Here is a 114,427-nt window from a genome sequence, read left to right on the forward strand (position 1 = left end):
TCCGGGCGAAGTCCCGGGTCAGGTCGGGCGCGGAGCCGCCGAGACGGGTCAGCTCCGCGTTGGTGCCGAGGGGTACGACGTGGACGTACCGGCCGGCGTCCTCGTAGAGGAGCCCGGCCTCGCCCCACTCCGCGAGCAGTTCGGCGACCCGGGACGCGCAGACGCTGCCGGTGAACCGGGCGCTGAGCCGGTGGGTCAGCGACTGGAGGCTGCGGGGGTCCTCCAGGAGGCGGAACGCGGCCACCTCGACGGGGTCGGTGATGCTGCGGGTCGTCCAGTCGAAGTCCTCCCGCCGGTTGGTCAGCACGATTCTCGATCCGATGTCGTAGCGGGTGAGGCTGCTGTGGAGGTGCAGGTCGCGCCACCGCTCGACGGCGGCGCCGAGCTGCTTGGCGAGGGTCTCGTCGATGCCGGCGTGCGGGGCGTCGAAGAGGTAGGCCAGGTCGTGGAGCTCCGCCTCGGGCAGGTCGTGGACGATCGCGTAGTGGGAGGCCGGGCGCAGCGGGGCGAAGCCCAGCTCCGGCCGGTCGAAGTACGGGCTGAACCGCTCGATCTCGATGCGGGTGACGCCGTCCGGCGGGGTGAGGTGGGCGAGGGCGGGCAGTTGCCGGATCACCTCGGTGTAGTCGCGCTCGCGCTCGCCCGGGAAGCCGTACAGGTAGTTCCACGTGGCCCACAGGCCGGCCGACTGGGCGTCCCGCAGGTGGCGTACGTTCTGGCAGCCGGTGACGCCCTTGTCCATCAGCCGCAGGACCCGGCTGCTCAGGCTCTCGATGCCCGGCTGCACCTGGACGAGGCCGGCGTCGGCGAGGGTCTTGAGCTGGCGGTAGCGGAGGTTGGACTTGATCTCGTAGTGGAAGCGCAGGTCGTGGCCCTGCTCGATCAGGGCGGGCAGCACGCTGCGCAGGTATCCCATGTCGAGGATGTTGTCGACGACGAGGATGTCGAGCACCTGGTGGCGCCGGGTCTGTTCCGCGATCTCCTGCAGGAACGTCTCGGGCGCCTTGCTGCGGAAGGCCATCGAGGATCCGTTGAGCCCGCAGAACGTGCAGTGGTGCTTCTCGCCCCACCAGCAGCCGCGCGATCCCTCCAGCACCAGCTTCGGCTCGATCCGGGAGCATGCCGCGGACGTCTGCACGCGGTGGAAGTAGGGCCGGTAGTCCGGCTGCCTCAACTCGCCGGGCGGCAGCGGGAGGCGGGTCATCGCGTTCGCCCGGTGGGCCCCGTCCCCGGTGCGCCAGCACAGTCCCGCGACCGTGGCCGGGGCCGTCCCGCCGCGGACCACGTCGAGCAGGGCGGGGAACGCCCGCTCCCCCTCCCCGCGCACGACGAAGTCGACGGCGGGGAAGTTGCGGTGCAGGGCGGCGCCCTGTGGTCCGTCGCAGTTGGCGCCGCCGAGCACCGTGACGGTGCCCGGCGACAGCCTCTTGACCGCCGCGGCTGTCGCCAGCGCGGCCGTGTTCTGCTGGAACGTGGTGGTGAAGCCCACCACGTCCGGCCGGGTGTCGGCGATCCTCGCGGCCAGTTCTTCGACGAACCGCCCGGACGCCTCGTGCAGGGCCAGGCACACGGCCCGCAGGTGCGGGCTGAGCCCCTGCGCCATCTGCTCCTCGAATGCACGCACCCGCCACGACGGGACACCGTGGAGGGCGCTGGAGAACACCCAGTCCCCATAGCCTTCGAAGTACGCGTGGCTGGCGAAGAACTCGTAGTCCTCGACGCTCAGTCCGATCGCTTCCGCCGCCCAGTCGTAGAAGTCCAGGTTGGCGTTGACCGTCTCCACGTCCGCCCGGTGGGAGCGGCCGACGGAATGCAGGATCCCCAGAGCGAGGGACGGCGTGTCCAAGGAGGCCCACGGCATGTTCACCAGAATCACACGCATGTGCGGAGCAGCCCTCCGGCCTTTCTCAGAGTCCTTCCGCCGCAAGGGTCCTGCGCACGCCGATGACGTCCGTGCCGGATCTCTTGCCCGCAGCCATCGCGCGTGGGTCGCTGACGATGGTGGTCTTCTTCACTTTGATCCCCGTCCGTTTCCGTGGTCAGTGGAGCGGTTGCAGAACCGGAACTCTAGGCAGGGTCACTACCGGATTCCTTCCGGTCACTCTGCGTGCAACCTGGGCGAGGATCGACGTGATGCGGTGGGCGGGTGCGGGCGTGCCGATGCAGGCGGACAGTTCGGTGAGCTCCCTGCGCAGCACCTGGCCGGCCGCCCGGTCCTCGGCGTCGAGCGCCCGGCACAGCAGCTCGACGGCGGAGAGCAGGACGTGGTGGACGGGCTCCGCGCCCAGCAGCCGGATCGACTGGGCCAGCCGGTCGACGGCCCGGTCGATGTGTCCGTCGGCGAGCTCCAGCGAGGCCAGGACGTAGAAGAGCTCGCCCATCCCGAACTCCAGGTTCATGTCCCGCAGGACGGCGTGCCCCTCCTCGATGAACCGCCGGGCGGACGGATCGCGCAGCTCCAGCAGACTCAGGCCGAGGGTGAGTCCGCTGAACGCCTCGTACGGGCGGTCCCCCAGCTCGTGGAAGGCCGCGAGGGCGGTCTCCGCCTTCTCCCTCGCCTCCTGCAACTCCCCCCGGTGGCGCAGCACGACGGCCCAGTGCCGCAGCGCCAGGGCCTCCTCGCGCCGGTTGCCGGCCTGCCGGCTGAGCCGGACCGCATCCTGGAAGGCGGCCGAGGACAGCTCCCAGCGCCCCTGCTCGTAGCGGATCGTGCCCAGTTCGCGGGCGGCCAGCGCCTGCGCCAGCCGGTCGGCGCAGTCCCGTGCCACCCCGGCGGCCCGCGTCACCTCGGTGAGGGCGGGGCCGAGCCGCCCCAGCGCCCGCAGCGCCCCGGCCCGGATCACCAGGCACTCGCTGCGCAGGGCGTCGATGCCCAGCTCCTCGAAGACGGCGGCCGCCCGGTCGACGAGCTCCAGCCCGGCCTCGGGGTCCCGGCGGATGCACCGCAGGGACGCCAGCCTCAGGGACATGACGCCGACACCGAGGGTGTCGCCGTCGGCCTCGGCCGCCGCCAGGGCGAGCCGGTGGCCGGCCTCCCAGTCGTCGTAGAGGTGGCGCAGCTCCAGGAAGTCGGTCGTGCTGTCGGCCAGTTCCCACGCGACCCGGCCGAACCCGTTCGAGCAGGCCATGGCGACCGCGGACGCCAGGGCCGGGCGCTCCGCCTCGAACCACAAGTAGGGGTCCTCGACGATGTAGTCGACGTCGGACCGGTCGAATCCGTCGTAACGTTTCGCCACTCCCTGCGCGGCGGCCGGCCATCCCTGGGAGCGCTCACCGCTGATGCGCTGCGCCGCCGAGGCGGACAGGGTGAGCCACCCGTCCAGCACCCTGGCGAGCGCCTCCCGGCACTGTTCCCGCGAGTATTCGGCCTGCGCCCGCTCCCGGGCGTAGAGCCGGACGAGGTTGTGATAGCGGTACCGGGTCTGTCCGGCGACGTCGCATCCGATGACGTCCAGGAGCTGGGTGCTGACGAGTTCCTCGATCAGGTCCTCGGCCTCGTCGATGGTGATGCGCAGCAGCGGCGCAAGTAACCAGGAGGCGAAGTCGGGCGCGTCGATCAGACCCAGGAGGCAGAACGCCTCGCGTTCGCGCGGCCCCAGCTCCTGGTAGCCGGTCGCGAGGGTGGCCCGCACCTCCAGGTCCCCGGAGACCAGGACGTCCAGGCGCCGCCGCTCGTCGGCGAGGCGGCGGGCGAAGCGGCTGATGCCGCCCTGGGAGTGCTGGGCGAGCCGGGCGGCCGCGATCCGAACGGCGAGGGGCAGGTACCCGCACAGCCGGGCGATCTCCGCCGTGGTCGCCTCGTCCCCGGCGACCCGGTCCCGTCCGGCGATGCGTTCGATCAGGGCCCCGGACTCCTCCGCGTTGAACACGTCGAGGTCGACGTGGGTGGCGGATTCCAGGCCGGTGAGCCGCGGCCGGCTGGTGATCAGTACGACGCAGCCGGGCGAGCCGGGGAGCAGCGGTCTGACCTGCGCCTCGCTGACGGCGTCGTCGAGCAGGATGAGCATGCGGGAGGAGGCGGTCCGGCTGCGGAAGAGTTCGCTGCACTCCTCCAGGTCGTCCGGGATGCCCTCCTCGCCGACGCCGAGCGCGCGCAGGAAGCGTTTGAGCGCCACCAGGGGGTCGAGCGGCCGGGTGTCGGCCGTGCGCAGGCGTATGTACAGCTGCCCGTCGGGGAACTGCTCGGCCACCCGGCGCGCGGCCTGCACGGCCAGCGTGGACTTGCCGACCCCGCCCTTGCCCGAGAGGGCGACGAGCGCCAGGGACTCCTTGTCCCCCGACGTCAGGGTGTCGCGGATGCGGCCGACCTGGTCGGCGCGTCCGGTGAAGTCGGCTATCGAGGGCGGGAGCTGCGCCGGCACCACCGGGACGATGGGCGACCACAGGCGCTCGGGTGCCTCGGCGGCGCTCTTGCGGGGCAGGTCGAGGCCGGGACCGCCGACCAGGATCGCCTCGTGGAGGCGTTGCAGCTCGCTGCCCGGCTCCAGGCCGAGTTCGTCGGCGATCAGGGTGCGCCCGGCCTGGTAGACCGCGAGCGCGTCGGCCACCCGGCCGCAGCGGTAGAGCGCCAGCATCAGCTGTCCGCGCAGCCGCTCCCGCAGGGGCTGCTCCCCCACCAGCGCCTTGAGTTCGCTGACGAGTTCGCCGTGCCGGCCGAGCGCCAGCTCCGCCTCGATGCGCTCCATGAGGACGCCGATGCGGCGCTCCTCCAACGCCGGCGACTCGGTCCGTATCAACTCGTCCGTACCGTCGGCCAGTGGCTCCCCCCGCCACTGGGCCAGGCCGGTGCAGTACGCCTCCACGGCGTCGAGTTGACGCTCCTGTGCGAGCGCGGCCCGCGCGTCCGCGACCGACCGGTCGAAGGTGTGCAGGTCGAACCGGTGCCCACCGAGCTGGAGGCGGTAGCCGTTGCCGGATCTGATGATCAGGTCCGGCCCCAGCTCGCCGCGCAGTTGGGACACGCACTTCTGGATCTGGGCCACGGCGGTCGGCGGTGGCGATTCCCCCCACAGGATCGCGACCAGTCGTTCCACCGGGACGACGTGTTCGGAGCGGAGCAGCAACGCGGCGAGCACCGATCTGGTCTTGCGCCCGTTGAGTTTGACTGCGAGTCCGTCACGCCATGCCGTGATCGGCCCGAGAACACGGAACTCGAATGTCACTCAGCTCCCTTCTGATCCCGTCCGCCCTTACGCGGCAACGGGACACCGCCCCCACCTGATGACCTGCGCCTGTGGACGATACCGCACGGTCGGAAGCCCGGCGGAAGCCAATCGGTAGCGGTGAGTGAAAAGCTCATTACATCCCGGACGCCGACGGAAGCTGCAGTTCAAATGACCAGAAATGCGGACACCGAAGGCGCGGCTGCGGACACCGCCGGCCTCTCGTCGGCAAGCGACCTCACCGGCCCGGAAGCCGCAGAGTGGGCGGTCCCGCACGCAGCGGGCGCCTTCAGCGACGGCGCGTTCTTCGCCGGCCGGCATGCGGCCGGGCCGTACTCCGACGGCGCTTGCGCGGACGTGCAGGCGGTCTCCCGTCCGTGACCCAGCCGGCATGCCGACGGCATGCCGTGCCATTCAACTTTGGAGGATCAGCGTGCACGATGCCTATGACGTTCTCTGCGTCGGATACGGCCCAGCGAACGTCGCCGTCGCCGTCGCGTTCGAGGAGCTGTGGCCGCAGGCCCGGGTGAAGTTCATCGAGCGGGAGCCCGGCCCCTACTGGCAGCGCGCCATGCTCCTGGACGGCTCCGACATCCAGAACAACCCCCTGCGGGACCTGGTGACCCCGCGCAACCCGCGCAGCCGGTACACCTTCACCAACTTCCTGCACGAGCAGGGGCGCCTCTTCAAACACCTCAACCTGCCCTCCCACTACCCGCTGCGCAAGGAGTACGCGCGCTACGTCCAGTGGGTCGCGCAGAACGTGCGGGCCGACGTCGACTACGGCCGCGAGGTCACCGGCATCGGTGTGACCCCAGGCACGGACGGCCCGCTGGTGGAGGTCACCTCCGCCGACGGCACGACCTACCACGGGCGCTCCGTGGTCGTGGCCCCCGGCCGCACCCCGAACGTTCCCGCGGTCTTCTCCGGCGTGCCGGCCCCGCACCTGTTCCACACCTCCCAGTTCCTGCCCAACATCGCCGACCTGGACCGGGACTTCGACGGCACGCTCGCCGTCGTGGGCGCCAGCCAGAGCGCGGTCGAGGTGGTGCTCGACCTGATCGCGCGCTTCCCCGCCGCCCGGATCGTCAATGTGATGACCGGCTTCGGCTACCGCCTCAAGGACACCAGCCCGTTCTCCGAGGAGGTCTACTTCCCGGAGTTCGTCGAGTACTACTTCCACGCGTCGGAGGAGGGCAAGAAGCGGCTGCGCGACCAGCTGCGGCCCACCAACTACTCGGCCGCCGACTCCGACGTGGTCAGCGCCCTCTACATGCGCATGTACGAGGACGAGCTCGACGGCCGCGAGCGCATACGCCTGTGCACCAACCGCCGCGTCGAGGGCGTGGAGCGCACCCCCGAGGGCGTGGCGCTGGACCTCACCGAGCACATCACCGGTGAGCGCGAGCGCATCCACGCCGACCGCGTCGTCCTCGCCACCGGCTACCTGGACCTGGGGATCACCGGCCGGACGGAGCAGCTGCCGCCGCTGCTGAAGGACCTCACCCAGGTGCTCGGCGTGACCGACGGCCGGCCGCTGTCCGTCGGCTACGACTACGGCGTGGTCCCGCACCCGGCCTTCGAGGGCGAGGTGCCGCCGATCTTCGTCAACGGGCTGTGCGAGTCCACCCACGGGCTCGGCGACGCGGGCTCCTTCAGCCTGCTGGCGCTGCGCTCCCAGGCCATCGTCGAAAGCCTTGAGCGGCGCCTGGTCGCCGAACAGGGCGCTGCCGACCTCGTCGCCGCCCAGGCGCCCGGTTCCGACCTCTGAGAGAGACGATCATGCAGACGCTCGAAGCGAGCTCACCGAGACCGGCTGTCGACCTCACCCGGCCCGGACCCAACGGCCGTGTGCTGCTCGACAGCCAGGCCGCCACCGAGTCCAACGCCCGCACCTACCCGCGCCGGATCCCGGTCGCGATCGCCGAGGCCTCCGGGTCCCACATCACCGACGTCGACGGCCGCCGCTACATCGACTTCCTCTCCGGCGCGGGCGTCCTCGCGCTGGGCCACAACCACCCGGAGCTGGTCGCGGCCGTGACCGCTCAGCTGCCGAAACTGACGCACGGCCTCGACTTCCCGACCCCGGTGCGCGACGAGTTCAAACGCCGGCAGATCGGGATGCTCCCGGAGAACATCCGGGACGACTACAAGATGCACTTCTGCGGTCCCACCGGCTCCGACGCCGTCGAGGCCGCGATCAAGCTGTGCAAGAAGGCGACCGGCCGCGGCCAGGTCGTCGTCTTCCAGGGGGCCTACCACGGCTCCACCCAGGGCGCCATGTCCCTGACCTCGGAGCACGCGCCGAAAACCGGTCTGCACAACCTGCTGCCCGGCATCCACTTCACCCCCTACTCCTACTGCCATCGCTGCCCCGTCGGCCTGGCTCCCCAGAACTGCAGCACCAACTGCGCCGAGGTCCTGGTCAACACCCTCACCGACACCCACGGCGGGGTGCAGCTGCCGGCCGCGATCATCATGGAGCTGGTCCAAGGCGAGGGCGGCGCCATCCCGGCCCGCCGGGAGTTCGTCCACCGGGTCGCCGACACCGCTCGAGAGCTCGGCATCCCGCTGATCGTGGACGAGGTCCAGACCGGCTGCGGCCGTACCGGCACCTGGTTCGCCTTCGAGCAGTACGGCATCACACCCGACGTCGTCGTGGCCTCCAAGGGCCTGTCCGGGATGGGTCTGCCGGTCGCCGCCATCCTCTACCGCAAACACCTGGACACCTGGACGCCCGGCAGCCACATCGGCACCTTCCGCGGCAACAACCTCGCCTTCGCCAGCGCCAACGCCTTCCTGGACGTCGTCGAGCGCGAGGACCTGCTCGCCCACGTACGCAAGATCGGCGACCACCTGCTCGGCGAGCTGACCCTGCTCGGCGACAGCCCGCTGGTCTCCGACGTACGCGGCCTCGGCCTCATGCTCGGCATGGAGATGGCCGCCGCCGGGACGGCCGACGCCACCGGCGTCGCCGCCAGGTTCCAGCAGGAGGCACTGCGCCGGGGCCTGATCGTCGAACTCGGCGGACGGGGCGACAGCGTCGTGCGACTGCTGCCGCCGCTGAACATCACCGTCGAGATCGCCGACGAGGCCGTGGCGATCCTGCGCGACGCCCTCACCACGCTGGAGGCGGAACTCGCCGCGGAGGCCGGCCGATGAGCACCCTCGTGTCCGGACGGGCCGGCCGCCCGCCGCGCATCGGCATCGTCAACCTGATGCCGAACGCGGAGCAGTACGAGAACTGGCTGATGCCGCAGCTGTCCCTGTCGGGACCCTTCGAACTGCAGTGGATCAGGATCTCCTCCCGCCGCTACCGCCTCGACGACCCGGCCCGCATCGCCGCGACGTACCGCACCTACCAGGAGGCCACCGCGGACGCACCGCTGGACGGCCTGATCGTCAGCGGCGCGGCGGTGGAGCACCTCCCCTTCGAGGAGGTGCGGTTCATGGACGAGCTGAACGACATGGTGCAGGACGTCCACGCGCAGGGGTCGCCGCTGCTCGGCCTGTGCTGGGGCGCGATGGGTGTGGGCCACCTGGTCTACGGGCTGCCCAAGGACACCTACTCCGAGAAGATCTCGGGGATGTACGAGACCGAGCTGCTGGCGCAGGACGGTCCCATCGCCTCCGCCCTCGACGACCGCTTCTGGTCCACGCACAGCCGCTTCGCCGGCTTCGACGACAAGGCACTGGACGCCAGCACCACGGTCCGGGCACTGGCGCGGGCCGAGGGCGCGGGCACGGTCATCGCCGAGTCCTACGACCACTCCGTGCTGATGCACACCGGCCACCCCGAGTACTACGGCTCGCGCCTGGCCGAGGAGTACCACCGGGACGTGGGCCAGCAGGTGGCGGGCGTACGGGCACCGGTCGGCGTGGACCTGGACCGGCCGCTGCGGCTGTGGCGCAGCCACAGCCTGGCGTTCTTCGCGAGCTGGGTCCGGCTGGTCGGCGACCAGTCGGCCGCGCGGTAGAGGACGGGGAGGACCAGTGTCACCACAGTCACCCCTGTCCCCCGTGGCCCCCGTGGCCGATGTGGCCCCCGTGACCGCGACCGGCCCCACCGGGCGGCCCCTGCGCCCGGTGGTGTGGAAGTTCGGCGGCTCCTCGGTGGGCGACATGGACCGGCTGCGCCGGGTCGCGCAGCGCCTGGTCGATGCCAGGCGCGCCGGCGCGGACGTCGTCGCGGTCCTGTCCGCGATGTCGGACACCACCGACGACCTGCTGGAGATGGCGAACGTCCTGACGGCGCAGCCCGACGCTCGGGAGCTGGACGCGCTCCTGGCGGTGGGCGAGTCCATGTCGTGCGCCCTCGCGGCGATCGCCGTGCACGAGCTGGGCGAACGTGCCGTCTCCCTGAACGGCCGCCAGGCCGGTGTGCTGACCGACACCGCGCACGGCAACGCCCGTATGCAGTCGATCGACCCGCAACGGATCGTGGCGGCCCTGGAACAGGGGCTGATCGTGCTGGTCACCGGCTACCAGGGCGTCACCGACGACGGTGACGTCACCACCCTGGGCCGCGGCGGCTCGGACGCCTCGGCCATCGCCGTGGCGGCCGCGCTCGGCCTGCCCGAGTGCGACATCTGGACCGACGTGCCCGGCGTCTTCACCGCCGACCCCCGGGTGGTCCCCGACGCACGGCGCCTGGACCGGCTCAGCCACGAGGCGATGCTCCAGCTCGCCGAGGCGGGCGCCCAGGTGATGCAGCCGCGCGCGGTGGAGCTCGCGGCGGCGCACGGCGTCGCCATCCACGTCCGCTCCTCGTTCACCGGCGAGCCGGGCACCTGGATCACAGAAGGCAGGGAGGACAACGACATGTTCGAGACCGCCAGGATCACCGGCGTCGCCCACCGTCGGCACGACCCGCTCTACCAGGTCGACGGCCTGACGCCGGCGCAGGTCTCGGCGGCGCTCGCCGGCCACGGCCTGCCCGTCGGCTCCATCATCGGCAGCCCGGGCGAGCTCCGCTTCACCTCGCCCGGCGCCGAACCGCAGGCGGTCATCGCCGCCCTCGGCGACATAGGCGCCGCCGTCGCGGTCCACGACGAGGACCTCGGCAGTGTGAGCGTGGCCGGGGACGCCTGCGGCAACCGGTCCGAGGTCACCCTGCAGATCCTCGAATCGCTGGAGCGCACCGGGATCCGCCCGGTGCTGGTCACCAGCACCCCCAGCCGGGTCTCCTGCCACGTCGCCTCCGGCGCGGTCGACGAGGCCGCCCGGGTCCTGCACAGCGCCTTCGGCCTGCACACCGACGCTGCTGCCGCGCCGCAGCCCGTCGGCGCGGGACGAGCCAACTGAGAGGGCGGGAGCATGACCACCACGCAGGCGCGTGAGGACACCGCGGGCCGACGCGGCGTCCTCGCCAACCGGGACTTCGTCAAACTCTGGAGCGGGCAGACGGTCTCGCTCGTCGGCTCACAGGTGACCGACATCGCGCTGCCGCTGGCGGCGGTCATCACCCTGAACGCCAGCGCGTTCCAGATCGGCCTGCTCAATGTCGCCAGGTTCGCCCCGTACGTACTGGTGACTCTGCTGGCCGGAGTCTGGTTCGACCGGCGGCGCAGGCGGCCGACCCTGATCGCGGCCGACGCGGTCCGGGTGCTGCTCATCGGCGCCCTGCCGCTGGCGCACCTGCTCGGCGTGCTCTCGCTCCCGTGGCTCTACGCCGTCGGGTTCCTGGCCGGCGTGGCGACGGTCCTGTTCGATGTGGGGATCCTCTCCTACATCCCGGGACTCGTCGACAAGGACGACCTGGCGGACGCGAACAGCAAGATGACCGCCAGCTACTCGGTGGCCGGTATCGCCGGCCCCGGCCTGGCCGGCTTCCTCGTCGGCGCGCTGACCGCGCCCGTCGCGCTGACCGTGGGAGCCGCCACCTACCTGGCCTCGGCCCTGGCCCTGTGGTGGATCCGCAGGCCCGAGGCCGAGCCGGAGCAGCCCGCCGAACGCACGTCGGTACGCGCCGACATCGTCGAGGGCCTGCGCACCGTGGTCGGCAGCCGCATCCTGCGGCACCTGGCCACCCAGTCGGCCGTGTTCAACCTCTTCGAGAACGTCATGACGACCGTCTTCCTGGTGTACGCGGTCAGGACACTGGACCTCAGCCCGTTCCAGCTCGGCCTGGTCGTCGGCGCCGGCTCGGTCGGCGCGCTGCTCGGCGCGACGTTCTCCGGACGGATCAGCAGGCGCCTGGGCTTCGGCCCGGCGCTGCGCCTGGTCACGCTCCTGGCCTGCCTGTCGCCCGTACTGCTGCTCGTACCCGGCGACAAGGGCCTGCTCTCCCTGCTGGTGCTGGGCGCGACCCTGGCCGTGCACGGCTTCAACCTGGCCGTCTTCAACGTCAACTCGCTCACCCTGCGCCAGACCGTGACACCGGCCCGCCTGCTGGGGCGGATGAACGCCAGCTACCGCCTCATCCTCTACGGCACCATCCCGCTCGGCGCCCTGCTGGCCGGCTCGCTGGCCTCCGTGTTCGGGCTCCGCACCGCCCTGGCCGCCGGCGTCGCAGGCATCGTGCTGCCGGCCGCGTGGATCACCTTCTCGCCCGTCTACCGGTTGCGCGAGATGCCACAGGGCCCCGAAGAAGCCGAGCCGGCCACAAGCGTCGCGCCGTCACGCGCGGCCGAGTCGTGACCGCACCCCGGACGCTGCCCCCTCCCCTTGCCTGAAAGAAGGACCACCCAGTCATGTTGACCGATTCCCAGCGGGCCGCGCTGACCGCCAGGCTGCGTCGCACGGCCCCCCCGATCTCCTCGATCCCCCGCCGCTCGCCCGCGCTGCAGGACCTGCCGTTGTCGTACGGACAGGAACAGCTCTGGTTCATCGACCAGCTGGCCCCCGGGGAATCCACCTACACCATCGCCGGCGCCGTACGCATGACCGGTGCCCTCGACCGCGCCGCCCTCGGTGCGGCACTGGACGCCCTCGTCGCCCGCCACGAGGCGCTGCGCACCCGCCTGGTCACCGTGGACGGCGCGCCCGTCCAGGTGGTCGACCCGGCCGCGCCCGTCGAGCTGGCCTTCGTGGACCAGCGGCACGTCGCCGCGGACGAGGTCGAGGAGGCCTGGCGGGCGGCGGCGCAGAAGGAGACGGCCCGCCCGTTCGAGCTGGAGCGCGGCCCCCTGTTCCGCGCCCTGCTGCAGCAGCTCTCCGACGAGCACCACGTCCTGCTGATCACCGTCCACCACACCGTCTTCGACGGCTCGTCGTTCCCCGTACTGCTGGCGGAACTCTCCGAGTCGTACGCCGCCGCCGTCGCCGGTACCGCGCCCCAGCTGCCCGAACTGCCCGTCCAGTTCGCCGACTTCGCCGTCTGGGAGCGCGACCGGCTGCAGGGCGAGACGCTGCGGGAGCTGACCGAGTACTGGAGCGAGAACCTTCAGGGCGCACCCGTCCTCCAGCTGCCGACCGACCGCCCCCGCCCGCTGGTCCAGACGTACCAGGGCACCACGGAGTCCAGGGACCTCGGCGACAAGGTCCTGGCCCGGCTCACCGCGCTCGGCCGCGACGAGGGCGCGACCCTGTTCATGACCCTGATGGCCGCCTACCACGTCCTGCTGCACCGCTACAGCGGCCAGGACGACATCGTGGTCGGCACCGTCAGCGCCAACCGCAGCCGCCCCGAGCTCCAGCCGGTGATCGGCTACCTGATCAACACCCTGCCGGTCCGGGTCGACCTGTCCGGCGACCCGACCTTCCGCGAGGTCCTGGAGCGCACCAAGACCGCCACCCTGGGCGCCTTCGGCCACCAGGACCTGCCCTTCGCCAAGATCGTGGAGGCCGCCAAGGCCCCCCGCGACCCCTCGCGCTCCCCGGTGTTCCAGGTCGGCTTCATGCTGTCCGACGACCAGAAGCGGGACCTGCGTCCCGCGGGCATGACCTGGGCCTCCGAGGAACTCCCCGCCGAAGCGGCCAAGTTCGACCTGTTGGTCTCCGCCGTCGAGAGCGGCGGCCGGCTGGGGCTGAACCTCAGCTACGCCACCGCCCTGTACGACGCGGCCACCGCGCAGCGCCTGCTCGGCCACTTCGAGACGCTCCTCGACGGCCTCCTGACCGACCCCGACGCCCGGATATCGCAGCTCCCGATCATGACCGAGGCGGAGCTGCACCAGGAGCTCGTCACCTGGAACAGCGACAAGGCCGACTTCCCCGACTGGAACCTGCACCAGGCCTTCGAGGCCAAGGTCGCGGCCCACCCCGACGTCATGGCCGTCGAACTCGACGGCGAGGGCCTGACCTACGCCCAGCTCGACGCCCATGCCAACCAGGTCGCCCGCCGCCTGCGCGAGCTCGGCGTCGGCCCGGAGTCCCTCGTCGGCGTCAGCATGCAGCGCACCGTGCGCCGCATCGTCGGCCTGATGGGCATCCTCAAGGCCGGCGGCGGCTACGTGCCGCTGGACCCGGAGTACCCGGCCGACCGCCTCGCCTTCATGGTCGAGGACGCGAAGATGGCCGTGGTCCTCACCGACGGGCCCAGCGCCTCCGCGGTCCCCACGGACGACGTCACGGTGCTGGACCTGGACCGGTCCTGGACCGAGCTGACCGCGCTGGACGACAGCCCCGTCGAAGCCCTCGCGGACCCGTCGAACGTCGCCTACGTCATCTACACCTCGGGCTCCACCGGCCGCCCCAAGGGCGTCGTCGTCGAGCACCGCAACGCCGTCAACTTCTGCTACGCCGAGATCGAGTTCTGGCCGCTCGGCCCGGGCGACCGGATCCTGCAGTTCGCCTCGCTCAACTTCGACGTGTCCGTCCTGGACATCTTCGGCGCGCTGCTGTCCGGCTCCACCCTGGTCCTCGGCAGCACGCAGACCCTCCTCTCCCCGCCGCGGCTGGCCGACCTGATCCGCGGCGAGGGCATCACCTTCATGTGCCTGCCCCCGGCCGTGCTGAACCTCCTCGCGGAGGAGCAGTTCCCGAGCCTGCGCGTCGTCATCGCCGGCGGCGAGGCCTTCTCCTCGGAGCTGGTCCGCAACTGGGCGCGCCCCGGCATGCGCTTCATCAACGGCTACGGCCCCACCGAGACCACGGTCGGCTCGACCATGGCACGGTGCCAGGACGACGGCATCGACCCGCCGCCGATCGGCCTGCCCCTGACGAACTACACGGCGTACGTGCTGGACAAGCACCTCAACCCCGTACCGGTCGGCGTCGCGGGCGAACTCCACATCGGCGGCGCCAGCGTCACCCGCGGCTACCTGGGCCGGCCCGAGCTGACCGCCGAGCGCTTCGTCACGGACCCCTTCAGCGAGGACCCGGACGCGCGCATGTACAAGACCGGCGACCTCGCGCGCCGCCTGCCGGACGGCAACCTGCAGTACCTCGGCCGCCTCGACCACCAGGTCAAGATCCGCGGACTGCGCGTGGAGCTCGGCGAGATCGAGGCCGTACTCGCCGCCCACCCCTCCGTCGCCCAGGCGATCATCATCGTCGGCGAGGACCAGGCCGGCCAGAAGAACCTCATCGGCTACGCGCGGACCAACCCCGACGCACCGGCCGTCACCGTCGGCGACCTGCGGGCGCACCTGGGCGAGGCACTGCCCGCGTTCATGGTCCCCGCCCACCTGATCATCCTCGACACCTTCCCGCTCAACGCGAACGGCAAGGTCGACCGGGCCGCCCTGCCCGCCCCGGACAGCGCCGGGGACGCGGGCGACTACGTCGCTCCGCGGACCATCCTGGAGACGGTCCTCGCCGACATGGTCTCCGACGTCCTCAAGCTGCCCCGGGTGGGCGCCGAGGACAACTTCTTCGAGATGGGCGGCAACTCCCTCCAGGCGATGCAGGTGATCACCCGCCTGCGCAAGGACCTCGGCGTCGACACGGACGTGACCGCGATCTTCCTCGCGCCCACGCCCGCCCGGCTCGCCGCGGCCCTGGTCGCCAAGCACGGCCTGGAGGACGCCCCGCTGGACGAGCTGGACGACCTCGAAGCCCTGGAGGAGGCGGCCGCCCCGGCCGCCGCGGGTACCCCGGCCGCCGCGGCCGCCGGCGCCGACTCGGGCACCATCGTGCCCCTGTCGGAGCGCACCGACGGCGACCCGTTGTTCCTGATCCACGCCGTCGGCGGCACCGTGTACCCCTACTTCGGCCTGATGCAGGAACTCCAGGACCGCTACCGGGTGCTCGGCGTGCAGGCCGCGGGCCTGCGGCCCGGCACCGAGCCGCGCAAGGACCTGGGCGAGATGGCCGACGCGTACACCGAGGCCGTACGCCGGGCGCAGCCGTCCGGCCCCTACCGCCTGGCCGGCTGGTCGATGGGCGGTCTGCTCGCCCTCCAGGTCGCCCGCCGCCTGGAGGCGTCCGGCGCCGAGGTCGCCCTGGTCGGCCTGCTGGACACCCCGTTCTCCGCGGACGACGTCTCCGGGGTGAGCGAGCAGGCCTTCGCCGCCCAGTTCGTCCTGGACGGCGCCCGCGCCCTCGGCCCCGACGCGGGCGAACTGCCCGACCCGCAGACCACCCCGGTGGCCGAGCAGCTGCGCTGGTTCGGCGAGAAGCTGACGGGCGGATCGGGCGACAGCGAGGAGGTCCAGGAGGACATCAACCGCAGGTTCCAGGTGTTCAAGGCCCACATCACCCTGATCGGCGGCCACCGCCCGGAGCCCGTGGCAGCCCCGGTCGTCGTGGTCTGCGCCGAGCAGTCCCCCGACCTGTCGGCCCAGTGGACCGCCCTCCTCGGCACGGCCACCCGTACCGTCCGCGTCCCCGGCGACCACTACACCTTCCTGCGCACCCCGGGCGTCCAACTGGCCGCCAAGGCCCTCCGCACCGCAGACGAGTCCTGACCGCCCCGGGGCGCGGCCCAACCGCGCCCCGGCCCCCACAGACCCCGGGCCGGCCACTGCCGCCCGGGGTTTCCCCTGCGCGAAACGAAAAAGCAGAAGCCCCGGGTCACGGCGAGTGAATCCCGGGGCTTCGATGGAGCCGCCTTCGGGATTCGCACCGGAGACCTACGCGTCCTGCTGACCAGGTCCTGTCCGGTCGCGCATCGGACGGGCGGGGCCGTGGCGTGAAAAGGCCGGCCGAAAGCCGAAAGCGTAGCCGTGGAACGATCACCGCACTATCATCCGATTTTGCTTGGGCTTGACCAGAAGCCCAGGTGAAAGCGATGCGGGGGGATCACGTGCATCACCATTTGGGTCGGCTCGGAGTAGAGGAAAGGCAAGAGCAGGCATACAGAGGCCTGTTGCGCTGTACACGCGCCACGCCGCACACCCTGGCGGTCCACCTCGGCTGTGACGACACCGAGGCCGTGGAATCCGTGTTGAACACTCTCGTGGCCATGGGCATGGCCACCGCCGACGGGACGGAGGTCTACCGGCCGGTCGCGCCGAGCACGGTGGTCGCCCGGCTCGTCGAGCGGCGGCTCAAGGCCCTGCACGAAGAAATGCGGCACGTCTCGGAGACCCGGGACCTGCTCGAATCCCTGCTGCGCGAGCAGGAATTCGACAACGGGGGCCCGTACGGAGACTCCCAGACCGACGCGCCACTCATCGAACGGCTCGAAGGACTGGTCAAAGTCCGCGAGAAACTCGACGAGTTGTCGTTCTTCTGTCGGACCGAACTGCTCGCCACCCAGCCGGGCGGCCCCATGACGAAGGACAACATCGACGCCGCCCGGCCGCTCACCGAGCAGCTGCTGCGGCGCGGGGTCGCGATGCGCACCATCGTGGAGAGCGGCGCCGTCGCCGACCTGGCCACCGCCAGCTACCTGCAGGAACTGACCACCAAGGGGGTACGGATCCGGGTCGTGGAACGGACCGCCGAACGGCTGCTGGTCTTCGACCGGCAGACGGCACTGGCGCCCATCGACCCGAACGACTCGACGCTGGGCGCGGTGGCCGTCCGCGAGCCGGGCCTCGTCGGCGGCATGATCTCGCTCTTCGACCGGATCTGGGCCGAGAGCCGCGAACTCGACGAGGTCGTCGGCAGCCCTGCGGAGGGCGGGGGCCCCGAGGGCGGACTGTCCGAGCTGGAAAGGCAGATCCTGGCCACCATGCAGATGGTCGACAAGGACGAGATCGGCGCGCGCGAGGTCGGCGTCTCCGTCCGCACCTACCGCAAGTACGTGGCCGCGCTCATGGGCCGCCTGGACGCGGCCAACCGCTTCCAGGCGGCGCTGCTGGCCCGCGACCGCGGCTGGATCTGACCAGCGCCGGATCCCGGGTCCGGGACCCCCGGCCGCGTCAGCGGGCCGGGGTGTCCTCGGGGTCGAGCAGCCACTCCCAGCCGACCAGCCCCGGGTCCTGCCACAGCCTCCGCAGCTCCTCGGTGACGGCCTCTGCGGCCGTCGCCTCCGGCAGGACGACCGCCAGCGAAAAGCCGACCGCGAAGAACTGCACCGTTGCGCGCCATCCCGGCGGCAGGAGGGACGACACCCGCACGGCCGTGGTCTCCGGCGCCCCGGACCGCCCGTGGGCCGACACGGACGCCGCCGGGGACGGCATCACCAGGACGCGCAGGAAGGTCAGCGCACCGGTGTCCCGCGGCGCGGGCTCGTGAGGGCCGTCGGTCATGCCGCCCGCCCGCCCGGGACCCGCGCCGCCCCGTCCGTGTCCGCCATGTCAGCCGTCTCCGTCAGGTCCCCCGCGTCCGTCCGCACGGCCAGGGCTGTCAGCGGGCGCTCCGCGAACATCCGTACGGCGGCTCGGGAGACATCGGCCGGCGAGGCCTCGCGCAACGCCCGGGGCAGGCGCATGAGCCAGGTCGCGTCGTGCCCGTAGGCGGCGGTCTGGCAGAGCATGTCCGCAAGGGTCTCCTGTGCGTCGAACACGCTCAGCACCTGACCCTCGCAGAAGATCCGCGTGGCGTCCGTCTCGGCCGCTGTGAACGGCTCGCGCGCCAGCCGGCGCACCCGCTCGCGCAACTCCCCCACTGTATGCGGCCGGTACGGCCCTTCGTGCCAGGCCCGCAGGTAAGCGCGGTGGCCCGCCGCGACCGTGTCGCGGCCGACGATCACGGTCAGGCCGGGGGTGCGGTCGACGGCCAGCCGGGAGCCGAACCAGCCGCCCAGCGCGGCCGTGGCCAGGTAGTCCGCGGCCTCGGTCGCGGTGCTCATCGCTGCGGGCGCACAAAGGGTCACGTGCGCCTCGGCGGCACCCGGCCGGTGCAGGGTCAGCACAGTGTCCTCCCCGTAGGCGTCTGCGGGCCCCGGCGCCGCCCCCTCGGGGGTGACGGCATCGGCGGCGCTCCACCCGGCGAGGGTACGGGTCACGAGGGCGGCCGTGGCGTCCGGGTCGCCGGGACCCGTCACCACGACCACGGCGCCCGCGGGGCCGGGCAGTGCGGCGGCGTTGCCGGCCCCCGGGAGCAGCCGCAGGCGCAGTGCGGCGTCGGCGGCCCGCTGGAGCGCGGTCGCGGCCGGAGCGGCCGACACAGAGGCGTGCGCGGGCCCGTTCGCCGCGGCCGTACCGGCGGCCAGGACCGTCCCGACGACCGTACGCAGCCAGTCCCCGGCCCGCTCGGCCGGCGTGTGACCGCTCACTTCCAGCCACTGGTCGTCCGTGGTCACCCGGACGGTGCCGAAGTGTCCCGTGGCCCGCCAGGCCGCCCCCGCCCGCAGCTGGGCCTCGTACACCAGCCGCCGGATCCGACCCGGATCCCGCCAGCCGTCCGGACCGAGCGGCGCCTTGATCCGCAGCTCGGCGAGCGGGGTCCGCACGTCCCGGTAGCAGACCACGCGGGTGCCGGCCGGGGTGAGGGTCTCGGCCCGCGCGGGCACCACCGGCTCGCCGGTGGTGCCCGCGCGGCCGCCCGGGGCGGCCGGGGCCTCGTACGGCGCCGGGCGTGTGCGCTCGGCGCCCGGTGTCAGCACCAGCACGGCCCGCGCCGACCCGCGCAGCGCCCGCGCCGCCCCGGCCACTTCCGCGGGGCCGACGTCGGCCAGCAGGTCCGGCAGCTCGGCGAGGAGTCCGGGGCGGCCGAAGAGCAGCTCCAGCCGGCCCAACGCGCGGGCCCGGGTCTGCAGATCGTCGTGGCGGCGCACGTGGTCCAGGGCCAGGTCGCGGACGGCCGTGCGGACCGCCTCGCCGTGGCCCGCCGCGCCCGGCTCCGCCCAGTGCGCCAGCCCGGCGTCGACCCGTTCCACGAACCGTTCGGGCGCGGCGTCCGGCGGCAGCAGCCCGGTGACCACCAGGGTCTCGGGGGCCAGGGCGTCGAGCGGCCCGAAGAAGCCGCAGCTCGTCTCGACGGGACCGCCACCGCCCTGCCCGCCGGTGGCGCGCAGCAACCGGGCCAGCACGGTGTGCGCGAGGTACCCGCCAAGGTCGCGGGCGGGGTCCGGCAGCCGGTAGCCGAGCGCCACGGCGGTCGCGGGCACGCCCGGTTCGGTGCCGTACGCCCACCGGTCCGCTTCCGGCGCCCGCTCGCCCAGGTCCGGGCGGGCGGGCACCGGCCGCCCAGGGATGTCCCCGAAGTACCGCTCGACCAGCGCGCGGGCCTCGACCGCGTCGAACCCGCCGACGAGCGTCAGCACGGCGTTGCCGGGCGCGTAATGCTCGGCGAAGAAGGCCCGGCAGTCGGTGACGGTCGCGCTGCGCAGCCGCTCCGCGTCCCCGTACCCGTCGTGCGCGTTGGCGTACGAGCGGTAGAGCACGGCGGGCAGCAGCGGCCAGGGGAAGCCGCCGTACGGGCGGTCCAAGGTCGTCCCGCGGATCTCCAGGGCGACGCCCTCGAGCTGCTCCGCGAGGGCCTCCTCGGTGAACAGCGGCGCCCGCATCCGGTCGGCTTCGGCGAACAGCGCCATGTCGAGGGCGGAGGCGGGCACGGCCTGGTAGTAGTCGGTGTAGTCCTGGTGCGTGGTGCCGTTCGCGGAACCGCCGAGCCGGTGGATCCGGTCGTAGAACTCGCCTCCGGCCAGCTGGGCGCTGCCCTGGAACATGAGGTGCTCGAAGAGGTGCGCGAAGCCCTCGCGGCCGGGGGGTTCGGACCGGAACCCGACCCCGTAGTGCACGGCAACCGCCACCCGGGGGTGCCCGTGGGAGGGGGCGAGCAGCACCCGGAGCCCGTTGGGCAGGGTGAACCGGTGCATCAGTGGTCTCCTGGTGCAGTGGGACCGCCGAAGCCGGTGAGGTAGCCGAGGAAGCCCGCGAAGCGTTCGACGGTCTCCGGCTGCCAGCCGACGTAGGCGGTGTAATCGTGCAGGTGCAGGGCGATGCGCAGGGCCGCCAGCCGCGGCCGCAGCGGGCCGAGGGGGCGCCCGTACCCCTCCTCGACGGCGTCGACGAGGGACTGCCAGGCCCGGCTGTCGCCGGAGAGCTGCCAGGCGAGCTCGGTGAGCTCGCCGACGGCCCAGCCCACGTCGGAGTACCAGGGGGCGAGGCACAGGTCCTCGCCGGCCAGCAGCTCCACGGGGCCGTCGGCGGCGGGGCCGGACACCGGGGCGGCGACGAGCGAGCCGAGGCCGGGCGCGCCGTGGGACACGACGAGGGCCGGGTCGGCGGCGAGTTCGGCGGTCCAGTCGCGCAGCCGGTGCCAGCGCTCGGCGCCGAGCCGCTCGCGCAGTACGGACGCGGCCTGCGCGGCCCAGACCTCCGGCGCGCGGCCGGCGAGCCACGCGTCGAGCCGGGCCCAGCCGCGCGAGGCGGTGGACGGAGCCGGCACGCCGGCCCGGACGGGCACAGGGACCGGCGCGGTGTGCAGCGCGGCGAGGGCCCGGCCGAGGGCGTGCAGAGCCGGGCGCAGCCCAGGGTGAGGGCCGTGCCGCAGCAGGTGGCCGGCCACGGACTCGTCCCCGGACAGGCCCCGGTAGGCGCGCGCGCCGCCGGGCAGCTCCTCCCCGTGGACCAGGCGCACGCCCGGGGTCCGGGGGATCTCGGGGAGCGGGGTCGGCAGCGGGTGGAAGCCGGCGGGGGCGAGCGGTCCGGGCTCGCGGATCCACAGGCCGCCGTGGACGGTCGTGCGCAGCAGCCCGGTCCCGAAGCGGACGGGACCGCCGCCGACGTCCTCGGCGGCCTCCTTGACGGCGGTGGCGGTGGCGGTGGCGGTGGCGGTGGCGGTGGCGGTGGCGGTCACAGCGTGCTCGCCGGCGTCGGGAGGGGCACGGACCCGGCGGCGGCCAGTTCGCGGCGGCGCTGCTCGACCATCGCGAGCGCGTCCGGCAGCGGCGCGGGCGCCCAGGCGTCCTCGCGGCCCGTGGTCATGGAGAGCCCGGGACGCGGCGGCAGCACGGCCACGTTGGGACGGGCGGCCAGCGCCGCGTGATGGGCCCGGTAGGCGGCGCTGTGCAGCCCGCCCGGCGGCAGCGCGGGCAGCAGCACCACCGGGGCGGTGGTGCACTGCGCGGCCAGCAGCGCGGGGCTGTCGGCCAGCCCGAGGGCAAGGCGCGCCATGAAGTGCAGGGTGGCGGGGGCGACGACCACGGCTTCGGCCCACTCCGTCCACAGCACGTGCCGCGCGTGCACCTCGTCCTCGGCCCACCGGTCCGGCAGGACCTCGGCGCCGCTGTGCCCGGCGAGCGTGACCCGGCTGACGAACCGCTCGGCGCTCGCGGTCACCCCGATCCGCAGCTCCAGGGACGGGTACGTGCTGCGCAACCAACCAAGCCAGTACGGCAGTTCGGCGGCGGCCACGGCCCCGGTCACCACGAGCAGCAGCCGCGAGATCCCCAGCGCGGGCGCCGGTACGGCGGCCACGGAACCGGGGGCGGCCTGCGCGGCGACCGCCGCCGGAACAGTGGCCGGGGCCGGAACCACCGGGGTCGCGACGGCCTGCGTACCGGCGCTCACCGCGTCAGCTCCGGCAGCATCGCTTGCAGGTCTGCCAGCGCGGAGGGCAGCCCCTCCACCTGGCACACACCGGTCAGGTTCAGCGCGATCTCGTCGACGCCCACCTGCGCGTACTCCACGAGCCGGTCACGCACCTCGCTGATGTCGCCGTGGACGAACGCGCCGCCCTCGATCACGGCCTTCGCGACGGACAGCGGGTCGGGCTGGTCGATGTCGATGCCCGAGCGCCGCAGCATGTCCTGGTAGTGCGGCATCGACAGGTGACCGGTGTTGCCGGCCAGGACCAGCTTCGCCGGGTCCCGGTCGGGCGCGGTCAGCGCCACCGGGACCATCGCCACCAGGCGCGGCACCGGCCGGCCCACGGCCTCGGCCCCGGCCCGGAGCTCGGGAACGATGACGTCCCGCAGGTACTTCGGCGGGGTCAGCCACGTGATGGCCACGTCCGCCACCTCACCGGCCAGCCGGGCCATCTTCGGCCGCAGCACGCCGGCGCCGAGCTCGACGCGCGGTCCCGGCAGGGACGGCAGCCCGATGCGGCAGTCGAAGTACTCGCCGCGCAGCTCGACCTCGCGGCCGGCCAGCAGGCCGCCCATGATGGTGAAGTACTCGCGCACCGCACCCAGCTGGCTGCGGTAGGGCGCGCCCAGCACGTTCTTCTGGAGGATCGCCGCGCCCGGTCCGATGCCCGCGACCACCGGGTGGCCGGTGGTCACCGCGAGGGACTTGGCCTGGAGCGCGGCCTCGATCGGGTGTCGGAAGGGCATCAGCGTGACCGCCGTGCCCACCGGGATCCGGAATCCGGAGGCCGCCGCGTACGTGAAGGTCTGGTAGGGCTCGGACATCAGGGCCTGGCCCTGCCACAGCCGGTCCGCCGCGCCGGAGGCGACCAGCGCGGCCAGCGGGAGCGCCTGCTCGTGCCGGGTCGGCATGAACGGCATCATGATCGAGTACTTGGTCATGCCGTGACTTCCTTCGTGGACCGGGCCGCCGGGGAGGCGGCGCCGCTGAGCAACTGGGCACTGACCAGTTCGCTGTAGGCGGGGCTGGAGTCGAGCAGCTCGTCATGCGTGCCCTCGGCGATGACCCGGCCGCGGTCCATGACGACGACCTTCGCGGCGTGCCGGACGGTGGACAGGCGGTGCGCGACCACCAGGACCGCGCGGTCCTCGGCGAGGGTGTCGACGATCTGCCGCAGCCGCTGCTCGTTGACGCTGTCGAGCTGCGAGGACGGCTCGTCGAGGAGGACCAGGCTCCCTTCCGCCAGAACCGCGCGGGCCAGGGCGACCCTCTGGCGCTGACCGCCGGAGAGGTCGTGGGCGCCGCCGAGGACGGTGTCCAGGCCGTCGGGCAGCGCCCGGACGGAGGTGTCGAGGCCGACCGCGGCGAGCGCCGCGTACAGCTCCTCGTCGGTCGGTACGGCGGCCAGGCCCAGGCACAGGTTGGCCCGTACGGTGTCGCCGAGCAGGGTGAACGCCTGGTCGACGAAGGCGATCCGGCCGCGCAGCTCGTTCAGCGGCAGGCGCGCGGCCTCCTCGCCGAACAGGTGCACACGGCCCGACTGCGGCTCCATGAACCGTTCGATGAGGGCCAGCGCGGTGGACTTGCCGGCGCCGGAGAGACCGACGACGGCCGTCAGACCCCGGGCGGGCACCTCGAAGTCCACGCCGCGCAGGACGGGTTCGTCGCCATAGCCGAAGGTCACGTCCTCGAAGCGGACGGCGGGGGCCGGACCGGGGGTGTTCCGGCCGCCCGCCGTCCGGGCCGGCTCCGCCGCGGCGGGCGCCAGGTCCTCCACCGGTAGGGCGAAGACGTCGTTGAACCGCTGCCGGGAGGTGAGCCCGGCCTGGATCTGCGCGGCACCGGAGGCCGCCATGATCAGGGGAGCGGTCAGCTGGAGCAGGTAGAGGAGGAAGGCGACGAAGTCGGGGAGGGCGAGGTCACCTGAGACGAGCCGGGAGCCGCCGCCGAGCAGTACGGTCAACAGGGCGATCTGCTGGCCCAGGTTGATCACGGGGACGACCAGCGACTCCATGCGCGCCGCGTCCACGCCGAGCTTCTCCAGCCGCCGTGCGTGACCGTCCAGGGTGTGGCCGACCCGCTCCTCCGCCCGGTACGCCTTGATGACGACCAGGGCGTCGAGTGCGGTGATGAACTGGTGGGTCAGCGTGCCGATGTCGTCCTGCATGTTCTGGTACGTGCGCCGCAGCCCGCGGATCACGACGGCGACTATGGCCAGGGCGCACACGAATCCGGCCAGGGTGATCAGGAGCAGCACCCAGTCCAGGACGCCCATGATGACGATGGTGCCGAGCAGGGTGATCGCGGCCATCGGGAGCTGGATCGGCCCGATGTTGATGGCGCCCTTGAGCTGCATGGCGTCGGCGGTCAACCGGGTGGCGAGGTCGCCGCTGCCCACCGCTTTGGCGTCGGACAGCCGCATGGCCAGGCCGCGCCGCATGGTGGTGATGCGCAGCCGGCGGACGAGCTGCTCGCCGAGGCGGGACAGCAGGAACGCGGCGAGCGCGCCCGCCAGGGCGGAGCCCAGTCCGGTGCCGATCATCAGCAGGGCGGCCCGGGTGAGTCCCTGGCCCTGCTGGACCTGCTGGACCAGCTCGGCGACGACCAGCGGCAGTGCGAGGGTGGCGGCGGCGGAGACCGCCGCGAGCAGGGCGATCACGGCCATCTGGAGCCGGTTGCCGGGCCGGAACAGCTCGCGCAGGATGCGCAGCTCACCGTCCCAGGAGTCGGCGGCGCGTTCGGCGGCCGCCTCGGTCGCGGTGGTGGCGGTCATGACATTCCCCCCAGTCGGGCGTTGCGCAGGGCGGTCCGGGCCTTGACGATGCCGCCGTGCTGGAGCAGGCCACCGATGTAGATCCGGCCGCCGACGCGCAGCAGCGCGGCGATCGAACCGAGCAGCAGGACGGCGGCCAGGGCGACCTCCCACCACGGCACGTTCTCGCTCGCCATCCGGACCGGCATGACGGCCGAGGACAGGCCCGGCACCAGGGAGAGCACCCGGGTGAGGGTGTCGCTGATCCCGGTGAAGGGCGCCAGCGCGGCCATCAGGCTCAAGGTCTGGAGCATGCTGACCGGGCCGGCCGCGTGCTGGAGGTCCTCGGCCCGGGAGGCCAGGGCCCCCGCCACGGCCCACAGGGCGGCGAATCCCAGGAAGCCGGGGATGAACCAGAGCACCACGGACACGCTGGTGCCGATCGCGTCGACCGGCGCGTCCACCAGGTCGGCGGCGATGGCGACCGTGACGCCGCCCGCCGCCATGGCGCTGATCTGCACGAACGCCACGAGCCCGATGCCGAGCACCTTGCCCGCCAGCAGCTGCCAGGCGTGCACCTTGGCCAGCAGCACCTCCACGATGCGGCTGGACTTCTCCTCCAGGACGCCCTGGGCGATGCCCTGGCCGAACATGAAGGTCAGGAAGAACAGGGCCATCACGCCGATCGCGGCGGTCATGGTCCGCTCGGTCCTGCGGTCCGCGTCCGGGTCGAGCGCGGACACGGTCAGCGGCTGTACGGCCAGGGCGCGCGCGATGGCGGGGTCGGTCAGGCCGCCGTCCCGCAGCTGTTCGGTGGTCTGCGCCGTGCGATGGGCCTCGTACAGCGGGCCGGCCAGCGGCTCGGGGAGCTTCTCGCGGACCAGGACACGGCCCTCGCCGACCAGCGCGGCGTCGGCCTTCTCCGCCCGTACGGCGGCCTCCGCGGCCGCCTCGCTCTCGTAGGAGACGACCTCCACGCCGCGCGCGCCACCGTCGCCGGAGGCCCCGGCGGTCTGCGCGCGCAGCGATTCGGTCAGGTCCCGGTGTTCGCCGACGACGGCGAGGACCGGACGGTCCGCGGCGCCGGTGAAGACCTTCTGCAGCCCGAGGGCACCGCAGAACACCAGGATCATCATGACGAGGGAGGCCCACAGCTCCTTGCGCTGGAACTGCGTGACGATCTCGCGCCAGGCGACGAGGCCGACGAGGGTGAGCGGCCCGTGCGGGGTGTTCCGGTTCATGCTGCCACCGCCTCGCGGAAGATTTCGGTCAGGGACGACTCGCGCCAGGCGAAGTGGACGATGTCGCCGTGGGTCTGGGCGGCCGAGAGGATCTCCCGTACGGGGACCTGCTCCTCGACCTCCAGCGTGTAGCGGTTGTGGCGCGCCTCGACGACGCGGGTGCCGGCAACGGCCGACGCCCACCCGGCCGGAGCGCCCTCCAGGGCGATCTCCAGGCGGCGGGTGGTCCTGCCGCGCAGTTCCTCCACCGTCCCCTCGGCGACCAGGGCGCCGTCGCGGACGATGCCCACCCGGTCGCACAGCCGCTCCACCAGGTCGAGCTGGTGGCTGGAGAAGACGACGGGGACGCCGTCGCGGGTGAACTCGGTCAGCGCCTGCGCCATCGCGTCGGAGGCGACCGGGTCAAGGCCGGAGAACGGCTCGTCCAGGATCAGCACACCCGGGCGGTGGATCAGGGCGGCGATCAGCTGGACCTTCTGCTGATTGCCCAGCGACAGCTTGTCCAGCACGTCCTTGGGGCCCATCTTGACCCCGAGGCGCTCGATCCACTCGTCGGCCCGGGTCTTGGCCTCGCGGGCCCCCATGCCGCTGAGCCGGGCGAAGTAGACGAGCTGGTCGCGGGGGCGCATCTTGCCGTACAGGCCCCGCTCCTCGGGCATGTAGCCGATGAGGCGGCGACCGGCGCTGTCGACGGGGCGGCCCTCGAAGCGGACCTCGCCGGTGTCGGCGGCCAGCATGCCGAGCGCGATGCGCATGGCGGTGGTCTTGCCGGCGCCGTTGGCTCCGCAGAACCCGTACAGCTCGCCGGGACGGACCTGGAAGGACAGTCCGCGCAGGACCTTCTTGTCGCCGAACGCCTTGGTGAGAGCGTCGAACTCAAGCACCGGCCACCTCCGGGACGCGGTCCCCGGCGACGGGGGAAAACTCGACGACGGACCGCACCGGGGTGACCGGACCCTGCCAGGTCGGGGTGAGACCGGCCCGGTCGGCCAGGTCCTTGACGGCCTCGACGGTCCGGGCGGGGACCGGGACGGTGGCGGCGACGCGCAGCGCGGTGTCGGCGGCGGCGAGGCCCGTGCCCATCTCGGGCAGGTTGATCTCGGCGAGGAGCACCCGCCCGTCGGGGCCGGCGGCCTCGGCGACGCGGCGCAGGATGGCCACGGACTTCTCGTCGCTCCAGTCGGCGAGGATCCCCGACAGCAGGTAGACGTCGTGTCCCTTGGGCAGTTCCTCGAAGAAGCTGGCGGCGACGGCGGTGCCGCGGTCGGCCAGGCCGGCCTCCTCGATGCGGCGGGCGGCGATCCCCGCGACGTTGGGCAGGTCGATGACGGTGCCCCGCAGGTGCGGGTGGGTGCGCAGCAGCTCGATGAGCAGGGTGCCGTTGTTGCCGCCGACGTCGGCGACGCTGCGGACCGTCGACCAGTCGTACCCGCGGATGACGGCGTCGGCGTCCCAGCCGGCCTCGGTCGGCCCCTCGGCCTCCAGGGCTCTGACGTAGACCGGGTCGGTGTTGATCTCGTCCCAGTAGTCGCGGCCGAACACGGCGGCGTGGGAGGCCTCCCCGGTCCGCACGGTGTGCAGCAGGCCCACCAGTCCGAGGGAGACACGGCCGAACAGGCCCTCCATGCTGAGGTACTGGGCGAGGCTCGGCTCATGGCTGCGCAGCAGGGGGCGGGAGAGGTCGGTGAGGGCGTGGACGCCGTCGGCGTCGACCGTGAACAGCCCCAGTTCCACGAGGTAGCGCAGGAGCTTCGCGAACACCTCGGGGTGCGCTCCGGCCCGTTCGGCCAGCGTCGCGGCAGTGCCGCCTCCTTCAGCCACCAGGTCGGCGATGCCGAGGGTGGCGGCCACGCGGACGGCGTTGGGCTTGAGGAGGTCGGACATGTCGAGGAGGGTCTGGGTGTGTGCGCTGTTGTCGGTCATTTCGCCTGGGCTTCCCGTTGTGGAAGTGAGAGGTTCGACGGGCACGGGGCCCGGAAGGGGGGCGGGCACGGTGCCCGGACGTCAGGTGGGGGCGCGGGTGCCCGGGGTGGGCGCGGTGCCGTGAGGCCCCGGGGGCGGCGGGTGCCCGGAGTGGGGCACCCGCCGCGGGCGTTCTAGCCCGGCCCGTTGGTGGTGACGTAGCTGAGCGCGAAGCTCGCCACGGCGCCGCAGAACGGGGTGGTGGCCGGGGCGCCGGTCACCGCATCGACCTCGATCTCGTCGGCGTCGGCATAGGACTCGTAACCCGTCACCAGGTCTTCGAGCGTGCTCCGGTCGTTTCTCATGGCGTTCGTCTCCCTTCAATTAGTGTGCGTGAACGCTGAGTTGGGCTGAGGGCTCCGGCTCAGCCGGGTCCGTTGGTGGTGACGTAGCTGAGCATGAAGCTCGCGGCGGCACCGCAGAACGGGGTGGTGGCCGGGGCGCCGGTCACCGCATCGACCTCGATCTCGTCGGCGTCGGCATAGGACTCGTAACCCGTCACCAGCTCCTCAAGGGTGTTCTGGTCGTGGGACATGTGGTTCACCTCCCTTCGTCGGCTCGTTGCGTACGGGGGACGGCGGCTGCGGGAATCCCGCGGGGATCAGCAGCCGAGCTTGTAGGTGGCGCCACCGGCGGCGGAGGCGGCGGCCGAGGCGCACCAGCCGGAGGACACGGCGGACGCGGCGACGGTCGCGGCGCAGACCGGGGTGGTGGCCGGGGCGTCGGCGACCGCCTGGATACCCAGCTCCGAGGCCTCGGCGTAGGTGTTGTAGCCGGCGACCAGGTCCATCATCGAAGCGTTGTCCATGGTTCTTCTCCTTGTGGAAGGGTGCCCGGTGGGCACCTGAGAGGTGTGCCGTACGTGGTGCACGTGCGGTACGTACTGAGGTGGAAGCAGGGAGCGGGTGCGCGGGCACTCACGCCCTGCAGCCCCCTCAGGCCGCGGCGGCCGTCGGGGCGGTGCCGGTCGCGCCCGGGGTTGCGGGTGCGGGGAGTTCCGGCGAGGTGAGGTTGCGCGCCGGACGGTGCGGGTCGATGCCGGCCTGCGTGAAGCGGGCCGTGAGCGCCTCGGTCAGCGGGGTGCCGTGCCGGGCTCGGTCGAGCAGGGCTTCGGCGGCGGCGCCGGCGCGGTGCTGTCCGAAGCTGAGGCCGCGCATGGCCGGCCGGTGGTCCGCGGGCTCGAAGGCCACGCCGACGCCGGGGGCGACGCGGTGGACGAAGTGCGATGTCTCGGCGCCCAGTCCGGGCAGGGACGGCGCCAGTTCGGCGAGGACCGGAACGGCGTGCCAGGCGTCGGGCTGGAGGTAGACGACGAGGGCGTCGCGCCTCGGGTAGAGCGGCAGGCAGGAGAGGACCTTGGCCTGGTACGCGATCTCCAGCTCGTTGAGCCGGGCCAGGACGGCCCGCCAGGCGTGCGGGGCGGCCTGGGAATCGCTCAGGTTCAGGTAGACGCGCAGCAGTTCCGTCGGCGCGCCACGGTTGACCGGGCTGGTGACGACGAAGAAGCCGGGGGAGAGCGCGGGCCGCGCGGCCGGCACGTCCAGTTCGACGAGGGTGCCGGGTGCCGGGGCGGTGACGCTCATGGCCTGCCGGGGGGCCCATGTCCGGATGCCGTCCCGCAGGACGAGCACGTCGGCGGCGTCGGCGGGGGTACCGGCCGGCTGGGGAAGCACCACGGCCTCGGCGGTGACGGTGCGGTGCGGTACGGCGTCGCCGAGGCGCCGCTCGAAGTCGGTGTCGCGCAGGATCCGCGGCAGCTTGGAGGCCGACTCGTCCTGGCCGGAGTGCAGGGTCTCGTACAGGGCGGTGCCCAGGAGGGTCTTGAGCTCACCGGGGCTGTCCGCGGTCAGTTCGCGGCCCGCGACGGTCGCGGAGAGGCGGTCGTCGGCGATGCGGACGCGTTCCAGGGCCTGGAGCAGCGCGGCGGGCGGGGCTTCGGTGCCGGAGCCGGTGCCGTGGCTCGTTCTTGTTCTCGTTCCCGTGGTCACTGGGTTACCTCCAATCCGAGGGCGGTGACGAACTTCTGGGGGTGGAGAAGGATGTTGCGGCCGATGCCGGCGGCCGCCCGCTCGATGCCGGACAGACGCATCCGCTGCGCGCTGCCTGCGATCAGGCGGTCGAGCATGTGCCAGCCGGCGAAGGCGGCGGCCCGCTCGGGGAGTCCGGGGTCCATGTCGGGGCGTACGGCGGCGTACGCCCGCCAGAAGTGCCGGATCTTGGGCCGCAGGCGTTCGATCTTGGCCACGCCGCGGCTGAGGATCGCCTCGTGGGTGAGCTCGTACTCCTCGGGCCCGCTGCCCTCTTCGTCGCCACGGGTGGTGACCACGTCGAGGATGGAGCGGTAGAGCCACTCGCCGGCGAAGCTGCCCACGTCGCGGGCGGGGTCGGCGAGCCGGAACTCCTCCCAGTCCGCCACGTACAGGCCCTCGTCGGTGAGCAGGAGCTGGTCGACGCGGAAGTCGCAGTGGGAGGGGACCTTGGGCGCGGCAGCCTCGGCGGCGCGCAGCCGCGTCAGTGCTTCGACCAGCTGTGCGTCGCTCTGCATCAGGCGCCAGGCCTGGAGTTCGGCGAAGCCCAGGTTGTCGAACATGCCCGGAGGCAGGCCCTGGAGGAAGTCCAGGGAGGGCAGCGCCGGCGGGGTGGTGTCCAGCTCCTCGGGGCCGGGGTGCTCCGCGCCGTGCAGGAGGCCGATGGCGCGGCCGACCTGGCCGGCCAGCTCGTCGTCGAAGCTCTCGTCCACCATCAGCTCGGCACCGCTGCGGGCGCCGTCGAGGTAGGTGAAGGCGACCAGCCGTTCGGCGGTGTCGTTGCCCAGGAAGACCGGGCCGCGCAGTGCGTGGGGCGGGAGGGTGACGGCGAACCGCTCGAAGGCGAGCAGGCGCCTCATCCGGTCGCGGACGTCATCGCCGGTTCCGACGAGCCGTTTGACGAAGACCTCGCGGCCGCTTTCCGTAGTGCCGGCCCATATTTCGTTGCGGCCTATCGGCGCGGAGAGCGAATTCCTGTCGAAGTGGCCGAATCCCATGCGGTCCAGAAAGGATTCCACCGCAGGAACTCCGTCGAGATCGACGGGAGCGAATGTGGTCGACATCGGGTGGCCGGCCTCAGATGCTCTGCGTCGCGGGACCGGTGGTCACCGGCGGGCTCTGCCAGCCGGGGATCGACGGGCGCGGGCTCTGCCGGCTCGGGCTCTGCCAGCCCGGGATCTGCTGGCCGGGGCTCTGCCAGCCCGGGATGGAAGCGGCCGTGACCTGCGGCTCCGTCGGCTCGCCCGGCGTCTCGTCGGCCACCGTGACGGCGGTCGCGGTGACCTGGTGAATGCCGGTCGGCGTGGCGGAACGGTCCTCCGAGTCACCCGAATCGGTCAGGGTCGCGACGGCGATACCGGCGACCAGTCCCACTGCGGTGAACACATAGACCGAGCGCTTCTTCGAACGTTCCTTGTCGGCGGCAGACTTCGACATTTCGTTTCCCCTCCTGGTGTCGTTCACTTCTCGACGAGGACAACTCTGCCGCGCCGGAGAGCCCCTGAGAGGGAAAAGAGCGTTCAGCTTCCTGTATGCGCGGTTCAGCTTCCTGCACCCGCCTCCGGGCCGTTGAAGAGGCCGCGGAACGCCCCAGGCCCAGGTCGCTGACCTGGGCCTTCGTGGAGGAGCTGCATCGACCGCGCCGAGGCGTCGGCTCCCCCCTGCGCCGGAGGCGTGCCGCCGGAACGCGTCAGGTGCGTGGGGGGGGTGGGGCGCGGGTGGGTGTGCCGGCCCGTACGGCCCCGCGCCTGGCGGTACTCCCCGTACCCGGCGTCCGCCGACGCGGGTCCCCGCCTGGACCCACCGACTCCACGGCCGGTACGGCGTGGACCACCAGGAGCACACCCGCTTCGCCCGCTTCGCCCCCGGCCGACGACGAAAACATGATCGTCCACACCGGCGACCTGGACGTGCCAGCGATGACTTACGAAGGCTTGGAGCAACTCCATGACTGCGGTCTGCCGCGCGCTGCCGATCGCCACGTGCCGCCGCATGCCCCGAGCAACAGAAAACCCCAGGTTACGGGTAATGTGACCTGGGGTTTCTCTGAGCCGCCTTCGGGATTCGAACCCGAGACCTACGCATTACGAGTGCGTTGCTCTGGCCAACTGAGCTAAGGCGGCACCGCCGGGAGACAAGTGTTCCCTCGGAAGGGATCGCTCATCAGCAGCGGCGCCAAGTCTACAGGGTCCCGGCGGGTGCCCCGAACCAGGTTTCGTGCGCGCGCGGCGCAGGTCACGGACCTGGCCGGCGACCGCGGTGCCACCGGGCCGGGCGCGGGTCCCGCAGGTGCTCCGGAGTCTGCTCGGGCAGCCCGGTGTGCCCGGCGCTCGCGCCGCGGGTCAGCACTTCTTGCCGTCCGCCGGGGGCCTGCCCTCCAGGAGGTAGCGGTTGATCGCCGTGTCGATGCAGTCGCTGCCGCGGCCGTACGCCGTGTGGCCGTCGCCGTCGTAGGTGAGCAGGGTGCCCGAGTCGAGCTGGTCGGCCAGGGACTGCGCCCACTTGTACGGCGTCGCCGGGTCCCGGGTGGTGCCCACCACCACGATCGGTGCGGCTCCCTTCGCCGCGAGCGGGCCCGCCTCGCCGGTGGGCTTCACCGGCCAGTACGCGCAGTTCAGGGAGGCCCAGGCCAGCCCCGCGCCGAAGACCGGGGAGGCCTTCCGGAAGGAGGGCAGCGCCGCGTCGACCGCCGCCGGGCCGTTGAAGGCGGGCGGCTGGTCGAGGCAGTTCACGGCGGCATTCGCGAACATCAGGTTCGCGTACTTGCCGTCCGGTCCGCGCTCGTAGTAGCTGTCGGCCAGGCCCAGCAGGCCCGCTCCGTCGCCGTTCATCGCCGAGGTCAGCGCCTCGCGCAGCTGCGGCCAGGCGTTCTCGTCGTAGAGCGCCGCGATCACCCCGGTCGTCGCGAGGGACTCGCCGAGCGGGCGGCTCGGGTCGCCGCTGGGCACGGGCTGGGCGTCGAGCTTGCGGAAGAAGTCCTTCAGGCGGGCCGCCACCTGCTCCGGGCCGCCCGTGCCGAGCGGGCAGTCGGGCTGCTTGGCGCAGTCCTTGGCGAAGGAGGTGAAGGCCGTCTCGAAGCCCTCCGTCTGGTCGCGGTTGAGGTCGAGCGCGCCGCGGGTGGGGTCCATCGCGCCGTCCAGCACCAGGCGGCCGACCCGGTCCGGGAAGAGGTTGGCGTACGTCGCCCCCAGCAGGGTGCCGTAGGAGGCGCCGACGTAGTTGAGCTTCCCGTCCCCGAGCACGGCGCGCAGCAGGTCCATGTCCCGGGCGGCGTCGACGGTGGAGACGTGCGGGAGGACCCGCTTGGAGCGGGCCTGGCAGCCGGCCGCGAACTCCTTGAAGGCGGTCACCAGCCGCTCCCGTTCGGCCGCGTCGTCCGGTGTCTGGTCCACCTGGGTGTACTTGTCCATCTCCGGGCCGGTCAGGCACTCGACGGGGCTGCTGCGCTGCACACCGCGCGGGTCGAAGGAGACCATGTCGTACTGGGCGCGGACGGGGGCCGGGTAGCCGATGCCCGCGTACGCCTGGAGGTAGCCGATGCCCGAGCCGCCGGGGCCGCCCGGGTTGACCACGAGTGAGCCGAGCCGCTTCCCGGGGCCGGTCGCGGCGCGGCGCGCCACCGCGATGTCCACGTCCTGGCCGGCGCCGGGGTGGGCGTAGTCCAGCGGTGCCTTCATGGTGGCGCACTGGAACCCGGGGACACCGCACTCGCGCCAGGTCAGCTTCTGCTCGTAGTACGGGCGCATCGCGGCGGCGTCGGGCGACGGCTGCACCGACGGCGTGGCACCGGACTCCCCTCTCGCGGACGCGGCGGTCCGCAGGGTCTCCGGTCCGCCCGAGGTGCATCCGGTGAGCAGCAGCCCGGCCGCGGCGATCATGGTTCCGGTGGTACGCAGCACGCGACTGGTGTCCATCCTCGGAGCCTACGTCCTGGCGGCGGGCGCGGGCGGGCCCGCTGCTCCGGACGGAGCCGGGGCTTCCGGGGCGTCCACCTGGCGAGGCACGGACCGGGACCGCTCCGGCCCCGGCCGCCGGTTCGCCCGGACGGGTGAGCCCGCCGGCGGGGAGTGGACCCGCCCGGGGACGGGGATCAGCCCGCGCGCAGCGACATCGTCATCGCCTCCACCGCGAGGAGCGGGGCGACGTTGCGGTCGAGGGCGTCCCGGCAGGCGATGATCGCCTCGATCCGGCGCAGGGTCCGCTCCGGTCCGCAGGCCCTGGCGATGCGCTCCAGGTCCGGCCGTATGTCCTCGTTGGCGATGGCGAGGGAGGAGCCGAGCTGGAGCGCCAGCACGTCGCGGTAGAAACCGGTCAGGTCGGTGAGGGCGACGTCGAGGCTGTCGCGCTGGGTGCGGGTCCGGCGCCGCTTCTGCTTGTCCTCCAGCTCCTTCATGACGCCGGCCGTGCCGCGCGGCATCCGCCCGCCGGTCCCGGCGCCGGCGCCCAGGGCGGCCCGCAGCTCCTCGGTCTCCTTGGTGTCGACCTCCTCGGCAACCTGCTTGGCGTCCTCGGCGGCGGCGTCCACCAGCTCCTGGGCGGCCTTGAGGCAGGCCCCGACGTCGTCCACCCGGAGCGGGAGCTTCAGGACCGTGGCCCTGCGCTGCCGGGCCGCCTCGTCCGTGGCGAGCCGGCGGGCGCGGTCGACGTGCCCCTGCGTGGCCCGGGCGGCGGCCAGCGCCGCCTCCGGCTCGACGCCGTCACGCCGCACCAGTGTGTCGGCGACGGCGGCGACCGACGGGGTGCTGAGGCCGAGGTGCCGGCAGCGGGAGCGGATGGTGGGCAGCACGTCCTCCAGGGACGGCGAGCACAGCAGCCAGACCGTGCGGGGCGCGGGCTCCTCCACCGCCTTGAGGACCGCGTTGGCGGACTTCTCGTTCAGCCGCTCGGCGTCCTCGACCAAAATGACCTGCCAGCGGCCCGTGGCCGGGGACGTGTAGGACTTGCGGACGGTGTCCCGCATGTCGTCCACGAGGATCTGGCTGCCGACCGCGGCGATGCTGGAGACGTCCGCGTGCGTGCCGACCATCGTGGTGTGGCAGCCGTCGCAGAATCCGCAGCCCGGCTCACCGCCCAGGGCGCGGTCCGGGCTGGTGCACTGCAGGGCCGCGGCGAAGGCCCGGGCGGCGGTGACCCGCCCCGATCCCGGCGGTCCCGTGAAGAGCCAGGCGTGGGTCATCTTCGACGCGGCGGGCGGCGCGGTCCCGTCCGTGGCAGCCGTGACCAGCGCATCGGCGTCGCGGGCGGCGGCGGCCAGCTGCGTCCTGATCCGCTCCTGACCCACCAGGTCGTCCCACACGGGCATCCCGCCCACCACCTCTCACTCTCCGTGCACCCATTGTCGCGGGCGCCACTGACAATCCCCGCTGGCCGCCGCCGCAGCGGGGCCGGGGCAGCCGCGGCGGCCGGGGCCGGCGCCGGCTTGGCGGCCCCGCCGCCGCCGTCAGCGGCGGCGGCGTGCTCCGCGGCCGTCCTCGTCGTCGTCCTCGTCGTCGCGGTGACGGCCGAGCAGTTCGTCCGCCAGCGTCGGCAGGTCGTCGAGCGGGGTCTCCTCCGCCCAGTCCGGACGGGGGCGACGGGGCCGGCCGGCATCGTCGACGACGGGCAGCTCCCGCGTCCGGTCGTTGCTGGAATCGCGGAAGATGCCCGACGGGACCCGGTCGGCCGGGTCCTCCTCGGGTCGCTGCGCCGTCGGTCGCGTCGCGGAGTGGGCCCGGCTGCCACTGCCGGAGCCCTCACCGGACCCGGCACCGGCGCCGGAGCGCCGGCCCGACGGCCCCGAGCCCCGCGGGTCGTCCGGGCGCACCGGCGGCAGCACCGCCGTCTCCGCCGTGTCGGGCGCCGCGGCAGCCGGGTCGACCTTCGGCACCGGGACGGTCTGGGTGACGTCGTCCGGCCGGACGACGCGCTTGACCACAGGGGTCTCGATCGTCACCGCGTCGTCCGGGTGCGGTTCCTTCGTCATGTCGATCTTGGCCCCGGAAGCCGCGGGCCCGCTCTCGGTCGCCGACGCCGGCGCCGCAGCGGCCCGGGCCTGCGCCTCGGCGGCAGCAGCTGCGGCCGCCGCCTTCGCCGCGGCCTCGGCCGCCGCGGCCTCCACCAGGCGTCGCGCCTCCTCCGCCTTCAGCAGGGCCTCCTCGGCCCGCCGCTGCTTCTCCAGCCGCCGCTCCTCGGCCTCGGCGCGCAGCCGGGCCTCCTCCTCGGCCTGCTTGCGCAGCCGTTCGGCCTCCGCAGCCCGTGCCTTTGCCTCGGCCTCCGCGCGCAGCCGTTCGGCCTCGGCCCGCGCCCGGGCCTCCTCCTCGGCGCGCAGCCGCTCCTCCTCCGCCCTGCGGGCGGCCTCGGCCTCGGCCCTGATCCGCGCCTCCTCGGCCTCGCGGGCCTTGCGGGCTTCCTCCTCGGCGCGCAGCCGCGCCTCCTCGGCCTTGCGTGCCGCCTCTTCCTCGGCCTTGCGCCGCGCCTCCTCCTCGGCGAGACGCCGGGCCTCCGCCTGCGCGGCCAGCTCCGCCTCGGAGAGCGGGAGCATCCGGTCCAGGCGGTGCCGTACGACGGTGGTCACCGAGTCCGGGTCCTGCCCGGCGTCGACCACCAGGTAGCGGCCGGGGTCGGCCGCGGCGAGGGTCAGGAAGCCCGCCCGCACCCGCTGGTGGAACTCCGCCGGCTCCGACTCCAGCCGGTCCGGCGCCTCCGTGAACCGCTCCCGCGCCGCCTCCGGCGACACGTCGAGCAGCACGGTCAGGTGCGGTACGAGCCCGTCGGTGGCCCAGCGCGAGATCCGGGCGATCTCCGTCGGGGAGAGGTCGCGGCCGGCGCCCTGGTAGGCCACCGAGGAGTCGATGTAGCGGTCGGAGATGACGACGGCGCCGCGCTCCAGCGCCGGACGCACCACGGTGTCCACGTGTTCGGCGCGGTCGGCCGCGTACAGCAGGGCCTCCGCGCGGTTCGACAGCCCCGCCGAGGAGATGTCGAGCAGGATGGAGCGCAGCCGCTTGCCGACGGGGGTGGCGCCCGGCTCCCGGGTCACGACGACCTCGTGCCCCTTGCCCCGTATCCACTCGGCCAGCGCCTGGACCTGCGTGGACTTGCCGGCTCCGTCGCCGCCTTCCAGGGCGATGAAGAACCCGGTGGCGGCCGGGGCCTGGACCGGCTCCCCGCCGCGCAGCGCGTCGCGCAGGTCGCGCCGCAGCGGTACGCCGCTGCGGTCGTCGGCCTTGGTGAGCACGACCACGGCGACCGGCAGCAGCAGCGCGCCGACGAGCATCAGGGTGAAGGCGGCTCCGCCGTGCGAGAAGACGACCTCGGCGCCGGTCAGCCGGTGCGGGCCGATCACGGCGGCCAGGACCGGCGCGGCGACGGCGCCGAGGGCCACGGCCACCCGTACGACGGCCTGGAGGTGCTCGGTGACCCGGGCCCGGCGGAACTCCTCGGTCTCCTGGTCCAGCAGGGTGTGACCGGTGTTGGCCGCGACGCCCGCGGCGGTGCCGGCGAGCAGCGACAGGAACAGCACCGTCGCCGTGTCCGGGACGAGGCCGCTCAGCAGCAGCGCGAGGCCGGTCACCGCTATGGCGAGGGCCAGCAGCCGGCGCCGGGACAGCCCGGGCAGCACCTTCCCGGCCTGGGTGGCACGGATGCCGGCGGCGGTACCGCCGACCAGGGCGAGGACGAACAGCGCGAAGGCGGCCGGTCCCCCGCCCAGGTCGAAGGCGTGCAGGACGGCCACGGCGACGGCGCAGGACACCGCTCCGGCGACGGCGGCGCAGCTCAGGACGAGCAGGGGGACGGCGCCGGTGCGGCCCTTGTCCGGCCGGTCGCCCGCCTTGGGGGCGCGCAGGCCTTCCAGCGGGGAGCGCGGCCGCGGGGTCGCCCCGGTCGGCAGCACCAGGGGGAGCAGCAGGGACACGGACGCGGCGAAGAGGCCGGCGGCCACGTACGAGCCGAGGGCGGCCTGGTTGGCGGCGAACCAGTCGATGCCGAGGCCGAGGGCCTTGCCGACGAGGGTCGCGGCGAGCAGCGCGGCCGCCGCGACGGGCAACACCGCGAAGGACGTCCGCAGGGTCAGGCGCCGCAGGGCGTCCATGTGGTCGGGGAGCGGCCGTACGGTCGCCCCCTCCGGCGGCGGCGCGGGCAGCAGGGCGGGGGCCGCGCTCTCCTTGGCCAGCGTCCACAGCCGTTCGGCCGCGCCGGACACGAAGACGGTGGCGAGCAGGGCGGTGAGCGCGTGGGCCGGGATCCAGTCGAGCCACAGCGGGGCGACGACGAACAACGCGAGGCGGACGGCGTCGGCCCCGATCATCGTCCAGCGGCGGTCCAGCTTGCCGCCGGCGCCGACGAGCCCGGCCAGGGGGCCGAGCAGGACCGCGCCGAAGAGCAGGGTGGCGACGATCCGGACGCCGAAGACGGCGGCGACCGCGAGGGCCGCACCGCGGTATCCGCCGCCGAAGGCCCCTTCGGTGGCGGCCGCCTGAAGGGCCAGCAGAACCAGCACCAGCAGGGCGAGGGCATCACCGATGCCGCTCACCAGCTGGGCGCTCCACAGGCGGCGCAGCCGGGGGGTGCGCAGCAGTGCGCGCACCGCACGCTCACGGGAATCCGCGGCTAGGGCTTCGTCGTAGGTGGGGTTCGCCGGGGCGGTCACGACCGCCGGCTGCTCGGCTCGCGTCATCCGCCCAGCCTATCCGCTGCGCTTGGCCGCTGCGGAGGCCTGTGGACAAGCCCGGGTGTGACCCCGGACCCACCTTCGCGCACCGCGCCCCGAACCCCGGCGGACCCCGGCCCCTGCGGGCGTGGCGAACCGGGCCGGGCACGCGAGAGCCCCGCGCCGGGGCACGGGGCTCTCGTGGTGAGCGGTCGTGACTACTCGTCCGCAGCCGGGGCCGCGGCCGTCTTCTTCGCCACCGTCTTCTTCGCGACCGTCTTCTTCGCGGCGGTGGTCTTGGCGGCCGTGGTCTTCTTGGCCGCCGTCTTCTTGGCGGCCGCGGTCTTCGCGGCCGCGGTCTTCGTCGCCGTCGCCTTCTTCGCCGGGGCCTTCTTGGCAGCCTTCTTCGCCGTCTTCTTGGCCGGGCCCTTCGCCCGCTTCTCGGCGAGCAGCTCGTAGCCGCGCTCCGGCGTGATCGTCTCGACGTCGTCGTCCCGCCGCAGCGTCGCGTTCGTCTCGCCGTCCGTCACGTACGGCCCGAAGCGGCCGTCCTTGACCACCACCGGCTTCTCGCTGACCGGGTCCGTGCCCAGCTCCTTCAGCGGGGGCTTGGCCGCGGCCCGGCCGCGCTGCTTGGGCTGCGCGTAGATGGCGAGAGCCTCGTCCAACGTGATCGTGAAGAGCTGGTCCTCGGCCTCCAGCGACCGCGAGTCCGTGCCCTTCTTCAGGTACGGGCCGTAGCGGCCGTTCTGGGCCGTGATCTCCACGCCCTCGGCGTCCACGCCGACGACCCGCGGCAGCGACATCAGCTTCAGCGCGTCGTCGAGCGTGACGCTGTCCAGGCTCATCGTCTTGAAGAGCGAGGCAGTGCGCGGCTTCACCGCGTTCTTGCCGGTCTTCGGCGTGCCCTCGGGCAGGATCTCCGTCACGTACGGCCCGTAGCGGCCGTCCTTGGCGACGATCTCGTTCCCGCTCACGGGGTCCTTGCCGAGCTGGAACTCGCCGCTCGGCTTCGCGAACAGCTCCTCCGCGTACTCGACCGTCAGCTCGTCCGGAGCCATGTCGTCGGGGATGTCGGCCCGCTGGTGGCCCTCTGCGTCCTTCTCACCGCGCTCCACGTACGGCCCGTAGCGCCCGACGCGCAGGACGATGCCCTCGCCGACCGGGAAGGAGGAGATCTCCCGGGCGTCGATCGCGCCCAGGTCCGTGACCAGCTCCTTCAGGCCGCCGAGGTGGTCGCCATCGGCGGGTACGACCTCGGTGGCCTCCTCGGAGCCGAAGTAGAAGCGCTTCAGCCACGGCACGGACTGGGCCTCGCCGCGCGCGATGCGGTCGAGGTCGTCCTCCATCTTCGCGGTGAAGTCGTAGTCGACGAGCCGGCCGAAGTGCTTCTCCAGCAGGTTGACCACGGCGAACGACAGGAAGGACGGCACCAGGGCCGTGCCCTTCTTGAAGACGTAGCCGCGGTCGAGGATCGTGCCGATGATCGACGCGTACGTCGACGGCCGGCCGATCTCGCGCTCTTCGAGCTCCTTGACCAGCGAGGCCTCGGTGTAGCGGGCCGGCGGCTTGGTCGCATGGCCGTCCGCCGTGATCTCCTCGGCGGCGAGCGCGTCGCCCTCCGCGACCTGCGGCAGCCGCCGCTCACGGTCGTCGAGCTCGGCGTTGGGGTCGTCGGCGCCCTCGACGTACGCCTTCATGAAGCCGTGGAAGGTGATCGTCTTGCCGGACGCGCTGAACTCGGCGTCACGGCCGTCCGAGGCGCGGCCGCCGATCTTGACGGTGACGCTGTTGCCGACCGCGTCCTTCATCTGGGAGGCGACCGTGCGCTTCCAGATCAGCTCGTACAGGCGGAACTGGTCGCCGGTCAGGCCCGTCTCGGCGGGGGTGCGGAAACGATCACCCGACGGACGGATCGCCTCGTGCGCCTCCTGGGCGTTCTTGACCTTGCCCGCGTAGACGCGCGGCTTCTCCGGCAGGTAGTCGGCCCCGTAGAGCTGCGTGACCTGCGCCCGGGCGGCCGCCACCGCGGTGTCGGACAGCGTGGTGGAGTCGGTACGCATGTACGTGATGAAGCCGTTCTCGTACAGCTTCTGCGCCACCTGCATGGTCGCCTTCGCGCCGAAGCCCAGCTTGCGCGAGGCCTCCTGCTGGAGCGTCGTCGTACGGAAGGGGGCGTACGGCGACCGGCGGTAGGGCTTGGACTCGACGGACCGGACGGCGAACGAGGCGCCTTCCAGCGAGGCGGCCAGCGCCCGGGCGTTCGCCTCGTCGAGGTGCAGGACCTCGCTCTTGAGCTGCCCGTTCGCACCGAAGTCACGGCCCTGCGCGATGCGCTTGCCGTCCACCGTGTTCAGACGGGCGACCAGCGACGACGGGTCGGACGGGTCACCGGCGCGACCGGTGGAGAAGGTTCCGGTCAGGTCCCAGTACTCGGCGGAGCGGAAGGCGATGCGCTCGCGCTCCCGCTCGACGACGAGGCGGGTGGCCACGGACTGGACGCGGCCGGCCGACAGGCGCGGCATGACCTTCTTCCACAGGACCGGCGAGACCTCGTAGCCGTAGAGGCGGTCGAGGATGCGGCGGGTCTCCTGGGCGTCGACCATGCGCTGGTTCAGCTCGCGCGGATTGGCGACGGCGTCGCGGATCGCGTCCTTGGTGATCTCGTGGAAGACCATCCGGTGGACGGGGACCTTGGGCTTGAGGACTTCCTGCAGGTGCCACGCGATGGCTTCGCCCTCGCGGTCCTCATCGGTGGCGAGGAAGAGTTCGTCGGACTCGGCCAGCAGCTCCTTGAGCTTCCTGACCTGGGCCTTCTTGTCGGCGTTGACGACGTAGATCGGCTGGAAGTCGTGTTCGACGTCCACGCCGAGGCGGCGGACCTCACCGGTGTACTTGTCGGGAACCTCGGCCGCGCCGTTCGGGAGGTCGCGGATGTGCCCGACGCTCGCCTCGACGACGTATCCCGGGCCGAGGTAGCCCTTGATCGTCTTCGCCTTGGCAGGGGACTCGACGATGACGAGTCGGCGGCCGCCTTTTGCGGTCTCGCTAGTCGGGGACAACTTGGCTCTTCTCTCCGGTCGGCACTCGGTCGCAGTACGGCGACGCTGCGGAGTGTGACGGTACAACCCGCCCCCGTGTCAAACGGCACAAGCCCGCAACGGCCACTCGAACGGTAACCCGACAAGTGCCGTTTCTGCCGCCCGGATGTCGCGCCCACCCCTTCGCGATCACCGCGCCGAGTGGCCGGGGGGCCGTCTGGCGGCGCCTCTGCGCGCCGCCCGCCACCCGGTCCGCACCCCGCCCGGCGGCCCGGCGCGCCGGGCCGCCGGGGCAAGGGGAACGAGGGCTTCGACCCCGACGGGGCGCGCACCTCGAACCACCGGCGCACACCGATCGGCGCACGCTCCCGTCCAGGCCTGCGACGCGGCCCCGAACAGCGGGAACGCGGCTCGGCGAAGATCACCGAGCTGCCTTCCCCGCCGTCCCCCCGAACCCCCGGGCCACTGTCGAGAACCCCCCGGCCGCCATACTGGCGACCCCAGGGGTACGCCGGGCGAACCCAGGGTTACATCCCGGTGCCGGCTACCGCCCCGGGCGGGTCACGGGCTCCAGGAAGCCCTGCTCGACCAGCAGCCGGATGGCCTCCGGGGTCCGGTCGCGCAGCACCACCGGGTCCTCCTGCATCAGCTGGGCGATGGCGTCCAGGATCCGCCCGGCACTCAGTGAGCCGTCACACACTCCCGCGAAGCCCGCGCCGACCGTGTCGACCTTGGTGGCGCGCCGCATGCCGCGGTTCTGCCGGAGCACGACGTGCTCCGGGTCCTCGGCACCGGGCGGCCCGACCTGCTCCTGGACCACTTCCTCCACCAGCGTGAAGTGCGCCTCCAGCAGGGCGGCGTCGTCGTGGGCGCGCAGGTAGTCCTGGCGGGCGAAGTGGGCGGTGACGGCCTCGCCGAGCGGCTGCTCCACCGTGTGGGGCCACTCCTCGACCACGATCGAGGGCTCGGCCGCGTCCGTCCGGCGCAAGGTGATCCATCCAAAGCCGACCGACTTCGTCTTCCGGGCCTCGAACTCGTCCAGCCACTCCTCGTACCGCCGCGCGTACTCGGCCGGGTCGCTCTGGTGGTCGCCCGCGTCGCGCAGCCACAGCTCGGCGTACTGCGTCACGTCCTGCACGTCGCGCTGCACGATCCAGGCGTCGCAGCCGCGCGGCACCCAGGAGCGGAGCCGGTCGTGCCAGTCCTCGCCCTCCACGTGCTGCCAGTTCCCGAGGAACTGCGCGTACCCGCCGGGGTTGAGCCGTGCCCCCGCCTGCTGGACCAGGGTCCGGCACAGGTCGTCGCCGCCCATCCCGCCGTCGCGGTACGTCAGCCGGGCGCCGGGGGAGATCACGAACGGCGGGTTCGAGACGATCAGGTCGTACGTGTCCTCGCCGACCGGCTCGAAGAGCGAGCCCGTCAGCAGCTCGGCCTCCGGCGCCCCGGAGAGGGCCAGCGTCAAACGGGTGAATCCGAGAGCCCTCGGGTTGACGTCGGTGGCGGTGACCCTCGTCGCGTGCCGGGTGGCGTGCAGTGCCTGGATGCCGGATCCGGTGCCGATGTCGAGGGCGGAGCCGACCGGGGTGCGCACGGTGATCCCGGCCAGGGTGGTGGAGGCGCCGCCGACACCGAGGACGACGCCCTCCTCCCGGCTGCCGATCCCGCCGGCGCCGCCCACCGCACAGCCGAGGTCGGAGACGATGAACCAGTCCTCGCCGTCCGGGCCGCCGTACGGGCGCACGTCGACGGTGGCGTCGACGGTGTCCTCGCCGCCGGCGGCGCCTGCGCGTCGCAGCCAGCCGTCGGCCAGCGCGGCCTCGACCGGCAGCGCCGCCGCGGCGTGCGCGTACGGCACGGTCTGCTGGAGCAGGAACAGCCGGACCAGGGTCGCGAGCGGGCCGTGGCCGCCGCCCCGGGTGGCGCGCAGGGCCGGGACCGTCTCGCTGCGGGCCAGCGCCGCGTAGGCGGGGGCGCCGAGCAGGTCGAGCAGCCCGTCGGCGGTGAAGCCGGCGGCCAGCATGGCGCTGCGGAGCTCGGCGGCGTGGTCGGGGGTGGGGAGGCTGGTGGTACTCACGCTCCCATTGTGTCCGCTGGGGCCCGTCCTACGGCTCACCCCGGGCCCGGTGGTACGAAAGGGCGGCCCGGCTCCCTCGTCGGAGCCGGGCCGCCCGGGACTTCGTACGGCTACTTGGGCGATGCCGATGTCGTGGCGACCTGGCAGCCCTTCTGGCTGTTGATGGCCTTGTCCAGACCGCCCTCGTTCAGCGTGGCCAGGGCGTCCTGGCCGCCCTTCGTCGCCGCTTCCAGACCACCCGCGACCTCCTTGAGGCCGTCGGCGAACTTCGTCTGGTCCGCGGGGTCCAGGGCGTCCATCTTGGCCTTCAGGTCCGCGTATCCCTTGGAGGTCGACTCGAAGCCCTTGACGGCCTCCGCCTGGGTGGTGGCGCCGTCCTTGACCGGCGGGACGCCCGCCTGCTGCAGGGCGTTGCCCATCGTCTTGTACGACTCCGACATGGTCGCGAAGGCCGCCGCGTCCGTCTGCTTGACCTCGTCGGGCTTGGTGCTCTCGGTTGCCACGCGCTTGATGTCGGCGTTGGCGGTCTCGATCTTCTTGAGTTCGGGCTGCCACTGGTCGCAGACCTTCTTGGCCCAGGCGTTGGCCTTCTCTTCGCCGTCGTCCCCGCCGCAGCCGGACAGGACGAGCATCAGCACCGCACCGCCCGACAACGCGGCCGCAAGCTTCTTGTTCACCGGATTGGTCCCTTCGAAGGCTCTCGGCCCGGAAGATACACGCCTGCCCTCGGGGGACGCACAAAGGCGGACAGACGGCGCGTCAGTCCGCACCGCCTGTCCGCCGTTCGGGCGCACGGCCGGCCCTGCCCGGCCCGGCCCGTCCCTCGTCCGGTCCCCTGGGTCAGGAGACCGTCGCCGGGTCGGCCGACTGGGCCACCCGCTCGGCCGTCCCGTCGCCCTCGTCGCCCACGGCGATGCCGCGGCGCTTGGAGACGTACACCGCGCCGATGATCACGCCGATCGCAAGGACCGCGACGATCGCCCGCACGGTCGGGCTGGCGTCCTCGCCGTAGCTGAACTGCACGACGGCGGGCGCGATCAGCAGTGCCACCAGGTTCATGACCTTGAGCAGCGGGTTGATCGCGGGACCGGCGGTGTCCTTGAAGGGATCGCCGACCGTGTCGCCGATGACGACCGCCGCGTGGGCCTCGCTGCCCTTGCCGCCGTGGTGGCCGTCCTCGACCAGCTTCTTCGCGTTGTCCCAGGCACCGCCGGAGTTGGCGAGGAAGACCGCCATCAGCGTGCCGGTGCCGATGGCGCCGGCGAGGAAGGAGCCCAGTGCGCCCACACCCAGGCAGAAGCCCACCGCGATCGGTGTCAGGACGGCGAGCAGGCCGGGCGTGGCGAGCTCGCGCAGCGCGTCCTTGGTGCAGATGTCGACGACGCGCCCGTACTCGGGCTTCTCGCTGTAGTCCATGATCCCGGGGTGCTCGCGGAACTGGCGGCGCACCTCGTAGACCACCGAGCCCGCCGAGCGGGAGACGGCGTTGATGGCGAGCCCGGAGAACAGGAAGACCACGGCCGCGCCCAGGATCAGCCCGACGAGGTTGTTGGGCTGAGCGATGTCCAGGCTGAGGTTCAGCTCGCCGGCCTTCGCCCCGACCTCCTTGACCGCGGCGGCGATCGCGTCGTTGTACGAGCCGAAGAGCGCGGCGGCGGCCAGCACGGCCGTGGCGATGGCGATGCCCTTGGTGATGGCCTTGGTGGTGTTGCCCACGGCGTCCAGGTCGGTCAGGACCTGCGCGCCAGCACCCTCGACGTCACCGGACATCTCGGCGATGCCCTGGGCGTTGTCGGAGACGGGCCCGAAGGTGTCCATGGCGACGATGACGCCGACGGTGGTGAGCAGGCCGGTGCCGGCCAGGGCCACCGCGAAGAGCGCCAGCAGGATCGACGTACCGCCGAGCAGGAACGCCCCGTACACGCCGAGGCCGATGAGGAGCGCCGTGTAGACGGCCGACTCCAGGCCGACGGAGATGCCGGCGAGGACCACGGTGGCGGCTCCCGTCAGCGAGGACTTGCCGATGTCCCGTACGGGACGGCGGTTGGTCTCCGTGAAGTAGCCCGTCAGCTGCTGGATCAGGGCTGCCAGCACGATGCCGATGGCGACGGCGACGACGGCCAGGATGCGCGGGTCGCCGGAGTGGTTGGTGATCGCCGCGTTCTCGACGCCGACGAGGTCCCGGTAGCTGGCCGGCAGATAGGCGTAGACGGCGATCGCGACCAGCACCAGCGAGATCACGGCCGAGATGAAGAAGCCGCGGTTGATGGCGGTCATGCCGCTGCGGTCGCTGCGGCGCGGGGATACCGCGAAGATCCCGATCATCGCGGTGATGACGCCGATGGCGGGGACGATCAGCGGGAAGGCGAGGCCCAGGTCGCCGAAGGCGGCCTTGCCGAGGATCAGCGCCGCCACGAGGGTGACGGCGTAGGACTCGAAGAGGTCGGCCGCCATTCCGGCGCAGTCTCCGACGTTGTCGCCCACGTTGTCGGCGATGGTCGCGGCATTGCGCGGGTCGTCCTCCGGAATGCCCTGCTCGACCTTGCCGACCAGGTCGGCGCCGACGTCGGCGGCCTTGGTGAAGATGCCGCCGCCCACGCGCATGAACATCGCGATGAGGGCGGCGCCGAGGCCGAAGCCCTCCAGGACCTTGGGGGCGTCCGCGGCGTAGACCAGGACGACGCAGGAGGCGCCGAGCAGGCCGAGGCCGACGGTGAACATGCCGACGACGCCGCCCGTACGGAAGGCGATCTTCATCGCCTGGTGGGAGACGGCGGTCAGGTCCTTGGCGGGCTCCCCCTCGGCCGGGGTGGCCTGGCGGGCCGCGGCGGCGACGCGGACGTTGGCGCGGACCGCGAGGCGCATGCCGATGTAGCCGGTGGCCGCCGAGAAGATGGCGCCTACCAGGAAGAAGGCGGAGCGTCCCGCCCGCTGGTTCCAGTCGTCGGCGGGAAGCAGGAAGAGCAGGAAGAACACCACGACGGCGAAGACGCCGAGGGTGCGCAGCTGCCGGCCGAGGTAGGCGTTGGCGCCTTCCTGGACCGCCGCGGCGATTTTCTTCATGCTGTCGGTTCCCTCGTCGGCCGCGAGGACCTGGCGGACCAGGAACTGCGCGACGACGAGAGCGGCGAGTGCCACGGCCGCAATGACCATCACGATGAGCCGATTGTCATCGGTGAGTACTGCGGATGCCAGATCGGTGGTGCCATCCGGCGCGAGAGGGGTGAAGAGCCCCGTCATTCGTCCTCCTTGACGTGATGAGCTCAAGATGTGGACGGATTGTAGGGAGCGCACCCGGATCAAAACAGTGCGCCGGAAACGTAATTGGCGTGCTCCTGCTCCTCAGCAATGGATCGCGTCACTCCATTACCCTCGAAAGCGGTAACGGGGCAAAGGCATTGACGCATGCTCATTGATCTAGAGGAATGAAAAAGGCCCTGCTCAGCAGGGCCTTGATAAAGATCGGAAGATAGGAGGGAATGGTCGCGCCGAAGATCTCAAGGAAGATCGGAGGACACGGAGACGGGCCAGCTCATCCGGATCGTCCCGCCCGATTCCCCACTGGTCACCTCGACGTCGTCGACGAGCCCGCTGATCACGGCGAGGCCCATCTCGTCCTCGGTGTCCCCGTCGGAGTCCTGGACGGCGGCGAGGCCGGACACGGTGTCGGCCGGGCCTCCGCCCGGACCGGGGACCTCGTCACCGACCTCGATGGAGAACGCCTTGTCCTCCTCGGTCAGCACCACCCGCACGGGCGCGGTCAGCCCGTGGACCCGGTGGAGCCCCACGGCACGCGAACAGGCTTCGCCCACGGCGAGGCGGACCTCGTCGAGGACGGCTTCCTCCACCCCGGCCCTGCGCGCCACGGCGGCCGCGACCAGGCGGGCCGTCCGGACGTGTTCGGGCTGGGCGCTGAAGCGCAGTTCAACGGTGGCCATGCGCGTCCCCCTCGGACTACGGGCGTGCCTTGACAGGGGCCCGGACCATCCATGGCCCGGCACCCCCGCTCTCCTTGCCGGCCCCCGGCCGCCCGAAGGCTGCCGGAGGCCGCCTGGAGCCGTCAGTCAGTGGCGTTGACGGCGTCGTCCACCGTGGTGTGGATCGGAAACACCTTGGTCAGACCGGTGATACGGAAGATCTTCAGGATGCGCTCCTGGTTGCACACCAGGCGGAGCGAACCCTCGTGCGCGCGGACGCGCTTGAGGCCGCCCACGAGCACACCGAGTCCGGTGGAGTCGAGGAAGTCCACTCGCTCCATGTCGACGACCAGGTGGTAGCTGCCGTCGTTCACCAACTCGACCAACTGCTCGCGCAGCTTGGGCGCGGTATACACATCAATCTCGCCACCGACCTCCACGACCGTACGGTCGCCGACAGTGCGAGTCGACAGGGACAGGTCCACGGATCCTCCAGCACCTTGCTATCGAGCGGCGCCCCCCAGGGGCCTCCCCACCCGAAGGTAGGTGAGGGATTGGCTGCCGCAATGGCATTCAATCACTTACCGGCAGGCGCGCACGACGCCTTCCGACCATTGTCCCGCACGCCGGTGACACACTCGGTTCCGATGGCCAACACTCACGGTCCCGGTCGGCCCACGGCAGACGCGGACTCCCGACCCACCCCCGGCACGGTCCTGGACCGCCTGTCACGGGGGCCTTTCCGCTCTGCACGCATCACTCATACGGAGCACTTGCCCCCTCGGGAGGGCCGTCATGCAGTCTGGCCCGACCGCATCCGATCGGACGTCGTGGCCGCCATCCAGTCCGCCGGGATCGGCCATCCGTGGGAACACCAGGCCGCGGCCGCCGAACACGCCCTGGACGGCGAATCCGTGGTCGTGGCCACGGGAACCGCCTCGGGCAAGTCCCTGGCCTACCTCGCACCGGTGCTGTCGGCCCTGGTGGACGGCGCCCAGGCCCCCAACGGCAGAGGGGCGACCACCCTCTACCTGGCCCCCACCAAGGCGCTGGCGGCCGACCAGTGCCGCGCCGTCCGGGACCTGGCCGCCCCCCTGGGCAACGCCGTCCGGCCCGCGGTCTACGACGGGGACACGCCTTACGAGGAACGCGAATGGGTGCGCCAGTACGCCAACCACGTCCTCACCAACCCCGACATGCTGCACCGCGGGATCCTGCCCGCCCACCCCCGCTGGTCCTCCTTCCTGCGCGCCCTGCGCTACGTGGTGATCGACGAGTGCCACACCTACCGCGGGGTCTTCGGCTCCCACGTGGCGCAGGTGCTGCGCCGGCTGCGGCGGCTGTGCGCCCGCTACGGCTCGCAGCCGGTGTTCCTCCTGGCCTCCGCGACGGCCAGCGACCCGGCCGCCGCCGCGTCCCGGCTGACCGGTGTACCGGTGACCGAGATCACCGACGACGCCTCACCGCGCGGCGAGGTGGTCTTCGCCCTCTGGGAGCCGCCGCTCCTCACCGAGCTGCGGGGCGAGAAGGGCGCTCCCGTACGCCGTACGGCCACCGCGGAGACCGCCGATCTGCTGACCGACCTGGTGGTCCAGGGCGTCCGCACGGTCGCCTTCGTGCGCTCCCGGCGCGGCGCCGAGCTGATCTCCGTGATCACGCAGGAACGCCTCGCGGAGGTGGACCGGTCCCTGCCCCGGCGGGTCGCGGCCTACCGGGGCGGCTACCTGCCCGAGGAGCGGCGGGCCCTGGAGCGGGCCCTGCACTCCGGCGAGCTGCTCGGACTGGCCGCCACGACCGCACTGGAGCTGGGCGTGGACGTCTCCGGCCTGGACGCCGTACTCATCACCGGATACCCGGGCACGCGGGCCTCCCTGTGGCAGCAGGCGGGCCGAGCGGGGCGCTCGGGGCAGGGGGCCCTGGCCGTGCTGGTCGCCCGCGACGACCCCCTCGACACCTACCTCGTCCACCACCCGGAGGCGCTGTTCCGCCAACCGGTGGAGGCCACCGTCCTGGACCCCGACAACCCCTACGTCCTCGCCCCCCACCTGTGCGCCGCGGCCGAGGAGCTCCCGCTGACGGAGGCGGACCTGGACCTCTTCGGACCGTCCACCGAGGAGCTCGTCCCGCAGCTCGAAGCGGCGAAGCTGCTGCGCCGCCGGGCGGCCGGATGGCACTGGACCCGCCGGGAGCGGGCCTCGGACCTCACCGACATCCGGGGCGGCGGCGGCCGCCCGGTGCAGATCGTCGAGGCCTCCACCGGCCGGCTGCTGGGCACCGTCGACGAGGCGGCGGCCCACACCGCCGTCCACGAGGGCGCCGTCCACCTCCACCAGGGCCGCACGTACCTCGTGCAGCACCTGGACCTGGAGGGCTCCGCGGCCCTCGTCGAGGCGGCGGACCCGCCCTTCTCGACCACGGCCCGCGACACCACCTCCATCTCCATCCTGGAGACCGAGACCGAGATCCCCTGGGGCTCGGCCCGGCTCTGCTTCGGCTCCGTCGAGGTGACCAACCAGGTCGTCTCCTACCTGCGCCGCAAGCTGATCACCGGCGAGGTCCTCGGCGAGGCCAAGCTGGACCTGCCGCCCCGCACCCTGCGCACCAGGGCCGTCTGGTGGACGGTGACCGAGGACCAGCTCGACGAGGCCCGCATCAACCCGGAGATCCTCGGCGGCGCCCTGCACGCCGCGGAGCACGCCTCGATCGGCATGCTGCCGCTGTTCGCCACCTGCGACCGCTGGGACATCGGCGGCGTCTCCGTGCCGCTGCATCCCGACACCCTCCTCCCCACGGTCTTCGTCTACGACGGCCACCCCGGCGGTGCCGGCTTCGCGGAGCGGGCCTTCCACACGGCCCGCGCCTGGCTGACGGCCACCCGCGACGCCATCGCCGCCTGCGAGTGCGAAGCCGGCTGCCCCTCCTGCATCCAGTCCCCCAAGTGCGGCAACGGCAACGACCCCCTCCACAAGCGCGGCGCCCTCCGCCTCCTCACCCGCCTCCTCTCCGAATCCCCCTGACCAGCAGCCGACCGGGCCGACCCGGCCCCACCGACCGTTCAACGAGCCCCGTCCCGCAACCAGACCCCCGACCCTGCGCCGGGCGGGGCCGACGGGCCCCGGGGCGCCCGCTGGGCGCGCGGTGCCGGACGGCCATGGCGCGGGGCCGACGAGCCCGCACCGGGACTGCGCCGCGTGCGGTGCCGGGCCCTCGCAAGGCGGGGTCTTCGGGCTCGGGCTCGGACGGCGGCGCCGGCGCAGTGGCCTCGGACGGCGGGGCCTGCGGGGTGGCCTCGGGCGGGGCCCCTTCCGGGTCGGGGACCGCGGGCTCGGGGGGCGGGCCGGCTCTGGCACGTGCCCGGGGGGTGAAGGGGCCCGCCGCGGCGCGGGCCTCCACCTCGGCGACCTCACCGCCGAGACGGCACCCGGCGAGTTCCGCACCCTGCGCCCGGGCCACCCGCAGTGCCGTGGCGCAGGCGGCGTCCGGGCCGTGCGCCCAGGTGGCCGCCGCCGCGAGCGCCGCCAGGTCCGCGGCCGTCGCCGCCCGGTGGCGGGCCACCACGGCCTGGCCGAGCAGCAGCACCCCGGCGAACACCGCCCCCAGCACCGTCGCGACCAGAGCCGCCCAGACCGTCGCCGAACCCCGGTCCCTGCTCACGGCGGCCCCACACTGTCCTCGGCCAGCGCCACGGCCTGCGCGCCGAGCCTCAGCGGTACCCCGGCCGGCCCCGGGGCGGGCGCCGCCACCCGCACCCGCCAGAGGTCGCCCACCCTTTCCAGCTCCACCCGGGCCCCCGCCGGGGCGGCCTCGCGGGCCGCTGCCACCGCCACCTCCGCCGGCTCGGACCGGGCGGCCGCCCGCGCACCGGCCCGGGCCGCGTCCACGCAGCGGATCTGTCCGGCCGCCGCCATCAGGGCCCACACCAGCATGGCCGCGAAGAGCACCAGCGCCGGAATCACCAGGGCGGCCTCCGCCGTCACATATCCGCGGTCCCCCTTTCTCCCGCCCCCTGCCGCCTTCTCCTCAGAACGGCACATCGAGCGCCTTCCCGATGGTCGACTGGAGGGCCGTCGCGACGACTTCACTCGTCACCACCTTGTAGAGAACGGCCGCGAATGCGCAGGCCGCGATCGTGCCCATGGCGTATTCCGAAGTGGACATCCCCGCATCGCCCCCGCGAGCGCCGAGCGCCGTCCGCACACGAAACCAGATGATCCTCATGGCAACCTCCTGTGAATTTCCGTTGTTGATGTGTGGTCAATGCGACGTCAGTGACGCGAGAGAAGTCCCGAGGCCATACCGATCACCACCGGAGCGACCCCGATCGAGAGAAATGCGGGGAGGAAACACAGCCCCACCGGGGCGGTGACGAGCACCGCCGCCCGCTGTGCCCTGGCTCCGGCCCGCCGCGCCCGGTCCTCCCGGAGCCCCGAGGCGAGCCGGGACATGGGCTCCGCCGCGGGCGCTCCGCTCCGCGCGGCACGATCCAGGCATTCGGCGAGCGCCCGGGCCCCCGGTATCTCCGCCAACCTCCCCCACCCGGCGCCTGGTTCACCGCCGAGCCGCAGCTCCGCCCCGGTGCGTGCGAGTCGCTCGCCCACCGGGCCGCCCAGCGATTCGCCCACCACCTCCGCCGCCTCCACCGGCCCGGCCCCGGCCGCCAGGCACGCAGCCAGCAGATCGGCGGCGAACGGCAACTGGCGTTCCGCCTCCCGCGGATCGACCCCGGCCGACGGCGGCCGCGGCCTCGACCTCCAGCGCCGCACCCCCACCGCCGCCAGGCACCCGACAGCCGCACCGGCCACCCCGCCGACGAGCACCAAGCCGGCCAGCACCGCCCCGGCGGGCACGGCCCACGCCGCCGCCGCGCTCCGCACCCCGGAGCCGAGCACCGGCCCGCGCGGCCGCGGCCGCATCCCCAGCAGCGCAGCGGTCCTGCGCCGGACAGCGCGCGCCCTGACCCGCGCCACCACCACTGACACCAGCCACAGGGCCGCCGCCACACCCAGGACGATCCCCAGCCTGTGGACGAAGAAGCCGCCCATCACCGCTCCCCCGCCCGCACGATCCGCCGGCACCACAGCAGCCCCAGCGCCTCCAGCACCACACCCGCCAGCAGACAGCCCCAACCCATCGGGGTGTGCAGCAGGACCCGGAGCGGATCCGCGCCCAGGCCGGTGCCGATCAACAGACCCACCAGCGGCAGCAGAGCAAGGACCAGCACCGTCGACCGCGCCCCCGCCAACTGGGCGCGCAATGACTCCTCCCGGTCCCGCTCGGCCCTCAGCGCACCCTCCAGCCGGTCCAGTCCGGCAGCCAGCCCCGCCCCGCCGTCCACCGACACGCGCCAGCAGGCGGCCATCCCGGCCAGGCCCTCCGCACCGGGCTCCCTGGCGGCCTGGCGCAGCGCCCCGGGCACGTCCCCGCCGAACGCCGCCGCTGCCAGCACCCCGGCCTCCGCCGCACCCGGCCCGCCCGGCCCCGCCGCCGTACGCCGCATCGCCGCCATCAGCGCCTGCCCCGGCTGGGCCCCCGCCCGCAGCTCGCCCACCGCCGCCCCGCACAGGGCCACCACCTCGGCAGCACGGGCGGACCGGGCCCTCTCGCGCGCCCGCATCTGCAGCCACCGCCGCACCAGGGGCACCGCGGCCCCACCGGCCAGCAGGGGAAGCACCGACCCGCCCAGGACCGCGACCAGCAGCCCGGCCGCGAGGCAGCCCCACTCCCTCCACCGCACGACCCGTACCCGGACGGCGCCGAGCAGCGCCTCCCCGCGCGGTGGCCCGCCCACGAGGGGTCCGCCCCCGGTGAGCAGGGCCCGGGCCCGCCGGGCCGCCCGGTCGCCCCCGGCGAGCCCCCACACAGCCGCGCCCGCGCACAGCACCCCGGCGAACAGCGGCAGGGAGAACCCCGCCGCGGCGCTCACCGGGCACCCCGCAGCAGCGGACGCAGCCGCTCCCAGCCCTGCTCCCGCAGGAAACCCCCGGCGGACCATCGCAGGGCGGGGACGGTCACCACCAGTCCGGCGGCGTCCCGCTCCAGCACGTGCACCTCGGCCACCCGGCGCCGCCCCTCCCGGTCCCGGACCAGATGCAGCACCAGCGTCAGCGCGGCCGCCAACTGGCTGTGCAGGGCGCCCCGGTCGAGTCCGGCAGCAGTGCCCAGCGCCTCCAGCCGCGCCGGGACATGGGAGGCGGCATTGGCGTGGACCGTGCCGCAGCCGCCTTCGTGGCCGGTGTTCAGGGCGGCGAGCAGGTCCGCCACTTCGGCGCCCCGTACCTCGCCGACCACCAGCCGGTCGGGCCGCATCCGCAGCGCCTGCCGGACCAGGTCGGCCAGCGTGACCAGGCCCGCCCCCTCCTGGTTGGCCGGCCGGGTCTCCAGCCGCACCACGTGCGGGTGGTCGGGCCGCAGCTCGGCCGAGTCCTCGGCGAGCACGATCCGCTCGCCCGGCCCCACCAGCCCCAGCAGGGCGCTGAGCAGGGTGGTCTTCCCCGTGCCCGTCCCACCGGAGACGAGGAACGACAGCCGGGCCTCCACCATGTCGCGGAGCATCCGCTGGCCGCCGGGCGGCAGCGTGCCCGCCGCGACGAGTTCCTCCAGGGTGAAGGCCCTCGGCCGTACGACCCGGAGTGAGAGACAGGCCGAGCCGACCGACACGGGCGGCAGCACGGCGTGGAGCCGGGTGCCGTCGGGCATGCGGGCGTCCACCCAGGGCCGTGCGTCGTCGAGACGCCGGCCGGCCACGGCGGCCAGCCGCTGGGCGAGCCGGCGCACGGCGCCCGCGTCGGCGAACGTCACCCCGGTCAGCTCCAGCCCTCTGCCGCGGTCCACCCACACCCGGTCGGGGGCCGCCACCAGTACGTCGGTCACCTCGGGATCGGCCAGCAGCGGCTCCAGCGGCCCCGCGCCGACCAGTTCGGAGCGCAATTCCGCCGCCGCGCCCAGCACTTCCTCGTCGCCGAGCAGCCTGCCCTGGGCGCGCAGGGCGGCCGCCACCCTCGCCGGGGTCGGCTCGGCCCCGCTCTCGGCGAGCCGCCTACGCACCGCGTCCAGCAGTACCGCGCTCATGCCGGTACCCCCTGGGCGGCGCCGAGGACTCGCTGCCAGAAGCCGTCGCAGAAGCGGGCCAGGGCGCCGCGCGCCTGCGAGCCCGGCGGCTCCCCCTCGGCGACCCGGCCCGGGAGTCCCACCTCGACGGGCACCTCCCCGGCAAGCGGCGCCCCCAGCAGCCCTGCCACGTCCTCGGCGTCGAGACCGCCCGGGCAGCGCCCCCGTACGACGACGCGGACGTCCCGGGCCACCATCCGGACCCCGGCGGCCACCCGGCCCGCGGCGGCCACCGACCGCAGCTCGCCCGGTACGACCATGAGCACCAGGTCGAGCTGGGCCAGTACCTCGGCCGCGGCTTCGTCCACCCGGCGCGGAAGGTCGACCACGACGACGCCGCCCCGGCGGCGCGCCGCCGCCAGCACCGTACGGACGGCGGCGGGCGGCACGACCACGCGGTCGCCCCGGTCCCAGCTGAGCAACCGGAGGTCGTGCAGCTCGGGCAGGGATTCCTCCAGCGCCCCGGCGCCCACCCGTCCCCGGGAGGCCGCGAAGTCCGGCCAGCGCAGTCCCTCGGCCCCTTCGCCCCCGAGCAGTACGTCCATGCCGCCGCCGAGCGGGTCGCCGTCGATCAGCATGGTCCGCTCGCCGGCTCGGGCGGCCCGGACGGCCAGGGCACAGGCCAGCGTCGACGCGCCGGCGCCGCCGCTGCCGCCGATCACGCCGACAGCGAGCGCGGGCCGCCCGGCCCCCTCGACGACGTCGGCAATCCGATCGACGAGCCGGCTCTCGGCGTCGGGGAGGCGCAGCACCTCCTCTGCGCCGATCTCCAGCGCACGCTGCCAGACGAGGGGGTCGTCGAGGTCCCGCCCGACGAGGTAGACCCCGGGCCGGCGCGGCGCGCCCCGCACGCGCCGCGCGGCGTCGTCCCCGACCAATACCAGCGGGGCCGACTCCCAACCGACTCCCTCCCGATTGCAGCCATATGGCGATGTGGGTGCCTCGCCCCCGCTTCCGCCGGGCCCGGCCTCCGCTTCCACGGCCTCGCCGCCGTGCCCCACCGCCCCGTGCAGCACGTGGGGCTCGGCCCCCGCCGCGGCGCACAGCCGCAACAGGTCGTCGAGCAGCAGCGGGTCCTCGGTGATGATCAGCGGCCGACCCCCGGCGGAGCCGGTCCCGGGCGCCACCCCGGCGGCACTGTCCGTCCCCGCCGCCCTTCCGGTCATCACGGACTTCGGCGTTTCGCACGACTTCGATCGAGCCACGATCTCCGCCCCCTTCTCACTGCAAATCCAGCACCGCGGACTTCGCGGCCGGAATCAGCGTGCAGCGATCCGGAAAAAGAAGTGGATCTTGCCCGATAACTGTGGACAACCCATCGATTGTGAATAACCCGGTCACCCTCACAGGTGAGTTCCGGAACGCGGCGGAACAACTACGCAGCGTCACGCGTCCGAGGGGGTGTGGGCCTGCGGCGGACGGGCCGGGCCGTAGAGGGAGGTCGAGCAGATGGCTGGTCGGGACCTGAGCCGGGGACGCGAACCGCGTCCGGACATGCGACGACCCCCGCCGGGGGGGAGAGCGGGGGTCGTCCCCACGGTCCGACTCGGGGGGGGAGGAGCCAGACCGGGTTAGCACGGTCGCGAACGATCCGTGACTTCCATGGTGTACCCGAGAGCCCTCTCAGGCAAACCCACGCGCCACACCTTACGCCGAATGGTGGGCGCATATGCTCGGGGCGTGGAAAATCAGCCCTTGCCGCACTCCTCGCCTCGCACCGCAGCCTTCTTCGACCTGGACAAGACGGTCATTGCGAAGTCGAGCACCTTGACGTTCAGCAAGTCCTTCTACCAAGGCGGCCTGATCAACCGGCGAGCCGTGTTGCGCACCGCCTACATCCAGTTCATCTTCCTGGCCGGCGGCGCCGACCACGACCAGATGGAGCGGATGCGGGAGTACCTGTCCGCCCTCTGCAAGGGGTGGAACGTGCAGCAGGTACGGGAGATCGTCGCGGAGACCCTGCACGACCTCATCGACCCGATCATCTACGACGAGGCCGCGTCGCTGATCGAGGCCCACCACACGGCGGGACGGGACGTGGTGATCGTGTCGACCTCCGGGGCGGAGGTGGTCGAGCCGATCGGTGAGATGCTCGGCGCCGACCGGGTCGTCGCCACCCGCATGGTCGTCGGCGAGGACGGCTGCTTCACGGGCGAGATCGACTACTACGCCTACGGACCCACCAAGGCGGAGGCCGTACGGGAGCTCGCCGAGTCCGAGGGCTACGACCTCACCCGGTGCTACGCCTACAGCGACTCGGCGACCGACATCCCGATGCTGGAGGCGGTCGGGCACCCGCACGCCGTGAACCCCGACCGCGCACTGCGCCGCGAGGCGACGGCGCGGGAGTGGCCGGTCCTGGTCTTCAATCGCCCCGTACGGCTGAAGCAGCGGCTGCCCGGACTGTCCATGCCCGCCCGCCCGGCACTGATCGCCGCGGCGGCGGTGGGCGCTGCTGCCGCCACCGCCGGGCTGGTCTGGTACGCGAGCAGGCGCAGGGCCCTCGCACTGTCGGCAGCCACCGCTTGACGGCCCCTGCCTACCCGGCACCATGACGTCCGATTCGCCCTTATTCGTCCTGGAAAGTAAAAAATGCAGCCAGGGGTTTCGCAGAGCAGCGAAGCGGAGTACAAATAAAGCAACGGCCCGCGAGACCAAAGAACATCCGAGAGGATCATCTTTAAAACGCAGTATGGCCCACGGACCGAAGCATGAACGCCGAGGACCCACGCGACGTCGACCCGTCGATTACGGGCCAGCCGCACCAGGTGACGGGCAAAGTACCCGACCTGATGGGCAACTTTCGAGGACGCTTGGTACCTGGACGTGAGTGCCAGCGGCGACACCACAGCAGTACGGTGTCGCCGCAACCCATGTCCGGACCCTTTGCCGGTCAGGCCCCTCGACGGGGCCCGAACGACAAGCGGTGACTCAGGCCGCGCCGCGCTGCAGCGCTTCACAGACCGCCGTCGACTCCCGCACCCCGAGCTCGATCGCGCGGCCGCAGTGGGCGATCCAGGCGGCCATGCCCTCGGCCGTGCCGGACAGATAGCCCTCGAAGGCCGCCAGATACGCCTCGGTCCCCTGCTCCGCGTGCCCCACCTCCGCCGGGCAGATCGCCTTGGGGTCCAGCCCGCTGTTGATCAGCACGATGCGCTCGGCGGCCCGCGCGACCAGTCCGTTGTACGAGGCGAACGGCCGCAGCGCCAGCAGTTCGCCGTGCACCACCGCCGCCGTCACCAGGGCCGGGGCGGAGCCGCCGGCGATGACGATCCCGGACAGACCGTCCAACCGTCCGGCCACCTCTGCGGCGTCCGGCAGCGGCGCCTCCACCAGCGGCTCGGCCACCTGCTCGCCCGCGAGGCGCGGCCGGCCCACCACGTCTCCCTCGGCCGTCGACCCGACCGCCACCAGGTGCAGCCGGGCCAGCACCCGCAGCGGCGACTGCCGCCAGATGCTGAGCAGCTGCCCCGCCTCCGCGGTGAGCCGCAGCGCGGCGCCCACGGTCAGCGCCTCCGGTTCCGCGCCGAAGTCGGTCCGCCGCCGCACCTCCTCCAGCGCCCAGTCGGCACCGGACAGCGCCGCACTGGCGCGGGCGCCGCGCAGCGCGGCCTCCGAGGTGATCTCACCGCTGCGGCGGCGCATCACCCGGTGTCCGTAGACCCGGTCCACGGCCTTGCGTACGGAATCCACGGAATCGGCGACACCCGGCAGCCCGGCCAGGGCGGCCAACGGGTCAGAAGCGCTACTCATAAGTAGGGAGCCTACGACCGAGCGGGCACGGCACCGACCCCTCCTTGGAGTGGTCTTCTTCACTCACCTTGACAACTCAGTGCTACTTACCCACTACGCTTGGTGAACATGAAGATCGCTTTCGTAGGGAAGGGCGGCAGCGGCAAGACCACGCTGTCCTCCCTCTTCATCCGCCACCTGGCCGCCAACGAAGCCCCCGTCGTCGCGGTGGACGCCGACATCAACCAGCACCTGGGCGCCGCACTGGGACTCCCCGAGGACGAGGCCGCCGGCCTGCCCGCCCTCGGGGCGCACCTGCCCCTGATCAAGGAGTACCTGCGGGGTTCCAACCCGCGCATCGCGTCCGCCGAAACGATGATCAAGACGACTCCGCCGGGCCGCGGCTCGCGTCTGCTGCGGGTCACCGAGGACAACCCGGTCTACGACGCCTGTGCGCGCACGGTCCTGCTCGACGGGGGACCCGTACGTCTGATGGCGACCGGCCCGTTCACCGAGGCCGACCTGGGCGTGGCCTGCTACCACTCCAAGGTCGGGGCGGTTGAGCTGTGCCTCAACCACCTTGTCGACGGACCCGACGAGTACGTCGTGATCGACATGACGGCGGGCTCCGACTCCTTCGCCTCGGGCATGTTCACCCGCTTCGACGTGACCTTCCTCGTCGCCGAGCCGACCCGCAAGGGCGTCTCCGTCTACCGCCAGTACAAGGAGTACGCACGGGACTTCGGGGTGGCGCTGAAGGTCGTCGGCAACAAGGTGCAAGGTCCGGAGGACATCGAGTTCCTCCAGGACGAGGCGGGCGAGGACCTGTTGGTCACCGTCGGGCACTCCGATTGGGTACGGGCGATGGAGAAGGGCCGCCCGGCCTCCTTCGAACTGCTGGAGGCGACCAACCGGTTCGCCCTCCAGGCGCTCCAGGACGCCGCCGACGACTCCTACGCGCACCGCGACTGGGGCCGGTACACCGAGCAGATGGTCAGCTTCCACCTCAAGAACGCGGAGAGCTGGGGCAACGCCAAAACCGGGGCCGACCTGGCGGAGCAGGTCGACCCCGGCTTCGTGCTGCGCGAGGGCCTCGACGGACTCGGCACCTCCGAGAACGGCGCGGGCGTCGAAGAGGCCGTCAGCCCTCGTCCTCAGTCTCCTCGGCCGGCTCCGCAGCCGGCGTGACGCCGGCGGGGGCGACCGGCGGCGCCGGCGGCCCCGCGGTCAGGAACTTCGCCCAGCCCTCCTTCGGCGCTTCGCCGACGTCGAGGGTGCGCATCCACTCCAGGGTCTTGGGATCCTGGGCGTCCAGCCAGTCGACCAGCTCGCGGAAGGGCACGCAGCGCACCTCCTTCTGGGTGCACATGCCCTTGATCGATTCCTCGACGGCGCGCATGTAGGTGCCGCCGTTCCAGGACTCGAAGTGGTTGCCGATGATCAGCGGGGCGCGGTTGCCCTGGTAGACGCGGTCGAAGGCCTGCCGCAGGCCGTCACGCATCTGGTCGCCCCAGTACGCGTGCTGCGAGGGGTCGCCCTGGGAGGTCGTCCCGGACTGGTTGACCATGTAGTTGTAGTCCATGCTCAACGTGTCGAAGGCGCGACCCGGCATGGGCACCAGCTGGAGCGGGATGTCCCAGAGGCCGTCCGTCTTCTTGGGCCAGATCTGCTTGCTGATCCCGCTGGAGTCGTAGCGGAAGCCCATGCCCTTCGCCGCCAGCATGAAGTTCTTCTGGCCTTCGAGGCAGGGGGTGCGGGCGCCGATGAGCTCCTTGTCGTAGTCGAAGGGGAGCGCCTCCTCCTGCTTCAGGCCCGCGTTGGTCTTCCAGTTCTTGACGAAGGACTTGGCCTGGTCGATCTCGCTCTTCCACTCCTCCACGGACCAGGTGCCGACACCCCCGTCGGGCCCGCAGAAGTGCCCGTTGAAGTGGGTACCGATCTCATTGCCCTCCAGCCAGGCCGCGCGGACCTGGGCGGCGGTGTCCTTGATGCCCTGGAGGTCGCCGAAGCCGATGTCGGAGCGGCCGGGCGCGTGCTGCGGAGCGGTGTAGAGGAAACGCTTCTCCTCGGGAAGCATGTACACGCCACTGAGGAAGTACGTCATGCGGGCGTTGTACTTCTTGCCGACCTCGCGGAAGTGCGAGAAGAGCTTCTGGCTGTCCTCGCCGGCCCCGTCCCATGAGAACACCACGAACTGCGGCGGCTTCTCACCCGGCTTCAGCTTCTGCGGCTTCACCACGTTGGGCTGGGGGCCGGTGTAGGCGGTCGAACCGTCGCCGATGGGGCGGTTGACGCTGCCGGGCGCCTCCGGGGCGCCCTTGCGGGCGTTCGGTCCTCCGGCGACCGGGGACTTCGCGGGCTCCGAAGCGGTACACCCGGCGACGCCCAGGACCAGCGCCGTGGCGACCATACCGCCGGCGATCTTCTTCGTGGCGGCGATCATCCGCCCCACCTCTCCCTCGCAGTTCCATCGCAGGACTTCCGCGCCGCAACGTCCCATGCGGTCCATCGCGAGGAAGGTATGACAAGCCGTACAAAATGCTTAATCACCCTTGAGTGCTAATTCGTAAGCCATTCGCCCGAATTGTCCACCGCTCATCTTTACTCTCCATTACCGTTCATTTACTCAGTGTTGAGATTCCCGCCGCTGCGACCCTCATCCCAGAGGAGACGGGACCCGATGACAGTCACTTCCCCGACCCAGACCCCCCGCGAGGTCCGCAAGGACTTCCCCGCGGACCTGTCCGCCTCCATCGCCGTCTTCCTGATCGCCATGCCGCTCTCCCTCGGCATCGCCCTGGCCACCGGAGCCCCGCTCCAGGCGGGTCTGGTCGCGGCGGCCGCGGGCGGAATCGTCGCCGGCCGCCTGGGCGGCGCCCCGCTCCAGGTGAGCGGACCCGCCGCCGGACTCACGGTGGTGACCGCGGAGTTGATCCAGCGGTACGGATGGCGCACCACCTGCGCCATCACCGTGCTCGCCGGCATCTGCCAGCTCGGCCTCGCCGCCCTGCGCACCGCCCGGTCCGCCCTCATGGTCAGCCCGGCCATCGTGCACGGGATGCTCGCCGGCATCGGCGTGACCATCGCACTGGCCCAACTGCACATCGTGCTCGGCGGTACACCCCAGAGCTCCGCCGTGGCGAACGTGCTCGGCCTGCCGGCCCAGTTGGCCGACCTGCACCCGGTGGCCCTCGGGGTCAGCGCGCTGACCCTGGTGGTCCTGCTCGGCTGGCCGCGGATCCCCGGGGGGACCGGCCGCGCCCTGCGCAAGGTGCCGGCGCCGCTCGCCGCCGTCGCCGCCGCCACCGCCTTCGCCGCCCTGGCCGGACTCAGCCTGCCCCGGGTGGACCTGCCGTCCTGGCGCAGCCACGCACTGCCCGAGATGCCCGAAGGCCCGGTCCTCGGCCTCATCGCCGCCGTTCTGACCATCACGCTGGTCGGCAGCGTGGAATCACTGCTCTCCGCGGTCGCCACCGACAAGCTGATCGCCTCCGAGCGCAGTACGGAGAACCGGCCGCCGCGCGCCGACCTCGACCGGGAGCTGCGCGGACAGGGCGCGGCGAACATCGTGTCCGGGGCGCTGGGCGGGCTGCCGATCACGGGTGTGGCGGTACGCAGCGTGGCGAACGTCAAGTCCGGGGCGGCCAGCCGGAAGTCGTCGATGATGCACGGGTTCTGGGTGCTGCTCGCGGCCTTCCTGCTGGTGCCGCTCCTCGACCTGATCCCGCTGGCCACGCTGGCCGCGCTGGTGATGGCGGTCGGCGTGCAGATGGTCAGCATCACGCACCTGCGCAATGTCACCCGACACCGGGAGGCCCTCGTCTACGGGACGACCATCGTGGCCGTGGTGCTCGGCGGGGTGCTGGAGGGTGTGGCCGTGGGCATCGCCGTGGCCGTCGCCCTGGCCCTGCACCGGCTCGCCCGGACCCGGATCACGCTGGAGCCGCTGGACGGCGGCGGCCACCGGGTCCGCGTCCGCGGACAGTTGACCTTCCTGGCGGTACCGCGGCTGAGCCGGGTGCTGAACCAGATCCCGCACGGGGCGCACGTCGTGATCGAGTTCGAAGGGTCCTTCATGGACCACGCGGCCTACGAGACGATCCAGGACTGGCAGCAGTCCCACCTGGCACACGGAGGGACCCTGGAGGTCACCGGCCGTTCCGGGCAGGCCGCTCGGATCACCGACACCGACCCCGCCGCGGCCACGGAGACCGGCTCCCCCGACGGGGCGGACGGGGCCGACGGGCCGGCCGGAGCCCCCGCGTCCGACCGCGGCCACGAGACCCGCCACGCCGAGGGCGGGCACCAGGCCGACCGGCCGCGGCGCGGCCACCAGCGCGGAGCGCACCAGTGCTGCCGCCCGTGGACGCCCTGGCAGAACCACTGCGACCACCGCACGACGAGCACCCGTACGGCCGCGGCCACGGGAGCGGCCGCAGACGGGGCGAACGGCGGGGCACCGGACGCAGGGGCGGGCGCCGGCGGTTCGCCGACGCCACGGCGACGCGGCGCGGGCCAACTCGCCAACGGAATCAGCGCCTTCCAGCGCGACACCGCACCCCACGTCCGCGACGAGCTGGCCAGGCTGGCCCGCGAGGGCCAGCGCCCCTCACAGCTCTTCATCACCTGCGCGGACTCCCGGCTGGTGACGAGCATGATCACGGCGAGTGGCCCGGGAGATCTGTTCACCGTCCGCAACGTCGGCAATCTCGTGCCGCTGCCCGGCGCGGAGTCCACCGACGATTCCGTCGCCGCGGCCATCGAGTACGCGGTGGACGTGCTGAAGGTCGACAGCATCACGGTCTGCGGGCACTCGGGCTGCGGGGCCATGCAGGCCCTGCTCAACTCCCCGCCCGAGGACTCGACGACCCCGCTGCGCCGCTGGCTGCGGCACGGGCTTCCCAGCCTGCGGCGGATGTCCAGCCGCCACCACGCCTGGGCGCGGATCGCGGGCCGGCTCCCGGCCGACGCCGTGGAGCAGCTGTGCCTGACCAACGTGGTGCAGCAGCTGGAGCACCTGAAGGCCCACGAATCGGTGGCCAGGCGGCTCGCCGAGGGCACCCTGGAGCTGCACGGCATGTACTTCCACGTCGGCGAGGCCCAGGCGTACCTGCTGTCCGAGGGCGAGGACGCCTTCGACTGCCGGGTCTTCGACACGGTCGGTACGGGCGACACGGTCGGCTCGGGCGACACCGTCGGCACGGTCGGCCAGCACGTCTGAACCGATACCCTCCGGTATCCGTGCCATCGATGGGCCCCTTCCCGCACCCTGCAGCGGGAAGGGGCCGTTCGTGCGTCGTTCTCGTGCGGGCCCTCGGCGCGATATAGGTCTAAACCAATTCCAGGTTACCCCTTGTCACCCGGGCCGCAGACTGATGAGCTATGCCCGGGGACACAACGGACACCCTGGGAAAGGGAGATGTCGTGAGCAATGAGAGCCTGGCCAATCTGCTCAAGGAGGAGCGGCGGTTCGCACCGCCTGCCGATCTGGCCGCCGCCGCCAATGTGAAAGAGGCTGCGTACGCACAGGCCGACGCGGACCGGCTGGGCTTCTGGGCCGAGCAGGCCCGGCGGCTGACCTGGGCCACCGAGCCCACCGAGACGCTCGACTGGACGAATCCGCCCTTCGCGAAGTGGTTCGCCGACGGCAGGTTGAACGTCGCGTACAACTGCGTGGACCGCCACGTCGAGGCCGGCAACGGCGACCGCGTCGCGCTGCACTTCGAGGGCGAGCCCGGCGACAGCCGCGCGATCACCTACGCCGAGCTCAAGGACGAGGTCTCCCGGGCCGCCAACGCCCTCACCGAGCTGGGTGTCCGGGCCGGCGACCGCGTCGCCGTCTACCTCCCGATGATCCCCGAGGCGGTCGTCGCCATGCTCGCGTGCGCCCGCATCGGCGCCGCGCACTCCGTGGTCTTCGGCGGCTTCTCGGCCGACGCCGTCGCCTCCCGCATCCAGGACGCCGACGCCAAGCTGGTCATCACCGCCGACGGCGGCTACCGCCGCGGCAAGCCCAGCGCTCTCAAGCCCGCCATCGACGAGGCCGTCGCCAAGTGTCCGCAGGTCGAGCACGTACTCGTCGTACGCCGCACCGGCCAGGACACGGCCTTCAGCGAGGGCCGCGACGTCTGGTGGCACGACGTCGTCGCACGCCAGTCCGCCGAGCACACCCCGCAGGCCTTCGACGCCGAGCACCCCCTCTTCATCCTCTACACGTCGGGGACGACGGGGAAGCCGAAGGGCATCCTGCACACCTCCGGCGGCTACCTCACCCAGGCGGCGTACACCCACCACGCGGTCTTCGACCTCAAGCCGGAGAGCGACGTCTACTGGTGCACGGCCGACATCGGCTGGGTGACCGGGCACTCCTACATCGTCTACGGGCCGCTCGCGAACGGCGCCACGCAGGTCATGTACGAGGGCACGCCCGACACCCCGCACCAGGGCCGCTTCTGGGAGGTGGTGCAGAAGTACGGCGTCACGATCCTCTACACGGCGCCGACGGCCATCCGTACGTTCATGAAGTGGGGCGACGACATCCCCGCGAAGTTCGACCTGTCGAGCCTGCGCGTCCTGGGCTCGGTCGGCGAGCCGATCAACCCCGAGGCCTGGGTCTGGTACCGCAAGCACATCGGCGGCGACCGCTGCCCCATCGTGGACACCTGGTGGCAGACCGAGACCGGCGCGATGATGATCTCCCCGCTGCCGGGCGTCACGCACACCAAGCCGGGCTCCGCCCAGCGCCCCCTGCCGGGGATCGCCGCCACCGTCGTGGACGACGAGGCGCGCGAGGTCCCTGACGGCGGGGGCGGCTACCTGGTCCTCACCGAGCCGTGGCCGTCGATGCTGCGCACCATCTGGGGTGACGACCAGCGCTTCATCGACACGTACTGGTCGCGCTTCGAGGGCAAGTACTTCGCGGGCGACGGCGCGAAGAAGGACGACGACGGCGACATCTGGCTGCTGGGCCGGGTGGACGACGTGATGCTGGTCTCCGGCCACAACATCTCGACCACCGAGGTGGAGTCGGCGCTCGTCTCGCACCCCTCGGTCGCCGAGGCGGCCGTGGTCGGCGCCGCCGACGAGACCACCGGTCAGGCCATCGTGGCCTTCGTCATCCTGCGCGGCAGCGCCTCCGAGACCGAGGGCCTGGTCGCGGACCTGCGCAACCACGTGGGCAACACGCTCGGCCCGATCGCCAAGCCCAAGCGGATCCTGCCGGTGCAGGAGCTGCCGAAGACGCGCTCCGGCAAGATCATGCGCCGTCTGCTGCGCGACGTCGCGGAGAACCGCGCGGTCGGCGACGTCACCACGCTCGCCGACTCCTCCGTCATGGACCTGATCCAGAGCAAGCTCCCGGCCGCCGGCAGCGAGGACTGACCCACCGCGAACCGGCCACTCGGCCGGGGCCGGGTTCGTCACCGGGGGCCTGGTCCGTCACCGGGTGGACCATGCGTCACCCGGCCCGCCCCGGACCCTCGACCACCCCGGGTCCGCCCACGCACAAAGGGGCATTCGGCGCGACGCGCCGGGTGCCCCTTTCGCGCATAAGGTGACGATCGCCGGATACGTCCTCGCGTACACCCTGTGCAATCATGAAAACGTAAAGAAAGACCTCAGGGGTGCGCCGGGAAGTCTGGTCGGCAACGAGTTCCGCCATGCCGTCCACAGCCCCCGGAGGTGCCCCTCGTGGCCGTACCGAACCGCACCGACCACAAGAGCCGCACGTTCCTCGGCCGTCTCTCGCTGCCCGAGAGCCGCTTCATCGCCGACGCACTGCGTGCCGAGACGGTGGGCGGCGTCCTCCTGCTGGTGGCCGCGATCGCCGCCCTCCTGTGGGCCAACATCCCGGCCGTCGCGGACAGCTACGCCGACGTACGGTCCTTCCACGTCGGCCCCGCCTCCCTCGGCCTGGACCTCTCCCTCCAGCACTGGGCCGCCGACGGGCTCCTCGCCATCTTCTTCTTCGTCGCCGGCATCGAGCTCAAGCGCGAACTCGTCGCGGGCGACCTGCGCGACCCCAAGGCCGCCGCACTCCCGGTGATCGCCGCCGTCTGCGGCATGGTCGTGCCCGCGGCCGTCTACGCGCTGGTCAACATCACCGGCAACGGCTCGATGGACGGCTGGGCCGTCCCGACGGCCACCGACATCGCCTTCGCGCTTGCCGTCCTCGCCGTCATCGGCACCTCCCTGCCCTCGGCCCTGCGCGCCTTCCTGCTCACCCTCGCCGTCGTCGACGACCTCCTCGCCATCCTGATCATCGCGGTGTTCTTCACCAGTGAGATCCACTTCCCGGCCCTCGGCGGGGCGCTCGCGGGACTGGTCCTCTTCTGGTTCCTGCTGCGCCGCGGCGTGCGGGGCTGGTACGTCTACGTCCCCCTCGCCCTGGTCATCTGGGGCCTGATGTACAACAGCGGTGTCCACGCCACCATCGCCGGCGTCGCCATGGGCCTGATGCTGCGCTGCACCCGCAGGCAGGACGAGACGGCCTCTCCCGGCGAGCACATCGAGCACCTGGTCCGGCCGGTCTCGGCCGGTCTCGCCGTCCCACTCTTCGCCCTGCTCTCCGCCGGTGTCTCCCTCTCCGACCAGGCCCTCGCTCAGGTCTTCACCCGCCCCGAGACCCTCGGGGTGGTCCTCGGCCTCGTCGTCGGCAAGGCCGCCGGCATCTTCGGCGGCACCTGGCTGGCCGCCCGCTTCACCCGGGCCGAGCTGAACGACGACCTGGCCTGGCCCGACGTGTTCGCCGTCGCCTCGCTCGCCGGCATCGGCTTCACCGTCTCCCTCCTCATCGGCGAGCTCGCCTTCGCGGGCGACGAGACCCTCACCGACGAGATCAAGGCCGCCGTCCTGATCGGCTCCCTGATCGCCGCCGTGATCGCCTGCCTCCTGCTCAAGCTCCGCGACCGCCGCTACCGGGCGCTCACCGAGGCCGAGGAGCGCGACGAGGACCACGACGGCATCCCGGACATCTACGAGGAGGGCAGGCCCGACTACCACCTGCGGATGGCGAAGATCTACGAGGAGCGGGCCGCGGAACACCGCCGCAAGGCGGAGAAGGCGGCCGCCGCCGCGCTCCAAAGCGCAGCCGGGTCCACCACCGAGGCCGACCGTCCGGCATGATCTGAGGGACGACGCAGGACGGACGCGGGACAACAGCCGCACGCCGGCCGGAGGACGGCCGCGAGGCGCCCCGGCAGCCAGACGACAGAGGGAGAGAGCGATGAGCGCAGTGGACCAAGAGGCGCAGGGAGCCGAGCGCACACTCGGCCAGCTGGTCGCCTCGGCCACCGCCGAGATGTCCGCCCTGGTTCACGACGAGATCGCCCTGGCGAAGGCAGAACTGCGCGAGGACGCCAAGCGCGTGGGCAGCGGCTCCGCCTCCCTCGCCGCCGCGGGTGTCTTCGCGGTCTTCTCGCTCCCGGTGCTGACCTTCGCCGCGGCGTACGGCATCCACAATCTCGGGCTCGGCCTCGCCTGGTCCTTCCTCATCGTCGGCGGTGCGTTCCTGCTGATCGCGGGCGTGCTCGCGCTGATCGCGGTACGGAAGTTCAAGAAGGTCAAGCCGCCGGAGAAGTCGATCGCCTCGGTCAAGCAGACCGCCGCGCTGGTCGGCACCGTCAAGCCGCACCCGCGGCCGTTGAGTGACAAGGCTGTGGGTGTGGCACGCTCGTCCTCATGACAGCGCCCACGCCGGACCCCAGCATTCCGCCCACCGCTGCCACAGCGGTGCGGCTCGACCTCCCCGGCGGGGAAGCGGTGACGCACCGGGACGTGGCCGCCAACGGCGCGCGGTTCCACGTCGCCGAGCTCGGTGACGGGCCGCTGGTGCTGCTGCTGCACGGCTTCCCCCAGTTCTGGTGGACCTGGCGGCACCAGCTGACCGCCCTCGCCGAGGCCGGGTACCGGGCCGTCGCGATGGACCTGCGCGGGGTCGGCGGCAGCGACCGCACCCCGCGCGGCTACGACCCCGCCAACCTGGCACTCGACATCACCGGGGTCGTACGGTCCCTCGGCGAGCCGGACGCCGCGCTCGTCGGGCACGACCTGGGCGGATACCTCGCGTGGACGGCGGCCGTGATGCGCCCCAAGCTGGTGCGCCGGCTCGTCGTCTCCTCCATGCCGCACCCCCGGCGGTGGCGCTCGGCGATGCTGTCGGACTTCGGGCAGACCCGGGCGAGCTCGCACATCTGGGGCTTCCAGCGGCCGTTCGTGCCCGAGCGGCAGCTCGTCGCCGACGGCGGGGCGCTCGTAGGGGACCTGATCCGCGACTGGTCGGGGCCGCGCCCTCCCGAGGAGGAGGACCTCGCCGTGTACCGGCGCGCCATGTGCATCCCCTCCACCGCCCACTGCTCGATCGAGCCGTACCGCTGGATGATGCGGTCCATGGCCCGTCCCGACGGGCTGCAGTTCAACCGGCGCATGAAGCGCCCGGTCCGGGTGCCCACACTGCACCTGCACGGTTCGCTCGACCCGGTGATGCGCACCCGCAGCGCCGCCGGATCCGGCGAGTACGTCGAAGCCCCTTACCGCTGGCGGCTGTTCGACGGGCTCGGGCACTTCCCGCACGAGGAGGACCCCGTCGCCTTCTCCGCCGAGCTGGTGAACTGGCTGAAGGACCCCGAGCCGGACCGCTGACCTCCCCTGTGGGCACGGCAGTTCAGTCGTCCGATCGTCTTACGGGCATTCAAATGCCCGGCGCATAGGCCAATTGGCCGCCCCGAACGGGATTACGGACCTTGGGGCCCGGGCACAGCACGGAGTATGAGCTGGACGCACGACCACGGTGACACCGCGCACGAACGCCGCCCGGCAGCTACGCCGGGTACGCACGAGAGGGCCGGCCGCTACGGCCACGACCCCCGACTGGGTATTTCCCGCATCCTGCGCCGCCGGGCCCGCTGGGTCTCCGCACGCCTGCGGCATCCGCGGACGTAGGGGGCCCGGCGGGCGGGCGCCGCGTCAGAGGGCGCAGCCCTGGCTCTCGACCCGGCGCTCCGCCGTGCGGCCGATCTGGATGTCGTCGCGGATCTCGTCCACCGTCAGCGCGTAGCCGGTGTTCGGGTCGTCGAGGGACTTGGCGAACACGACCCCGTACACCTTGCCGTCGGGCGTCAGCAGCGGGCCGCCGGAGTTGCCCTGGCGGACCGTCGCGAAGAGCGAATAGACGTCCCGTCGGACAGTACCGCGGTGGTAGATGTCCGGCCCGTTGGCATTGATCCGGCCGCGGACGCGGGCCGCGCGGACGTCGTACGCGCCGTTCTCCGGGAAGCCGGCGACGATCGCGTCACTGCCGCTCGCCGCGTCCTTCTCGGTGAACTCCAGCGGCGGTGCCTTCAGCTTGGGCACGTCCAGAACGGCGATGTCGCGCTCCCAGTCGTAGAGCACGACCTTGCCGTCGTACAGCTTGCCCTCGCCGCCGATCTGCACGGTCGGCTCGCTGACGCCGCCGACGACGTGGGCGTTGGTCATGACCTTGCCGGGCGCGAAGACGAAGCCCGTGCCCTCCAGCACCTTGCTGCAGCTGGGCGCCGTACCGACGACCTTCACGATCGAGCGCTTGGCGACGTCCGCGACGGGGCTGGTGGCGAGCGCCGGATCGGGCGACCTCACTTCGGTGATGGGCTCGTTGGAGAACGGGCTGAACACCTGGGGGAAGCCGTTGCGCGCGAGGGTGGAGCTGAAGTCCGAGAACCAGCTGTTCGCCTGCTCGGGCAGCACCCGCGAAACACCCAGGAGCACCTTGGAGTTGCGGACCTCCTTGCCCAGGGTGGGCAGTGAGGTGCCGGCCAGCGCCGAGCCGATCAGCCAGGCCACGAGCAGCATCGCGACCACGTTGACCAGGGCCCCGCCGGTGGCGTCGAGCACGCGCGCCGGCGCAGCGGTGATCTGGCGGCGCAGTTTGCCCCCGAGATGGGTGGTCAGCGCCTGGCCGACGGAGGCGCAGATGATGATCGCGACGACGGCGATGACGACGACCGTGGTGGACACCTGGGTGCCGTTGTCCGTCACGCGGTCCCAGATCAGCGGGAGCAGGGCAACCGCGACGAGGCCACCGCCCAGGAAGCCGATCACCGACAGGATGCCGACGACGAAGCCCTGGCGGTAGCCGACGATCGCGAACCACACGGCCGCGAGCAGCAACAGGATGTCCAGCACGTTCACGTGGGCCACCGTCTCATGCGTGCCAGTCGAGCGGGACCTGGCGTGATCGGTCCCACGGACGTTCCCAGCCTGCGAAGTGCAGGATCCGGTCGATCACACCGGCCGTGAAACCCCAGACGAGGGCTGATTCGACGGTGAAACCGGGACCGAGGTGCCCGCGCGGGTGGACGGTGGTGACCCGGTGCGCTGGGTCCGTGAGATCGGCGACCGGCACCGTGAACACCCGCGCCGTCTCGGCCGGGTCCACGACGCCGACCGGGCTCGGGGTGTGCCACCAGCCGAGGACCGGGGTCACGACGAACTCGCTGACCGGAATGTAGAGCCGGGGCAGCACCCCGAAGAGCTGCACACCGGAGGGATCAAGTCCGGTTTCTTCCTCGGCCTCGCGCAGCGCGGCCCGCAGCGGACCGGTGGTCTGCGGATCACCGTCCTCGGGGTCCAGCGCGCCCCCCGGGAAGGACGGCTGGCCCGCGTGCGAGCGGAGGGTGCCCGCGCGCTCCATCAGCAGCAGCTCCGGGCCGCGGGGTCCCTCGCCGAAGAGGATGAGGACGGCCGACTGCCGCCCCCGTCCGTCCTCGGGCGGCAGGAACCGGCTCAGCTGCCGCGGCTCCACGGTCCGGGCAGCCTTGACGACGGGATCGAGCCAGTCGGGCAGCCCCGCGGCGGAGACGGCAGGGCCGCCCCCCTCGCGCACTCCCGCACCGACCCCGGCCTCGTCCCGTGTACCGCGCGTCATAGGCGCTCCTGTCCGCGTTCTGCTCTCAACAGCGTCTCCCACACCGCAAACGCGGTCCGGGTACCGATTCGTTCCTACGGCTCCTACCGCTCCTGCGGCTCCCCCGCGTCGACCACCGCGCCGAGCGGTGGCGCCGGCAGGCCCGGATAGTCCGGGGGCGGGCTGAGCCGCTGGCCCGGCTGGCCGCCCTTCTCGTACTTGAGCAGCTTCTTCGCCTTCTCCGGGTCCGTCTCGCCCTCCCCGTACGCCGGGCACAGCGGGGCGATCGGGCAGGCCCCGCAGGCGGGCCTGCGGGCGTGGCAGATGCGGCGGCCGTGGAAGACGACCCGGTGCGAGAGCATCGTCCACTCGCTCTTCGGGAAGATCGCGCAGATCTCCGCCTCGACCTTCTCCGGATCCTCCTGCTCGGTCCACTTCCAGCGGCGCACCAGCCGGCCGAAGTGGGTGTCCACGGTGATCCCGGGAACGCCGAACGCGTTGCCGAGGACCACATTGGCGGTCTTGCGGCCGACGCCCGGCAGCTTGACCAGGTCCTCCAGTCGGCCCGGCACCTCGCCGCCGTGGTCGTCCCGCAGCGCCTGCGACAGGCCCAGCAGCGACTTGGCCTTCATCCGGAAGAACCCGGTCGGGCGGATCAGCTCCTCCAGCTCCTCGGGGACGGCCGCGGCCATGCCCTCGGGGGTCGGATAGGCCGCGAAGAGGGCCGGGGTCGTCTGGTTCACGCGCAGGTCGGTGGTCTGCGCCGACAGCACCGTCGCGACGAGCAGCTCGAAGGGATTGCGGAAGTCGAGCTCCGGATGGGCGTATGGGTAGGTCTCGGCCAGCTCCCGGTTGATGCGGCGGGCCCTGCGCACCATGGCCAGACGGGATTCCGACTTGGCCGGCTTCGATTTCTTGGCCGAAACTTTGCCCTGGGGGGCAATCACGGCCTTCCGGGGCGCCTTCGAGGGGCTTTGTTCGCCCACAGCAGAATTTTGGGCGTCCGTCACTCCTGCGGACCCCTTGGCCTGTGCTCTCACCGGCTTATTGGACACCCGGCCAGCCTAAGGCCGGGCGCTGACACCCGCCCGGACCTCAGGTAACACCACTCCGATTGGCCTCTCGCCGCACAGCACGCCCGTCCGTCCGGCATCCTTGTGATTGATCGCACTGTTTGAGCCGTCCGGCAAAATGGGGAGCACGGTCCCCTGAGCTGGTCGACATAGGAGAGAGACTCGTGGACGACGTTCTGCGGCGCGCCCCGCTCTTCGCGGCGCTCGATGACGAGCAGGCCGCGGAGCTCCGCGCCTCCATGGGCGAGGTGACCCTCGCACGCGGTGACGCCCTGTTCCACGAGGGCGACCCCGGCGACCGGCTGTATGTCGTGACCGAGGGCAAGGTGAAGCTGCACCGCACCTCCCCCGACGGTCGCGAGAACATGCTGGCCGTCCTCGGCCCCGGCGAGCTGATCGGCGAGCTCTCGCTCTTCGACCCCGGCCCGCGTACCGCCACCGCCACCGCGCTGACCGAGGTCAAGCTCCTCGGCCTCGGTCACGGTGACCTCCAGCCCTGGCTCAACGCCCGGCCCGAGGTCGCGACCGCGCTGCTACGCGCCGTCGCCCGCCGCCTGCGCAAGACCAACGACCAGATGTCCGACCTGGTCTTCTCCGACGTTCCCGGCCGCGTGGCCCGGGCGCTCCTCGACCTGTCGCGCCGCTTCGGCGTGCAGTCGGAGGAGGGCATCCACGTGGTGCACGACCTCACGCAGGAGGAGCTCGCCCAGCTCGTCGGCGCCTCCCGCGAGACCGTGAACAAGGCCCTGGCCGACTTCGCGGGCCGCGGCTGGCTGCGCCTGGAGGCGCGTGCCGTGATCCTGCTGGACGTGGAGCGCCTCGCCAAGCGCTCCCGCTGACACCCTCAGCAGTCCTACGGAGAGGTCCTGCCCGCACCGGGCAGGGCCTCTCCGCGTGTCCGGGGCCGTGCGCGCCCGTGGGCGCCGGGAGGCGGCCCCCCGCGCCTCGTACGCCCACGGGGCCGATCCGTGCACAGTGGAAGCATGGAGCGCAGGGGTCTGGACGCACACGGGTACTTCGAACGGGAAGGCTCCCTCGGCCGGGTGCAGGGAGAGTTCCGGGACGTCGTGGCCGCCGCGCGCGAGCGGACGGCCGAGGCGTACGGGCGGCGGCTGCACAGCGCCTACCTGTACGGCTCCGTGCCGCGCGGGACGGCCCGCCCGGGGCGCTCCGACCTCGATCTGCTGCTCGTCCTGCACCGCACGCCCTCGGACGAGGACCGGGACACCGCCGAGGTGCTGGCCCGGGGCATCGACGAGGACTTCGCGCAAATCGATGGGGTCGACCTCCTGCTCCACGACAAGGACACCGTGCTGAGCGAGGAGGAACGATTCGACCTGGGCTGGTTCCTCGCCTGCCTGTGTACGCCGCTGCTCGGCGCCGACCTGGCCGAGCACCTGCCCCGCTACCGCCCGGACAGCCTGCTCGCCCGTGAGACCAACGGCGACCTCGCCGCCCTGCTGCCCCGGTGGCGTGCGGAGCTGCGGGAGGCCTCCGCCCCGGAGGAGTACCGGAGGCTGAGCCGGCTCTTCGCACGACGCCTGGTCCGTACCGGATTCACGCTGGTGATGCCGCGATGGGGCGGCTGGACCAGCGATCCGACCGAGGCGGCGGAGGTGTTCGGCTTCTACTACCCGGAGCGCGCCGCCCAGATGCGGGCCGCGGCCGCCGTGGCCCTGGACCCGGTCGAGGACCCGGCCGTGCCGCGCATTTACGTCGAGGACCTGGGGCCGTGGCTTGCGGACGAGTACACGGCGCGCCACGGGACGAAGTCGCCCCGCCCGGCGAGGACTACGCCCGAGGAGCGGCCTTCTGCACGGTGACGGCCAGGTCCTCGACGGCCCGCTTCGCCTCCGCCAGCCCCGCGCCGGTGATGCGGCGGTAGGCCTTGATCGCCGCGATCGTCCGGTCCTCCCGGATCAGGGCGCGCACCTCGTCCAAGCCCGCCGGCTCCGGCTCCTCGATGCCCAGGTGGTCCAGCACCAGCGCCAGGCGGCGCTCGGCCCGGTCCGCCTGCAGCTGCAGGCTCTTCACGCGCAACGACACCGTCGAGGTGATCCATCCGGCCGTGCCCAGCAACACCACCAGCAGGAACATCGTGTTCATTCGGGCCCTCCGGGAATCAGTCCGTGATCTTGAAGGTACTCGAGCTGAGCCCGTACGGACCATTCCGCCGCCGGCCACAGGGAGCGGTCCACATCCGCGTACACGTGGGCGACGACCGCCTCGGCGGTGGTGAAGCCGTTCTCGACGGCCGTCTCGACCTGCGCCAGCCGGTGCGCCCGGTGGGCGAGGTAGTACTCGACGGCGCCCTGGGCGTCGTCCAGTACCGGCCCGTGCCCCGGCAGGACCGTGTGGACCCCGTCGTCGACGGTGAGCGAGCGCAGGCGGCGCAGGGAGTCCAGGTAGTCGCCGAGGCGGCCGTCGGGGTGTGCGACCACCGTGGTGCCGCGGCCGAGGATGGTGTCGCCCGTCAACACGGCCCGGTCGGCCGGCAGGTGGAAGCAGAGCGAGTCACTGGTGTGCCCGGGCGTCGGGACGACGCGCAGCTCCAGCCCGCCGGTCCGGATCACGTCTCCGGCGGCCAGGCCCTCGTCGCCGAGGCGCAGGGCCGGGTCCAGTGCGCGGACCTTCGTACCGGTCAGCTCGGCGAAGCGGCCGGCGCCCTCCGCGTGGTCGGGGTGGCCGTGGGTGAGCAGGGTGAGCGCGACCCGCTTGCCCGCCTGCTCGGCGGTGGCGACGACCGCCCTCAGGTGCGCCTCGTCCAGCGGGCCCGGGTCGATGACGACGGCGAGGTCGGAGTCGGGCTCGGACAGCAGCCAGGTGTTGGTGCCGTCCAGGGTCATCGCGGAGGCGTTGGGGGCCAGGATGTTGACCGCGCGGGCGGTCGCCGGCCCGGAGGTGACCACTCCGCGGGGCTGCCCCGGCAGTGCTGCGGCGTCGCTCATGCGGGACCTCCGGGGTCCTGGGGGCGCCCGAGGCGGACGCGCTTGGTGAACTCGTCGTGGCCCGGCCAGCTCAGCACCACCTCGCCGTCCTCCAGCGCGGCCCGGGCCAGCACCGGGGCGAGGTCCTGGGTCGAGGCCGCGGTGAGCGCGTCCGCGGCGCTCCCGTAGGGCTCCAGGGAGCGCAGGGTGGAGATGGTGGGCGGCATCATCAGCAGCTCGCCCTTGTCGTAGCCGTCGGCCGCGTCGGCCGGGCGGATCCAGACGGTCCGGTCGGCCTCGGTGGAGGCGTTGCGGGTGCGCTGCCCCTCCGGGAGGGCTGCGACGAAGAACCACGTGTCGTAGCGGCGCGGCTCGAACTCCGGGGTGATCCAGCGCGCCCACGCCCCCAGCAGGTCGGAGCGCAGCCACAGCCCGCGGCGGCGCAGGAAGTCCGCGAAGGACAGCTCCCGCGCCACGAGGGCCTGCCGGTCCGCCTCCCAGTCGTCCCCGGTGGTGTCGCCGACGACCGTGTCCGGGGTGGGGCCGGCGAGCAGGACGCCCGCCTCCTCGAAGGTCTCCCGTACGGCACCGCACACGATGGCCTGGGCGGTGCGGGCATCGGTTCCGAGCCGGGCCGCCCACTCCGCCCGGGCCGGGCCGGCCCAGCCGACGTGGTGCTCCTCGTCGCGGGGGTCGACCCCGCCGCCCGGATAGGCGTACGCGCCGCCGGCGAAGGCCATGGAGGTCCGCCTGCGCAGCATGTGGACGACGGGCCCGTCCGGGGTGTCGCGCAGGAGCATCACGGTGGCGGCGAGCCGCGGTGGCACCGGGGTGAGCGAACCGTCCGCGAGCGCGCGGATGCGGTCGGGCCATTCGGGCGGGTACCACTGGCCCCCGGCGGGGGGCTGCTGCTGACCATTCGGCATGGGCGGATGCTACGGCCATCCGCCCCGATGTTCGAGGGTCTCCCTCCCCGGCACCCCCCGCGGCGCCGCAGGGCCGGACGGGGCGAGCGCCGGGGAGCCGGACGGGGCCGGGGCGAGCCCGGGGGCGTGCGGCTCCCCGGGACACGCCCCACGCGTTCAGGCGTCGGGGGTCAGTTCCACCTGGATCTCGACCTCCACCGGCGCGTCGAGCGGCAGGACCGCCACGCCGACCGCGCTGCGCGCGTGCACGCCCTTCTCACCGAGGACGGCGCCCAGCAGCTCGCTCGCACCGTTCAGCACGCCCGGCTGGCCCGTGAAGTCCGGGGCCGAGGCGACGAAGCCGACGACCTTCACGACACGCTCGATCCGGTCGAGGTCGCCGACGACCGACTTCACGGCGGCCAGGGCGTTCAGCGCGCAGGTGGCGGCCAGTTCCTTGGCCTGCTCCGGCGAGACCTCGGCACCGACCTTGCCGGTGACCGGCATGCTGCCCTTGACCATCGGGAGCTGGCCCGCGGTGTAGACGTAGGCGCCCGACCGCACGGCCGGCTGGTAGGCGGCCAGCGGCGGGACGACCTCGGGCAGGGTCAGGCCGAGCTCGGTCAGCTTCGCCTCTACGGCGCCGCTCATGCCTTTTCCCGCTTGAGGTAGGCCACCAGCTGCTCGGGGTTGTTCGGGCCGGGCACGACCTGGACGAGCTCCCAGCCGTCCTCGCCCCAGGTGTCCAGGATCTGCTTGGTGGCGTGGACCAGCAGGGGGACCGTCGCGTATTCGAACTTCTTGGTCATGGGAGCGAGGGTAGTGCCTGAGATGCGGGGCTCATGCGCGCCCCGGGACCCGAGTGGTTAGGCTCGGGCGGTGTGAGCAGGCTCCAGGTGGTCAGCGGCAAGGGCGGCACCGGCAAGACCACGGTCGCCGCGGCACTCGCGCTTGCCCTCGCGCGCGAGGGCAGACGGACACTTCTCGTGGAGGTCGAGGGAAGGCAGGGGCTCGCGCAGCTCTTCGGCGCCGAGGCGCTCCCCTACGAGGAGCGGAAGATCGCGGTCGCACCGGGCGGGGGCGAGGTGTTCGCACTCGCCATCGACGCCGAACGGGCGCTGCTGGACTACCTCCAGATGTTCTACAAACTCGGCTCGGCCGGCCGCGCCCTCAAGAAGCTCGGCGCCATCGACTTCGCGACGACCATCGCCCCCGGCCTGCGCGACGTGCTGCTGACCGGCAAGGCGTGCGAGGCGGTGCGCCGCAAGGACAAGGCGGGGCGGTACGTCTACGACCACGTGATCATGGACGCGCCGCCGACCGGGCGGATCACCCGGTTCCTGAACGTCAACGACGAGGTGGCGGGCCTGGCCCGGTTCGGGCCGATCCACCACCAGGCGCAGGCCGTCATGAAGGTGCTCAAGTCCCCCGAGACGGCGGTGCACCTGGTCACCCTTCTGGAGGAGATGCCCGTTCAGGAGACCGCGGACGGCATCGAGGAGCTGCGCGGGGCCGGCCTGCCGGTCGGCCGGGTCGTCGTCAACATGGTCCGCCCGCACCACCTCGACGAGGACACCCTGCGCACCGCGGCCGAGGACCACCGGGCCGGGGTCGCTAAGGCGCTGTCCCGGGCGGGCCTGGGCGGTGCGCGCCGCGGCGGAGTGGCGGAGCGGCTGGTCGAACCGCTGCTCGCGCAGGCCGCCGAGCACGCGGGGCGGGTGGAGCTGGAGCGTGCGCAGCGCGCCGTACTGGCAGGCCTGGACCTGCCGACGTACGAACTGCCCCTGCTCGGGGCGGGGGTGGATGTGGCCGGGCTGTACGAGCTGGCCAAGGAACTCCGGAAGCAGTCGGTGGCCGAATGAGCGGGGCACTGGCGGGACGCGACGGGCGAGCGGGGCACACGGAACGTACGGGACGCGAGGGAGGGGACGCGATGGGCCTGGAGACTCCGCCGCGACTGGCGGTCGACCGGCTGCTCGACGACCGGGAGACCCGGATCATCGTGTGCTGCGGTGCCGGTGGCGTGGGCAAGACCACCACGGCCGCGGCCCTCGGCGTACGGGCTGCCGCCCGGGGGCGGAAGGCGGTCGTGCTGACCATCGACCCGGCGCGGCGGCTCGCGCAGTCGATGGGGATCGACTCGCTGGACAACACCCCGCGCAGGGTCGGGACCGCCGGGGAGGGCGGCGGCGAACTGCACGCGATGATGCTGGACATGAAGCGCACCTTCGACGAGATCGTCGAAGCACACGCCGACGCCGAGCGGGCCGGCGCCATCCTCGCGAACCCCTTCTACCAGTCCCTGTCGGCCGGCTTTGCGGGCACGCAGGAGTACATGGCGATGGAGAAGCTGGGTCAGCTGCGGGCGCGGGACGACTGGGACCTGATCATCGTGGACACGCCGCCGAGCCGGTCGGCGCTGGACTTCCTGGACGCCCCGAAGCGCCTGGGGTCCTTCCTGGACGGGAAGTTCATCCGGGTGCTGATGGCACCGGCGAAGGTAGGCGGCCGGGCCGGCATGAAGTTCCTGAACGTCGGCATGTCGATGATGACCGGCACCCTCAGCAAGCTGATGGGCGCGTCGCTGCTGAAGGACGTCCAGACCTTCGTGGCGGCGATGGACACCATGTTCGGCGGCTTCCGCACGCGGGCCGACGCGACCTTCCGGCTGCTCCAGGCACCCGGTACGGCCTTCCTCGTGGTCGCGGCGCCCGAACCGGACGCCCTGCGCGAGGCGGCGTACTTCGTGGAGCGGCTGGCCGCGGAGCGCATGCCGCTGGCCGGTCTGGTGCTCAACCGGGTCCACGACAGCGGCGCCGACCAGCTGTCCGCCGAACGGGCGTTGGCCGCCGCAGAGAATCTTGAAGAAGGCGGCATTGTCGATCAGGAGTCCGGGAAAGCTGGACTTCGTGACACGGCCGCCGAACCCCCCGGCGCCGATGACGACACCACGGCCGTCGACCGGATCACGGCAGGACTGCTGCGCCTGCACGCCGAACGGATGCAGGTGATCGCGCGTGAGCAGCGCACGCGTGACCGCTTCACTTCACTCCACCCGGAGGTGGCGGTGGCCGAAGTGGCCGCCCTGCCCGGCGATGTGCACGACCTCGCCGGGCTGCGGGCCATCGGAGAACGACTCGCGGCCGGGGTGCCGGCCGGAGCGTAGGCGTTCGTACGGGGTGGCGGCCGCGTGTTCTACCCGGCTGCCGCGTACGTCTCGTACGGAACGTCGATCTCCGCGTCTGCATCCATGGTGAGGATGCCCGTGCTGCGCTCGTACTCCGTGCGGGCGGTTTCGAGCAGCCGTCGCCACGAGGTGACGGTGGGACGCCGGCGCAGCAGCGCACGTCGTTCCCGCTCGGTCATTCCGCCCCACACGCCGAACTCGACGCGATTGTCGAGCGCGTCGGCCAGGCACTCGGTCCGCACCGGACACCCGGTGCACACCGCCTTGGCCCTGTTCTGTGCCGCTCCTTGAACGAACAGTTCATCCGGATCGGTAGTGCGGCAGGCTGCCTGCGCACTCCAGTCGGTAACCCAGCCCATCCCGGCGCCGTCCTCTCCCGAATCGAGGCTCCCCCACGGCGGTAGCGGCATATTCACCGCTGCCAGTTGAGGACGTTACGGAAGGCGGGCACAGTGCAACACCCCCGACGGGCCCAATCTTGAATGGTCCGAACGGACTATGGGTAAGCGGCAGATCACCCGACGGAGTGATCCGGCGACATGCCCGACCATTCCGACGATTCGGGTGCAATCGGCGGATCCAGTTCACCGGGGCAGCGAGATTCGGACATCAGTCCACCCCATTCGGGAAGGGTGAAAATCAAGCCGAGGGGTTGATGTCGCACCGGAGTGCTGTGACAGTTGGGGCCAGCTTAGGCCAAGGCATTCGCGCGTGTCCGGCGAATCAGAACGTAGGCTGCCCTCCATGGGAAAGAAGCGCTCGGGCGGCGGGCTCACGGGGAGCCAGCAGGCCGCCAAGTTCCTCGGGGTGTCGGTTCTCTCCGGAGTCGTGCTGGCGGGCATGGCGATTCCGGCTGCAGGCGCCCTGGGACTGGCCGCCAAGGGCACGGTCGAGGGATTCGACGAGATCCCGGCCAATCTCAAGACCCCGCCGCTGAGCCAGCGGACCACGATTCTGGACGCCGAGGGTGGCTTGATCGCCACCGTCTATTCGCGCGACCGGCAGGTGGTCCCCCTCACATCGATCTCCCCGTACATGCAGAAGGCGATCGTCGCCATCGAGGACTCGCGTTTCTACGAGCACGGCGCGGTCGACCTCAAGGGCATCCTGCGCGCGGTCAACCGCAACGCGCAGGAGGGCGGGGCGGCGCAGGGCGCCTCCACGCTGACCCAGCAGTACGTGAAGAACGTCTTCGTCGAGGAGGCCGGCGACGACGAGACCAAGGTGCGCGAGGCGCAGGAGAAGAGCCTCGGCCGCAAGATCCGCGAGCTGAAGTACTCGATCCAGGTCGAGGAGGAACTCGGGAAGAAGAAGATCCTCGAGAACTACCTCAACATCACGTACTTCGGCCAGCAGGCCTACGGCATCGAATCCGCCGCCCAGCGCTACTTCAGCAAGCCGGCCAAGGACCTGACCCTGGAGGAATCCGCGCTGCTGGCGGGCGTCGTGCAGTCGCCGAGCCGCTACGACCCGGTGAACGACGCCCAAGAGGCGATGAAGCGCCGCAACATCGTGCTCCAGCGGATGGCCGACACCAAGGACGTCTCGCAGGCCGAGGCCGACGCGGCGAAGGCCAAGCCGGTCACCCTGAAGGTCACCCGTCCCCGGAACGGCTGCATCACGGCGGTCAAGGGCGCGGGCTTCTTCTGCGACTACGTGCGCAACTCCTTCCTGACCGACCCGGTCTTCGGCAAGACGCGCGAGGAGCGGGCGAAGGTCTGGAACCAGGGCGGCCTCACCGTGCGCACCACCCTGGACCCGCAGTCGCAGGACGCGGCCAACGAGTCCATCAAGGACCACGTCTACCAGGAGGACTCCATCGCGACGGCTGTGACCATGGTCCAGCCGGGCACCGGACGGGTGCTGGCGATGGGCCAGTCCAAGCCGTACGGCTTCGGCAAGAACGAGACGCAGATCAACTACTCCGTGGACAAGCGGATGGGCGGCTCGAACTTCGGCTTCCAGGTCGGCTCGACCTTCAAGCCGTTCATCGCCGCCGCCGCCCTGGAGCGGGGCATGCCGCCGACCAAGGTCTACCAGGCCCCGAACAAGCTCGACTACCCGAGCCCGATCCCCCGCTGCGACGGCTCGCAGTACGTCAACACCCGCAAGGAAGAAGCGGAGAACGAGACCGAGGACGAGATCGGCCCGTACGCGCTGCGCACGGCGATGGAGAAGTCCATCAACACCTACTTCGTCGAGATGATCGGCGAGATCGGGCTGTGCCCGGTGTCGGAGATGGCGGCCAAGCTCGGCGTGGTCCCGGCGAGCGGCGCGAAGCTGGCCGACGGCCCCGCCATCGCGCTCGGCTCGGAGGAGATGTCCCCGCTGACGATGGCCAACGCGTACGCGGCCTTCGCCAACCGCGGCGTCTACTGCACCCCGGTCGCCATCGAGTCGATCACCGACGCGCACGGGAAGGCCCTCGCGGTACCCAAGAGCAAGTGCGAGCGGGCGATGTCACAGAACACCGCCGACACCATCAACACCCTGCTGAGCGGCGTGGTCGACTCCGGCACCGGTGAGCGGGCCGGCCTGACCGACCGCGACAGCGCCGGCAAGACCGGTACGACGGACTCCCGCTACAACGCCTGGTTCGTGGGCTACACCCCGAACGTCTCCGGCGCCGTGTGGGTCGGCTCGGGCGGCGCGAAGAAGATCACGATGGAGAACATCGTGATCGGCGGCAGGTCCTACGACAAGGTCTTCGGCGGCGGTCTGCCCGGCCCGATCTGGAAGGACGCGATCACGGGCGCGCTGTCCGGCCGTGAGGCCCTGCGCTTCGCCACCGTCCACATCGCCGAGCCGAACGTCCCTGCCGGCGGCTCCCGCGGCAACAAGCCGTCGACCAGCCCCAACCGCCCCAAGCCCGGCGGTGACGGCAAGCCCGGCGGGCGGCCCGGCGGCCAGACCGGCGGCGGCGCCACGGGCGGCGGCGCCGGAGAACCGGACAACCCCTTCCCGGGCATCACGATCGACCCCGGCACCCTGATCGGCGGCCGGGACGCCCAGTAGCGGCGTGGAAGACGGGGGAGGGCCCCGGCCGCATCCGGCCGGGGCCCTCCCCCTTGCACTGCCCGCGTCCTACGAGAGCGCCTTCTTCACGGCGGCGGCGACCCGCCCGCCCTCCGCCAGCCCGGCGACCTTCGGCGTCACGATCTTCATGACGGCACCCATCGCCCGCGGCCCCTCGGCACCCGCCGACCGGGCCTCCTCGACGGCCTCCGCCACGATCCCGGCCAGCTCCTCGTCGGAGAGCTGCCTGGGCAGGTAGGTGTCCAGGAACTCGCCCTCGGCGGCCTCGCGCGCGGCCTGCTCGGGACGACCGCCCTGCGTGAAGGCGTCCGCGGCCTCGCGGCGCTTCTTCGCCTCCTTGGCGATCACCTTGAGGACCTCCTCGTCGGAGAGCACACGGGCCTCCTTGCCCGCGACCTCCTCCTTGGTGATGGCGGCGAGGGTCAGGCGGAGCGTGGACGAGTGCAGCTCGTCGCGCGCCTTGATGGCGGTCGTGAGGTCTTCCTGGAGCTTGGCCTTGAGCGTGGTCATGCAGGTGAGTGTGCCAGGTGCGGGGACGGTGGCGCCCACCCGTTTTCCGGTCTGCGACGATGGGTCCATGCGTGCGCGTTACGGAGTACCCCTGAAAGCGGCTGCCGGAATCGCTGCGGTGGGGGCCGCGGGTGTGGCCTATGCCGCCGGTTTCGAGGCGCGGTCCTTCCGACTGCGCCGGGTGACGGTTCCGGTGCTTCCCCGGGGTATGCGCCCGCTGCGCGTGCTCCAGGTCTCGGACATCCACATGGTCGGCGGGCAGCGCAAGAAGCGCGCCTGGCTGCAGTCGCTGGCCGGTCTGCGCCCCGACTTCGTCGTGAACACCGGCGACAACCTCTCCGACACCGAGGGCGTCCCCGAGGTCCTCGACGCGCTCGGCCCGCTCATGTCCTTCCCCGGCGTGTACGTCTTCGGGTCGAACGACTACTACGGGCCGCGGCTGCGCAACCCCGCGCGCTACCTGGTCGAGAAGGTCCAGGGCCGGCACGGCCTGAACGGCAACAAGCCGGTCGTCGGCGCCGTGCACAACCCGTGGGAGGAGATGCGGGACGCCTTCGACGCGGCAGGCTGGCTGAACCTCACGAACACCCGGGCCCGGATGAAGCTCGAAGGCCTGGAACTGGCCTTCACCGGACTCGACGACCCGCACATCAAGCGGGACCGCTACGAGGCCGTCGCCGGCGGCCCGGAGCCGGACGCGGACTTCTCGCTCGCCGTGGTGCACGCCCCGTACCTGCGCGTGCTGGAGTCCTTCACCGCCGACCGGTACCCGCTGATCCTCGCGGGCCACACCCACGGCGGGCAGCTGTGCATCCCCTTCTACGGGGCTCTGGTCACCAACTGCGACCTCGACACGGGGCGGGTGAAGGGGCTCTCCACGCACGAGGCGGCGGGCCACCGCTCCTACCTGCACGTCTCCGCCGGCTGCGGCACCAACCGCTTCACGCCGGTCCGCTTCGCGTGCCCGCCGGAAGCGACGCTGCTGACGCTCACCCCGAAGGCGTAGCGACCGCCCGCCCGCTCCGCGAAAACCGGATTTCGTCTCCGGCGAGAGGTCCGCTAAAGTAATCGATGTCGCCAGGACAGCAACACTTCAGGGCGACGATCGGGGTGTAGCGCAGCTTGGCAGCGCGCTTCGTTCGGGACGAAGAGGTCGTGGGTTCAAATCCCGCCACCCCGACAGAGTAAGACCAGGTGAGAGCCGGTACAGAGCAATCTGTGCCGGCTCTCTCTGCGTCCGGGGGATCGGGGGGAGCAGGTGCGGGAGCGGGTGCCCGAGTCGCGGCACGGTCGGGCATGGAGCGAGGCGGAGGACGCCCGGCTCCTCGACGGGGTGCGGGAGGGAATCTCGCTGCAGGGGCTGGCCGACCGGCACGGGCGTTCTCCCGGTGCCGTCCGGGCGCGCCTGGCCCGGGGCGTTCCCGAAGCGGCCGGCGAGGAGCCGCTGGAGTGGTTACGGGCCAGGTTGGCGATCGACCCCGCCTACGCGTGGCAGAGCGTCGCGGACGAGCGGCGGCTGCGCGAACGGGACGACCGGGTGGGCCGCGAGCAGGCCTCCTCCGGCCCGGCCGGGAAGCGGAGCGCGGCGGAAGTCGCCGAGGTGCTGGCCGATTGGGAGCGGGCGACGGGGCACGTCCTTAGGCCCGAGCGCCGGGAGGTCTTCCTCGCTCGCGCGGTGGTGCACGATCTGGCGGCGGTGGACCCCGACGTGCGGCGCGCCACCGCCGGCGCGCTGTGGCAGTCCGGCGCCCGACTCCTGCTGGACGACTGGCTGCTGGAATGCGCTTGTCCGGGCGCGGCGGCACTGACGGCCGACTGGGACCGCGTGGCCCGGCAGGATGCGGACCTGCTGCTGGTACTGCGTGAGTTGCTCGCCGCCGCGGTCGGCGAGATCGGCGAGGAACGGGACCGGGAGATCCTCTCCCGGCGCCTCGGCCTGCACGGCCGGCCGGCCGACACGCTGGAGAAGATCGCCGAGGTCCTGGGGGTGTCCCGGGAGCGCGTACGGCAGTTGCAGACCCGCGCCCTGCGCCGGATGGGCCGCTCCGGCGGACCGGCCTCGCGCAAGGTCCGCACGGTACTGGCGGAACTGAGCGGCGTGGGCGGGGGGCCGTCGGACGCGGGGCCGCCGCCGGCGGAACGCCTGCTCGACCTGGCCGACGCGTTGATCCCCTCGGTGGCGGTGCGGCAGGCCGCCACGATGCTGGCCCGGATGGCCGGCGCCGACAAGGTGCGCGCGGAGAACCTCGCCGCCGAGGCGGCCTCCGTGCGACTGCTGCGCCACGAGGCCGCCCGCCGCGAAACGGCACGTCAGGAGCGCGTCGACCGCGCCGAGCGGCGCTGGGAGGCACTGACCGCCGACGTGAAGTGGTTCGGCAGGGCCGAGCCGGCGCCGGCCCGGACGGAGCTGGAAGGGCTGAGGGAGAAGGGCGGCAGGGGAGACTTCGGGACGTGGCACTGTCCGAAGCTGGGCCGGGACGTGGCGTACGAGTCGGACACGGAGCTCCGGGCGATCCAGTTGCTCAGCTTCGCCCCGCAGGTCGCCTACTACCAGGAGCAGCCGCTGGCGGTCGGGTACTGGTTCTCCGGGCGGCAGCGCACCTACTACCCCGACCTCCTCGTGGCCACGGTCGACGGACGGTGCGTCCTCGTCGAGGTGAAGCCCCTCTACGAGATGGCGACGGCGGTCAACGTCGCCAAGTACCGGGCCGTCGAGGCACTCTGCCGCGAGCGGGGCTGGGGGCTCCTCGCCACCGACGGGAACCGCACGCTCCGCCTGCTGAAGGGCCGGCCCGTCGACCCGCGCGTGGAAGCCGTGCTCACCGCAGCGCTGGAGCAGCGCGGTGAACTGACCTGGCCCCAGGTGCGCGCGGCCCTGGGCGACCTGGACATCGACGCCCTGACCATGTCCGCCCTGGTCCTGCGCCGCGGCTGGTCGTGGTCGACCCGCCCGTACCGCCTGCGCCGGGGCGCCCCCGGCTCCGCTCCCCCGGATCCTGGCGCAGGGGATCGGCGCCGTCAGTAGGGGCGGGGCGACATGATCTGCGGTTCCGCGGCCGGGGCCTCGAAGACGCAGCGGGGGATGCCGGGGCCCGGGGTGGCGCGGACGGAGACCTCCGTCGGGGGGTCCGTCGGCAGCTCGACGCGGACGGTCACCGGGTGGTCGTGATGCGTCGTGGCGTGCCCGGTCTCCTTGCCGTCGACCAGGACCTCCAGGACCGCGGTGCGGCCGGTCTGGACGGTGGCGCTGACCGAGTGCCCCGCGTGGTCGATGTGGAAGTGATGCCGCCGCCTCATGGGACCGCCTCCCGCCGCTGCTCGACCTCCAGGGTAGCCACGGCGGCCTAGGAGCTCTCCCGGAGTGCGGCGAGGGCCGTGCGGGCCAGGGCCGGGAGGGCCGGGGTGCGCGCCGTCCCGGTCAGGACCGCGTCGAGGTGGTCGAGGACCGCGGCGACGGTGGGGAAGGGACCGATGGGGCGGAGCAGCCACAGGCGGCCCCTGGGCCGGGGCGGGAGGCCGAGGGCCGCGAGGGCCTCGTCGGCCTCCCGGTCCAGGTCGCGCAGGTCCGCCTCGGGCAGCGGGACGCACTCCACGCCGGTGACGTGCCCGTGGCCGTCGAGTGAGGTGTCCACCGCCCAGTGGGTGGAGCGGTCGGGGATCCAGGTCCGGGCATCGGGCGGCCAGACGTACGGGAGGAAGACCCAGCGCAGCTCCTCGGGGGCCGGCTCCCAGCCGAGCACCTCCAGCTCCCGCATCTCGGGCAGCCGGTCCGACTCCAGTTCGCTGCGCCCGGTGCGGCGCTGTGCGAGCGGGTGCGGTGTTCCGTCCTCGTCCCACGACATGCGGGCACGCTATCCGAAGCGGTGGCGGATCCCCGGGACCGGCGCCGCGCCCGCCCCCGTCACGCGTCCAGGGGGTTGGCCGCGATGCGGGCGGCCGCGCCCCCCGCGACGTAGGCGGCCGCCGCGCAGTCGGGCTTGCGCCGCGCCTGGTCCTCGACGAGTGCGGTGAAGGCGGGCCCGAAGCCGACCCGGGGGTGGGCGGCGAGGAGGCGGGCGGTGAAGGCCGGGTCGAACTCGGTGACGCGCAGACCGGAGACGTCGGCGCTCGTGCCCACCTGGAGGAGGTGGCTCTCCGCGTCCTCGGCCGCGCCGACGTCGTCCCGCATGTGCAGGACGATGATCTCCTCGGCGCGGGCCCGGCGGTCCGCCGGCCAGCCCAGGCCCGCCGTCAGGACGCGCGCCACGTGGCCGCCCGCCTCCTCGAAGGGCAGGGTGTGGCTGTCGAACGGCGCGGTCAGGCCCAGGTCGTGCAGGAGGGCCGCCACGTAGAAGAGTTCCTCGTCGTACGCCAGGCCGTGGTCGGCCGCGTACCGCGCCCCGAAGGCGTAGGAGCGCACGGAGTGGTTCAGGAGCGCCGTGTCCGCGTACTCCGACGCGATCTCCAGGGCGGCCCGGGCTGAAGGGGTGTCAAGCGTCCACGTCATGGCACGTCAGCGTAGGCGGCGGGTGAAGTCGACGTCCGACGGGGGTTCACCGGGCCAGGACAGCCGGGTCGGCGCGGGCGGGGTCTCGGCGAGGACGGAGCCGCGCGAGACGACGTAGCGGGGGCGCACCTGGCGGCGGATCGCCTCCTCGGGCGAGGGCGCCGGCAGCAGGACGAAGGAGGCGGGGGCGCCCGCGGTGATGCCGTACTCGTCGGCGCCGAGGCCGAGGACCCGCGCCGCACGGTCCGTCACCATCGAGAAGGCGACCGGGATGTCGGCGGCACCCGTGAGCTGGGCGGCGTACAGGCCGACGAGGGCCGTCTGGAGGGGGGCGGCGGTGCCGAGGGCGTTCCACGGGTCCATCACGTCGTCGTGTCCGAAGGCCACGTTGACCCCGGCCGCCAGCATCTCCCCGACCTGGGTGAGGCCGCGCCGCTTGGGGTAGGTGTCGAAGCGGCCCTGGAGGTTGAGGTTGGCGAAGGGGTTGGCGACCAGGTTGATGCCCGAACGGGACAGGAGCCGCTGGAGTTTGAAGCTGTAGGCGCCGTTGTAGGAGCCCATGGCCGTGGTGTGGGAGGCGGTGGCGCGCCCGCGCAGGCCGGAGCGCAGCGCGAGGGTGGCCAGGACCTCCACGAATCGGGACTGTTCGTCGTCGATCTCGTCGCAGTGGGCGTCCACGCGCAGTCCGTGTTCCTCGGCGACGGCGAAGGCGGTGTGCAGCGAGGCGACGCCGTCCTCGCGGGTGTCCTCGAAGTGCGGGATGGCGCCGACGACGTCCGCTCCGCGCGCGACGGCCTCGCGCAGCAGGGCCTCCCCGTCGGGGAAGGAGACGATGCCCTCCTGGGGGAAGGCGACGATCTGCAGGGTCATGATGTCCCGGACCCGGTCGCGGACCTCCAGCAGCGCGTCGAGCGCGGTCAGCGACGGATCGGTGACGTCGCAGTGCGTCCGGACGTGCAGGACGCCGTGGGCGGCCTGCCAGCGCAGCACTTCGGTGGCGCGCGCGACGACGTCCTCGCGGGTGAGGGCGCGTTTGCGTTCGCTCCAGCAGGCGATGCCCTCCCACAGGGTGCCGGAGGCGTTGGGGCGAGGCTCCCCGGCGGTCAGCGCCGTGTCGAGGTGGATGTGGGGCTCGACGAAGGGTGCGCTGAGCAGGCCGCCGTGCGCCTCGACGAGGAGGCCGGTGGCCGGCGGTTCCTTCTGGTCGTCGTGGGGGAGCACCCGCGCGATGCGGCCGTCCTCCCCGACCTCGACGTCGGACAGGCCTGGTGTGTCGAGCAGCCGGGCGCCCCGGACGATCATCCGCATGGCGCCAGCGTAAGGACTGCGGAGCGCGGCCGCGGTGCGGACGGCGCCGCTCAGCCGCGCTCGGCCCGGGCCTTCCGCTGCCTGCCGGGCGTTCCTCCTCGCAGGACGCGCCCGGGGTGCGCCCGTTCGGAGCAGTCGGCATCCCGGACGCCGCTGCGGCAACAATGGGCGCATGACCAGCGACAGCGAGACCATCCCCGAGATGCCCGACTGGGAGAAGCGGTTCCGGGCGCCGCGCGTAGGGTTGCCCGACTGGGCGGAGGACGCCCCGGACCGTTCCCTCTTCGTCTCCAACGCGACCGGCACCTTCGAGATCTACGCCTGGGACCGCGCCACCGGCGTGCAGCGGCAGGCCACCGACCGGCCCAACGGGACGACCGACGGCACCCTCTCCCCCGACGGCGAGTGGATCTGGTGGTTCTCCGACACCGACGGCGACGAGTTCGGCACCTGGGTGCGCCAGCCCTTCGCGGGCGGTCCGGACGAGCCGGCCACCCCCGGCCTGGAGCCCTCGTACCCGGCGGGGCTGGCCATCGGGCGGGACGGCACCACCGTGGTGGGGCGCTGCACGGACGAGGAGGGCTCGACCGTCCACGTGGTCCGCCCGGACGGATCGGCGCCCACCGTGATCTACCGGCACCGGGAGTCCGCCGGTGTCGGCGACCTGTCCCGCGACGGCACCCTCGTGGCCGTCGAGCACACCGAGCACGGCGACGCGATGCACTCCGCCCTGCGCGTCCTCACCCTCGACGGGACCACCGTCGCCGAGCTGGACGACTCGGCGGGCGGCACGCGGGAGCTGGGCCTGGAGGTGCTCGGCTTCGCGCCGGTCGCCGGTGACACGCGGCTGCTGATCGGCCACCAGCGGCGCGGCCGCTGGGAGCCGCTGGTGTGGGACGTGGCCACCGGGGCGGAGCAGGAGCTGGCGATCGACCTGCCGGGCGACGTCGCCGCCGAGTGGTATCCGGACGGGTCCGCGCTGCTGCTCGTGCACAGCTTCGAGGCGCGCAGCGAGCTGTGGCGCTACGACCTGGCCGCGGAGGAGCTCGTCCGGGTGGCCACGCCGCCCGGGTCGGTGACGGACGCCACCGCGCGGCCCGACGGGACGGTGGAGTACCTGTGGTCCTCGGCCGCCGAGCCCTCGGCGGTACGGTCCACCGCGGGCGGCGTCGTCCTGGATCCGCCGGGCCTGCGGCCCCCGGGCTCGCTGCCGGTGGAGGACGCCTGGGTGGAGGGACCGGGCGGCCGGATCCACGCGCTCGTGCAGCGGCCGGCGGGCCACGGCGAGGGCCCCTTCCCGACGGTCTTCGAGATCCACGGCGGCCCTGCCTGGCACGACAGCGACGCCTTCGCCGCGGGCCCGGCGGCCTGGCTCGACCACGGCTTCGCGGTGGTCCGGGTCAACTACCGGGGCTCGACGGGCTACGGCCGCGCCTGGACGGACGCCCTCAAGCACCGGGTCGGCCTGATCGAGCTGGAGGACATCGAGGCGGTCCGTGCCTGGGCGGTCTCGTCCGGCCTCGCGGACCCGGCGCGCCTGGTCCTGTCGGGCGGTTCCTGGGGCGGCTACCTGGCGCTGCTGGGCCTGGGCACGCAGCCCGACACCTGGGCCGTGGGACTGGCCGCCGTACCGGTCGCGGACTACGTGACGGCCTACCACGACGAGATGGAGGCGCTGAAGGCACTGGACCGCACGCTCTTCGGCGGTACGCCGGAGGAGGTCCCGGACCGGTTCGAGGCATCATCGCCGCTGACGTACGTGGACCGGGTGACGGCCCCGGTGTACATCGCGGCCGGCGTCAACGATCCGCGCTGCCCGATCCGGCAGATCGACAACTACGTGGACCGGCTCGCCGCGCGCGGGGCGGTGCACGAGGTGTACCGGTACGACGCGGGGCACGGTTCGCTGGTGGTGGAGGAGCGGATCAAGCAGGTCCGGATGGAGCTGGAGTTCACGCTCAAGCACCTGCCCGCCCGACCCTGAGGACCGGTGGCCGGTGCACCCCCCGTACCGTGGTGGGGTGCACCGGTTTCTCCTGACCCCGCGCTGGTGGGGGATCAACGTCTTCGTCGCGCTGGCGGTCCCCTTCTGCCTGTTCATGGGGTCGTGGCAGCTCGGCCGGTTCGAGGCCCGCGTCGACAGCCACCGGGAGGCGACCGCCGAGCGGCCCGTCGACCAGGTGGCGGCGCCGCTGGACTCGCTGCTCCCGGTCGACACGCAGACCTCCGGACGGCTGGCTTCGGCGTCCGGCGAGTACGGCGAGCAGATGCTGGTGCCGGAGCGGCGCCTGGACGGCAGGTCCGGCTTCTACGTGCTGACGCTGCTGAAGACCGATTCCGGCAAGGCCGTCCCCGTGGTCCGGGGCTGGCTGCCGGGCCCGGCCGACCCGGCGAGGGCGCCGGCCGCGCCGACGGGCCGGGTCGAGGTGACGGGGGCCCTGCAGGCCTCGGAGAACGCGGGCACGAAGGGCGTCCACGCCCAGGGCGGCCTGCCCGCCGGGCAGCTCGGTGTCATCGCGGCGGCCACCCTGGTCAACCTCGTACCGCACGACCTGTACGACGCGTGGCTGACCGTGCAGACCCCGGCGGACGGGATGCTCCCGGTGCCGGCGCAGGCGCCGACGAACACCGGGCTCGATCTGAAGGCCTTCCAGAACCTCGGGTACACCGGCGAGTGGTTCGTCTTCGCCGCCTTCGTGCTCTTCATGTGGTTCCGGCTCTACCGCCGCGAGGTGGAGATGCTCCGCGACCGGGAGGCGGGCCTGCTCGATCCGTCCGACCCCGCCGCTGCGGCCGCGCCCGCGACCGCGGCGGAGGATCAGTCGTCGACCGGGATCGCGCCCGTCCGGTAGACCGTGCCGCCGCAGGCGTCGGGGATCGACGTGCGCGTCGTCGGGCCGCCGGTCGTCTGCGGGGTGTGGGACACCTCGACGACGTTCGGCGCCTGCGGTGTGCCCGTCCGGGGCTCGGACTCCGCTCCGCCGCCCAGGGTGCCCGAGCTGCCGGCCGTCCCGGTCTGCGGCGGCGTGCCGCCCCCGGTCGTGCCGCTCGCCGTGCAGGGTTCGCCCGGCGGCACCCAGGCGAAGCGGACCTCGTAGGACTTGTGCGGCGGGAGCACCACCACCGGGGCCTCCGTCGACGGGTCGGGCAGCAGCCCGCTGCCCGGGCCGCCCGCCGTGTGGCCCACCACGGCGACGCCGGAGCCGGGGCCCAGAGCCGCGGCGGGCGCGGAGGCGGCGGTCACGGTGTCCCGGCCGCTGACGGCGCAGCCCTGGGAGGAGACGTTGGTGATCCGGAAGCCGCCGGCCACCCGGCCGTCGCCCTCCGGATTGCGCACGTAGCCCACGACGCCCAGCTGCTCGGCCCCGCACCCGGGCACGCCGGGGGCGGCCACCGGCGGCAGCGGGCCCGCGCCGGCCGCGCCCGGGCCGGTCGTGGAACCGGCCGGCCCGCCGGAGGTGCCGGTGCCCGCCGGGCCCGACGTCGCGCCGCCCGCGGGAGTGCCGCCCTGCGAAGGGTCCGGCTGCCCGGTGGCGCCGCCCGCGTCCGGGGCGCCGCCGGCCCGCGGGTTGGCCCTGTGGCCGTTCTGGTGGGGGTCGGACGCGCCGCCCTGCTTGTCGCCGGAGTGCGCCTCGTGGCCGGCCATGGCCGGGCGGTCGGCGGACGTGCCCTCGCCCCCGGCCAGGTGCAGGGCCGCGGGGACGGCGGTCCCGGCGAGCAGTGCGGCCGCGGCCGCGCCGATGACGGCCCGGCGCCTGCGGGCCCGGCGCGCCGGTACGGCGTACCGCAGCCGCTCCAGTGCGTCCTCGGAGGGCCGGATCCCCTCGACGGCGCCGCGCAGGAGGATGCGCAGTTCCTCCTCGCCGCCCGTGCCGTCCGACGCCGTGTGGTCGTCCCTCATGACTGCGCAGCCTCCATCGCCACCCGCAGCGCGGCAATGCCCCGCGATCCGTACGCCTTGACCGAGCCGAGCGATATCCCGAGCGTCTCCGCGACCTGGGACTCCGTCATGTCCGCGAAGTAGCGCAGCACCAGCACCTCGCGCTGGCGGCGCTGGAGCCCCCGCATCGCCTTGATCAGGTCGTCCCGTTCCAGCTGGTCGTACGCGCCCTCTTCGGCGCTCGCCATGTCCGGCATGGGCTTCGAGAGCAGCTTGAGGCCGAGGATGCGCCGGCGCAGGGCGGAACGGGAGAGGTTCACCACCGTCTGGCGCAGGTACGCGAGGGTCTTCTCGCGGTCGCGGACCCGGTTGCGTGCCGAGTGCACGCGGATGAACGCCTCCTGGACCACGTCCTCGCAGGAGGCGGTGTCGTCCAGGAGCAGCGCGGCGAGGCCGAGGAGGGAGCGGTAGTGCGCCTGGTACGTCGCCGTGAGGTGGTCGACGGTGGTGCCGGCCACCACGTCGGCCGCGGGGGCGGCCACGGCCTCCGCCGGCGCGTCCTCACCGGTCGCGTCCGCCTCGGCGCATTCGCGCTGCGCGGGCACGAGACCGCCGGGGATCGGCGTGGCGGCCCGCGCGGGAGCCTGCGGAAGCCCCGTCGGCGGGACGGGGACGATCACGGGAAGACCGCCGCCGGGTGCACGGAAGTCCCGGCGCGGCGGGAGGATCCCCGTGCGTGCCGGTGGGACGGCCAGTTCGAGCAGTGCCTCTGCCACGCCTGTAGGACACGCGTCCCCCCGTCAGGGTTGTACGCGCGACGAAGCCTCGGCGGAGGTATCCGTATTGCGCTCATGCGTACCCGCTCTTCCCGATTGCCCCGTCCAGCGAAACGGCAGTCGGGCCATCACCTTGTCAAGGGATCGGCACCGATCCTACAAAGCGAATTACGCAAATTCACCTGCGATCAGTTCCGCGATCTGCGTGGCATTCAGTGCCGCCCCCCTGCGGAGATTGTCGGCGCACACGAAGAACTCCAGCGCGTACGGGTCGTCGAGCGAGGCCCGTACGCGTCCCACCCAGGCAGGATCCGTCCCGGCCGCGTCCACGGGGGTCGGGAACTCGCCCGTGGCGGGGTCGTCCGCGAGCACCACGCCGGGCGCCGCCTCCAGGATCTCCCGGGCGCGCGCGGCCTTCACCTCGTTCTGGAAGCCGGCCCGGACCGTCAACGAGTCCCCGGTCAGCACCGGCACCCGGACGCAGGTCACCGACACCGGGAGCGCCTCCAGTTGGAGGATGCGGCGGGTCTGCGCCCGTACCGCCAGCTCGTGCGAGGACCAGCCGTCCTCGTCCAGCTCGCCGCACCAGGGCACGACGTTGAGGGCCAGGGGCGCCGCGAAGGGGCCCGTGGCCTCGCCCACGGCACGGCGCACGTCCCCGGGCTGCTCGCCCAGGGAGGTGCCGGCGACCAGCGACAGCTGGCGGCGCAGCGTGTCGGAGCCGGCCCGGCCGGCCGCGCTCGCCGCCTGGTACGTGGAGACGGCCAGCTCGGTCAGGCCGTACTCGGCGTGCAGCGCGCCGAGGGAGGCGATCATCGCGGCGGTGACGGTGTCCGGGGCGGCGACGATCCCGCGCGGCCGGATCCGTGCCGCGTGGGCGTTGACCTCGGGCACCACCAGCGGCACCTCGGGATCCTCCCGGAAGGCGGCGGACTGGTCGACGACGACCGCGCCGCGCGTGGCGACGACGGGGGCCCATCGGGCCGAGACCTCGGCCGGGGCGAGGAAGATCGCGACGTCACCCGGTCCGAAGCCGTCGAAGGCGTCCTCGGTGAGGGCGAGCACCTCGCACTCCTGCCCGCGGACGGGCAGCATGCGGCCGGCCGAACGCCCGGAGGCGATCAGGCGTATGTCGCCCCACACGTCCGCCCGCTCGGACAGCATCCGGAGCAGGACGGAGCCGACTGCTCCGGTCGCCCCGACGACGGCGAGTGCCGGAGCCGGGGTCGACCGGGGAGTCGTCATCGGCCGGTGCCTCCGTAGACGACGGCCTCGTCGCTGTCGGAGTCGAGGCCGAAGGCCGTGTGCACGGCGCGGACGGCCTCGTTGACGTCGTCCTGGCGGGTCACGACCGAGATGCGGATCTCCGAGGTGGAGATCAGCTCGATGTTGACGCCCGCGTCGGACAGCGCCTGGAAGAACGAGGCGGTGACGCCCGGGTTGGTCTTCATGCCGGCGCCGACCAGCGAGATCTTGCCGATCTGGTCGTCGTAGCGCAGGGAGTCGAAGCCGATCGCGCTCTTCGCCTTCTCCAGGGCGTCGATGGCCTTGTGGCCCTCGGCCTTGGGGAGCGTGAAGGAGATGTCGGTGAGGCCCGTCGAGGCCGCGGAGACGTTCTGCACGATCATGTCGATGTTGATCTCGGCGTCCGCGATGGCGCGGAAGATCGCTGCGGCCTCGCCCGGCTTGTCCGGGACGCCGACGACGGTGATCTTGGCTTCGGAGACGTCGTGGGCGACTCCGGAGATGATGGCGTGCTCCACCTGCTCGTCCCCTTGCGGATTCTCGTTGCTGACCCAGGTGCCCGGCAGTCCCGAGAAGGACGAGCGGACGTGGATCGGGATGTTGTATCGGCGTGCGTACTCGACACAGCGGTGCAGCAGCACCTTGGAACCGGAGGCGGCCAGCTCCAGCATGTCCTCGGAGGAGATCCAGTCGATCTTCTTCGCCTTCTTCACGACGCGGGGGTCCGCGGTGAAGACGCCGTCGACGTCGGTGTAGATCTCGCAGACCTCGGCGTCCAGCGCCGCGGCGAGCGCCACGGCGGTGGTGTCCGAGCCGCCCCGGCCGAGGGTGGTGATGTCCTTGGAGTCCGCGGACACGCCCTGGAAACCGGCGACGATGGCGATGTTGCCCTCGTCCAGCGCGGTGCGGATACGGCCCGGCGTGACATCGATGATGCGCGCTTTGTTGTGGACCGAGTCGGTGATGACGCCTGCCTGGCTGCCGGTGAACGACTGGGCCTCGTGGCCCAGGTTTTTGATCGCCATGGCCAGCAGGGCCATGGAGATCCGCTCTCCGGCGGTCAGCAGCATGTCGAATTCGCGCCCGGCAGGCATCGGGGAAACCTGCTCGGCGAGATCGATCAGCTCGTCCGTCGTGTCGCCCATCGCGGACACCACGACGACCACTTGGTGGCCGTTCTTCTTGGCGTCCACGATCCGCTTGGCGACACGCTTGATGCCCTCGGCATCGGCTACGGAGGAGCCTCCGTACTTCTGCACGACAAGGCCCACGTGCGCTCCTCGCTCGGTCCGTCTCATTGCTGGTGCAGTCTAACGAGCGCCCGCGATCCGACCGCTTCGTGCCACATCATGAGACGAAAAGATCAACGTCCCGGTTCCCGCGCCGGCGGGGTCACCTGCGCCCGAGACCACCGAGCTCTTGCGCCATCACCTGTCCGGCCTGCTCGGCGAGGTCGTCCTCGGTCAGGTCCTCGTCCGTGTCCAGTCCGTCCAGGGCCGCCAGCGGCTGGTCGAGGCGCACGTGCGAGATCAGGGACTGCAGGGCGCGCAGCGTCGCCGAGGCCGTCGGGCCCCAGTTGGTGAAGTAGGAGAACTGCCACCACCACAGCGCTTCGGTGATCCGGCCCGCCTGGTGGTGGATGAGGCCGTGCCGCAGGTCGGCGACGACGTCCGCCAGGTCGTCGGAGATCCGGTGCGCCACCGGGGCCTTGCGCGGCTCGTAGGGGTCGAAGACCTCCGAGTAGACGTCGACCGGCTCCAGCATGATCGCGAACCGCTCGCGCAGCTCGTCGACGTCCGGTTCCGGGCCGAGGTCGGGCTCGTAGCGCTCCTCGGGCAGCACGTCCTGGTACGCGCCCAGCCGGCCGCCCGCGAGCAGCAGCTGCGACACCTCCAGCAGGAGGAAGGGCACCGCACTGTCCGGGTCCTCGCCCTTGGCCACCTCGGTGACCGCGACGATGAACGACTCGATCTGGTCGGCGATCGAGGCGGCGAAGTCGTCCGGGTCCTGACCGAGTGCGTGCAGCGTTGCGTCAGACATCGAGAAGTCGCCTTCCTTCAAAGGCCCGCCCCAGCGTGACCTCGTCCGCGTACTCCAGGTCTCCCCCGACGGGGAGCCCGCTGGCCAGGCGGGTGACCTTCAGGCCCATGGGCTTGATCATGCGGGCGAGGTAGGTGGCGGTCGCCTCGCCCTCCAGGTTCGGGTCGGTGGCGAGGATCAGCTCGGTCACCTCGCCGTCCGCCAGCCGCGCCAGCAGCTCGCGGATGCGCAGGTCGTCCGGGCCGACGCCCTCGATCGGACTGATCGCGCCGCCGAGGACGTGGTACTTCCCCCGGAACTCCCGGGTCCGCTCGATGGCGACCACGTCCTTGGGCTCCTCGACGACGCAGATCACCGCCGCGTCGCGACGCGGGTCGCGACAGATGCCGCACCGCTCCTCCTGCGCCACGTTCCCGCACACGGCGCAGAACCGGACCTTGTCCTTGACCTCCAGCAGCGCGTGCGCGAGGCGGCGGACGTCGGCGGGCTCGGCCTGCAGGATGTGGAAGGCGATCCGCTGCGCGCTCTTGGGCCCGACGCCGGGCAGCCTGCCCAGTTCGTCGATCAGGTCCTGGACCACGCCTTCGTACAACGGACTGCCTTCTTTCGCCGGGTGGGGTCGGTGGTGGTGGAGGGTCGGTTCAGGGTCAGGAGGCTACTGCCGTCGGCAGCGGCCGGGGAATCAGAACGGCAGCCCGGGGATGCCGCTGCCGCCGCCCAGCCCCTGCGCGAGCGGGCCCAGCTTCTGCTGCTGGAGCGCCTGGGCGTTCTCGTTGGCGGCCTGGACCGCCGCGACCACGAGGTCCGCGAGCGTCTCCGTGTCCTGCGGGTCCACGGCCTTCGGGTCGATCACCAGCGCGCGCAGCTCGCCCGAGCCGGTGACCGTCGCCTTCACCAGGCCGCCGCCGGCCTGGCCCTCGACCTCGGTCCGCGCCAGCTCCTCCTGGGCCGCGGCGAGGTCCTGCTGCATCTTCTGGGCCTGCTGGAGCAGCTGCTGCATGTTGGGCTGGCCACCACCGGGAATCACAGGGCACTCACTTCCCTACGTCGGTACCGTCGGGACCTTCCCGACTCCGAGACCTTCGGAACGCTTGGTCAATCCGAGCCTACGTGCTCCCCGGGCGCAGCGCCCTACGCCGTGAGGACCAACTCTTTCGAGTGAGAGTCGGGGCGTACGCGTACCTGATGGAGCCCTCCTTGCGAGCGGAAATCGCGGGATTCGCCGTCCATCGCCCGTCATTCGAAGGTAGGAAGAGCATGCGCATCATTGCGCACACGCGCACCACCACACGTCAGCGCAGGCAGAGGGAGTGCCGGGTGAGCCAGCCGGAGATGCAGCCCGAGGGGCCACCCCGGGATCCCCGGGAGGAGGGCGGCGGGCCGATGCCGGCGGGCGATCTGACAGGCCGGCCCTTCCCCGTGGGGGACTGGGGCGAGCCCGCCGAGCGGCTCGACGAGCTCTACCGGCGCGTCGAGGCGGACGCCCTGCGCACCGCCGAGTGGTACCTGTCCGACCGGGCGTGGAAGCGCCGCGGTGCGCGTGTGCTGCGCGTCGGGGCGGCCCTGGGGGCCGTCACCGGTGCGGCCATGCCGGTGCTGGAGCTGACCGGCTCGGCGCCGGGCGGATCGACGTACGGGTACCTGGCGCTGCTGCTCGGCGCGGCCGCCCTGGCCTGCGACCGGTTCTTCGGGCTGACGTCGGGGTGGATGCGGGACGTGGCCACCGCCCAGGCGGTGCAGCGCAGGCTCCAGACCCTCCAGTTCGACTGGGCGTCGGAGAACGTCCGCGAGGTGCTCGGACCGACCGAGGGCACCGCCAGCGAGGCCGCCGAGCGGTGCCTGACCGTACTGCGCCGCTTCTCCGAGGACATCACCGAGCTGGTGCGGTCGGAGACAGCGGACTGGATGGTGGAGTTCCGCTCCGGGCCGGCGCCGCTGGTGATGCAGTCCCTGGGAGCCCCCGGGGCCCGCACGGACGCCTACGTCCCGCCGGCCCGCTTCCCGCTGCCGCCGGGCACCCGCCCGAACATGCCGCGCCAGCGGCCGCCCGAGCAGCCCCGCTGATCCGTGGCCCGTCCCAGGAGGGGGCAGGGCGGGGCGGGCCGCCCCGCCCCCCGCCGAACGACGGCCGGCTCAGCTGAAGATGATCATCGAGCCCTGTCCCAGGCTGCGCGTCGCCGCCGCGTGCAGTCCCAGCCAGACGTGGCGCTCGCGGGCGAAGGGACTGCCGTCGTGCGGGATCGGCCCCGCCGGCTCCTCCAGTGACGTGGGCCGCCCCGGCGGGGCGGGCGCCGCGGGCGGGTTCCCGGGGTCTATCCCGATGGCGGGGGCGACGAACAGCAGCTCCCGCAGCAGCCCGTGCGCGGACCCCAGCGGTCCGCCGCCGGCCAGCAGCTCCTCGTTGGCCAGCGGCGCCCCGAAGTCGACCGGCACGTACGCTCCGGCGTGGTCGTAGTGCCACACCAGGTGCGACTGCTGCGCGGTGGGCTCGAACATCTCCAGCAGCTGCTCGTAGTCCCCGCCCAGCTCGTCCACCGGGGTCACCGGCAGGCCGCAGAGCTGCAGCAGGTAGGCCCGTCTGAGGAAGTGCAGGGCGTCGTAGTCGAAGCCGGCGACCGGGGCGACGTCCCCGCTCAGCCCCGGCATGTACGCGAACACCGGCACGGACGGGAGTCCGGCCGCACCCAGCGCCCTGTCGTACGAGGCGATCTCTTCCGCGAACGGGTTGTCGGGGCTGTGGCACAGCACGTCGACAAGGGGGACCAGCCACAGGTCACAGGCCACTCGGCCTCCGATCAGTCGTTGACGCCGATGCGGCCAGCGTAGTGCGCCGGACACCCTCCGCGAAGGGGTGCGCAGAACTGCGGGGTCACGGCGGCTGCGGGATCAGAGCTTGGCGGCCCAGGCCAGCGCGTGCTCGTTGTAGCCCTGCACGATGCGGCGCACCGCTTCGGCGTCGGCCAGCGTCACGGCGTCCACCAGCGCGCTGTGCCCGTCCCAGAGGGCTTCCCGCAGCTGCTCCTCGCGCTGGAGGTGGGGGACGGCGAAGACCCAGCACTGCACACGGATGCGGTGCAGGAACTCGGTGATGTAGGTGTTGGCGACCAACCCGCTCAGTTCCCGCCAGAAGCGCAGGTCGTAGCCGATCAGCACTTCCAGGGAGCCGCTCCGGGCCGCCCTGCGCGCCTCCTCGCCCCGGCGGCGCACGGAGACCAGCATCTCGCCGGAGCCGGGAGCGGTGCCGCGCTCCGCGAGACGGCGGAAGATGCCGTCGACGACCAGCGCACGGGCCTCGATCATCCCGCGGAAGTCGTCGACGGAGAAGGCCCGCACGCGGAAGCCGCGGTGCTGGACCAGTTCGAGCAGGCCCTGCGCCGAGAGGTCGACCAGCGCCTCGCGCACCGGGGTGGCCGAGACCTCGTACTGCTCGGCGATCTGCTTGACGGTGAACTCGGTCCCCGGAGGCAGGCGTCCCGCGAGCACCTCGTCGCGCAGCGCGTCCGCGATCTGCTGACGAAGTGTGTTGCGGGTGACAGCTCCGCTGCCTGGCATAGGGGTCCGTCTCCTGTCGTAGAGCTGCGGACACCATAGGCCAGACAGCGAGGCCGAAACCGAGCGGTCTGTGATCGTTATGTGGAGGTCAGGACCGTTATGAGGACGAGACCTGCGCTCAAGCGGCGGTGGTGTGGCGGTCCGCGACCGTGAGCGCCTCGTCCAGCAGGGCCAGCCCTTCCTTCGCCTCCCCCTCCGTGATGGTGCACGGGGGCACGACGTGCGTGCGGTTCATGTTGACGAAGGGCCACAGGCCGGACGCCTTGCAGGCCGCCGCGAACTCGGCCATCGGGGCGTTGTCCGCTCCGGACGCGTTGTACGGGACGAGCGGCTCGCGCGTCTGTGGGTCCCGTACGAGCTCCAGGGCCCAGAAGGCGCCGAGGCCGCGGACCTCGCCGACGCAGGGGTGGCGCTCGGCGAGCTCGGCGAGCCCCGGTCCGAGCACGTTCTCGCCGAGGTGGGCGGCGTGCCGGACGACTCCCTCCTCCTCCATCGTGTTGATCGTCGCGACGGCGGCCGCGCACGCCAGGGGATGGCCGGAGTACGTCAGTCCGCCCGGGTAGGGGCGGGTCGCGAAGGTCTCGGCGACGGCGGCCGAGATGGCCACGCCGCCGAGCGGCACATAGCCGCTGTTGACGCCCTTGGCGAAGGTGATCAGGTCGGGGGTGACGTCCCAGTGCTCGGCGGCGAACCAGGTACCGGTGCGGCCGAAGCCGGCCATGACCTCGTCGAGGATGAAGACGATTCCGTAGCGGTCGCAGAGTGCGCGGACGCCCGCCAGGTAGCCGGCGGGCGGGACCATGATGCCGGCGGTCCCCGGCACGCTCTCCAGGATGATCGCCGCGATCGACTGCGGGCCCTCGAAGGCGATGGTGTCGGCGAGGTGTGCGAGGGCGCGCTCGCACTCCTCGGCCTCGGTGGTCGCGTGGAAGGCGGAGCGGTAGAGGTACGGGCCCCAGAAGTGGACGACGCCGGCGGCGGCCGTGTCGGACGGCCAACGGCGGGGGTCACCGGTCAGGTTGATCGCGGCGGCGGTGGCCCCATGGTACGAGCGGTAGGTCGAGAGCACCTTGGCGCGGCCCGTGTGCAGACGGGCCATGCGGACGGCGTTCTCGACGGCCTCGGCTCCGCCGTTGGTGAAGAAGATCTTGTCCAGGTCGCCCGGGGTGCGCTCGGCGATGAGGCGTGCGGCCTCGGAGCGGACGTCGACGGCGAAGCCGGGCGCGAGGGTGCAGAGCCGGGCGGCCTGCTCCTGGATCGCGGCGACGACCTTCGGGTGCTGGTGGCCGATGTTGGTGTTGACCAGCTGGGAGGAGAAGTCGAGGTAGCGCTTGCCGTCGTAGTCCCAGAAGTACGAGCCCTCGGCCCCCGCGACGGCGAGCGGGTCGATCAGGGCCTGGGCGGACCAGGAGTGGAAGACGTGCTTCCGGTCTGCGTCCTTCACGGCGGCGAGAGGGTGCGGGGTGACATGAGGGGTCATGGCGTCACGGTAGAAGTGCGCAGGTGGGGAGGGACATCGGCGGACTGTATGGGGGTGGCGGGCCGGTCTCGGCAGTCTGTCTGCGCCCCCGGAGCACCGACCCGCCATCTTGACAGCATCCTGTCGTTATGACAGTCTCTTGTCATAGGCGCTTTCCGTGGAAGGCCGGGACGGGCGGCTCACCGCCACCCGGGTTTGCCGGGCTTCGGCGGGTCCGTGCGGGTTGTGCCGGGTGACGGCGGGTCCCGCGGGTCCGACCGGAGCGCGGCCGCCACCACGGCGAGCACCACAGGCACCGGGCACCGACGAGCACCATCCGACGCTGGAGGCGAAACACCATGAGCGAGACCGCACACAAGCCCGTCCACCTCGCGGTCTACGACACGTACGCGGACTGGGAGACCGGCCACACGACCGCGCACCTCACCCAGCGCGGCCACGTCGTGCGCACGGTCGGCCACACCGCCGGAGCGCCCGTCACCACCATGGGCGGCCTCCGCATCCAGCCTGACCTGGCGCTCGCGGAACTGCGACCGGAGGACTCGTCGCTGCTGATCCTGACCGGGGCCTCCCAGTGGGACACGGGCGACGAGCTGGCGCCCTTCGCGGCGAAGGCCCGGGAGTTCCTGGCCGCCGGCGTACCGGTCGCCGCGATCTGCGGGGCCACCGCCGGCCTCGCCCGCGAAGGCCTGCTGGACGACCGCGCCCACACCAGCGCCGTGCCCTTCTACCTGGCCGAACAGCCCGGCTACGAGGGCGCCGAGCACTACGTCGAGACCGACGCGGTGACCGACGGGGACCTGATCACGGCCGGTCCGACGGAGCCGGTCGCCTTCGCCCGCGAAATCTTCGCCCGCCTGGACGTCTACACCCCGGACGTCCTCGACGCCTGGTACGGGCTCTTCCACGACTCGGACCCGAACGCCTACCCCGTCCTGATGGCGGCGTCGGAGGCGGGCAATGCTTGAGCCCCTGTCGCCGCCCGGGTCGACCCGGACCCGGCAGGACCTGCTGAGCCGCACCGCACTCGGGGTGTTCCGGCTGAACGGCCAGTTCCTCTCCCTCTCCGAGGAGTTGGCCCGGCCGGCCGGGCTGACCGCCGCGTGGTGGCAGGTGCTGGGAGCGGTGCTGCGCGAACCGCTGCCCGTCGCGGGAATCGCCCGGAGCATGGGCATCACCCGGCAGAGCGTGCAGCGCATCGCGGACCTGCTCGTGGACAAGGGCCTCGCGGAGTACGCGCCGAACCCGGCACACCGGCGGGCGAAGCTGCTGCGGCCCACGGAGGAGGGTCGCGCGGCGGTCGACAGGATCGGTCCGGGCCATGCGGCCATGGCCGCCCGGCTCGCGGCGGAACTGGGTGACGACGCCTTCACGGACACCGTGCGCGTCCTGGAGCGCCTCGCCGCAGCACTGGATGCCCTGCCGGCGCCGCGCGACCCGGCGCAGGCCGCCGAGCCCGACCCGGCGGCCTGATCCGCCGCCGGCAGTGACCCCGTACCCGTTTGTGTCGAGGTCAATAAGCCTGTGGGCAAAGCTTGTTGCCCGCGACCGGGCTGCCGGACACTGCGGCCCATGGAGCCGTTGAGGGTAGTGGCACGACTGTGGGAGCGGATCGAGGCGCGCGACTGGGACGGCGTGGCCGCGCTCATCGCCGAGGACGCCGTCATCGAATGGCCCGTGAGCGGTGAGCGCATCGTCGGGCGCGCCAACTTCATCGCCGTGAACAGCGACGACGGCTACTCGGACGAGACGCCCGTACGCGTGCTGCGCATTCTGGCCGACGGTGACCACGTCGTCACCGAGGTGGAGATCCCCCAGGACCACGTCGTCTACCGTGCCGTCTCGCTGTGGACGGTGCGCGACGGGGAGATCGTGGGGGCGAGGGAGTATTGGACCAGCCCCGGCCAGGACCCCGCTCCGAGCTGGCGCGCGGGGTACGTCGAGCCGCTGGCGGCGGACTGAGCGGCCGGCCCTCCGGTGCGAGCGGAGTTCTCGCGCTGCCCACCGTGGTGACCGGCCCCGACACGGCGATCGTCACCCGGGGGGCCGTTGCGCCCCTCCGAGCCGGTCCAGCTCCGCGCCGATCGCAGCCCGCAGGGTGTCGTGGTGCGGCCCGAGGGCGTGCTTCTCGCCGTGCCAGCACTCCCGTTCGTAGAGCCACACGGGCCGACCGACACGGTCCTCCGGTTCCCAGTCGTAGCGGGGCCAGATGTGGGCGTGGAGGTACGGGTCGGTGTTGCCGAGGATCTCGATGTTCACGCGGCGGAATGCCGGGTCGAGCTGCGCGCAGGCCCGCTCGACGGCTTCGGCCAGCCGTTCCATGTCCGCGAGGTACGCGGCTCGGCGGGGCCGGGGCAGGTCCGAGAGCCGGGTCACGGCCGGGTCGTCGGTGAGCAGGACCGAGTAGCCGGGGAGGAACTGCCGGTCCCCGATGACGGCGAAGCCGGTGTCGAGGCGGCGCAGGACGGTCGGGTTCGTGCCGCGGTGCGCGTTGCCGATGCGGTCGCGGCGCCAGTCGTCGTCGGGCATGCGGGGCTCCAAGCTGACTTCTGGATACAGGGGTTGAGCACTGCCCGGCGCACCGTGGTCCGGAATGGTGTGCCTCTGCAGTATCCCCCGTCATACCTGAGAGCTACGCGTGGAGACGGCTCCGTGGCGGGACGCCGACGAGTGGTCCGGATTCCTAACTTCGGTAGTGGAGAGGGGCGCTGACTGCCCCTCCGGGCGACCGAAGGACACACCATGGCTACGGGGACGGCGGGCGCGGGCAGTGCGGGTGACGTGGGCGGCGCGGGCGGTACTGACGGCGCGGCGCCGGCGGCGCACGTAGGCGGCGCGGGCGGCGCGGGGCACGAGACGGACGGAGGCGGTCCGAGCGGGGCAGGGTTGGGATCGCGGGCGGTGCGAGGGCGGGGCGGGCGGCTGCGGCGCACACTGCTCGCCGCGCTGGTCGCGGCGGCCGTGATCGTCCCCGTGACGGCCGCTGCCTCGGCGCAGGCTCCCGCACCGGCGCCCGCCGTCTTCACCGAAACCGCCTCGCCCCGGTCGCGTTACGCCGCGAACCTCGACAACCTTGCCGTGGCGGCCCGGATGGCCGAGGACGCCGACCGCTCCGGCCGCGCCGGCCGGTTGCGGGCCATGGCGGCGGGCGGCACGGCGCAGTTCCTCGCCTTCGACGGCCGCGGCCGGGGCCGGGCCGTCGAGGTGCTGGGCGAGCTGGAGACCGCCGAGAGGATCGCCGTCCTGGTGCCCGGATCCGACACCACGCTCGACACGTACGAGAGGTTCCGGTCCGGAGCGGCCGCGCTCCACCAGCGACTCCTGGCCGAGCACCCGCGCTCCGCCGTGGTCGCCTGGCTCGGGTACGACACCCCGGGCACGGTCAGCACCACCGTGCTGACCGCCGACCGGGCCGATGAGGCCGCAGCCGAGCTGGGCCCGTTCCTGGACCGGTTGGACCGCATATCCGCGCCGGGTGCCCGGTTGTCGCTGCTCTGCCACTCCTACGGCTCGGTCGTCTGCGCCCGGACCAGGACCGGCCCCGCGGTCGGCGACATGGTCCTCTTCGGCAGCCCCGGTACGGGAGCAGCATCCGCCCGGGAGTTGCCGACCGCCGCCCGGGTGTGGGCCGGGCGGGGCGGCTCCGACTGGGTGGCCCGTGTACCGCACGTCCGGTTCGGCGGGATCGGATTCGGCACCGACCCCGTCGACCCCGCGTTCGGGGCGCGGGCTTTCACCGTCGGAGCCGGCGGCCACAGCGACTACCTCAAGCCGGGGACCCGTTCCCTCGACACCCTGGCCGCCATCGTCCTCGGGACCGCTCCCGCCCAGGAGGCTTCCCGTGCGTGAACTGCGCGTCCGCTGGTCCGCCCTGGCGGCGGGCATCGATGCGGCCACACCGGCCGACCGGGACCGGGCCGTGGACGCCCTGCGGGCCCTCGCGATCCTCGGCGTGGTGCTGGGCCACTGGCTGGTCACTTCCCTGACCACCGCCGACGGCGGCCTGCGCGGCACCAGCCCGCTGGTCCACCTGCCCTGGCTGGCCCCGGTGTCCTGGGTGTTCCAGACACTGGCCGTCTTCTTCCTGGTCGGCGGTCGTGTTGCCGCCCTCGGCCACGTGTCGGCGCGCGAGCGCGGCGTCTCCTACAGGGCCTGGGTCGGGCAGCGGCTGGGCCGGCTGTTCCGGCCGGTCGCCGCGGTGCTCGTGCTGTGGACGGTCGTGGCGGGCGGCATGCTGGCCGGAGGGGCGGAGTTCGACACGGTACGGACGCTCGTCAAGCTGGTTCTGTCGCCGCTGTGGTTCCTGCTGGTGTTCGCCGCGCTCACCGCCGCGGTCCCGCTCGTGTCCCGGCTCGGCCCGGTGTGGCCGGCCGCCGTGGTGGCCGCCGTGGACCTGTGGCGCTTCGGCCTGGGCGGGCCCGCGTGGATCGGCTGGGTCAATGTGGTGGCGGGCTGGCTGGTTCCGTTCACGCTGGGCGCCGCGTGGTCGCGCGGAGCCCTGGCCGGGCGCGGTCGCCTCCTGCTCCTGACCGGCGGCGCCGCAGCTGCCACGGCGGCGCTGGTCCTGTGGGGCGGGTACCCGGCGTCCATGGTGGGGGTGCCTGGGGCGGCGGTCTCGAATCTCAACCCGCCGACCCTCGCCGCCGTCGCGTTCGGACTGGCCCAGTGCGGGCTGGCCCTGCTGGCCCGCGACCGGCTGGCCCGCCTCATGCGCCGCCCGGCGGCCTGGGCGAAGGTGGCTCTGGTGAACCTGTCCGCGATGACGGTCTTCCTGTGGCACCAGACCGCCATGATGGCCGTCACCGCCCTCGGGATGCTGGCCTCCGCCGATCTGCCCGGGCTGCACACCCCGCCCGACTCCGTGGCCTGGACAGCCGCCCGGATCCTGTGGTTGCCGGTGTTCGCGGTGGCGCTCGGGCTCTGCTGGGCCGCGTTCAGCGTCCACGAACAGGCCCGCCGTCCCCGACCGGCCACCGATTGCGTCCCGACCCCTCCCGTCAAGGAGATCACCCATGCCTAGGCTGAGCCGCGTGAGCGAGCAGCGCGTGTCCCCGGCCGAGCCCGGATCCTCCCCGGCCGCCGGCGGCGGATCCGGACGGCGCCTGTCGTTGGCTCTGGAGCTGTTCACCCTGCGGCGCGATCCCCTCCCCGGTATGGGGCGGCCGCGGTGGCTGGCCCGGCTGCCGCACGTCCTCGTCGCCTACGCCGCGGTGTTTTTCGGGTTCCTCACCACCCAGCAGCTCATGGACCACTACCACGTCAAGGGCGGCCTACCGCTGGCCGTCGCCCTGCTGACGGCGCTGTCCATCTGGCTCGCGATGTTCCGGCCGATCGCCGCCTGGTGGCTGGGTCTGCTCGCCGCGGGCTGGATCGCCTGGATGATCCACGACAATGTCGGGCAGGGGCAGACCTGGCCCTGGACGCCGGGCGGGATGTTCGCGTTCGCTCCCGTGCTGCTGCTGGTCGCCCTGCGGGTGCCGCCGCGGGTGACCATATGGGTCGTCGGTATCTCCGTCGCCCTCACCGGGGCGGCCGAGCTGGCCTTCCCTCCGGCCGGGAGCCAGTTCTCCTCCGTGGGGGCTGCCGTCCTCTTCGGCTTCGTCGGGCTCCTGGGGTATGCGCTGCGCGCCCTGCGCCTGGCCAAGGGCGAGCTGGTCGAGCAGGAGACCCTCACCGCGGAGGAGCGGGCCCGGCGCACCCTGCTGGAGGAGCGCAGCCGTATCGCCAGGGAGTTGCACGACGTCGTCGCGCACCACATGTCGGTGATCTCCATCCAGGCGCAGGTCGCACCGCACCTCGTGGACGACCCGTCCGAAGAGCTCAAGGAGAACCTGGCGGGCATCCGGGAGAACGCGTTGGAGGCCCTGACGGAGCTGCGGCGGGTACTGGGGGTGCTGCGTTCCGAACAGCCCGGCGATCCTGCGGCGCCGCAGCATCCGCAGCCGACGCTCGCCGAGCTGGACGGCCTCGTGGACAACGTGCGGGGCGCGGGGTTGGAGGTCACCACCGAGGTCGCGGGCATCCGCCGGCCGCTGGCACCCGGCGTGGAACTCACCGCGTACCGGATCGTGCAGGAAGCCCTGAGCAACTGCCTGCGCCATGCCCCCGGTTCGCAGGTGGAGGTGGGCGTCGCGTACGGCCCGCGCGAGCTGCACCTGTGCGTCGCCAACAGCGCTCCGACCAGACCGGCCCCGCCCTCGCAGGGGACGGGACACGGGCTGCTGGGGATGCGGGAGCGAGCGGGCATGCTGGGTGGTGAACTGGCCGCGGGCCCACGTCCCGACGGCGGGTACGAGGTCAGCGCCGTGCTCCCGATACACCCGCAGAAGCCGCCCGCCGGCCAGGATCCCGGCCCGCGTCCCGGGCCGGGAACCGACCCCGGAAGCGGCCCCGAGACGAAGAAGGCCACATGAGCACCCCGATCAAGGTGATGATCGCCGACGACCAGATGATGGTGCGGCAGGGCTTCACCGTGCTGCTCGACGCCCAGCCCGACATAGAGGTCGTGGGGCAGGCGGTGGACGGGGCGGACGCCGTCGCGAAGGTCGCCGAGCTGGCCCCGGACGTGGTGCTGATGGACATCCGCATGCCCGGCATGGGCGGCATCGAGGCCACGTCCGTGATCACCCGCGGTGCCTCCGCCGCGGTGAAGGTGCTGGTGCTGACGACCTTCGACCTCGACGAGTACGTGTACGAGGCGCTGCGGGCCGGCGCGTCCGGCTTCCTGCTGAAGGACGCCTCGGCCGATCAACTCGCGGAGGCAGTGCGGGTGGTGGCGGCCGGTGAGGCGCTGCTGTCGCCGAACATCACGAAGCGGCTGATCACGGAGTTCTCCCGGTTGGGTGCGCCGCGTGCTCCGTCGCGGGCCCGCATCGACGCACTGACCGAGCGGGAGACCGAGGTGCTGTCGCTGATCGCCCAGGGCCTGTCGAATGCGGAGATCTCCGAGCACCTGGTCCTGGCCGAGCAGACGGTCAAGACGCACGTGAGCCGGATCCTGGTGAAGCTGGGCCTGCGGGACCGGACACAGGCGGCGGTGTTCGCGTACGAGAGCGGTCTGATCCGTCCGGCGGGCTACTGACGGGCCCGAGTAGTACCTGAGAGGGACCCGGGGAAATCCCCATCAGCGGCGACGCGGACGAAGGCGGTACCGACCTACGGTGGTGCGTATGACCGAGACGACCACCGGGGGGACAGCCCGGACGCCTGAATTCCGACTGGCATCGGAGGTGATCGCGACCCTGCGCCAGGACCTCCTCACCGATGCCTTCGCCTACCGGCCGCTGCCCCTGGTGGAGGCCCCGGGACGCTTCTCACGACGGATGCCCGAGGGGATACGGCGGTATGCGCCCTGGCGGCAGTACGCGGCGGTGGGAGCGCTGGCCTTCACCGCGGTGCTCTTCACGATGGGCGGGCAGTCGAGCTACCTGGGCGACCTGGGCCGGCTCGTCATGGGGCTGATCGCCGCGGTCCCGGTTCTCATGACCCTGGTGCGGCCGGTCGGTGCGTGGTGGGCGGCCGTCGCGATGACGGTGGTGCTGGCCGCGTTGGGCGGCGGCGCCAACTGTCCCTGGACCCCCGGCGCCTTCTTCTCCTACATCGTGGTCATGGTCCTCGTCACGCTGCGGACCGGCGCCCGCGTGGCGGCATGGATGTGGGCGCTCACCCTCGCGCTGGGTTCCGCGCTCTCGGCGGTGTTCAACGGCGAGTGGGGGTCGAACATGCCGGAGATGGCAGTGACCTCGGCGTTCGCCCTGGTGATCGCCAGCAGCATCCAGATACGCCGGCACGCCAGGGCGGAGGTGAGTGCGCAGCAGGAGGTGACGGCCGTGGAGCGGGACAAGCGGACGCTGCTGGAGGAGCGGACCACGATCGCCCGGGAGCTGCACGACGTGGTGGCGCACCACATGTCGGTGGTGGCGATCCAGGCGGAGGCCGCTCCGTACCGGGTGAAGAACCCGCCGCCGGAGCTGGAGGCGGCATTTGCGACCATCCGGGAGAACGCGGTGGCGGCCCTGACCGAGTTGCGGCGGGTGCTGGGTGTGGTGCGCTCCGCCGACTACGAGGCGCCGGACGCCCCGCAGCCGACGCTGGCGTCGCTGGACGGTCTGCTGGCGAACGTCCGCGAAGCAGGGCTGCATGTGGATAAGACGGTGACGGGTGCGGTGCGGGAACTGCCGCAGGGCGTGGAGCTGTCGGCGTACCGGATCATCCAGGAGGCCCTGAGCAATTCCTTGCGGCATGCGCCGGGCGCGGCGGCCGGGGTGGAGGTGTCGTATGTCCTCGGCGGTCTGGGGATACGCGTCGTCAATGAGGCGCCGACCGGGGATGTGCGGCCTTCGCCGGGTGCCGGTCACGGGATCACCGGGATGCGGGAGCGGGTGGCCATGCTGGAGGGCGAGATGACGGCCGCGCCGACGGAGTCGGGCGGGTACGAGGTCGCGGTGTTCATACCGGTGCCCAGCCGTCCCGGACGGGTCCCGGAGGCGGAGCCGGCTCCGTCGGAGGGGACGGCATGACGATCAGGGTGTTGATCGTCGACGACCAGATGATGGTCCGCGAGGGGTTCTCCGTCCTGCTGAACGCCATGGACGGCATCGAGGTGGTGGGCGAGGCGGTCGACGGCCGGGAGGCCATCGCGCAGGTGGCGGCGCTGCGGCCGGACGTGGTGCTGATGGACATCCGGATGCCGCTGATGAACGGCCTGGAGGCGACGCGGGAGATCGTGGCCGCCGACACGGACGCGAAGGTGCTGGTTCTGACGACCTTCGACCTCGACGAGTACGTGTACCAGGCACTGCGGGCAGGGGCTTCCGGATTCCTGTTGAAGGACGCTTCGGCCCGTCAGCTGGCGGACGGGGTGAGGGTGGTGGCGGCCGGCGAGGCTCTGCTGGCGCCGTCGGTGACGAAGCGGTTGATCGCCGAGTTCTCGAAGATCTCCCAGGCGCGCAAGCTGGCCGATCCGGCAGGGGTGGGTGAGCTGACGGAGCGGGAGACGGAGGTGCTGATCCTGATCGCACAGGGGTTGTCCAATGCGGAGATGGCCGACCGGCTGATCGTCGCGGAGTCCACGATCAAAACCCATGTGAGCCGGATCCTGGTGAAGCTGGGCCTGCGGGACCGGACGCAGGCGGCGGTGTTCGCCTACGAGACCCGTCTGGTGACACCGGCCTGATCAAGCGCCATCTCCTAGGCTGCGGGCATGGGCTTTGATCCGTGGGATGCCGCGTTCGTCGCCGATCCGTACCCGGCCTACCGGGAGCTGCGGAAGCAGGGGAGGGCCATCTGGTGGGAAGCCACCGGGCAGTGGCTGGTGCCGCACTACGCCGATGTGAGTGCCTTGCTGCGGGACCGGAGGCTGGGGCGGACCTACCTCCACCGGTTCTCGCACGAGGAGTTCGGGCGGGAGGCGCCGCCGCCGGAGCACGAGCCCTTCCACGTGCTCAACGGCAACGGCCTGTTGGACCTGGAGGATCCCGCGCATGCGCGGGTTCGCCGGCTGGTGGCGAAGGCGTTCACGCCGCGGACGGTGGAGCGGCTCGTGCCCTCCGTGCAGCGGATGGCCCGGGAACTGGTCGGGCGGCTGCTCGCGGACGGGGGCGGTGATCTGCTCGCCACCGTCGCCGAACCGCTGCCGGTGGCTGTGATCGCGGAGCTGCTGGGTGTGCCGGAGGCGGACCGGGGACTGCTGCGGCCCTGGTCGGCGGACATTTGCGGGATGTTCGAGCTCCGGCCGGACGAGGAGACGGCGCAGCGCGCGGTGCGGGCCAGCATCGACTTCAGTGCGTACCTGCGGGAGCTGATCGCCGAGCGGCGCACCCGGCCGGGCGAGGACCTGGTCTCCGGTCTGATCGCCGCCCATGACGAGGAGGGACGGCTCAGCGAGCAGGAGATGATCTCCACCTGTGTGCTCCTGCTGAACGCGGGACATGAAGCCACCGTCAACACCACGGTCAACGGCTGGTGGACGCTGTTCCGCCATCCCGACCAGCTCGCCGCGCTCCGCGCCGCCCGCGATCCGGAAAAGTTGTCCACAGCTGTGGATGAACTCATGCGGTACGACACTCCTCTGCAGATGTTCGAGCGCTGGGTGCTCGACGACATCCGCGTCGGGGACGCCGAGATCCCCCGCGGGGCGGAGGTCGCCCTGCTCTTCGGGTCCGCGAACCGGGATCCCGCGCGCTTCGTCGACCCCGACACACTGGATCTCGCACGGGCCGACAACCCGCACCTGACCTTCGGGGCGGGCATCCACTACTGCCTGGGAGCGCCGCTGGCGCAGCGGGAGCTGGAGGCTTCGTTCGGGGCGCTGCTGGCGGACGGAGTCCCACCACTGCGGCTCGTGGAGGAGCCCCAGTGGCGAGACGGCTACGTCATCCGGGGCCTGGAACGCCTGCTCGTGGAGTTCTAGCCCTACCTGCCCCGAACAGCCCCGTCATGTACCGAAATGACTAGACCTGTCCCCAATTGACCCGTCTGGCGGACCTGCCCCGAGGAACCACAGGACGCCGCACCGCTCCGGGGCGCCCGCGAGCTGCACCGTCCGTACGGCCGGGGCCGGCTCCCCCGGGGCCAGGGCCGTGCCGGCAGGGTTTGCGCCCCAGCAGCCGAGCGCGAGCCCACGGCCCCAGGGAGCACCACCACCGGCGGCCGCCACCGCGGGCGGGCGCACCACCTGGGCCCCGGGCGTCCGTCAGCGGGGCAGGGTGAGCGTCCACGCGCCGGGGCGCAGCGTCCACGTGCGGCGGCGGACCGGTCCCGTCATCGCGCCGTCGGCGCGGTAGCGGAAGTCCGCGCCCGACACCGTCACCGCCTTCGCGCGGGCCGTCACCGTCGAGCCGCCGAAGCCGCCCCCCGTGCGCACCGCGACCTCGGCCGGCTCCCCGTCGCCCCGCGTACGCACCGAGACGTCGGCGACGGGCTGGTCCACATCCGCCAGCAGCACCCCGTCGGCCTCCACGCGCAGCCGGTGGTGCCCGCCGGCCGCCGCCACCGGGCGGACCAGCGTCCGTACCAGGGAGCGGTACGCGCTCCACACCGACGGCCCGGCCGGCCGCGGCACCCCCCGCTCCGGGCCGCGCAGCGGTGGGATCCGCAGCGCGCCCAGCACCACCCCGTCACTGTCGTCGACCAGCAGGTCGCACATCCGCGCAGAGCCGTCGAGCACCGCCCGGGCCGCCGCGACGGCGGACTCCGGCACTCCCAGGGACCTTGCGAGCGCCAAGGACCCCGCCGGCCCCACCGGAACCAGCGCCACCGCCCCTTCGCCCAGCCCCCGCTCCCGGTGCAGCAGCGCCACGGTGCGCGCCAGGGCCCGGTCGTCGCCCACGATCACCGGCTGCCGATGGCCCCGGCGGGCGAGTGCCCGCGCGAATTCCTCCTGCGAGGACGGCAGGCAGATTTTCGCCGCCGCGCCCGCGGACAGCACGTCTTTCGCGATCCGCACGGACTCGCCGTCAAGACGGCGGGCGACCGGGTCGACGAGCACCAGCAGACCGCCTACCGGCGCGCCCGCTTCGCTCATGGTGGGCTCTGGAGCCGACACCTCGGTCCTTCCTCGGGTAGCATCTTTGTGCAAGAGGCCCTTGCGCTATTGCGCCAGGGCCTTCGTCTATTCCGGGGCAACCCGTCCGACGGCTCAGCCCGCGTACATCGTCGTACGCCCCCCTGACCTTGGACATGCCCCATCCGGAAGAGGTGTACGCCTGTGCCCGCTCTTGTGCTGCTCGGAGCTCAGTGGGGTGACGAGGGCAAGGGAAAGGCCACCGACCTGCTCGGTGGATCCGTTGACTATGTAGTGCGCTACCAGGGCGGCAACAACGCCGGCCACACGGTCGTCGTGGGCGACCAGAAGTACGCGCTGCACCTTCTCCCTTCCGGCATCCTCTCCCCCGGATGCACCCCGGTCATCGGTAACGGCGTCGTCGTCGACCCGGCCGTCCTGCTCTCCGAGCTGCGCGGTCTCAACGAGCGCGGCATCGACACCTCCAAGCTGCTCATCAGCGGCAACGCGCACCTGATCACGCCGTACAACGTCACCCTCGACAAGGTCGGCGAGCGCTTCCTCGGCAAGCGCAAGATCGGCACCACCGGCCGCGGCATCGGCCCGACGTACGCCGACAAGATCAACCGCATCGGCATCCGCGTCCAGGACCTCTACGACGAGTCGATCCTGACCCAGAAGGTCGAGGCGGCGCTGGAGGGCAAGAACCAGCTCCTGGCCAAGCTCTACAACCGTCGCGCGATCGAGGCCGGTCAGATCGTCGAGGAGATGCTCCAGTACGCGGAGCAGATCAAGCCCTACGTCGCCGACACCACCCTGATCCTCAACAACGCGCTGGACGAGGACAAGGTCGTACTCTTCGAGGGCGGCCAGGGCACCCTGCTCGACGTCGACCACGGCACCTACCCCTTCGTCACCTCGTCGAACCCGACCGCGGGCGGCGCCTGCACCGGCACCGGCGTGGGCCCGACGAAGATCAGCCGTGTCATCGGCATCCTGAAGGCCTACACGACCCGCGTCGGCGCGGGCCCGTTCCCGACCGAGCTGTTCGACCAGGACGGCGAGGACCTGCGCCGCATCGGTGGCGAGCGCGGTGTGACCACCGGCCGCGACCGCCGCTGCGGCTGGTTCGACGCCCCGATCGCCCGGTACGCCACCCGGGTGAACGGCCTCACCGACTTCTTCCTCACCAAGCTCGACGTGCTGACCGGCTGGGAGCAGATCCCGGTCTGCGTCGCGTACGAGAT

Annotated in this window: 98 protein-coding genes and 2 tRNA genes (2 of these 100 cut by a window edge); 38 read left to right on the forward strand and 62 right to left on the reverse strand. The window is 72.5% G+C overall.

Going from position 1 to position 114,427, the window contains the following annotated elements; all coding sequences use genetic code 11:
* Positions 1–1,882: the 5' portion of a RiPP maturation radical SAM C-methyltransferase gene (locus tag IF89_RS0109280; RefSeq protein WP_063831266.1), read on the reverse strand. 32 nt of this gene lie to the left of the window's left edge; 1,882 of the gene's 1,914 nt are visible here — the first part of the coding sequence; its start codon is at positions 1,880–1,882; its stop codon lies beyond the left edge, outside the window.
* Positions 1,883–2,039: 157 nt separating this feature from the next.
* Entirely contained in the window at positions 2,040–5,162 is a 3,123-nt protein-coding gene (locus IF89_RS0109285; RefSeq protein ID WP_051806907.1) for an AfsR/SARP family transcriptional regulator, read from the reverse strand.
* Between the two features lie 171 nt (positions 5,163–5,333).
* On the opposite strand from IF89_RS0109285, the gene IF89_RS0109290 reads away from it, so the two are divergent.
* The 8 genes from IF89_RS0109290 (at position 5,334) to IF89_RS0109325 (ending at position 17,316) form a co-directional block, all read left to right on the forward strand.
* Positions 5,334–5,543 carry a hypothetical protein gene (locus IF89_RS0109290; RefSeq protein ID WP_030763965.1) on the forward strand — a complete coding sequence of 70 codons (210 nt, stop codon included), beginning with the start codon at positions 5,334–5,336 and terminating at the stop codon, positions 5,541–5,543.
* Between the two features lie 52 nt (positions 5,544–5,595).
* A complete protein-coding gene (locus tag IF89_RS0109295) occupies positions 5,596–6,933 on the forward strand; it encodes a lysine N(6)-hydroxylase/L-ornithine N(5)-oxygenase family protein (protein ID WP_199820483.1) in 1,338 nt (445 codons plus the stop codon).
* Positions 6,934–6,944: 11 nt separating this feature from the next.
* The gene (locus tag IF89_RS0109300; protein WP_043193462.1) at positions 6,945–8,324 is read left to right on the forward strand and encodes an aspartate aminotransferase family protein; all 1,380 of its coding nucleotides are present in this window, start codon (positions 6,945–6,947) and stop codon (positions 8,322–8,324) included.
* Positions 8,321–9,139 (forward strand): homoserine O-acetyltransferase/O-succinyltransferase family protein, encoded by an 819-nt coding sequence (locus IF89_RS0109305; RefSeq protein ID WP_051806909.1) that lies wholly within the window; start codon positions 8,321–8,323, stop codon positions 9,137–9,139. Before IF89_RS0109300 ends, IF89_RS0109305 begins: the two co-directional genes overlap by 4 nt.
* Before the next feature lie 70 nt (positions 9,140–9,209).
* A complete protein-coding gene (locus IF89_RS0109310) occupies positions 9,210–10,466 on the forward strand; it encodes an aspartate kinase (protein ID WP_158717829.1) in 1,257 nt (418 codons plus the stop codon).
* Positions 10,467–10,478: 12 nt separating this feature from the next.
* The gene (locus IF89_RS0109315; RefSeq protein ID WP_051806911.1) at positions 10,479–11,801 is read left to right on the forward strand and encodes an MFS transporter; all 1,323 of its coding nucleotides are present in this window, start codon (positions 10,479–10,481) and stop codon (positions 11,799–11,801) included.
* A gap of 53 nt (positions 11,802–11,854) precedes the next feature.
* Positions 11,855–15,952, forward strand: coding sequence for a non-ribosomal peptide synthetase (locus IF89_RS0109320; protein WP_051806912.1), 4,098 nt, complete (start codon positions 11,855–11,857; stop codon positions 15,950–15,952).
* Between the two features lie 401 nt (positions 15,953–16,353).
* Positions 16,354–17,316 carry a response regulator transcription factor gene (locus tag IF89_RS0109325; protein WP_051806913.1) on the forward strand — a complete coding sequence of 321 codons (963 nt, stop codon included), beginning with the start codon at positions 16,354–16,356 and terminating at the stop codon, positions 17,314–17,316.
* Positions 17,317–17,353: 37 nt separating this feature from the next.
* Here the strand turns inward: IF89_RS0109325 and IF89_RS0109330 are convergent, their stop codons facing one another.
* The 25 genes from IF89_RS0109330 to bldG form a co-directional block, all read right to left on the reverse strand.
* A complete protein-coding gene (locus tag IF89_RS0109330) occupies positions 17,354–17,683 on the reverse strand; it encodes a hypothetical protein (RefSeq protein WP_030763984.1) in 330 nt (109 codons plus the stop codon).
* Positions 17,680–20,196 carry a M16 family metallopeptidase gene (locus tag IF89_RS44505; protein ID WP_063831268.1) on the reverse strand — a complete coding sequence of 839 codons (2,517 nt, stop codon included), beginning with the start codon at positions 20,194–20,196 and terminating at the stop codon, positions 17,680–17,682. The genes IF89_RS0109330 and IF89_RS44505 overlap by 4 nt, the downstream gene beginning before the upstream one ends.
* The gene (locus IF89_RS40690; RefSeq protein WP_051806914.1) at positions 20,196–21,179 is read right to left on the reverse strand and encodes a hypothetical protein; all 984 of its coding nucleotides are present in this window, start codon (positions 21,177–21,179) and stop codon (positions 20,196–20,198) included. The genes IF89_RS44505 and IF89_RS40690 overlap by 1 nt, the downstream gene beginning before the upstream one ends.
* Positions 21,176–21,892, reverse strand: a complete 717-nt coding sequence (locus IF89_RS0109345; RefSeq protein ID WP_234327707.1) for a flavoprotein — start codon at positions 21,890–21,892, stop codon at positions 21,176–21,178. Before IF89_RS0109345 ends, IF89_RS40690 begins: the two co-directional genes overlap by 4 nt.
* Complete coding sequence (locus IF89_RS0109350) at positions 21,889–22,851, reverse strand: LLM class flavin-dependent oxidoreductase (protein WP_030763994.1); 963 nt, start codon at positions 22,849–22,851, stop codon at positions 21,889–21,891. The genes IF89_RS0109345 and IF89_RS0109350 overlap by 4 nt, the downstream gene beginning before the upstream one ends.
* Complete coding sequence (locus IF89_RS0109355; RefSeq protein WP_030763996.1) at positions 22,848–24,683, reverse strand: ABC transporter ATP-binding protein; 1,836 nt, start codon at positions 24,681–24,683, stop codon at positions 22,848–22,850. The genes IF89_RS0109350 and IF89_RS0109355 overlap by 4 nt, the downstream gene beginning before the upstream one ends.
* Complete coding sequence (locus IF89_RS0109360; RefSeq protein ID WP_030764001.1) at positions 24,680–25,903, reverse strand: ABC transporter permease; 1,224 nt, start codon at positions 25,901–25,903, stop codon at positions 24,680–24,682. The genes IF89_RS0109355 and IF89_RS0109360 overlap by 4 nt, the downstream gene beginning before the upstream one ends.
* Positions 25,900–26,787: an ABC transporter ATP-binding protein gene (locus tag IF89_RS0109365; RefSeq protein WP_030764003.1), complete on the reverse strand. Its 888-nt coding sequence runs from the start codon at positions 26,785–26,787 to the stop codon at positions 25,900–25,902. The genes IF89_RS0109360 and IF89_RS0109365 overlap by 4 nt, the downstream gene beginning before the upstream one ends.
* Positions 26,780–27,826, reverse strand: a complete 1,047-nt coding sequence (locus IF89_RS0109370; RefSeq protein ID WP_030764005.1) for a methyltransferase — start codon at positions 27,824–27,826, stop codon at positions 26,780–26,782. The genes IF89_RS0109365 and IF89_RS0109370 overlap by 8 nt, the downstream gene beginning before the upstream one ends.
* Positions 27,827–27,999: 173 nt before the next feature.
* A complete protein-coding gene (locus IF89_RS45895; RefSeq protein ID WP_158717830.1) occupies positions 28,000–28,170 on the reverse strand; it encodes an LxmA leader domain family RiPP in 171 nt (56 codons plus the stop codon).
* A gap of 59 nt (positions 28,171–28,229) precedes the next feature.
* On the reverse strand, positions 28,230–28,400 hold the full coding sequence (locus tag IF89_RS46930; RefSeq protein WP_158717266.1) for an LxmA leader domain family RiPP: 171 nt from the start codon (positions 28,398–28,400) through the stop codon (positions 28,230–28,232).
* A 66-nt stretch (positions 28,401–28,466) separates the two neighbouring features.
* Positions 28,467–28,673, reverse strand: coding sequence for an LxmA leader domain family RiPP (locus IF89_RS0109385; RefSeq protein ID WP_030025843.1), 207 nt, complete (start codon positions 28,671–28,673; stop codon positions 28,467–28,469).
* 127 nt (positions 28,674–28,800) lie between these two features.
* On the reverse strand, positions 28,801–29,853 hold the full coding sequence (locus IF89_RS0109390; protein ID WP_051806915.1) for a T3SS effector HopA1 family protein: 1,053 nt from the start codon (positions 29,851–29,853) through the stop codon (positions 28,801–28,803).
* Positions 29,850–30,911 carry a class V lanthionine synthetase subunit LxmK gene (gene lxmK, locus IF89_RS0109395; RefSeq protein ID WP_234327708.1) on the reverse strand — a complete coding sequence of 354 codons (1,062 nt, stop codon included), beginning with the start codon at positions 30,909–30,911 and terminating at the stop codon, positions 29,850–29,852. The genes IF89_RS0109390 and lxmK overlap by 4 nt, the downstream gene beginning before the upstream one ends.
* Positions 30,912–30,969: 58 nt before the next feature.
* The gene (locus IF89_RS0109400; protein WP_030764014.1) at positions 30,970–31,329 is read right to left on the reverse strand and encodes a hypothetical protein; all 360 of its coding nucleotides are present in this window, start codon (positions 31,327–31,329) and stop codon (positions 30,970–30,972) included.
* A gap of 612 nt (positions 31,330–31,941) precedes the next feature.
* A tRNA-Thr gene (locus tag IF89_RS0109405) sits at positions 31,942–32,015 on the reverse strand.
* Positions 32,016–32,234: 219 nt separating this feature from the next.
* Positions 32,235–33,806 (reverse strand): alpha/beta hydrolase, encoded by a 1,572-nt coding sequence (locus IF89_RS0109410; protein WP_030764016.1) that lies wholly within the window; start codon positions 33,804–33,806, stop codon positions 32,235–32,237.
* 176 nt (positions 33,807–33,982) lie between these two features.
* The gene (locus IF89_RS0109415; RefSeq protein ID WP_030764019.1) at positions 33,983–35,194 is read right to left on the reverse strand and encodes a DNA polymerase III subunit delta'; all 1,212 of its coding nucleotides are present in this window, start codon (positions 35,192–35,194) and stop codon (positions 33,983–33,985) included.
* A 138-nt stretch (positions 35,195–35,332) separates the two neighbouring features.
* On the reverse strand, positions 35,333–38,548 hold the full coding sequence (gene tmk / locus IF89_RS0109420; protein WP_030764022.1) for a dTMP kinase: 3,216 nt from the start codon (positions 38,546–38,548) through the stop codon (positions 35,333–35,335).
* Between the two features lie 191 nt (positions 38,549–38,739).
* Positions 38,740–41,583 carry a type I DNA topoisomerase gene (topA, locus tag IF89_RS0109425; RefSeq protein WP_030764024.1) on the reverse strand — a complete coding sequence of 948 codons (2,844 nt, stop codon included), beginning with the start codon at positions 41,581–41,583 and terminating at the stop codon, positions 38,740–38,742.
* A 523-nt stretch (positions 41,584–42,106) separates the two neighbouring features.
* Positions 42,107–43,636, reverse strand: a complete 1,530-nt coding sequence (locus tag IF89_RS0109430; RefSeq protein WP_030764027.1) for a DUF7059 domain-containing protein — start codon at positions 43,634–43,636, stop codon at positions 42,107–42,109.
* A gap of 110 nt (positions 43,637–43,746) precedes the next feature.
* Positions 43,747–44,313: a hypothetical protein gene (locus IF89_RS0109435; protein ID WP_030764029.1), complete on the reverse strand. Its 567-nt coding sequence runs from the start codon at positions 44,311–44,313 to the stop codon at positions 43,747–43,749.
* A 163-nt stretch (positions 44,314–44,476) separates the two neighbouring features.
* Positions 44,477–46,876, reverse strand: coding sequence for a sodium-translocating pyrophosphatase (locus tag IF89_RS0109440; protein WP_030764032.1), 2,400 nt, complete (start codon positions 46,874–46,876; stop codon positions 44,477–44,479).
* A gap of 257 nt (positions 46,877–47,133) precedes the next feature.
* Positions 47,134–47,574 carry an ATP-binding protein gene (locus tag IF89_RS0109445; RefSeq protein ID WP_030764034.1) on the reverse strand — a complete coding sequence of 147 codons (441 nt, stop codon included), beginning with the start codon at positions 47,572–47,574 and terminating at the stop codon, positions 47,134–47,136.
* Between the two features lie 122 nt (positions 47,575–47,696).
* Positions 47,697–48,038, reverse strand: a complete 342-nt coding sequence (bldG, locus tag IF89_RS0109450; protein WP_030028781.1) for an anti-sigma factor antagonist BldG — start codon at positions 48,036–48,038, stop codon at positions 47,697–47,699.
* A gap of 81 nt (positions 48,039–48,119) precedes the next feature.
* On the opposite strand from bldG, the gene IF89_RS0109455 reads away from it, so the two are divergent.
* Positions 48,120–50,570 carry a DEAD/DEAH box helicase gene (locus tag IF89_RS0109455; protein WP_078628185.1) on the forward strand — a complete coding sequence of 817 codons (2,451 nt, stop codon included), beginning with the start codon at positions 48,120–48,122 and terminating at the stop codon, positions 50,568–50,570.
* Here IF89_RS0109455 and IF89_RS49320 read toward each other — a convergent pair.
* From IF89_RS49320 to ssd, 7 genes are read right to left on the reverse strand one after another with little or no spacing between them, the layout of a single operon-like run.
* The gene (locus tag IF89_RS49320; protein ID WP_063831269.1) at positions 50,542–51,207 is read right to left on the reverse strand and encodes an Rv3654c family TadE-like protein; all 666 of its coding nucleotides are present in this window, start codon (positions 51,205–51,207) and stop codon (positions 50,542–50,544) included. The genes IF89_RS0109455 and IF89_RS49320 overlap by 29 nt on opposite strands.
* On the reverse strand, positions 51,204–51,587 hold the full coding sequence (locus IF89_RS0109465) for a TadE family type IV pilus minor pilin (protein ID WP_078628186.1): 384 nt from the start codon (positions 51,585–51,587) through the stop codon (positions 51,204–51,206). Before IF89_RS0109465 ends, IF89_RS49320 begins: the two co-directional genes overlap by 4 nt.
* Positions 51,574–51,771, reverse strand: coding sequence for a DUF4244 domain-containing protein (locus IF89_RS0109470; RefSeq protein ID WP_030764040.1), 198 nt, complete (start codon positions 51,769–51,771; stop codon positions 51,574–51,576). Before IF89_RS0109470 ends, IF89_RS0109465 begins: the two co-directional genes overlap by 14 nt.
* Positions 51,772–51,818: 47 nt before the next feature.
* Positions 51,819–52,595: a type II secretion system F family protein gene (locus IF89_RS0109475; protein WP_030764043.1), complete on the reverse strand. Its 777-nt coding sequence runs from the start codon at positions 52,593–52,595 to the stop codon at positions 51,819–51,821.
* Positions 52,595–53,476, reverse strand: a complete 882-nt coding sequence (locus IF89_RS0109480) for a type II secretion system F family protein (RefSeq protein WP_234327709.1) — start codon at positions 53,474–53,476, stop codon at positions 52,595–52,597. The genes IF89_RS0109475 and IF89_RS0109480 overlap by 1 nt, the downstream gene beginning before the upstream one ends.
* Positions 53,473–54,621, reverse strand: a complete 1,149-nt coding sequence (locus IF89_RS0109485; protein WP_030764048.1) for a TadA family conjugal transfer-associated ATPase — start codon at positions 54,619–54,621, stop codon at positions 53,473–53,475. The genes IF89_RS0109480 and IF89_RS0109485 overlap by 4 nt, the downstream gene beginning before the upstream one ends.
* Positions 54,618–55,826 carry a septum site-determining protein Ssd gene (gene ssd, locus IF89_RS0109490; RefSeq protein WP_078628187.1) on the reverse strand — a complete coding sequence of 403 codons (1,209 nt, stop codon included), beginning with the start codon at positions 55,824–55,826 and terminating at the stop codon, positions 54,618–54,620. Before ssd ends, IF89_RS0109485 begins: the two co-directional genes overlap by 4 nt.
* 490 nt (positions 55,827–56,316) lie before the next feature.
* Between ssd and IF89_RS0109495 the strand changes: the two genes are divergently transcribed.
* Positions 56,317–57,189: an HAD family hydrolase gene (locus tag IF89_RS0109495; RefSeq protein ID WP_051806916.1), complete on the forward strand. Its 873-nt coding sequence runs from the start codon at positions 56,317–56,319 to the stop codon at positions 57,187–57,189.
* Positions 57,190–57,591: 402 nt separating this feature from the next.
* Here the strand turns inward: IF89_RS0109495 and IF89_RS0109500 are convergent, their stop codons facing one another.
* Positions 57,592–58,413: a hypothetical protein gene (locus IF89_RS0109500; RefSeq protein ID WP_030764055.1), complete on the reverse strand. Its 822-nt coding sequence runs from the start codon at positions 58,411–58,413 to the stop codon at positions 57,592–57,594.
* Positions 58,414–58,521: 108 nt separating this feature from the next.
* On the opposite strand from IF89_RS0109500, the gene IF89_RS0109505 reads away from it, so the two are divergent.
* Positions 58,522–59,580, forward strand: coding sequence for an ATP-binding protein (locus IF89_RS0109505; protein ID WP_043193474.1), 1,059 nt, complete (start codon positions 58,522–58,524; stop codon positions 59,578–59,580).
* Here the strand turns inward: IF89_RS0109505 and IF89_RS0109510 are convergent.
* Positions 59,534–60,835 (reverse strand): hypothetical protein, encoded by a 1,302-nt coding sequence (locus IF89_RS0109510; protein WP_030764060.1) that lies wholly within the window; start codon positions 60,833–60,835, stop codon positions 59,534–59,536. The two genes, IF89_RS0109505 and IF89_RS0109510, sit on opposite strands and share 47 nt — an antisense overlap.
* 237 nt (positions 60,836–61,072) lie before the next feature.
* Here IF89_RS0109510 and IF89_RS0109515 point away from each other — a divergent pair, with 237 nt between their 5' ends.
* The 5 genes from IF89_RS0109515 to IF89_RS0109535 all read left to right on the forward strand — a co-directional run bounded on the left by IF89_RS0109515 (position 61,073) and on the right by IF89_RS0109535 (position 69,030).
* Positions 61,073–63,613 carry a SulP family inorganic anion transporter gene (locus IF89_RS0109515; RefSeq protein WP_051806917.1) on the forward strand — a complete coding sequence of 847 codons (2,541 nt, stop codon included), beginning with the start codon at positions 61,073–61,075 and terminating at the stop codon, positions 63,611–63,613.
* Positions 63,614–63,774: 161 nt separating this feature from the next.
* Positions 63,775–65,772, forward strand: coding sequence for an acetate--CoA ligase (gene acs, locus IF89_RS0109520; protein ID WP_199820484.1), 1,998 nt, complete (start codon positions 63,775–63,777; stop codon positions 65,770–65,772).
* Positions 65,773–66,081: 309 nt separating this feature from the next.
* Complete coding sequence (nhaA, locus tag IF89_RS0109525) at positions 66,082–67,515, forward strand: Na+/H+ antiporter NhaA (protein ID WP_043193535.1); 1,434 nt, start codon at positions 66,082–66,084, stop codon at positions 67,513–67,515.
* A gap of 100 nt (positions 67,516–67,615) precedes the next feature.
* Positions 67,616–68,074, forward strand: a complete 459-nt coding sequence (locus IF89_RS0109530; protein WP_030764070.1) for a phage holin family protein — start codon at positions 67,616–67,618, stop codon at positions 68,072–68,074.
* Positions 68,071–69,030: an alpha/beta fold hydrolase gene (locus IF89_RS0109535; RefSeq protein ID WP_030764072.1), complete on the forward strand. Its 960-nt coding sequence runs from the start codon at positions 68,071–68,073 to the stop codon at positions 69,028–69,030. Before IF89_RS0109530 ends, IF89_RS0109535 begins: the two co-directional genes overlap by 4 nt.
* A gap of 324 nt (positions 69,031–69,354) precedes the next feature.
* Here the strand turns inward: IF89_RS0109535 and IF89_RS0109540 are convergent, their stop codons facing one another.
* The 3 genes from IF89_RS0109540 to nth form a co-directional block, all read right to left on the reverse strand.
* Entirely contained in the window at positions 69,355–70,557 is a 1,203-nt protein-coding gene (locus IF89_RS0109540) for a MarP family serine protease (RefSeq protein ID WP_030764074.1), read from the reverse strand.
* A gap of 13 nt (positions 70,558–70,570) precedes the next feature.
* Entirely contained in the window at positions 70,571–71,293 is a 723-nt protein-coding gene (locus IF89_RS0109545) for an NUDIX hydrolase (protein ID WP_078628188.1), read from the reverse strand.
* An 83-nt stretch (positions 71,294–71,376) separates the two neighbouring features.
* Positions 71,377–72,258, reverse strand: coding sequence for an endonuclease III (gene nth, locus IF89_RS0109550; protein WP_030764079.1), 882 nt, complete (start codon positions 72,256–72,258; stop codon positions 71,377–71,379).
* 251 nt (positions 72,259–72,509) lie between these two features.
* Here nth and IF89_RS0109555 point away from each other — a divergent pair, with 251 nt between their 5' ends.
* Both IF89_RS0109555 and IF89_RS0109560 read left to right on the forward strand, forming a co-directional pair.
* The gene (locus tag IF89_RS0109555; protein WP_003981529.1) at positions 72,510–73,184 is read left to right on the forward strand and encodes a Crp/Fnr family transcriptional regulator; all 675 of its coding nucleotides are present in this window, start codon (positions 72,510–72,512) and stop codon (positions 73,182–73,184) included.
* Between the two features lie 144 nt (positions 73,185–73,328).
* Complete coding sequence (locus IF89_RS0109560; protein WP_051806918.1) at positions 73,329–74,168, forward strand: nucleotidyltransferase domain-containing protein; 840 nt, start codon at positions 73,329–73,331, stop codon at positions 74,166–74,168.
* Here IF89_RS0109560 and IF89_RS0109565 read toward each other — a convergent pair.
* The 5 genes from IF89_RS0109565 to IF89_RS44510 form a co-directional block, all read right to left on the reverse strand.
* Positions 74,137–74,451 carry a ribosomal protein L7/L12 gene (locus tag IF89_RS0109565; RefSeq protein ID WP_030764082.1) on the reverse strand — a complete coding sequence of 105 codons (315 nt, stop codon included), beginning with the start codon at positions 74,449–74,451 and terminating at the stop codon, positions 74,137–74,139. The genes IF89_RS0109560 and IF89_RS0109565 overlap by 32 nt on opposite strands.
* Positions 74,448–75,293: an MBL fold metallo-hydrolase gene (locus IF89_RS0109570; RefSeq protein WP_030764085.1), complete on the reverse strand. Its 846-nt coding sequence runs from the start codon at positions 75,291–75,293 to the stop codon at positions 74,448–74,450. The genes IF89_RS0109565 and IF89_RS0109570 overlap by 4 nt, the downstream gene beginning before the upstream one ends.
* Complete coding sequence (locus tag IF89_RS0109575) at positions 75,290–76,198, reverse strand: NUDIX hydrolase (RefSeq protein WP_030764087.1); 909 nt, start codon at positions 76,196–76,198, stop codon at positions 75,290–75,292. The genes IF89_RS0109570 and IF89_RS0109575 overlap by 4 nt, the downstream gene beginning before the upstream one ends.
* Positions 76,199–76,354: 156 nt before the next feature.
* A complete protein-coding gene (locus tag IF89_RS0109580) occupies positions 76,355–76,828 on the reverse strand; it encodes a RidA family protein (RefSeq protein WP_030764089.1) in 474 nt (157 codons plus the stop codon).
* Positions 76,825–76,986 (reverse strand): DUF4177 domain-containing protein, encoded by a 162-nt coding sequence (locus IF89_RS44510; RefSeq protein WP_007264966.1) that lies wholly within the window; start codon positions 76,984–76,986, stop codon positions 76,825–76,827. The genes IF89_RS0109580 and IF89_RS44510 overlap by 4 nt, the downstream gene beginning before the upstream one ends.
* A 72-nt stretch (positions 76,987–77,058) precedes the next feature.
* Between IF89_RS44510 and IF89_RS0109590 the strand changes: the two genes are divergently transcribed.
* Positions 77,059–78,039: an ArsA family ATPase gene (locus tag IF89_RS0109590; RefSeq protein WP_030764091.1), complete on the forward strand. Its 981-nt coding sequence runs from the start codon at positions 77,059–77,061 to the stop codon at positions 78,037–78,039.
* A gap of 71 nt (positions 78,040–78,110) precedes the next feature.
* Positions 78,111–79,343 (forward strand): ArsA family ATPase, encoded by a 1,233-nt coding sequence (locus IF89_RS0109595; RefSeq protein WP_030764094.1) that lies wholly within the window; start codon positions 78,111–78,113, stop codon positions 79,341–79,343.
* Positions 79,344–79,372: 29 nt separating this feature from the next.
* Here IF89_RS0109595 and IF89_RS0109600 read toward each other — a convergent pair whose 3' ends face one another.
* Positions 79,373–79,723: a WhiB family transcriptional regulator gene (locus tag IF89_RS0109600; RefSeq protein WP_030648100.1), complete on the reverse strand. Its 351-nt coding sequence runs from the start codon at positions 79,721–79,723 to the stop codon at positions 79,373–79,375.
* A 385-nt stretch (positions 79,724–80,108) separates the two neighbouring features.
* Between IF89_RS0109600 and IF89_RS0109605 the strand changes: the two genes are divergently transcribed.
* Positions 80,109–82,379 carry a transglycosylase domain-containing protein gene (locus IF89_RS0109605; RefSeq protein WP_030764097.1) on the forward strand — a complete coding sequence of 757 codons (2,271 nt, stop codon included), beginning with the start codon at positions 80,109–80,111 and terminating at the stop codon, positions 82,377–82,379.
* Between the two features lie 69 nt (positions 82,380–82,448).
* On the opposite strand, the gene IF89_RS0109610 is transcribed toward IF89_RS0109605, so the two are convergent.
* Entirely contained in the window at positions 82,449–82,910 is a 462-nt protein-coding gene (locus IF89_RS0109610) for a GatB/YqeY domain-containing protein (protein ID WP_030764100.1), read from the reverse strand.
* 67 nt (positions 82,911–82,977) lie between these two features.
* Here IF89_RS0109610 and IF89_RS0109615 point away from each other — a divergent pair, with 67 nt between their 5' ends.
* The 3 genes from IF89_RS0109615 (at position 82,978) to IF89_RS0109625 (ending at position 85,935) form a co-directional block, all read left to right on the forward strand.
* Positions 82,978–83,916 carry a metallophosphoesterase gene (locus tag IF89_RS0109615; RefSeq protein ID WP_030764102.1) on the forward strand — a complete coding sequence of 313 codons (939 nt, stop codon included), beginning with the start codon at positions 82,978–82,980 and terminating at the stop codon, positions 83,914–83,916.
* Between the two features lie 100 nt (positions 83,917–84,016).
* Positions 84,017–84,090, forward strand: a tRNA-Pro gene (locus IF89_RS0109620).
* Between the two features lie 90 nt (positions 84,091–84,180).
* Positions 84,181–85,935 carry a sigma factor-like helix-turn-helix DNA-binding protein gene (locus IF89_RS0109625; protein WP_158717831.1) on the forward strand — a complete coding sequence of 585 codons (1,755 nt, stop codon included), beginning with the start codon at positions 84,181–84,183 and terminating at the stop codon, positions 85,933–85,935.
* Here IF89_RS0109625 and IF89_RS0109630 read toward each other — a convergent pair.
* Genes IF89_RS0109630 through codA form a run of 4 tightly spaced genes read right to left on the reverse strand, consistent with a single transcriptional unit; the run spans position 85,929 to position 88,704 of the window.
* Positions 85,929–86,207, reverse strand: a complete 279-nt coding sequence (locus tag IF89_RS0109630; protein ID WP_030764107.1) for a hypothetical protein — start codon at positions 86,205–86,207, stop codon at positions 85,929–85,931. The two genes, IF89_RS0109625 and IF89_RS0109630, sit on opposite strands and share 7 nt — an antisense overlap.
* 47 nt (positions 86,208–86,254) lie before the next feature.
* A complete protein-coding gene (locus IF89_RS0109635) occupies positions 86,255–86,752 on the reverse strand; it encodes a DUF5956 family protein (RefSeq protein ID WP_199820485.1) in 498 nt (165 codons plus the stop codon).
* A 59-nt stretch (positions 86,753–86,811) separates the two neighbouring features.
* Positions 86,812–87,396 (reverse strand): HD domain-containing protein, encoded by a 585-nt coding sequence (locus tag IF89_RS0109640; protein ID WP_030764110.1) that lies wholly within the window; start codon positions 87,394–87,396, stop codon positions 86,812–86,814.
* A gap of 6 nt (positions 87,397–87,402) precedes the next feature.
* Positions 87,403–88,704 (reverse strand): cytosine deaminase, encoded by a 1,302-nt coding sequence (gene codA / locus IF89_RS0109645; protein WP_063831270.1) that lies wholly within the window; start codon positions 88,702–88,704, stop codon positions 87,403–87,405.
* A 172-nt stretch (positions 88,705–88,876) separates the two neighbouring features.
* On the opposite strand from codA, the gene IF89_RS0109650 reads away from it, so the two are divergent.
* Both IF89_RS0109650 and IF89_RS0109655 read left to right on the forward strand, forming a co-directional pair.
* Entirely contained in the window at positions 88,877–90,688 is a 1,812-nt protein-coding gene (locus tag IF89_RS0109650) for a prolyl oligopeptidase family serine peptidase (protein WP_030764115.1), read from the forward strand.
* Between the two features lie 37 nt (positions 90,689–90,725).
* The gene (locus IF89_RS0109655; protein WP_043193482.1) at positions 90,726–91,556 is read left to right on the forward strand and encodes an SURF1 family protein; all 831 of its coding nucleotides are present in this window, start codon (positions 90,726–90,728) and stop codon (positions 91,554–91,556) included.
* Here the strand turns inward: IF89_RS0109655 and IF89_RS0109660 are convergent.
* From IF89_RS0109660 to IF89_RS0109690, 7 genes are all read right to left on the reverse strand, one after another.
* Positions 91,523–92,605: a hypothetical protein gene (locus tag IF89_RS0109660; protein WP_051806919.1), complete on the reverse strand. Its 1,083-nt coding sequence runs from the start codon at positions 92,603–92,605 to the stop codon at positions 91,523–91,525. The two genes, IF89_RS0109655 and IF89_RS0109660, sit on opposite strands and share 34 nt — an antisense overlap.
* Positions 92,602–93,360 carry a SigE family RNA polymerase sigma factor gene (locus tag IF89_RS0109665; RefSeq protein ID WP_420706897.1) on the reverse strand — a complete coding sequence of 253 codons (759 nt, stop codon included), beginning with the start codon at positions 93,358–93,360 and terminating at the stop codon, positions 92,602–92,604. The genes IF89_RS0109660 and IF89_RS0109665 overlap by 4 nt, the downstream gene beginning before the upstream one ends.
* A gap of 168 nt (positions 93,361–93,528) precedes the next feature.
* Positions 93,529–94,605, reverse strand: coding sequence for an aspartate-semialdehyde dehydrogenase (locus IF89_RS0109670; protein ID WP_030764125.1), 1,077 nt, complete (start codon positions 94,603–94,605; stop codon positions 93,529–93,531).
* On the reverse strand, positions 94,602–95,876 hold the full coding sequence (locus IF89_RS0109675; RefSeq protein WP_030764127.1) for an aspartate kinase: 1,275 nt from the start codon (positions 95,874–95,876) through the stop codon (positions 94,602–94,604). The genes IF89_RS0109670 and IF89_RS0109675 overlap by 4 nt, the downstream gene beginning before the upstream one ends.
* Positions 95,877–95,997: 121 nt before the next feature.
* Positions 95,998–96,645, reverse strand: a complete 648-nt coding sequence (locus tag IF89_RS0109680; protein ID WP_030764129.1) for a DUF5063 domain-containing protein — start codon at positions 96,643–96,645, stop codon at positions 95,998–96,000.
* Positions 96,638–97,237 (reverse strand): recombination mediator RecR, encoded by a 600-nt coding sequence (gene recR, locus IF89_RS0109685; RefSeq protein WP_030764131.1) that lies wholly within the window; start codon positions 97,235–97,237, stop codon positions 96,638–96,640. Before recR ends, IF89_RS0109680 begins: the two co-directional genes overlap by 8 nt.
* Positions 97,238–97,327: 90 nt before the next feature.
* Positions 97,328–97,672: a YbaB/EbfC family nucleoid-associated protein gene (locus IF89_RS0109690; RefSeq protein WP_078628190.1), complete on the reverse strand. Its 345-nt coding sequence runs from the start codon at positions 97,670–97,672 to the stop codon at positions 97,328–97,330.
* Positions 97,673–97,962: 290 nt separating this feature from the next.
* On the opposite strand from IF89_RS0109690, the gene IF89_RS0109695 reads away from it, so the two are divergent.
* On the forward strand, positions 97,963–98,709 hold the full coding sequence (locus IF89_RS0109695; protein WP_234327710.1) for an SLATT domain-containing protein: 747 nt from the start codon (positions 97,963–97,965) through the stop codon (positions 98,707–98,709).
* A 69-nt stretch (positions 98,710–98,778) separates the two neighbouring features.
* Here IF89_RS0109695 and IF89_RS0109700 read toward each other — a convergent pair whose 3' ends face one another.
* The 3 genes from IF89_RS0109700 to IF89_RS0109710 form a co-directional block, all read right to left on the reverse strand.
* Positions 98,779–99,429, reverse strand: coding sequence for a hypothetical protein (locus IF89_RS0109700; protein ID WP_030764138.1), 651 nt, complete (start codon positions 99,427–99,429; stop codon positions 98,779–98,781).
* Positions 99,430–99,531: 102 nt separating this feature from the next.
* On the reverse strand, positions 99,532–100,197 hold the full coding sequence (locus IF89_RS0109705) for a GntR family transcriptional regulator (RefSeq protein WP_030764142.1): 666 nt from the start codon (positions 100,195–100,197) through the stop codon (positions 99,532–99,534).
* A 118-nt stretch (positions 100,198–100,315) separates the two neighbouring features.
* Positions 100,316–101,677, reverse strand: coding sequence for an aspartate aminotransferase family protein (locus IF89_RS0109710; protein ID WP_030764144.1), 1,362 nt, complete (start codon positions 101,675–101,677; stop codon positions 100,316–100,318).
* Between the two features lie 338 nt (positions 101,678–102,015).
* Here IF89_RS0109710 and IF89_RS0109715 point away from each other — a divergent pair, with 338 nt between their 5' ends.
* The 3 genes from IF89_RS0109715 (at position 102,016) to IF89_RS0109725 (ending at position 103,639) form a co-directional block, all read left to right on the forward strand.
* A complete protein-coding gene (locus tag IF89_RS0109715) occupies positions 102,016–102,645 on the forward strand; it encodes a type 1 glutamine amidotransferase family protein (RefSeq protein ID WP_030764145.1) in 630 nt (209 codons plus the stop codon).
* On the forward strand, positions 102,638–103,150 hold the full coding sequence (locus IF89_RS0109720; protein ID WP_030764147.1) for a MarR family winged helix-turn-helix transcriptional regulator: 513 nt from the start codon (positions 102,638–102,640) through the stop codon (positions 103,148–103,150). The genes IF89_RS0109715 and IF89_RS0109720 overlap by 8 nt, the downstream gene beginning before the upstream one ends.
* 117 nt (positions 103,151–103,267) lie before the next feature.
* Positions 103,268–103,639: a nuclear transport factor 2 family protein gene (locus IF89_RS0109725; protein WP_324605314.1), complete on the forward strand. Its 372-nt coding sequence runs from the start codon at positions 103,268–103,270 to the stop codon at positions 103,637–103,639.
* 72 nt (positions 103,640–103,711) lie between these two features.
* Here the strand turns inward: IF89_RS0109725 and IF89_RS0109730 are convergent, their stop codons facing one another.
* Positions 103,712–104,206 carry an HIT family protein gene (locus IF89_RS0109730; RefSeq protein ID WP_030764154.1) on the reverse strand — a complete coding sequence of 165 codons (495 nt, stop codon included), beginning with the start codon at positions 104,204–104,206 and terminating at the stop codon, positions 103,712–103,714.
* A 213-nt stretch (positions 104,207–104,419) separates the two neighbouring features.
* On the opposite strand from IF89_RS0109730, the gene IF89_RS0109735 reads away from it, so the two are divergent.
* The 7 genes from IF89_RS0109735 (at position 104,420) to IF89_RS0109765 (ending at position 112,088) form a co-directional block, all read left to right on the forward strand.
* Positions 104,420–105,526 (forward strand): alpha/beta hydrolase, encoded by a 1,107-nt coding sequence (locus IF89_RS0109735; protein ID WP_078628191.1) that lies wholly within the window; start codon positions 104,420–104,422, stop codon positions 105,524–105,526.
* On the forward strand, positions 105,519–106,697 hold the full coding sequence (locus IF89_RS0109740) for an acyltransferase family protein (RefSeq protein ID WP_051806920.1): 1,179 nt from the start codon (positions 105,519–105,521) through the stop codon (positions 106,695–106,697). Before IF89_RS0109735 ends, IF89_RS0109740 begins: the two co-directional genes overlap by 8 nt.
* A 10-nt stretch (positions 106,698–106,707) precedes the next feature.
* Entirely contained in the window at positions 106,708–108,090 is a 1,383-nt protein-coding gene (locus IF89_RS0109745) for a sensor histidine kinase (RefSeq protein WP_234327711.1), read from the forward strand.
* Positions 108,087–108,758, forward strand: a complete 672-nt coding sequence (locus IF89_RS0109750; RefSeq protein WP_030764163.1) for a response regulator — start codon at positions 108,087–108,089, stop codon at positions 108,756–108,758. Before IF89_RS0109745 ends, IF89_RS0109750 begins: the two co-directional genes overlap by 4 nt.
* Positions 108,759–108,846: 88 nt before the next feature.
* On the forward strand, positions 108,847–110,196 hold the full coding sequence (locus IF89_RS0109755; protein ID WP_063831271.1) for a sensor histidine kinase: 1,350 nt from the start codon (positions 108,847–108,849) through the stop codon (positions 110,194–110,196).
* Positions 110,193–110,852 carry a response regulator gene (locus tag IF89_RS0109760; protein WP_030764168.1) on the forward strand — a complete coding sequence of 220 codons (660 nt, stop codon included), beginning with the start codon at positions 110,193–110,195 and terminating at the stop codon, positions 110,850–110,852. The genes IF89_RS0109755 and IF89_RS0109760 overlap by 4 nt, the downstream gene beginning before the upstream one ends.
* A 27-nt stretch (positions 110,853–110,879) precedes the next feature.
* A complete protein-coding gene (locus tag IF89_RS0109765; RefSeq protein WP_030764169.1) occupies positions 110,880–112,088 on the forward strand; it encodes a cytochrome P450 in 1,209 nt (402 codons plus the stop codon).
* A gap of 282 nt (positions 112,089–112,370) precedes the next feature.
* Here IF89_RS0109765 and IF89_RS0109770 read toward each other — a convergent pair whose 3' ends face one another.
* Positions 112,371–113,201, reverse strand: coding sequence for a hypothetical protein (locus IF89_RS0109770; protein ID WP_030764170.1), 831 nt, complete (start codon positions 113,199–113,201; stop codon positions 112,371–112,373).
* A gap of 183 nt (positions 113,202–113,384) precedes the next feature.
* On the opposite strand from IF89_RS0109770, the gene IF89_RS0109775 reads away from it, so the two are divergent.
* On the forward strand, positions 113,385–114,427 hold the 5' portion of the coding sequence (locus IF89_RS0109775; protein WP_030764171.1) for an adenylosuccinate synthase. 241 nt of this gene lie beyond the right edge of the window; the window shows 1,043 of its 1,284 coding nt (coding positions 1–1,043); it begins with the start codon at positions 113,385–113,387; its stop codon lies off the right edge, out of view.

It is taken from the genome of Streptomyces sp. NRRL F-2664 (assembly GCF_000719345.1).
Lineage (GTDB): Bacteria > Actinomycetota > Actinomycetes > Streptomycetales > Streptomycetaceae > Streptomyces.

What these genes read in the sequence shown, in the direction of transcription:
- IF89_RS0109290 (WP_030763965.1), top strand. Translation starts at nt 5,334, where the DNA reads ATGACCAGAAATGCGGACACCGAAGGCGCGGCTGCGGACACCGCCGGC.
- IF89_RS0109300 (WP_043193462.1), top strand. Translation starts at nt 6,945, where the DNA reads ATGCAGACGCTCGAAGCGAGCTCACCGAGACCGGCTGTCGACCTCACC.
- IF89_RS0109305 (WP_051806909.1), top strand. Translation starts at nt 8,321, where the DNA reads ATGAGCACCCTCGTGTCCGGACGGGCCGGCCGCCCGCCGCGCATCGGC.
- IF89_RS0109315 (WP_051806911.1), top strand. Translation starts at nt 10,479, where the DNA reads ATGACCACCACGCAGGCGCGTGAGGACACCGCGGGCCGACGCGGCGTC.
- IF89_RS0109320 (WP_051806912.1), top strand. Translation starts at nt 11,855, where the DNA reads ATGTTGACCGATTCCCAGCGGGCCGCGCTGACCGCCAGGCTGCGTCGC.
- IF89_RS0109330 (WP_030763984.1), bottom strand. Translation starts at nt 17,683, where the DNA reads ATGACCGACGGCCCTCACGAGCCCGCGCCGCGGGACACCGGTGCGCTG.
- IF89_RS44505 (WP_063831268.1), bottom strand. Translation starts at nt 20,196, where the DNA reads ATGCACCGGTTCACCCTGCCCAACGGGCTCCGGGTGCTGCTCGCCCCC.
- IF89_RS0109350 (WP_030763994.1), bottom strand. Translation starts at nt 22,851, where the DNA reads ATGACCAAGTACTCGATCATGATGCCGTTCATGCCGACCCGGCACGAG.
- IF89_RS0109355 (WP_030763996.1), bottom strand. Translation starts at nt 24,683, where the DNA reads ATGACCGCCACCACCGCGACCGAGGCGGCCGCCGAACGCGCCGCCGAC.
- IF89_RS0109360 (WP_030764001.1), bottom strand. Translation starts at nt 25,903, where the DNA reads ATGAACCGGAACACCCCGCACGGGCCGCTCACCCTCGTCGGCCTCGTC.
- IF89_RS0109370 (WP_030764005.1), bottom strand. Translation starts at nt 27,826, where the DNA reads ATGACCGACAACAGCGCACACACCCAGACCCTCCTCGACATGTCCGAC.
- IF89_RS45895 (WP_158717830.1), bottom strand. Translation starts at nt 28,170, where the DNA reads ATGAGAAACGACCGGAGCACGCTCGAAGACCTGGTGACGGGTTACGAG.
- IF89_RS46930 (WP_158717266.1), bottom strand. Translation starts at nt 28,400, where the DNA reads ATGTCCCACGACCAGAACACCCTTGAGGAGCTGGTGACGGGTTACGAG.
- IF89_RS0109385 (WP_030025843.1), bottom strand. Translation starts at nt 28,673, where the DNA reads ATGGACAACGCTTCGATGATGGACCTGGTCGCCGGCTACAACACCTAC.
- IF89_RS0109400 (WP_030764014.1), bottom strand. Translation starts at nt 31,329, where the DNA reads ATGTCGAAGTCTGCCGCCGACAAGGAACGTTCGAAGAAGCGCTCGGTC.
- IF89_RS0109410 (WP_030764016.1), bottom strand. Translation starts at nt 33,806, where the DNA reads ATGGACACCAGTCGCGTGCTGCGTACCACCGGAACCATGATCGCCGCG.
- IF89_RS0109415 (WP_030764019.1), bottom strand. Translation starts at nt 35,194, where the DNA reads ATGCCCGTGTGGGACGACCTGGTGGGTCAGGAGCGGATCAGGACGCAG.
- tmk (WP_030764022.1), bottom strand. Translation starts at nt 38,548, where the DNA reads ATGACGCGAGCCGAGCAGCCGGCGGTCGTGACCGCCCCGGCGAACCCC.
- IF89_RS0109440 (WP_030764032.1), bottom strand. Translation starts at nt 46,876, where the DNA reads ATGACGGGGCTCTTCACCCCTCTCGCGCCGGATGGCACCACCGATCTG.
- IF89_RS0109445 (WP_030764034.1), bottom strand. Translation starts at nt 47,574, where the DNA reads ATGGCCACCGTTGAACTGCGCTTCAGCGCCCAGCCCGAACACGTCCGG.
- IF89_RS0109455 (WP_078628185.1), top strand. Translation starts at nt 48,120, where the DNA reads ATGGCATTCAATCACTTACCGGCAGGCGCGCACGACGCCTTCCGACCA.
- IF89_RS0109465 (WP_078628186.1), bottom strand. Translation starts at nt 51,587, where the DNA reads ATGTGCCGTTCTGAGGAGAAGGCGGCAGGGGGCGGGAGAAAGGGGGAC.
- IF89_RS0109470 (WP_030764040.1), bottom strand. Translation starts at nt 51,771, where the DNA reads ATGAGGATCATCTGGTTTCGTGTGCGGACGGCGCTCGGCGCTCGCGGG.
- IF89_RS0109475 (WP_030764043.1), bottom strand. Translation starts at nt 52,595, where the DNA reads ATGGGCGGCTTCTTCGTCCACAGGCTGGGGATCGTCCTGGGTGTGGCG.
- IF89_RS0109485 (WP_030764048.1), bottom strand. Translation starts at nt 54,621, where the DNA reads ATGAGCGCGGTACTGCTGGACGCGGTGCGTAGGCGGCTCGCCGAGAGC.
- ssd (WP_078628187.1), bottom strand. Translation starts at nt 55,826, where the DNA reads ATGACCGGAAGGGCGGCGGGGACGGACAGTGCCGCCGGGGTGGCGCCC.
- IF89_RS0109495 (WP_051806916.1), top strand. Translation starts at nt 56,317, where the DNA reads ATGGTGGGCGCATATGCTCGGGGCGTGGAAAATCAGCCCTTGCCGCAC.
- IF89_RS0109500 (WP_030764055.1), bottom strand. Translation starts at nt 58,413, where the DNA reads ATGAGTAGCGCTTCTGACCCGTTGGCCGCCCTGGCCGGGCTGCCGGGT.
- IF89_RS0109505 (WP_043193474.1), top strand. Translation starts at nt 58,522, where the DNA reads ATGAAGATCGCTTTCGTAGGGAAGGGCGGCAGCGGCAAGACCACGCTG.
- IF89_RS0109510 (WP_030764060.1), bottom strand. Translation starts at nt 60,835, where the DNA reads ATGATCGCCGCCACGAAGAAGATCGCCGGCGGTATGGTCGCCACGGCG.
- IF89_RS0109515 (WP_051806917.1), top strand. Translation starts at nt 61,073, where the DNA reads ATGACAGTCACTTCCCCGACCCAGACCCCCCGCGAGGTCCGCAAGGAC.
- acs (WP_199820484.1), top strand. Translation starts at nt 63,775, where the DNA reads ATGCCCGGGGACACAACGGACACCCTGGGAAAGGGAGATGTCGTGAGC.
- IF89_RS0109530 (WP_030764070.1), top strand. Translation starts at nt 67,616, where the DNA reads ATGAGCGCAGTGGACCAAGAGGCGCAGGGAGCCGAGCGCACACTCGGC.
- IF89_RS0109535 (WP_030764072.1), top strand. Translation starts at nt 68,071, where the DNA reads ATGACAGCGCCCACGCCGGACCCCAGCATTCCGCCCACCGCTGCCACA.
- IF89_RS0109545 (WP_078628188.1), bottom strand. Translation starts at nt 71,293, where the DNA reads ATGACGCGCGGTACACGGGACGAGGCCGGGGTCGGTGCGGGAGTGCGC.
- IF89_RS0109560 (WP_051806918.1), top strand. Translation starts at nt 73,329, where the DNA reads ATGGAGCGCAGGGGTCTGGACGCACACGGGTACTTCGAACGGGAAGGC.
- IF89_RS0109565 (WP_030764082.1), bottom strand. Translation starts at nt 74,451, where the DNA reads ATGAACACGATGTTCCTGCTGGTGGTGTTGCTGGGCACGGCCGGATGG.
- IF89_RS0109570 (WP_030764085.1), bottom strand. Translation starts at nt 75,293, where the DNA reads ATGAGCGACGCCGCAGCACTGCCGGGGCAGCCCCGCGGAGTGGTCACC.
- IF89_RS0109575 (WP_030764087.1), bottom strand. Translation starts at nt 76,198, where the DNA reads ATGCCGAATGGTCAGCAGCAGCCCCCCGCCGGGGGCCAGTGGTACCCG.
- IF89_RS0109580 (WP_030764089.1), bottom strand. Translation starts at nt 76,828, where the DNA reads ATGAGCGGCGCCGTAGAGGCGAAGCTGACCGAGCTCGGCCTGACCCTG.
- IF89_RS44510 (WP_007264966.1), bottom strand. Translation starts at nt 76,986, where the DNA reads ATGACCAAGAAGTTCGAATACGCGACGGTCCCCCTGCTGGTCCACGCC.
- IF89_RS0109595 (WP_030764094.1), top strand. Translation starts at nt 78,111, where the DNA reads ATGGGCCTGGAGACTCCGCCGCGACTGGCGGTCGACCGGCTGCTCGAC.
- IF89_RS0109600 (WP_030648100.1), bottom strand. Translation starts at nt 79,723, where the DNA reads ATGGGCTGGGTTACCGACTGGAGTGCGCAGGCAGCCTGCCGCACTACC.
- IF89_RS0109605 (WP_030764097.1), top strand. Translation starts at nt 80,109, where the DNA reads ATGGGAAAGAAGCGCTCGGGCGGCGGGCTCACGGGGAGCCAGCAGGCC.
- IF89_RS0109610 (WP_030764100.1), bottom strand. Translation starts at nt 82,910, where the DNA reads ATGACCACGCTCAAGGCCAAGCTCCAGGAAGACCTCACGACCGCCATC.
- IF89_RS0109615 (WP_030764102.1), top strand. Translation starts at nt 82,978, where the DNA reads ATGCGTGCGCGTTACGGAGTACCCCTGAAAGCGGCTGCCGGAATCGCT.
- IF89_RS0109630 (WP_030764107.1), bottom strand. Translation starts at nt 86,207, where the DNA reads ATGAGGCGGCGGCATCACTTCCACATCGACCACGCGGGGCACTCGGTC.
- IF89_RS0109635 (WP_199820485.1), bottom strand. Translation starts at nt 86,752, where the DNA reads ATGTCGTGGGACGAGGACGGAACACCGCACCCGCTCGCACAGCGCCGC.
- IF89_RS0109640 (WP_030764110.1), bottom strand. Translation starts at nt 87,396, where the DNA reads ATGACGTGGACGCTTGACACCCCTTCAGCCCGGGCCGCCCTGGAGATC.
- codA (WP_063831270.1), bottom strand. Translation starts at nt 88,704, where the DNA reads ATGCGGATGATCGTCCGGGGCGCCCGGCTGCTCGACACACCAGGCCTG.
- IF89_RS0109650 (WP_030764115.1), top strand. Translation starts at nt 88,877, where the DNA reads ATGACCAGCGACAGCGAGACCATCCCCGAGATGCCCGACTGGGAGAAG.
- IF89_RS0109660 (WP_051806919.1), bottom strand. Translation starts at nt 92,605, where the DNA reads ATGAGGGACGACCACACGGCGTCGGACGGCACGGGCGGCGAGGAGGAA.
- IF89_RS0109670 (WP_030764125.1), bottom strand. Translation starts at nt 94,605, where the DNA reads ATGACGACTCCCCGGTCGACCCCGGCTCCGGCACTCGCCGTCGTCGGG.
- IF89_RS0109680 (WP_030764129.1), bottom strand. Translation starts at nt 96,645, where the DNA reads ATGTCTGACGCAACGCTGCACGCACTCGGTCAGGACCCGGACGACTTC.
- IF89_RS0109705 (WP_030764142.1), bottom strand. Translation starts at nt 100,197, where the DNA reads ATGCCAGGCAGCGGAGCTGTCACCCGCAACACACTTCGTCAGCAGATC.
- IF89_RS0109710 (WP_030764144.1), bottom strand. Translation starts at nt 101,677, where the DNA reads ATGACCCCTCATGTCACCCCGCACCCTCTCGCCGCCGTGAAGGACGCA.
- IF89_RS0109715 (WP_030764145.1), top strand. Translation starts at nt 102,016, where the DNA reads ATGAGCGAGACCGCACACAAGCCCGTCCACCTCGCGGTCTACGACACG.
- IF89_RS0109720 (WP_030764147.1), top strand. Translation starts at nt 102,638, where the DNA reads ATGCTTGAGCCCCTGTCGCCGCCCGGGTCGACCCGGACCCGGCAGGAC.
- IF89_RS0109730 (WP_030764154.1), bottom strand. Translation starts at nt 104,206, where the DNA reads ATGCCCGACGACGACTGGCGCCGCGACCGCATCGGCAACGCGCACCGC.
- IF89_RS0109735 (WP_078628191.1), top strand. Translation starts at nt 104,420, where the DNA reads ATGGCTACGGGGACGGCGGGCGCGGGCAGTGCGGGTGACGTGGGCGGC.
- IF89_RS0109750 (WP_030764163.1), top strand. Translation starts at nt 108,087, where the DNA reads ATGAGCACCCCGATCAAGGTGATGATCGCCGACGACCAGATGATGGTG.
- IF89_RS0109755 (WP_063831271.1), top strand. Translation starts at nt 108,847, where the DNA reads ATGACCGAGACGACCACCGGGGGGACAGCCCGGACGCCTGAATTCCGA.
- IF89_RS0109760 (WP_030764168.1), top strand. Translation starts at nt 110,193, where the DNA reads ATGACGATCAGGGTGTTGATCGTCGACGACCAGATGATGGTCCGCGAG.
- IF89_RS0109765 (WP_030764169.1), top strand. Translation starts at nt 110,880, where the DNA reads ATGGGCTTTGATCCGTGGGATGCCGCGTTCGTCGCCGATCCGTACCCG.
- IF89_RS0109770 (WP_030764170.1), bottom strand. Translation starts at nt 113,201, where the DNA reads ATGAGCGAAGCGGGCGCGCCGGTAGGCGGTCTGCTGGTGCTCGTCGAC.